General features: G+C 31.9%; 75 protein-coding genes and 1 pseudogene (2 of these 76 running past the window's edge). 13 read left to right on the top strand and 63 right to left on the bottom strand.

Going from position 1 to position 115,343, the window contains the following annotated elements; genetic code table 11:
- From ACWYN7_RS04170 to ACWYN7_RS04120, 11 genes are all read right to left on the bottom strand, one after another.
- Window positions 1–2,861: the 5' portion of a SusC/RagA family TonB-linked outer membrane protein gene (locus ACWYN7_RS04170; RefSeq protein ID WP_462858589.1), read on the bottom strand. 223 nt of this gene lie to the left of the window's left edge; only the first 2,861 of its 3,084 coding nucleotides appear in the window; its start codon is at window positions 2,859–2,861; the stop codon falls past the left edge of the window.
- Window positions 2,862–3,376: 515 nt separating this feature from the next.
- The gene (locus ACWYN7_RS04165; RefSeq protein WP_462858588.1) at window positions 3,377–4,558 is read right to left on the bottom strand and encodes a glycoside hydrolase family 117 protein; all 1,182 of its coding nucleotides are present in this window, start codon (window positions 4,556–4,558) and stop codon (window positions 3,377–3,379) included.
- 6 nt (window positions 4,559–4,564) lie between these two features.
- Window positions 4,565–5,569, bottom strand: a complete 1,005-nt coding sequence (locus tag ACWYN7_RS04160) for an L-rhamnose/proton symporter RhaT (RefSeq protein ID WP_462858587.1) — start codon at window positions 5,567–5,569, stop codon at window positions 4,565–4,567.
- A gap of 35 nt (window positions 5,570–5,604) precedes the next feature.
- Window positions 5,605–6,639: an aldose epimerase family protein gene (locus ACWYN7_RS04155; protein WP_462858586.1), complete on the bottom strand. Its 1,035-nt coding sequence runs from the start codon at window positions 6,637–6,639 to the stop codon at window positions 5,605–5,607.
- Window positions 6,640–6,668: 29 nt separating this feature from the next.
- On the bottom strand, window positions 6,669–7,763 hold the full coding sequence (locus tag ACWYN7_RS04150; protein WP_462858585.1) for a mandelate racemase/muconate lactonizing enzyme family protein: 1,095 nt from the start codon (window positions 7,761–7,763) through the stop codon (window positions 6,669–6,671).
- A 4-nt stretch (window positions 7,764–7,767) separates the two neighbouring features.
- On the bottom strand, window positions 7,768–9,330 hold the full coding sequence (locus tag ACWYN7_RS04145; protein ID WP_462858584.1) for a sulfatase family protein: 1,563 nt from the start codon (window positions 9,328–9,330) through the stop codon (window positions 7,768–7,770).
- A gap of 4 nt (window positions 9,331–9,334) precedes the next feature.
- Window positions 9,335–10,789 carry an aldehyde dehydrogenase gene (aldA, locus tag ACWYN7_RS04140; protein ID WP_462858583.1) on the bottom strand — a complete coding sequence of 485 codons (1,455 nt, stop codon included), beginning with the start codon at window positions 10,787–10,789 and terminating at the stop codon, window positions 9,335–9,337.
- 26 nt (window positions 10,790–10,815) lie between these two features.
- Window positions 10,816–11,580 (bottom strand): SDR family oxidoreductase, encoded by a 765-nt coding sequence (locus ACWYN7_RS04135; protein WP_462858677.1) that lies wholly within the window; start codon window positions 11,578–11,580, stop codon window positions 10,816–10,818.
- Between the two features lie 78 nt (window positions 11,581–11,658).
- Entirely contained in the window at window positions 11,659–12,675 is a 1,017-nt protein-coding gene (locus ACWYN7_RS04130; protein ID WP_462858582.1) for a zinc-dependent alcohol dehydrogenase, read from the bottom strand.
- A 213-nt stretch (window positions 12,676–12,888) separates the two neighbouring features.
- Window positions 12,889–13,752, bottom strand: coding sequence for a helix-turn-helix domain-containing protein (locus ACWYN7_RS04125; protein ID WP_462858581.1), 864 nt, complete (start codon window positions 13,750–13,752; stop codon window positions 12,889–12,891).
- Between the two features lie 3 nt (window positions 13,753–13,755).
- Window positions 13,756–14,619, bottom strand: coding sequence for a helix-turn-helix domain-containing protein (locus tag ACWYN7_RS04120; protein WP_462858580.1), 864 nt, complete (start codon window positions 14,617–14,619; stop codon window positions 13,756–13,758).
- A gap of 158 nt (window positions 14,620–14,777) precedes the next feature.
- Between ACWYN7_RS04120 and ACWYN7_RS04115 the strand changes: the two genes are divergently transcribed.
- Genes ACWYN7_RS04115 through ACWYN7_RS04100 form a run of 4 tightly spaced genes read left to right on the top strand, consistent with a single transcriptional unit; the run spans window position 14,778 to window position 22,100 of the window.
- Complete coding sequence (locus tag ACWYN7_RS04115; RefSeq protein ID WP_462858579.1) at window positions 14,778–18,017, top strand: DUF1553 domain-containing protein; 3,240 nt, start codon at window positions 14,778–14,780, stop codon at window positions 18,015–18,017.
- A gap of 26 nt (window positions 18,018–18,043) precedes the next feature.
- A complete protein-coding gene (locus ACWYN7_RS04110; protein ID WP_462858578.1) occupies window positions 18,044–19,564 on the top strand; it encodes a DUF1501 domain-containing protein in 1,521 nt (506 codons plus the stop codon).
- A 10-nt stretch (window positions 19,565–19,574) separates the two neighbouring features.
- Window positions 19,575–20,705 (top strand): twin-arginine translocation signal domain-containing protein, encoded by a 1,131-nt coding sequence (locus tag ACWYN7_RS04105; RefSeq protein WP_462858577.1) that lies wholly within the window; start codon window positions 19,575–19,577, stop codon window positions 20,703–20,705.
- Window positions 20,706–20,726: 21 nt separating this feature from the next.
- A complete protein-coding gene (locus tag ACWYN7_RS04100; protein ID WP_462858576.1) occupies window positions 20,727–22,100 on the top strand; it encodes a DUF2231 domain-containing protein in 1,374 nt (457 codons plus the stop codon).
- Window positions 22,101–22,452: 352 nt separating this feature from the next.
- Here the strand turns inward: ACWYN7_RS04100 and ACWYN7_RS04095 are convergent, their stop codons facing one another.
- The 36 genes and pseudogenes from ACWYN7_RS04095 to ACWYN7_RS03920 form a co-directional block, all read right to left on the bottom strand.
- Window positions 22,453–23,166 (bottom strand): T9SS type A sorting domain-containing protein, encoded by a 714-nt coding sequence (locus ACWYN7_RS04095; RefSeq protein WP_462858575.1) that lies wholly within the window; start codon window positions 23,164–23,166, stop codon window positions 22,453–22,455.
- A 118-nt stretch (window positions 23,167–23,284) separates the two neighbouring features.
- Window positions 23,285–25,480: a glycoside hydrolase family 3 C-terminal domain-containing protein gene (locus ACWYN7_RS04090; protein ID WP_462858574.1), complete on the bottom strand. Its 2,196-nt coding sequence runs from the start codon at window positions 25,478–25,480 to the stop codon at window positions 23,285–23,287.
- Between the two features lie 14 nt (window positions 25,481–25,494).
- Window positions 25,495–27,282, bottom strand: a complete 1,788-nt coding sequence (locus tag ACWYN7_RS04085) for an arylsulfatase (protein WP_462858573.1) — start codon at window positions 27,280–27,282, stop codon at window positions 25,495–25,497.
- A 14-nt stretch (window positions 27,283–27,296) separates the two neighbouring features.
- Complete coding sequence (locus tag ACWYN7_RS04080) at window positions 27,297–28,571, bottom strand: LamG domain-containing protein (RefSeq protein ID WP_462858572.1); 1,275 nt, start codon at window positions 28,569–28,571, stop codon at window positions 27,297–27,299.
- A gap of 10 nt (window positions 28,572–28,581) precedes the next feature.
- Complete coding sequence (locus ACWYN7_RS04075; RefSeq protein WP_462858571.1) at window positions 28,582–30,351, bottom strand: alkaline phosphatase D family protein; 1,770 nt, start codon at window positions 30,349–30,351, stop codon at window positions 28,582–28,584.
- Between the two features lie 12 nt (window positions 30,352–30,363).
- Complete coding sequence (locus tag ACWYN7_RS04070; RefSeq protein ID WP_462858570.1) at window positions 30,364–30,717, bottom strand: alpha-L-fucosidase; 354 nt, start codon at window positions 30,715–30,717, stop codon at window positions 30,364–30,366.
- A 33-nt stretch (window positions 30,718–30,750) separates the two neighbouring features.
- The gene (locus ACWYN7_RS04065; protein ID WP_462858569.1) at window positions 30,751–32,577 is read right to left on the bottom strand and encodes a sulfatase-like hydrolase/transferase; all 1,827 of its coding nucleotides are present in this window, start codon (window positions 32,575–32,577) and stop codon (window positions 30,751–30,753) included.
- A gap of 222 nt (window positions 32,578–32,799) precedes the next feature.
- A pseudogene (locus ACWYN7_RS04060) lies at window positions 32,800–32,982 on the bottom strand (carbohydrate-binding protein); the annotation flags it as partial.
- A gap of 72 nt (window positions 32,983–33,054) precedes the next feature.
- Entirely contained in the window at window positions 33,055–34,434 is a 1,380-nt protein-coding gene (locus ACWYN7_RS04055) for a family 43 glycosylhydrolase (RefSeq protein WP_462858568.1), read from the bottom strand.
- A 9-nt stretch (window positions 34,435–34,443) separates the two neighbouring features.
- Window positions 34,444–35,850, bottom strand: coding sequence for a sulfatase (locus ACWYN7_RS04050; RefSeq protein ID WP_462858567.1), 1,407 nt, complete (start codon window positions 35,848–35,850; stop codon window positions 34,444–34,446).
- Window positions 35,851–35,862: 12 nt separating this feature from the next.
- A complete protein-coding gene (locus tag ACWYN7_RS04045) occupies window positions 35,863–38,244 on the bottom strand; it encodes a glycoside hydrolase family 3 N-terminal domain-containing protein (RefSeq protein ID WP_462858566.1) in 2,382 nt (793 codons plus the stop codon).
- Window positions 38,245–38,284: 40 nt separating this feature from the next.
- On the bottom strand, window positions 38,285–39,823 hold the full coding sequence (locus ACWYN7_RS04040; protein WP_462858565.1) for a sulfatase family protein: 1,539 nt from the start codon (window positions 39,821–39,823) through the stop codon (window positions 38,285–38,287).
- Window positions 39,824–39,868: 45 nt separating this feature from the next.
- Window positions 39,869–41,515, bottom strand: coding sequence for an apiosidase-like domain-containing protein (locus tag ACWYN7_RS04035; protein ID WP_462858564.1), 1,647 nt, complete (start codon window positions 41,513–41,515; stop codon window positions 39,869–39,871).
- A gap of 61 nt (window positions 41,516–41,576) precedes the next feature.
- Window positions 41,577–44,105 carry a glycoside hydrolase family 2 TIM barrel-domain containing protein gene (locus ACWYN7_RS04030; RefSeq protein WP_462858563.1) on the bottom strand — a complete coding sequence of 843 codons (2,529 nt, stop codon included), beginning with the start codon at window positions 44,103–44,105 and terminating at the stop codon, window positions 41,577–41,579.
- Between the two features lie 160 nt (window positions 44,106–44,265).
- Complete coding sequence (locus ACWYN7_RS04025) at window positions 44,266–44,436, bottom strand: hypothetical protein (protein WP_462858562.1); 171 nt, start codon at window positions 44,434–44,436, stop codon at window positions 44,266–44,268.
- A 33-nt stretch (window positions 44,437–44,469) separates the two neighbouring features.
- Window positions 44,470–47,331, bottom strand: coding sequence for a beta strand repeat-containing protein (locus ACWYN7_RS04020; protein ID WP_462858561.1), 2,862 nt, complete (start codon window positions 47,329–47,331; stop codon window positions 44,470–44,472).
- Between the two features lie 359 nt (window positions 47,332–47,690).
- Window positions 47,691–48,035 (bottom strand): L-rhamnose mutarotase, encoded by a 345-nt coding sequence (locus tag ACWYN7_RS04015; protein ID WP_462858560.1) that lies wholly within the window; start codon window positions 48,033–48,035, stop codon window positions 47,691–47,693.
- 100 nt (window positions 48,036–48,135) lie between these two features.
- Window positions 48,136–49,458, bottom strand: coding sequence for an L-fucose:H+ symporter permease (fucP, locus tag ACWYN7_RS04010; RefSeq protein WP_462858559.1), 1,323 nt, complete (start codon window positions 49,456–49,458; stop codon window positions 48,136–48,138).
- Window positions 49,459–49,465: 7 nt separating this feature from the next.
- The gene (locus ACWYN7_RS04005) at window positions 49,466–50,413 is read right to left on the bottom strand and encodes an aldo/keto reductase (RefSeq protein WP_462858558.1); all 948 of its coding nucleotides are present in this window, start codon (window positions 50,411–50,413) and stop codon (window positions 49,466–49,468) included.
- Window positions 50,414–50,415: 2 nt separating this feature from the next.
- Window positions 50,416–51,243, bottom strand: coding sequence for an amidohydrolase family protein (locus tag ACWYN7_RS04000; protein ID WP_462858557.1), 828 nt, complete (start codon window positions 51,241–51,243; stop codon window positions 50,416–50,418).
- A gap of 6 nt (window positions 51,244–51,249) precedes the next feature.
- Entirely contained in the window at window positions 51,250–52,680 is a 1,431-nt protein-coding gene (locus ACWYN7_RS03995; RefSeq protein ID WP_462858556.1) for a tagaturonate reductase, read from the bottom strand.
- Window positions 52,681–52,787: 107 nt separating this feature from the next.
- A complete protein-coding gene (locus tag ACWYN7_RS03990; RefSeq protein WP_462858555.1) occupies window positions 52,788–54,440 on the bottom strand; it encodes a UxaA family hydrolase in 1,653 nt (550 codons plus the stop codon).
- 14 nt (window positions 54,441–54,454) lie between these two features.
- Window positions 54,455–55,465: a zinc-binding alcohol dehydrogenase family protein gene (locus tag ACWYN7_RS03985; RefSeq protein WP_462858554.1), complete on the bottom strand. Its 1,011-nt coding sequence runs from the start codon at window positions 55,463–55,465 to the stop codon at window positions 54,455–54,457.
- 38 nt (window positions 55,466–55,503) lie between these two features.
- Window positions 55,504–57,018, bottom strand: a complete 1,515-nt coding sequence (locus tag ACWYN7_RS03980) for an alpha-L-fucosidase (protein ID WP_462858553.1) — start codon at window positions 57,016–57,018, stop codon at window positions 55,504–55,506.
- A gap of 211 nt (window positions 57,019–57,229) precedes the next feature.
- Window positions 57,230–58,651 (bottom strand): D-xylose transporter XylE, encoded by a 1,422-nt coding sequence (gene xylE / locus ACWYN7_RS03975; protein WP_462858676.1) that lies wholly within the window; start codon window positions 58,649–58,651, stop codon window positions 57,230–57,232.
- 73 nt (window positions 58,652–58,724) lie between these two features.
- Window positions 58,725–60,041, bottom strand: coding sequence for a xylose isomerase (gene xylA, locus ACWYN7_RS03970; RefSeq protein WP_459486027.1), 1,317 nt, complete (start codon window positions 60,039–60,041; stop codon window positions 58,725–58,727).
- A 152-nt stretch (window positions 60,042–60,193) separates the two neighbouring features.
- Entirely contained in the window at window positions 60,194–61,675 is a 1,482-nt protein-coding gene (locus ACWYN7_RS03965; RefSeq protein WP_462858552.1) for a xylulokinase, read from the bottom strand.
- Window position 61,676: 1 nt separating this feature from the next.
- Window positions 61,677–62,675, bottom strand: coding sequence for a GntR family transcriptional regulator (locus ACWYN7_RS03960; RefSeq protein ID WP_462858551.1), 999 nt, complete (start codon window positions 62,673–62,675; stop codon window positions 61,677–61,679).
- 134 nt (window positions 62,676–62,809) lie between these two features.
- Window positions 62,810–64,486 (bottom strand): sulfatase family protein, encoded by a 1,677-nt coding sequence (locus tag ACWYN7_RS03955; protein ID WP_462858550.1) that lies wholly within the window; start codon window positions 64,484–64,486, stop codon window positions 62,810–62,812.
- Between the two features lie 117 nt (window positions 64,487–64,603).
- Window positions 64,604–66,061 carry a sulfatase family protein gene (locus ACWYN7_RS03950; RefSeq protein ID WP_462858549.1) on the bottom strand — a complete coding sequence of 486 codons (1,458 nt, stop codon included), beginning with the start codon at window positions 66,059–66,061 and terminating at the stop codon, window positions 64,604–64,606.
- Entirely contained in the window at window positions 66,054–67,361 is a 1,308-nt protein-coding gene (locus ACWYN7_RS03945) for a glycoside hydrolase family 117 protein (protein WP_462858547.1), read from the bottom strand. The genes ACWYN7_RS03950 and ACWYN7_RS03945 overlap by 8 nt, the downstream gene beginning before the upstream one ends.
- Window positions 67,352–69,067, bottom strand: a complete 1,716-nt coding sequence (locus ACWYN7_RS03940) for a glycoside hydrolase family 2 protein (RefSeq protein ID WP_462858546.1) — start codon at window positions 69,065–69,067, stop codon at window positions 67,352–67,354. The genes ACWYN7_RS03945 and ACWYN7_RS03940 overlap by 10 nt, the downstream gene beginning before the upstream one ends.
- Complete coding sequence (locus ACWYN7_RS03935) at window positions 69,067–70,182, bottom strand: glycoside hydrolase family protein (protein WP_462858545.1); 1,116 nt, start codon at window positions 70,180–70,182, stop codon at window positions 69,067–69,069. Before ACWYN7_RS03935 ends, ACWYN7_RS03940 begins: the two co-directional genes overlap by 1 nt.
- Before the next feature lie 2 nt (window positions 70,183–70,184).
- Entirely contained in the window at window positions 70,185–73,214 is a 3,030-nt protein-coding gene (locus ACWYN7_RS03930; RefSeq protein ID WP_462858544.1) for a glycoside hydrolase family 2 TIM barrel-domain containing protein, read from the bottom strand.
- 14 nt (window positions 73,215–73,228) lie between these two features.
- The gene (locus ACWYN7_RS03925; RefSeq protein WP_462858543.1) at window positions 73,229–75,508 is read right to left on the bottom strand and encodes an FAD-dependent oxidoreductase; all 2,280 of its coding nucleotides are present in this window, start codon (window positions 75,506–75,508) and stop codon (window positions 73,229–73,231) included.
- A gap of 3 nt (window positions 75,509–75,511) precedes the next feature.
- Window positions 75,512–77,167 carry a sodium:solute symporter family protein gene (locus ACWYN7_RS03920; RefSeq protein WP_462858542.1) on the bottom strand — a complete coding sequence of 552 codons (1,656 nt, stop codon included), beginning with the start codon at window positions 77,165–77,167 and terminating at the stop codon, window positions 75,512–75,514.
- A gap of 147 nt (window positions 77,168–77,314) precedes the next feature.
- On the opposite strand from ACWYN7_RS03920, the gene ACWYN7_RS03915 reads away from it, so the two are divergent.
- On the top strand, window positions 77,315–78,331 hold the full coding sequence (locus ACWYN7_RS03915) for a LacI family DNA-binding transcriptional regulator (protein WP_462858541.1): 1,017 nt from the start codon (window positions 77,315–77,317) through the stop codon (window positions 78,329–78,331).
- A gap of 3 nt (window positions 78,332–78,334) precedes the next feature.
- On the opposite strand, the gene ACWYN7_RS03910 is transcribed toward ACWYN7_RS03915, so the two are convergent.
- The 10 genes from ACWYN7_RS03910 to ACWYN7_RS03865 all read right to left on the bottom strand — a co-directional run bounded on the left by ACWYN7_RS03910 (window position 78,335) and on the right by ACWYN7_RS03865 (window position 95,253).
- Window positions 78,335–79,582 carry a glycoside hydrolase family 117 protein gene (locus tag ACWYN7_RS03910; protein WP_462858675.1) on the bottom strand — a complete coding sequence of 416 codons (1,248 nt, stop codon included), beginning with the start codon at window positions 79,580–79,582 and terminating at the stop codon, window positions 78,335–78,337.
- 76 nt (window positions 79,583–79,658) lie between these two features.
- Complete coding sequence (locus ACWYN7_RS03905) at window positions 79,659–81,320, bottom strand: sulfatase-like hydrolase/transferase (RefSeq protein ID WP_462858540.1); 1,662 nt, start codon at window positions 81,318–81,320, stop codon at window positions 79,659–79,661.
- Between the two features lie 8 nt (window positions 81,321–81,328).
- Window positions 81,329–82,735, bottom strand: a complete 1,407-nt coding sequence (locus tag ACWYN7_RS03900) for a sulfatase-like hydrolase/transferase (RefSeq protein ID WP_462858539.1) — start codon at window positions 82,733–82,735, stop codon at window positions 81,329–81,331.
- An 83-nt stretch (window positions 82,736–82,818) separates the two neighbouring features.
- Entirely contained in the window at window positions 82,819–85,281 is a 2,463-nt protein-coding gene (galB, locus tag ACWYN7_RS03895) for a beta-galactosidase GalB (protein ID WP_462858538.1), read from the bottom strand.
- Between the two features lie 162 nt (window positions 85,282–85,443).
- Entirely contained in the window at window positions 85,444–86,967 is a 1,524-nt protein-coding gene (locus tag ACWYN7_RS03890; protein ID WP_462858537.1) for a sulfatase family protein, read from the bottom strand.
- A 17-nt stretch (window positions 86,968–86,984) separates the two neighbouring features.
- The gene (locus tag ACWYN7_RS03885) at window positions 86,985–87,857 is read right to left on the bottom strand and encodes a family 16 glycosylhydrolase (protein WP_462858536.1); all 873 of its coding nucleotides are present in this window, start codon (window positions 87,855–87,857) and stop codon (window positions 86,985–86,987) included.
- Between the two features lie 309 nt (window positions 87,858–88,166).
- Complete coding sequence (locus tag ACWYN7_RS03880) at window positions 88,167–89,444, bottom strand: glycoside hydrolase family 117 protein (RefSeq protein ID WP_462858535.1); 1,278 nt, start codon at window positions 89,442–89,444, stop codon at window positions 88,167–88,169.
- Window positions 89,445–89,574: 130 nt separating this feature from the next.
- Window positions 89,575–91,098: an alpha-L-fucosidase gene (locus ACWYN7_RS03875; protein ID WP_462858534.1), complete on the bottom strand. Its 1,524-nt coding sequence runs from the start codon at window positions 91,096–91,098 to the stop codon at window positions 89,575–89,577.
- Entirely contained in the window at window positions 91,085–92,389 is a 1,305-nt protein-coding gene (locus tag ACWYN7_RS03870; protein WP_462858533.1) for a glycoside hydrolase family 117 protein, read from the bottom strand. Before ACWYN7_RS03870 ends, ACWYN7_RS03875 begins: the two co-directional genes overlap by 14 nt.
- Before the next feature lie 5 nt (window positions 92,390–92,394).
- Window positions 92,395–95,253: a glycoside hydrolase family 2 TIM barrel-domain containing protein gene (locus ACWYN7_RS03865; RefSeq protein ID WP_462858532.1), complete on the bottom strand. Its 2,859-nt coding sequence runs from the start codon at window positions 95,251–95,253 to the stop codon at window positions 92,395–92,397.
- A 116-nt stretch (window positions 95,254–95,369) separates the two neighbouring features.
- On the opposite strand from ACWYN7_RS03865, the gene ACWYN7_RS03860 reads away from it, so the two are divergent.
- Window positions 95,370–96,521 (top strand): hypothetical protein, encoded by a 1,152-nt coding sequence (locus ACWYN7_RS03860; RefSeq protein ID WP_462858531.1) that lies wholly within the window; start codon window positions 95,370–95,372, stop codon window positions 96,519–96,521.
- Window positions 96,522–96,609: 88 nt separating this feature from the next.
- On the opposite strand, the gene ACWYN7_RS03855 is transcribed toward ACWYN7_RS03860, so the two are convergent.
- Window positions 96,610–98,457: a sulfatase-like hydrolase/transferase gene (locus ACWYN7_RS03855; RefSeq protein ID WP_462858530.1), complete on the bottom strand. Its 1,848-nt coding sequence runs from the start codon at window positions 98,455–98,457 to the stop codon at window positions 96,610–96,612.
- A gap of 63 nt (window positions 98,458–98,520) precedes the next feature.
- Window positions 98,521–100,083 carry an alpha-L-fucosidase gene (locus tag ACWYN7_RS03850; RefSeq protein WP_462858529.1) on the bottom strand — a complete coding sequence of 521 codons (1,563 nt, stop codon included), beginning with the start codon at window positions 100,081–100,083 and terminating at the stop codon, window positions 98,521–98,523.
- A 465-nt stretch (window positions 100,084–100,548) separates the two neighbouring features.
- Here ACWYN7_RS03850 and ACWYN7_RS03845 point away from each other — a divergent pair, with 465 nt between their 5' ends.
- Window positions 100,549–104,790, top strand: a complete 4,242-nt coding sequence (locus ACWYN7_RS03845) for a hybrid sensor histidine kinase/response regulator transcription factor (protein ID WP_462858528.1) — start codon at window positions 100,549–100,551, stop codon at window positions 104,788–104,790.
- 3 nt (window positions 104,791–104,793) lie between these two features.
- Here ACWYN7_RS03845 and ACWYN7_RS03840 read toward each other — a convergent pair whose 3' ends face one another.
- Window positions 104,794–105,633, bottom strand: coding sequence for an AraC family transcriptional regulator (locus ACWYN7_RS03840; protein WP_462858527.1), 840 nt, complete (start codon window positions 105,631–105,633; stop codon window positions 104,794–104,796).
- Between the two features lie 141 nt (window positions 105,634–105,774).
- Here ACWYN7_RS03840 and ACWYN7_RS03835 point away from each other — a divergent pair, with 141 nt between their 5' ends.
- From ACWYN7_RS03835 to ACWYN7_RS03810, 6 genes are all read left to right on the top strand, one after another.
- Complete coding sequence (locus ACWYN7_RS03835) at window positions 105,775–106,929, top strand: cytochrome P450 (protein WP_462858526.1); 1,155 nt, start codon at window positions 105,775–105,777, stop codon at window positions 106,927–106,929.
- Window positions 106,930–106,934: 5 nt separating this feature from the next.
- Window positions 106,935–107,243: a 2Fe-2S iron-sulfur cluster-binding protein gene (locus ACWYN7_RS03830; RefSeq protein WP_459486273.1), complete on the top strand. Its 309-nt coding sequence runs from the start codon at window positions 106,935–106,937 to the stop codon at window positions 107,241–107,243.
- A gap of 9 nt (window positions 107,244–107,252) precedes the next feature.
- Window positions 107,253–108,494 carry an NAD(P)/FAD-dependent oxidoreductase gene (locus ACWYN7_RS03825; RefSeq protein WP_462858525.1) on the top strand — a complete coding sequence of 414 codons (1,242 nt, stop codon included), beginning with the start codon at window positions 107,253–107,255 and terminating at the stop codon, window positions 108,492–108,494.
- Between the two features lie 8 nt (window positions 108,495–108,502).
- A complete protein-coding gene (locus ACWYN7_RS03820; protein WP_462858524.1) occupies window positions 108,503–109,618 on the top strand; it encodes a Zn-dependent alcohol dehydrogenase in 1,116 nt (371 codons plus the stop codon).
- A gap of 122 nt (window positions 109,619–109,740) precedes the next feature.
- Window positions 109,741–112,245, top strand: coding sequence for a glycoside hydrolase family 2 TIM barrel-domain containing protein (locus ACWYN7_RS03815; RefSeq protein WP_462858523.1), 2,505 nt, complete (start codon window positions 109,741–109,743; stop codon window positions 112,243–112,245).
- A gap of 7 nt (window positions 112,246–112,252) precedes the next feature.
- Window positions 112,253–113,053 carry an alpha/beta hydrolase gene (locus tag ACWYN7_RS03810; RefSeq protein ID WP_462858522.1) on the top strand — a complete coding sequence of 267 codons (801 nt, stop codon included), beginning with the start codon at window positions 112,253–112,255 and terminating at the stop codon, window positions 113,051–113,053.
- Window positions 113,054–113,259: 206 nt separating this feature from the next.
- Here ACWYN7_RS03810 and ACWYN7_RS03805 read toward each other — a convergent pair whose 3' ends face one another.
- From ACWYN7_RS03805 to ACWYN7_RS03795, 3 genes are all read right to left on the bottom strand, one after another.
- Window positions 113,260–113,385, bottom strand: a complete 126-nt coding sequence (locus ACWYN7_RS03805) for a hypothetical protein (protein WP_462858521.1) — start codon at window positions 113,383–113,385, stop codon at window positions 113,260–113,262.
- A 107-nt stretch (window positions 113,386–113,492) separates the two neighbouring features.
- Window positions 113,493–114,662, bottom strand: coding sequence for a carboxypeptidase-like regulatory domain-containing protein (locus ACWYN7_RS03800; RefSeq protein WP_462858520.1), 1,170 nt, complete (start codon window positions 114,660–114,662; stop codon window positions 113,493–113,495).
- Window positions 114,663–114,689: 27 nt separating this feature from the next.
- Window positions 114,690–115,343: the final stretch of a T9SS type A sorting domain-containing protein gene (locus ACWYN7_RS03795; protein ID WP_462858519.1), read on the bottom strand. Its footprint extends 1,500 nt past the window's final position; the window shows 654 of its 2,154 coding nt (coding positions 1,501–2,154); its start codon lies beyond the right edge, outside the window — the gene reads right to left on this strand; it ends in the stop codon at window positions 114,690–114,692.

Below are 115,343 nucleotides of genomic sequence, written 5' to 3'. Positions count from 1 at the left end.
AACCTTACGTAAGTACCATCTTCTAACCAAAAATCATTTCTTCCTCTAAAGTTATCATGTGTTTGAGCACCTCTGTAAACTGGAATATTTGAAGTTGGATTTTGAGCAGAATACTGATAAATTAAATCTTGATGATTACCATATTGGTAAGCATAAGCTTTACTACCATTCATTAATTTTCCACCAAATGCTCCATATACTTGTGCAGAAAGATCAAAGTTTTTATAAGAAACAGACCCATTAAAACCAATTTCAAAATCTGGTGTACCACTACCAACATATTGTCTATCATTAATATCGATAACTCCATCACCTGCATCTGGTACTCCATCACCATCAGTATCTACAGTTAATGCATCTACCAATCTTAAATCTCCTACTTTTGCTCCACTACCTGGAAATTCTTCAAGATATGCTTCTAATTCTCCTTCTCTAATAATTCCGTCTGTTTTAATTAAGAAAAATGCTCCTCCTTCATAACCTTCTGCCAATACAGAAACATAATCTCTATCATTAGGTGTACCTGCTACATTACTATCACTAAAGTAAATGATTTTATTAGAACCACTCATTTTAGTGATTTCATTACTATTTTTAGTGAAATTTAAACCAGCATTCCATCTTACATTTCCTCTATGCTTATAATTTAATGAATATTCAACACCATAATTCTGCATATCACCAACATTTAAAACTACAGTAGCATCACTTCCAGATCCTGCACCTACTGTAGGAGGTAAGTATACTGGGAATAACATATCTCTTTTGTTTGTTGTATAAATATCTTGAGAAAAGGTTAATCTATTATTAAAAAATGATAAATCAAAACCAAGATTTTTAGAAACAGATGTTTCCCAAGAAACTAATTCATTTGCATATGCTTGTTGTGTTGCACCTAATACTAAGTTTTGATCATCTCCTGCTCCAAATACATAATCGTTTTCTAAAGTAATTGTTGGTGCATATGAGTAATCTGCAATACCTTGGTTACCTGTAGTACCATAACTAGCTCTAATTTTAAAACTATTCACTACATTTTTAAATGATTCCCAAAAGTATTCGTCTGAAACATTCCAACCAGCAGAAAAAGAAGGAAAAACTCCCCAATGTTGGTTTTTAAATCTTGATGAACCATCTCTACGCACACTAGCACTTAATAAATATTTTCCCTTATAATTATATTGTAAACGAGCTAACATACCAATAAGTGAGTTTTCTCTATCTTGCGCCCATTGACCTGTTCCTGAACCTGCTAAAGAATCTCCTGTTGCACCGTTTAAGACTGTAATATCGTTACTATTTATATCAAATTTTTGTGCAAAAAATGAAGTGTAACTATATTCCTCAGCAGAATAAACTCCAACAAAATTTAAATTATGATCTCCAAAAGATTTTTTCCAATTGATAATATTTTCCCATGAAAACCTAACCGAAGTTGAGCTAGCATTGTAAATTCTAGATTGATCTCCTGGTAATGGATCACCATCCCAATTATATGCAACAAATTCAGGATTAATAGTTCTTCTTGTTGTGTTTTCCCAACCTGAAGATATTCTTGAGGTAAATCTTAAATTTTTATTAAAACTATAAGTTACATCTAACCTACCATCAAAATATTGCTTTTCTTCATTATCAGTCTGAAGTAATCTTCTACCCATATAAGATAAATTGTCTCCTGAACTTCCATCTCCAGCATCTGCAATAGACTCTAAGTTATCCTCAAGATCTATTTGTAAAGCTTGGTATCTATAAGCTTCTCTTAATAATCCCCAAGGTGCTATTTGTTTATCTTCAACTCTAAAAGAAAGACCAGTCTTTATATTCCATTTTCCTTTTTTAATTTGAGCATTTGTTCTAACATTAAATCTATCAAACCCAGAATTATAAACCATACCATCTTGAGAGAATAAATTTCCTACAATGCTATAAGTTAAACCAGCTTTACCTCCAGAAAGATTTAAACTGTAATTTTCAATTGGTGCAGCATCATTCTGTATAAAATCAATTAAATTTGTATTATTTGTTAACTGAGATGTATTGTTTTCTGCACTATGCCATGTGTTTCCATAAATGTTTCCATTTTGAGACCAAGATTGTAAGAAATGAGAATATAACTTATCTTCTCTATCCATAATATGAGTTACAGAAGTAATGTTTTGTACACCATAATAAGCATTAACATTAATTTTCATTACACCTTCTTTACCTTTTTTAGTTGTAATTAAAATTACACCTGCTGCTCCACGAGTTCCATAAATTGCTGCAGAAGCTGCATCTTTAAGAACATCTATACTTTCTACCTCACTAGGACTTAATTGAGGGTCACCTTCAAAAGGAATTCCGTCTACTACATATAATGGTCTATTAGAACCATTAATAGAAGTTAACCCACGAATCATAACGTTTGCTTCAGAACCTGGAGCACCATCACTAGCAACTACAGTTACCCCTGCAATTTGACCTTGAAGTGCAGAACTTAAATCTGACGTAGAAGTTTTCATTAATTCTTCTGCCTTAATTTGTACAACAGCTCCTGTAAGTTCCTTTTTCTTTTGAGTTCCATAACCAACAACTACAATTTCATCTAAGGTAGAAGCATCTTCTGATAAAACAATATTTAAAGTTGTTTTATCTGCAACTACAACTTCTTTTGTAGCATATCCAAGAAAAGAGAACACTAATGTTTTGCCTTTGTCTACTTCAAGTATGTAATTACCATCAAAATCTGTAATTGTACCTATTCTAGTACCTTTAATGTTTATAGTTGCTCCAGGCAATGGCTCACCACCTCCAGTAACAACACCACGTACTGTAACTTTTTGAGCATAGATTGCACTAACACTCATAAAAAATGTAAACATTAAAAGAATCGATTTTAACCGCAATTCCTTGAATTTCTTTTTTTCAAGTAAATTAATCTTCATTTTATTTATTTTTTGGTTTATTCAAACAAATATTGAATTTATCTTGTTTTTTAAGGGCGTTAAATGTTCTATTTAGGAAAACATATTGACATTAAAATAAAAACATTTACTTTAAATTCAATTTAAACGCTTGACTTACAATGAATAACGGAAAATCACTTGTATAACACATAGAAAAAGGAGTTAATTTAACACATAATACGATTAATTTTACAAACTTAATACTTAAGAAATAAACTTCAATGAACATCTTTTTAGATTTATAAAATTTAGTTAAAATTGAAGCTAGATTAACGATAAAAATCCTATTTAAAACTATTCTGCAAATGTCAAAATTAGTTTTAAATAGGATTTCTATTAAAGAAATAATCGATTAATTAATTCACAAAAATGAGAAAAGAAAGTAATATTAATTGCTTTTTAATGCTTTTTGCTTCTAAAAAAATTAAATATTATTTGGTATGCGTGGTAAAACCTCTTATGTATTGATAATTCCAAGTTTTGTATTCGTGAGTTAAACCCCAACGTAAAATTTCTGTTGGTCCTTTTTCTGTATCTGCAGTTCTGTTTAAACCAATAGCATGTGGTGCATCTTTTACAGCGCCTTTAATTTCGAAATTTATTCCATCAGGAGACCATTGTACCGTATTTCTTTCTGGCCCATCTGTAGTAATTAATGATGCTATACCACCATTATATGGCCAAACACAAATTTCGTGTCCACTATTAGAAATAGGATTATACTTTGATTTAATATATGGTCCTTTAGGATTGTCTGCAATTGCAACTCCATGTCTTATTTGACGACCACCAAATGTATATTGCTCTCCCATTTGCTCTCCTTTGTAATACAAGTAGAATTTTCCTTTAAAAGGTAAAATACAAGGATCGTGTACTTTATGACTATCAAAATCTCCTTTTTTTACTACAGATCTTCGATCTTGCAAATCATCTCCTAACCATTCTCCATTGTCTGCAGGACTCAAAATTGGCTCTTTACTTTTGGTCCAAGGTCCGTTTGGTGAATTAGACCAAGATAAACCAACTTGATTTTTTACTCTTTTATTATATGGCGATTTTACAGTTTGATAACACAGGTAGTACATCCCTTCGTGTTCCATAATTTCTACTGTAAATACAGATCTATCATCATAACTTCCTTTTTCTCCACGTTTTACAGCTACACCTTCTTCTTTCCAAGTTATACCATCTTTTGAGGTTGCGTACCAAATATCGCATCTATCCCAAGGAAAAACCTTATCTTTTTCAACATCACCATAAAAACCTTGAGTTTTGCCTGTACTTTTAGAATACCACACATAATACAATCCATTATGTTTAATAATAGCACTTGGATCTCTTCTTACAACTCCTTCTTCGTAGGCTAAATCTCCTTTTAAATCGTAAATTTTGTGTTCAAAATACCAATCTTTTGTAGCATCTTTGGGCCATTTTAAAGCTCTTTTAGAAGCAGCGCTTAAATACTCTTTATTGGTAATCCCTAAATAATCTTGTTCTTCATCAGAAACTATTATTTCTTTTTTTTGAATTTTACTATCAGATTTACTTTGTTTATCGCATGAAAAAAATGAAAAAAACAAACACAGTAGTATTAATTGACTAACTCTTGTCATTATCTATTATTTTAAACTATTACTATAAGCTACAATTACAATACCTACAACCATACAAACTAATCCAAAATACAAGAAGCTTTTCGCTTTTTTAGAAGCTTTTACCCATTCTTTGGTAATTAAACCACTTACAATTGCAGTTACAACACAGGCTGTATTAAAAATTGCATAACCAATACTCCCTCCAAGTTCTCCCAATTTAAATGCAGCATAAGCAAAAACAACAGATGCAGCAAAATTGAATACTCCCATTACAGATGTAAGCATTATGTTTTTACCTAAATGAGATGTTTTGAATTTTCCCCATAATTTTTTTGAAGTTAGCTGCTGAGCAAAATAGATTGCAATAGCAACACCACCAGCCATATATATAACGTACATTACAGCAATTGCACTTTTCCAAGAAGCATTTCCTTGTGCTTGAGACGCTTTGTCTATAATTTCTGCACCATAAGAATTTGCAAAACTAAATCCTGTTGCTAATAAACCACCAATAACAGCAATTAAAATACCAGTAAAAATTGAACCGCTTTTCTTTTCTTCATTTGCCTCATCTTTCTGGCGAATAATTCCGGCTCTACCATTTGCCATAACTCCAACTAACACTACTAACAAACCTGCAATAATAGTTAGAAAAACGTTTGTTGCAGGAACACCTGAAACGAAGAAAGGAATTAAAGATCCTACTAAAATAATAGTTCCAATAAAAATTGAGAATCCTAAAGATAGCCCTATGTAATTAATAGCTTTACCCCACATCATTGCTCCAATACCCCAAGCTATACTAGAAATAATCATTCCTAATAAGACATCATTAGGAATGGCGCCTAATACATCTGAAAAACCATCTATTAGTAAAAATGCTGCAATATTAGGAACTACAAAAGTGTTAATAGCAAAAAACATACTCCATGTGTTTTCGAACTCATAATCTTTTGTAAACTTTTCTGGCAAAGCATATAAGCCTAGTAACAATCCTGCTAGAATTGCAAATAAAACACCTGTAATCATAATTATTTAGTTTTTAGTTAATTTTAGTTAGTTTATTACCATCCTAATTTAAAGATGGTTGTACTTTTAAATTCTTCACCAGCTTTGGTAATCGATTTTGGTGAGTTTTCTATATTTGGTCCATTTTGATATCTGTGCGTTTCGCAACAAAAACCTCTATATTTTCCATATTGTTCGCCATTTTCTCTTTTTATTTCGTCGGATGTATATTTACCTGTATATAAAAGCATACAAGGTTCTGTTGATAAAACTGTTAAAGAACGACCAGATTCTTCAGAAGTAATTTTGGCTACTTCTTGTAGCTTAAACTCAGGATTATCAAACACATAAAAGTGCTCAAAACCATCTCCTAACGCTTTGTGAACATCACCTATAATTTTACCTTCTGACAAATCATCTTCGGCACCAGAAATATTTAAAATTTTGCCAGTTGCTGCACCAGTTTCATCCATTTCGTGTCTTTTTACAGTGTTTACTTTGGCTGTAAAACTTTCTACTGTTGATGAAAAAGCATTTAAATTAAAATACGTATGATTTGTTAAAGACAATGGTGTGTCTTGGTCTGGAATGGCACTGTAATCTATCTTTAATTCGTTATCATTTGTTAAAGTAAAAGTTACAGAAACCTCTACATTACCAGGAAATCCTTCTTCTAAATGTTTACTTTCTAAAGACATTTTGATGCCATTATCCATAATTTCTGCAGACCAAACTTTTTTATCGAAACCTACCTTACCTCCATGCAAATTATTTTCTCCAGCATTTTTTTCTAAATTATACTCTTTACCATTTAAAGTAAACTTTGCATCTTTAATTTGCGAGCAATATCTACCTATTGTACCTCCAAAATAAGGTGAGTTTTCTAAATAAGTTTTATCAAAATAACTTTCGAGTGCATCAAAACCACAGGCAATATTTTGGATATTTCCTTTACTATCAGGAACTTTAATTGTAGTAATTGTTGCACCATAATTGGTGACTTTTACTTCAACTCCGTTTTCGTTTTTTAAGGAATATTCTTTCACTTTTATTCCTTGGCAACTTCCAAAATCTGTAGCTTCTATTTGCATGTTATTTCATTTTATAATTTGATGATTTTTTATTTCTCTTGATATGGTGCTAATTTTTCCCAATCGAAAATTACGCCTACACCTGGATAATCTGGAGCCACAGCTCTATAATTTTCTACCACTAAAGGTCTGGTTGTATATTCGTCTATTGGAAAACTATGTACTTCTAACCAACCTGAATTGGGTTGAGATGATACCAAGCTTACATGTAATTCTTGCATTCCATGAGAACAAGCAGGAATATTATGTTTTGCAGCCAATTTTGCAGCTGCTAACCAACCTGTTACTCCACCACAATTGGAAGCATCTGGCTGTACAAAAGACAATTTAGATTGCTCCATGGCATATTCAAATTCGTGAATGGTGTGTAAATTCTCTCCCATTGCCAAAGGAAAACCAGTAGCATCTACAATTTCTCCAAAACCTTTATAATTATCAGGAATAATTGGTTCTTCGAACCAGGTAATATCATATTGCTTAAAACCTTCAATGGCTTTTATGGCTTTTTCTACTGTCATTGAGTAGTTTGCATCTACCATAAATGTTACATCTGGCCCAATATATTCTCTTACCGCTTTTATACGATCTAAATCTTCTTGTAAATTTTCTCTACCAATTTTAATTTTTACAGCATTAAAACCTTTTGATAAATAACCTTTCATGTTATTTATCAACTTTTCTATTGGAAACATTAAATCGATTCCACCACAATAGGCTTTACAAGTATTATTTGCACCACCAGCCATTTTCCATAAAGGCTGATTTGCTTTTTTACAGCGAATGTCCCAAAGTGCAATATCTACAGCTGAAATAGCAAAAGAAGCAATTCCTCCACGACCCACATAATGTATATGCCATTCTAAAAAGTCGTAAATACCTTCTACATCAGCACCATCTTTATCGATTAAAACATTGGTAAAATCGTGTTCTACCATAGCTTTTATGGCATTACCTCCTTTACCACCTGTGTATGTATAACCAGTTCCTTCAGAACCATCTTCTAAAGTTATGGTAACAGTTACTAATTCAAAATGATAATGATCTCCATGTTTTGCATCAGACATTACTTCTGGCAAAGGAACTGTAAATAACTTGGTGTCTACTTTAACTATTTTTGTGCTCATTCAATTATTTTAATTCTAATTTTTGTGTTTTACTGTATTCTGCTCCTCTTATTTTAAGAAAAGCATCAAATAAATCTTTCACTTTTTCAGGGTGTTTTTCCGCTAAATTGTTCTTTTGAGCTATATCATCTTTTAAATTATACAATTGAAAAACATCTGCATTACCAGTTTCTATTTCTACATTTTTGTTAAAAGAAGGCAAGCCTTTATAAGGTGGAATTAACAACCAATCTCCACTTCTAAAAGCGGTTCTAGAAGTAGCTTCTAAAATTAAGTTTTCACGACCTTTATCACTTTTACCAAACAATACATCTAGCAATTCTTTACTATCTGTTTTTGTAGATGGTGTTGTTGCTACCAATTTTGCTAAAGAAGCTAAAACATCAATCTGACTGATTAATGCATCAGAAGTTTTTGGTGTAATTTCTTTTGGATAAGACACTATAAAAGGCACTCTTGTACCTGCTTCAAACAAACTGTATTTACCTCCTCTTAATCCTCCTTTAGGGTCGTGATTTCCTAGTTTTTCTACAGCATCATCATAATAACCATCATTTAAAACTGGGCCATTATCACTAGAAAGAATTACAATTGTATTTTCTAATAAACCCTGTTCTTTTAAGGTTTTCATAAATTGACCCACAGCCCAATCTGCTTCTACAATTACATCTCCTCTTGGACCTAAACCAGAAGCTCCTACAAATCTTGGATGTGGAGTTCTTGGCACATGTGGTTGTTGCATTGCATAGTACAAAAAGAAAGGTTTTTCTTTGGATTGTTTTTTAATATAAGCCTGAGCTTTTGCTAAAAAATGATCTGCCATATCTTCATCTATCCATTTTGCAGCTTCACCACCTTTCATAAAACCAATTCTTGGAATACCATTAACAATGCTACTGTTATGACCATGATGCCATTTCATTTTTAGCAATTCAGGATTGTCTTTACCTGTTGGTTCTCCTTCAAAATTTTGTTGATAATTGATTTCTATAGGATCATTTGGATCTAAGCCCACTACATTTCCGTTTTTAATATAAACAGTTGGCACACGATCTTGCGTGGCTGCCATAATATAAGATTCATCAAAACCAACTTCATTTGGTCCTGGAGAAATGTGTGAATTCCAATTTACAACTCCTGTACCTAAACCTAAGTGCCATTTGCCAACTATAGCAGTTGAATAACCTGCTTTTTTTAGCATTTTTGGCAACGTTTCTTGTGCTGTAGAAATTACCAAAGGTGCTGTACCTGGTAAAATTTTCGCTTTTTTATTACGCCAAGGATATACTCCTGTTAAAAGCGCATATCTACTTGGCGTACAAGTTGCTGATGATGCATAAGCATTGGTAAATTTAATTCCGTTTTTGGCTAAATTATCAATGTTAGGAGTTTTAAAAGCTTTTGCTCCATAAGAGCTTAAATCTCCATAACCCAAATCGTCCAAGTAAATCACTACAACATTTGGTTTTTCAACATTATTTGTAGCTATATCTTTCTTGTTTTCTTTGGATTGACATCCTAAAAAAATAATTAAAACAAGGGCAAAAAATTTATCATACTTAAACATACACCTATGCTTTATGTTTGATGTAGAAAGTTTTCTTTTCTAAGTATTGCTCAAAACCATATTTACCATCTTCACCTCCAGAACCAGATAATTTATATCCATTATGGAATCCTTGATGTTGCTCTCCATGTCCTCTATTTACATAGATTTCTCCATACTCTAACTCATCATTACATTTCATAATCGTATTCATATCATTGGTAAATACCATTGCTGCTAAACCATATTCACAATCGTTAGCATACCCAATAACTTCTTCGAAAGTTTTGAATTTTAGAACGGGTAAAATTGGCCCAAAAGATTCTTCGTGTACAATAGTCATATCTTGTGTAACATCTGTTAAAACAGTTGGCTCAAACCAAAACCCTTTTTCAAATGCTGCACCTTCTGGTCTTTTACCTCCAGTTGCAAGAGTTGCACCTTCTTCTAGAGATACTTTTACCAAATGCTCCATATGTTTTAGCTCATTTGCATTAACTTTTGGTCCCATATCAGTTTCTTCTAGCATTGGATCACCAACTTTAATGGCTTTTGTAGCTGCAATAAATTTTTCCATAAAGACATCGTAAATACCTTCGTGAACATACATACGCTCATTACAAGTACATACTTGACCACAATTATCGAAACGAGAATGTAAGGCAGATGCTACTGCTGCATCTATATCAGCATCTTCGAACACAATAAATGGTGCTTTACCCCCTAATTCTAATTGAACATGCGTTAAATTATCTGCTGCTTTTCTAGCTATTTGCTGACCAACAGGTGTAGAACCTGTCATAGTTACCATTTTAGTAATTGGGTTTTCTACTAAAGCATTACCCATTGCTCTACCTGGCCCTGTTAAAATATTTATAACCCCTTTTGGAATACCCACTTTGTTGGCTAAATTTCCTAATTCTAATGTAGATATTGGTGTTTCTGATGTTGGTTTAATTACAATTGTATTTCCTGCCACTAAAGCTGGCCCTAATTTACGACCTGCTAATGCCAAAGGAAAATTCCAAGCTGTAATTGCCACTACAACTCCTCTTGGTACTTTTTGAATCCAGATTTGTTCGTTAGGATTATCAGAAGGAATAATATCTCCTTCTATTCTTCTTGCACCTTCTGCAGCATATCTAATAAACGATGCTGTAACAGCAACCTCAAAACGAGCTACTTTTAAAAGTTTACCTTGCTCTTGTGTTAAAATTTTAGCTAAATGTTCTGTATTTGCTTCAATTTCATCTGCTAAAGCATATAGATATTCTGCTCTTTTTCTAGCAGGTAATTTTTTCCATTCTTTTTGAGCTTTTTCTGCAGCCTCTAAAGCTTCTATGGCTTCTTCTGCTGTTCCGTTTTGAACCCTTCCAACAATTTCTTCTGTTGATGGACTAATAATATCTATAGTTTCTCCTGATGTAGAAGTTTTCCATTCTCCATCAATAAATAATTGGTATTCTTTAATTTCTGCCATTTTGATTTTATTTTTTAGTTGATTGTTTATCTACCCATCCATCCACCATCTACAAGGATGATTGAACCATTCATATACGCTGCTGCATCTGATGCTAAAAACACGGTTGGCCCTGCAAAATCTTCTGGATTACCCCATCTACCAGCAGGTATTCTCGATAAAATTGATGTAGCTCTTTCAGGATTATTTCTTAATGCTTCTGTATTGTCTGTAGCTATATAACCAGGTGCAATTGCATTTACATTTACGCCTTTACCTGCCCATTCGTTTGCAAAAGCCATTGTCATTTGACCAATTGCTCCTTTACTAGCTGCATAACCAGGTACTGTAATTCCGCCTTGAAAAGTTAATAATGATGCTGTAAAAATAATTTTACCAGATTCTCTAGCTACCATTTCTTTACCAAGTTCTCTAGTTAAGATAAATTGTGCATTTTGGTTTACTTCTATTACTTTATCCCACATTTCATCTGGATGTTCTGCTGCAGGCGCTCTTAAAATTGTACCCGCATTATTTACCAAAATATCGATTTGAGGATGATCTGCTTTTACATCAGCAATAAATTTGTACAATGCTTTCCTATCAGAAAAATCACATTGATAAGCGCTAAAGTTTTTACCTCTTGAAGTTACTTCTTTTTCTACATCAGAACCTGATAATTCTAAAGAAGCAGACACTCCAATAATATTTGCGCCAGCTTCTGCTAAACCAATTGCCATTGCTTTTCCAATTCCTCTTTTACAACCTGTAACTAAAGCTGTTTTACCTTCTAAACTAAATGTATTTAAAATACTCATTTTAATATGTTTATTTATTAAGCGCCAAAACGTGCAACTGTTTTTAAACAGCTACACGTTTTGGCATTATTTTTATAATTGACAATCCATTAATACTTTTAATCCGTCAGGATTATTATCTATATTTTCGAAAACTTTTTGAATGTTACTTAATGGCTGTACATCTGTAATCATTTCTTCAAAAGGCAATTCGTTTGCAGTAATTAGTTGAATTGATTTTTCATAATCTTCTTTTTCATATACTCTGGCACCTATCAATTTTAATTCTTTCCAGAAAAATTTAAATAAATCTACGGGTTTCTTTTCTCCATGAATTGCAACCATTACAATTCTACCTCTAATACCAGCTAACTCTGTCATTACATCTAAAGCAGGTTGTACACCAGCAACTTCGAAAACTACATCTGCCAAACGACCTTCTGTTTTTTCTTTTACATAAGCCACCAAATCAATATCAACAGGGCTTACAGCATCGAAACCTAATTCTTTTGCTTTTGCAATTCTTTTCGGATTTACTTCGGATATGATTACTTGAGCTCCAACTTCTTTTGCCACCATAGCAACCAATAAACCTATTGGGCCACCACCTAAAACCACTGCAGTTTCTCCTGCTACCAATCCACTTAAACGAACATCATGAGCGGCAACAGATAAAGGCTCTATTAAAGCTGCTAATTTTAAATCGGTAGTTTCTTTTAATTTATGAAGCGTAAATGCTGGTACATTCCAGTATTGTTGCATAGCTCCAGGACTATCGATACCAATAAATTTTAATTCTTCGCAAATGTGATTAAATCCTTTGTCTGATGCTTTTACTTTTCTATCATCTAAAGGTCTAACAACTACTTTTTCGCCCACAGAAAAACCAGATACACCTTTACCAACAGCATCTATAACTCCAGACATTTCGTGTCCTATTGTTTCTGGCATAGAAACTCGCTTATCCATCATTCCATGATAAATATGCACATCTGTACCACAAACACCAACATAAGCTACTTTAATTCTAACTTCGCCTTCTTGTGGTTCTGTAATTTCTTTTTCTAAGACACTAAAGGTTTTGTTACCTTCATATTGTGTTGCTCTCATTTTATTTGAATTTAAATTTTTGATATTTACTTTGATGTCAAACTTGGTGACAAACAAATTTCGTTTATATTCATTTTTCTAGAAATAACATATTATCTTAAATCTACAATAGATGAACATTTCGAGATAAATTTTACTCGATTAACGTTACAAAGCTTAAATGTATATAAAGAGCGTTATTTATGCAGAAAAAGCAACTTGACAAAAACTGTACTAGACTGTAATGTGCTCTTTTATAAATTCTTTGGGCGTTTTTTTTACATGCAGTTTAAAAAACCGAATAAAGTAATTGTAATTTTCGAAGCCTAATTTTAGCGCAATTTCCTCTATAGAATACTTTGTAGTAACTAATAACAGCATTGCTCTTTCTATTAGCATATTTTGAATATACTTGCTTGGCCTAATTTGATATTGTTTTTTAAAAATTCGAGAAAAATGATCTTTACTCAAGTTACAATAGTCTGCCAAGACAGATACTTTTAAATTATGATGAAGGTTTTTAGAAATAAAACTTAATACACCATCTATGTTTGTATTTTTTTTGTTTTCGAGAGTAGCTTTAGCATCTATAAACCTTGAAAGCAATATTTTTAAAATAGAATGGGTTTCTAAATAATTGCTTACAGATAAATCTTTGTTTCTTTCTTCAAAACCCAACAACACTTGGTACTTATCATAGTATTCAGGATTATTATTTACCAACCCTCTATTTGGGTTTATTGCTAACAATTTTTTAAAATAATACTCATCTAATGGAGTCGCTTTAACCTCATAATTAAATTTTACAAGATTATAAATAGATAAACCTGTACCCAACTCTTCAAAAAAACTGATATAATATTGTTCAAAGCTAATATCACACTTATAACTGCTGTAAGTATAACTAGGTATTAAATATAAATTACCGGGTAAAAGTTCAATTTTTGTATGATGATGATATACATAAGCACTGCCTTTTGTAATATAATACAACCTTGTAAACGGACTTATTACATTGTTAAAATCCCAATTATGATCTAATTTATCATAACCAACATTTAATAATTTTAATTTTAAAGATTGATACGGATTTAACATCTGCTATAATTTAAGTTGTTCTTTTCTAAATTTTGCAGGACTTAATCCTACTTTTTCTTTAAACTTTTTCGAAAAATAAGACAAGCTTTTTAAACCCACATTTTCTGCAATTTGCAATAAAGAATCATTGGTAGTTAAAAGTAAAAACTGCGCTCTTTCAATTCTTTTTAACTGAATGTACTTATTGGGTTTCATATTAAATTTTAGAAAAAAAGATTTTGAAAAATGATCTGCACTTAAATTACAGTAATTTGCCAATTCTGCAACTGACAACTCTTCATTTAAATGCTTAGCTATATAAATAAGCACCCTATTTAAATCGCCCTTAAAAGAACTTTTATCTGCAATAACAGCTGTGTTTTCTATAAATCTAGAAAATAATATGGTTAAAATTGCCTCTGTTTCTATAATGTGCTGTACACTTCTTTTTTTGGGATCTTTATACCCTTGTAAGTCTCTGTTTATATGAATTACAGGGTTGTTGTCTTTAATAGATTTGCTTGGATTAATAGAAATCAATCTTTTAAACAAGTCGTAATCTGTATCATTTGCCTTTACTACGTATTTTGTTCTTTTTTGATTAAATACAGACATACCCAATTTAATTTCCTCAAAAAAACCAGTATAATACTGCTCATGGTAATCATCGCACTTGTAGTCATTATACATAAAGCTAGGTATTAAATACATAAAACCCGGCTTTAACTCAAAAGACTGATCAGCATATTCTGCATACGCATTTCCTTTAGTAACAAGGAATAAACGCACAAAAGGACTAATTACATTTTTAAAACCCCAGGTATGATCTAACTTAGCATAACCCACATGTAGCATGCTTAGTTTTAAAAACGAAAACAACTCATTCATTAAAAACAGTTTTAACTAAAACAGGATAAATTTAAGAGTAAAATTAACATAAAAAATACAAATATCGGAAATGAGCATTTTTAAGTCTGATTTGAATAGCTTTTTTATTTTACTTAACAATTACATTTGTACGCTATCACTTTTTAAGTACATAAAAAATGAGACTATTTTTAATACTTGCTGGAATCCTATTTTTTAGTTCATGTGGCCCTAATTTGCCAGAGGCAGTTGCTGAACAATATGAAAAATTACCAAAGCAAATTGATTTTAATCAAGATGTAAAACCTATTTTATCAGACAAATGCTATTTATGTCATGGTCCTGATAAAGGCAATATAAAAGGAGATTTACAATTACACACTGCAGAAGTGGCGTATGCAGAATTATCAGAAACACCTGGTAAATATGCTATTGTCCCTAAAAATCTTAAAAAAAGCGAATTTTATCATCGTATTATAACCGAAGATCCAAAATTAATAATGCCTGAGCCTGGCTCGCATTTAACGTTAAGTAATTATGAAAAAGCGGTTTTAATAAAATGGATAGAAGAAGGAGCAGAATACAAAAAACATTGGGCATTTATTAAACCCGAAAAAAGCGAAATTCCTGAAGTAAAAAAGACAGCATTCGTTGCAAACCCTATAGATAACTTTGTTTTAAAAGAACTAGAAAACAAAGGTTTAGAACCTTCTAAAAAAGCAGATAAAGAAATCTTATTACGAAGAGCTTCATTAGATTTAACTGGATTACAGCCTACAATCGAAGAAATTGAAGCTTTTGTAAATGACAAATCTCCAAATGCTTACGAAAAGCAAATAGACAGATTATTAGCTACAGATGCCTATGCAGAACAACGTACACTTGATTGGATGGATTTATCGAGATATGCAGATACACATGGTTATAGTAATGACAAATATAGAGATGTTTCTCCCTGGAGAGATTGGGTAATAAAAGCTTTCAAAGAAAATATGCCTTATAATCAGTTTGTGGAGTGGCAGCTTGCAGGTGATATGTTGCCAAATGCAACTAGAGAACAACGTATTGCAACAACATTTAATAGATTACATCCACAGAATTTAGAAGGTGGAATTATTGATGAAGAATTTAGGTCTGAATATGTATCAGACAGAACTGCAACTGTAGGACAAGCATTTTTAGGATTAACTGTGGCTTGTGCAAAATGTCACGATCATAAATATGATCCTATTTCACAAAAAGACCATTTTGAAATGTATGCGTTCTTTAATAATGTTGATGAAACAGGTTTAATTCCTTGGGATTTAGCAACTCCTGTACCTGCAATGATGTTACCTACCAAAGAGCAAGAAGAAGTTATTTCTTACATAGAAAATTTGGTTGATGATAAGGAAAAAGAAGTAGAAATTACTGTAGATAAAGAGCAAACTAAAATCCAAAAATGGATTGCCAAAGAAGGTTATAAAACCATACCTACATCAAGAAAACCAAAAGGTCTAATAGCTGAATTTAATTTTAATACTGGCAAATTAGTTAATGCTATTGGTGGCAATAGAGGCAATAAAGTTCAGCAGCGTCAGCAATTTGTAAGAAATGAAAAACCAGTTTTTAAACCAGGTTCTCAAGGCAAAGGGTTGCATATGAATGGCGATTCTTGGTTAGATTTAGACAAAATCGGAATTTATCAACGTAGTGAATCTTTCTCTATTGGTATTGATGTTTTTATTCCTAAAGATCTAGATGAAGGTGTCATTTTTCACAAAATGAATAGCCCTGAATTACACAGTTTTAGAGGATATCACCTTAAAATAAAAGACAATAAAATTGAAGCTTTGCTGGCTCATGTTTATCCTGATAATGCTATCGTTATTGAGTCTGTAAAAGAAATACCTAAAGAAAAATGGGTGCAATTAACAATGACCTATGATGGTACTAGTAAAGCAAGTGGATTACACATTTATATGGATGGTGAAAAACTAGAAACTATCACTCATTTTGACAACTTATACAAGGATATCATTTTCCATGGATTACAATTGTATGGAAAAAAGAGCCCTGTCATTGAACCAGGTTTACGTATTGGAGGTGTTTGGAGAGGTAAAGGAATTAGAGGTGCAACTGTTGATAATATATTAGTTTTCAATAAAGAATTAAGTGATTTAGAGGTTTTACAAATCGCGGATAAAGAGACGCTTCAAAACTTCAAGAAAAAGAAACACCAAGATTTAACTGATTTTGATATTGAAAAACTAAATAAATATTATTTATCTGTAAACTCATCAAGCTATAAAAATGCATTAGTAAAGCTTGAAAAACATAGAACAGTTTTAGCTGACAGCATAAATAATGTGAAACAAATAATGGTAATGAAAGAGCGTAAAACTCCAAGACAAGCGTATGTACTGGACAGAGGAAATTACGACTCTCCTACAGATTCTGTTTTCCCTAATGTACCAGAACGTATTTTTCCATTTCCAGACAGTTTACCAAAAAACAGAATTGGATTGGCAAAATGGATTATGCACGAAGATAATCCATTAACAGCACGAGTTACTGTAAATAGATATTGGCAAAATATTTTTGGTCGTGGTTTGGTAAAAACATCCGAAGATTTTGGAAATCAAGGAGAATTACCTAGTCACCCAAAATTATTAGACTGGTTGGCTGTAAAATTTATGGAATCTGGTTGGGATGTGAAAGCTTTGCATAAATTGATTATGATGTCTAACACCTATCAACAATCGAGTATTGTTAGCAACGATTTGTTGACTTTCGATAAAGAAAATAAATTCTTAGCAAGGGGGCCAGCCAAACGTTTGTCTGGAGAAATGTTAAGAGATAATGCACTATTTGCTGCAGGATTATTGAATGACCAAATTGGTGGGGAAAGTGTTAGCCCTTATCAACCACCTGGATTATGGAAAGTAAATGGAGACACTTATAAACCGAGTAAAGGTGAAGATATGTACAGAAGAAGTATGTACACCATTTGGAAACGTACAGTTCCTCATCCAACCATATCTACTTTTGATGCACCAACAAGAGATTTGTGTACCACTAGAAGACAAGAAACCAATACACCTTTACAAGCTTTAGTTTTATTAAATGACCCAACTTTTGTGGAAGCTGCACGTGTTTTAGGTAAAAATATGATAGCATATAAAAATATTGATGAGGGAATTTCAAATACCTTCAGAAAATTAACAGGAAGAACCATAAAACCAGCTGAATTGCAAATATTAAAAGAATTACAGAATTCTGAATTCGAAAAATTCAAAAAAAATACAGCCAAAGCACAAGGCTGGATTACTTTAGGACAGTATAAAATTACTGCAGAAGAGAATAAAGCACTGATAGCTGCAAATGCCATTGTTGCATCAACAATTATCAATTCAGATGCTTTTATTACAAAACGATAATTTAGAACTATAAAAATATACAGTTTATGTGCGATCATCATGATATTTTAAAGTCTAACAATAAAGATTTACAAAGTGTTGAAAAACAAATTAACAGAAGACATTTTTTAAAGAAAACTTCTTTAGGTTTGGGTGCTTTGGCTTTGGGTAGTTTATTAAACACCGAAAAAGCGTGGAGCGCCATTGGCAATATAAATCCTGCTTCTAAACCAGAAGACATTTTAGATGCTTACAATAAAAATAGATTAGGGTTACCTCATCATTTACCAAAAGCAAAAAGAATCATTTATTTGTTTCAAAGTGGTGGGCCTTCTCAAATGGATTTGTACGATTATAAACCCAAATTAGTAGATATGTTTGGGCAAGATTTACCAAAATCTGTAATAGGCAAAACGCGTTTAACAGGTATGAGTGGTAGCCAATCTACATTGCCTATTGCGCCATCAATCTTTAATTTTAAACAATATGGAGAATCTAGAGCTTGGGTAAGCGATTTAATGCCACATACTGCAGAAATTGTTGATGATTTGTGCTTTATAAAAAGTATGCAGACAGACCAAATCAATCACACCCCAGCCATTACATTTTTACAAACTGGGCATCAACTTCCTGGAAGACCATCTATAGGTTCTTGGTTGAGTTATGGTTTGGGTTCTGATAATGAAAACCTGCCAACATTTATCACACTAGTATCCAAAAATGGAAAAGGACAACCCTTAAAAGCAAGTTTATGGGGAAATGGTTTTCTACCAACAGAACATCAAGGCGTACAATTTAGATCGGGTAAAGACCCTGTTTTATATTTAAATAATCCTGATAATTATGATGGAAATGATCGTAAGAAAATGTTAGAATATTTGGGCGATTTAAATTCTATACAGAATGACGCATATGGTGATCCTGAAATTCAAGCTAGAATGAGACAATATGAAATGGCTTTTAAAATGCAAACTTCTGTTCCTGAAGTTACAGACACATCAGATGAGCCAGATTATATTTTTGATATGTATGGAAAAGACAGTAGAGATTCTGGAACCTATGCAGCCAATTGTTTAATGGCAAGAAAGTTATTAGAAAAAGGGGTAAAATTTGTGCAGTTGTATCACCAAGGATGGGATCAACATAATTATTGTCCAGGAGGATTACGTAGTCAATGTAAAAAAACAGATCAAGGGACTGCTGCCTTAATTAAGGACTTAAAACAACGTGGTATGTTAGATGATACTCTTGTGGTTTGGGGTGGCGAATTTGGTAGAACAGTTTATTCTCAAGGTCAATTAACAGACAAGAATTATGGTAGAGATCATCATCCAAAAGCCTTTACTATGTGGATGGCTGGTGCAGGTGTAAAACCAGGTTTTTCTTACGGAGAAACTGATGATTTTAGCTACAATGTAACCAAAGACCCTGTGCATGTTCACGATTTTCATGCTACTCTTTTACACTTATTTGGTATCGATCACGAACGTTTAACATTTAAACATCAAGGAAGACGTTTTAGGTTAACAGACGTTCATGGTCATGTTGTAAAAGACCTATTAACTTAAAATCACTTTTATGTCATCAAGAAGAAATTTTATAAAAAAAGCAGGAATAGCAAGTGCTGCTTTCGTAGCAACATCGGCTGCAATTGCACCTACAATTATATCTAAAAAAGATAATTCCACACACTTACTAAATGAAACAGATACTATTTTAGGTCATGGAGATTATAGATATAAATTGACTAAAAATTGGGCAAAAATTAGCTCTACAAGAATACCTTTATTGAATTGCCATGAAATGGTAATGGACAGCAAAGGAAGACTGATAATGATTGGCGATCACCCACAAAACAATATTTTAATCTTTGACAAGTCTGGAAAATTATTGGATTTTTGGGGAACAGCATATCAAGGTGGTCATGGATTAACACTGCATAATGAAGGTGGAGAAGACATGTTATACATCACAGATTCTGGTTGGGCTTTAGGACGCAATAACAAAATGGTAAAACATAATGGACGCGTTGCAAAAACCACGGTTGATGGTAGAGTTTTATTTGATATTGGTCATCCTCAAACCATTGGTGTTTATAAACCAGGTGAGTTTTTCTGTCCAACAGAAACTGCTATTGGTCCAAATGGCGATATTTACGTGGCTGATGGTTATGGAGAGAGTAGAATCATTCAGTATGATTTAAATGGAAAATACATTCGTCATTGGGGAGGAAAAGACAATCCAGATCCAAATTATAAATTAGTAAGTGCTCACGGAGTTGCAATTGATTATAGAGATAAAGAAAATCCTATGGTAGTTGCAACATCTCGCTCACAACAATGTTTTAAATATTACACATTAGATGGTAAGTATATTAAAACAGTTAAAATGCCAAATATGTCTATTTGCAGAGCCGTGTTTGATGATGATAATTTATACGCGGGTGTTTGTTGGTCGCAACCAAAAGTTGGAAAAACAAACTGGAAAGATCATACAGGTTTTGTAACCATTATGGAAGGTGATAAAGTTGTTTCTAACCCAGGAGGAACTGAACCAATATATAAAAACGGAGAGCTGCAAAAGTCTTATCAACTAGAAGAAAAACCTATTTTACATGGTCATGATGTATGTGTTGATGAAGATAAAAACTTATACATCTGTCAATGGAATGCAAATCATTCTGCACCTTATAAATTAGAACGTATTTAAAAATTATTTAGATTTTATTTTATGAATGAAGCATCAGACTTTGTCTTATTTTTAGGAAGATTTCATCCACTTGTGGTGCATTTACCTATTGGTTTTTTATTTTTTGCTTTTGTATTAGAAATCTATAGCAAAATTAAAAAGGATATAACTTTTACAAAAGGCATTCCTTTAGCTTTATTTTGTGGAGCCATGAGTGCTGTAATTGCCTGCGTTTTAGGTTATATGTTGTCTTTAAGTGGCGATTATAGTGAAAATGCTTTAGATATTCATTTTTGGTTTGGTATTACCACTACTATTGTTGCTTTTGTGGCTTGGTTAATTAGAATTGATAAAATAAAATTTAATAGTTCTAAAGCTATTAAAACAAACATTTCTAGCTTAGCTTTAATTGTAATTTTACTAAGTGTTACTGGGCATTATGGAGGAAATTTAACGCACGGAAGTGATTATTTAACCAAATATGCTCCTTTTGGACAAAAAGAAAAGCAAGTAGTTGCAAAAATTACAAAAATAGAAGATGCTGTTTTGTACACAAACTTGGTAGATCCTATTTTAGAAAACAAATGTACTAGCTGCCATAACTCAGATAAACGAAAAGGTGGTTTAATGCTGCATGATAGCATTTCGATTGTTAATGGAGGTAAAAATGGCCCAGTTTTAGTTGCTGGTGATGCTTCTAAATCAGAATTAGTTCGTCGTGTTTTGTTAGACCCAAATCATGATGATTTTATGCCTCCAGAAGGTAAAACGCCTTTAACAGCAGAAGAAATCGCAATTCTAACTTTTTGGATTAACCAAACAGATGCTAATTTTAGTGCAAAAATGGGCACTTTAGAATCACCAGAAAATATCTTAAAAACAGCTTCTGGCATTTTAGGATTGGGTGAAAGTTCTAAAAAAACCTTAGCAAAATTGAGTGCTGTAGATGCTGCCATTTTAAATGATTTAAAATCAGAAGGATTCCAAATTAGAGAACTCGTTTTTGAATCTAATTTATTCGATGTTGTTTTACCATCTAAAACCATTAACGAAGCTAACAAAACTGAAATTGATAAAAAATTACAGAAATTAACTCAGATAAAAGAACATATTTTATGGCTTTCTTTAGAAGATAATTTTATAAATGATGCACATTTAAAAACAATTGGTAATTTTAGTAACCTCCAAAAACTTGTACTTAGCAACAACCCAATTACAGATACAGGAATAACTGCTCTTGTAAAACTAACCAAATTGAATAGCATAAACTTATACAACAGCAACATTACAAATGTGAGTTTAAAAACACTTTCTGAAATAAAAAATTTAGAAAAAATTTATGCGTGGAGAACTAAAATAAAGAAAGAAGATTTAGAGCAATATACTTCTGAAACATCAGCAGAAATAGTTCTTTAACAACTAAAAACATTCATCAGAAAAATGATAAAGTTTGAAGAATAAAACCTTAGAACTTTTTTATTGGATAAAATATAGCTAAAGTATTTTCAATATTTTGATTTTAAATTCTCAAATATTTAAGGTTAGTTGTGGAAACTTACGATTGGAACCCTGTACCTGCTGATGGTGGAATGACAGGTTCTTTCGAGGATAGAAGTACTTCTTACGATTGGGTTAGAACTTGGAAATTAGAAGATAAATAAAACTAAAGTGAAAAGAAAATTTAAAAGCCTTTAAAACAATATTTAAATTGTTCTAAAGGCTCTTTTTTGTTCAATTAAATACATTGAACTAGTAAAAATAATTAAAATTAATTCTTAACTATTTTTTTTGATATTCCTGTATTGGTTTTTAAAATATAGATTCCTGTAGCTAAATCAGAAATATCTAATGCATTGTTAGATGCCATAGTTTTTACCTTTTTACCTACAACATTAAAAATTTCTATAGATTTAAATTCATTAAAATTAGAAATGTAAAATTTACCTGATGTAGGGTTAGGATAAACACTAATTAGTTTACTAGTAATCGCATTATCATCTAAAGATAAAGTAGCAGAAGAATCAAAAACTTCTATTCCTGTAAAAGGTGATTGAAGGTTTAATGCACCATAACCCCATTGTAATCTTGTATCATAACCATAACCTGCATTTGCAGCATTTCTAGAGGCAGTTGTTGGTAAAACTGAATCTTCTGGCATAATTACCTGACCTGAATAAGTACCTGTAAATCCGTTGTTCACTACATAATCTTTAAAAGTTACTAAATCAATAACTATATCTGTATTTGCAGGAGCATCTTTTGCTCCAGTATCAGTAATAGGTCTAATTCTAACCGTAAAATACGCCATAGTATTTACGTCTGTTTCATCTGCAAATGTGTAATCAAAAGTAAACGCATAAACATTATCTGTAGATCCAGCTGCGTTTGTTTTTACTTGGGTAGGTACTGTAAAATTTGAAAATTGAGCTGATGCACTCATTGCTACAAAAAGAAAGCAAAAGAATAAAGTAATTTTTTTCATAAATAAATATTTTTAAAGTTAATAATGATTGCAATTTACTTTGAAATCGATTATGCAAAGAGTTAATCCTAACAAGAAATGTTCGTTTCTCTAAAACAAATCATCATTTTACCGAAATTTACTTTAACACAATAGTAGATTCTTGTTGTTTAGCTACGCCTAATTTTTCACTATTTATTCCTGGTGATGAATTACCAACAATAATTTTATAACTTCCTTTAGCCCAAACTTTTTCGCCATTTGCATCAATAACTTTTAAATCTTCTGCATTTAAGTTAAAAGTAACTTTCTGAGAAGTACCTTTATTTAATTGAATTCTCTGAAACGCTTTTAAACTTTGTAAAGGCAAATTGTCTTTATTTTCTAAAGGGCTCACATACAATTGTAACACCTCTTCTATATCGTAATTTCCAGTATTAGAAACATCAACAGAAACCTCTAATGTTTCGTTCTTTTTTAATTTTGTATCACTTAATTTTAAATTTTTAATTTCTGTTTTAGAATAAGTTAATCCAAAACCAAAAGGATACATTGGTTCTTCTGTCATGTATTTATAAGTACGTCCTTTCATAGAATAATCTTCGTAAGGAGGTAATTGAGCCACATTTTTAGGAAACGTAATTGGCAATTTTCCAGAAGGAGAAATATCACCAAATAAAATATCTGCAACAGCATTACCACCTTGTTCTCCTGGATACCAAATTTGCAAAATAGCATCACAGTGTTCTTCTATTCCTTCTAAAGAAACCGGACTTCCGCTTGCAATTACCAAAACCAAAGGCTTGTCTTTTTTAACTTTTGCCATTTGTTTTATATAATCCACTTGGTTTTCTGGTAACTTTAAATCTACTTTATCACCCACATTTTCTGCTGCAATTGCATCTACTTCTTCACCTTCTCTGTCTGCTGTTAAACCCACAACACAAATGGTAACATCTGATTCTGCAGCCACATTTGGAGCCCAATTTTTTGGGTTGATATTTTTATGAAATGGCAAAGCTCCACTTCTATAATTTAAAGAAGAACTTAAAGAAACTTTATCTGTAATACCAGCCAAAATTGTAACTATACCAGGACTTACACCATAATAACTACCCATTAACATGTCTGATGAATTTGCAAAAGGACCAGTAACATAAGGCACTTTTATATCTTTAGCCAAAGGCAGTGTATTATTTTTGTTTTTTAACAATACAATTGATTTTTGAGCAGCTTCTCTTGCTAATGCTATGTGTTCTTTACTGTGGATCTTTTCTGGGCCAATTTTAGCATAATGATGATCATCAACTTTATCGAACATCCCTAATCTAAAACGTGTTTTAAATAATTGTTTGGTACGTTCATGAATTAATTCTTCAGAGATTAAACCTTCTTCTACAGCTTTTTTTAAGAATTTAAAAGTACCTCCGCAATTCAAATTCATACCAGCATCTAAGGCAAAAGCAGCAGCTTCTGCAGGAGTTTTAGCGTATTTCATTTTATACACAATACCACCAACTGCACCACAATCTGAAGTTACATAACCATCAAAATTCCATTTATCTTTTAAAACATCTTGCAATAAAAATTTACTTGCACCAGCAGGAATTCCGTAAACAGCATTGTAAGCCGTCATTACACCTTCTACTTTTGCTTCTGTAACCAAAGCTTCAAAAGCAGGCATATATGTTTCGTATAAATCTTGTTTTGTAGGTACAGCATTAAAAGTGTGCCTTACAGATTCAGGACCAGAATGCACTGCAAAATGCTTTGCACAAGCTGCACTTTTTAAATAATCAGGATCATTACCTTGTAACCCTTTTACAAAAGCAACACCAATTTTACTAGTTAAAAATGGATCTTCTCCATAAGTTTCTTGACCTCTACCCCATCTTGGATCTCTAAAAATATTTACATTCGGTGTCCAAAAAGTTAAACCTGCATATTTACTATGATTCCCATATTTTTGGGAAATGCTATATTTTGCTCTTGCTTCTGTAGATATTGCTGTAGCTACTCTTTCTGCCAATTCTGGATCGAAAGTGGCACCAATACCAATTCCTTGAGGAAAAATAGTGGCTTTTCCATTTCTTGCAACTCCGTGTAAAGCTTCATTCCACCAATTGTAATCTGGCACTTTTAATCTTTCTATGGCTGGTGCTCCGTTTTTAAGTTGTGCTATTTTTTCATCCAAAGTCATTTGAGAAACCAAAATTTCTACTCTTTTGTCTAATGGTAAATTTTTATCTTGAAAAGAAAAATCTACTTCTTGTGCAAATGAGCTAAGGTTTAACCCCAAAATGTATAAAAATGCAATGCTTCTTTTTAATACCATATTAATCTTATTTATTAATTTCCTAAATATTTAATGTAGGTGTAATACACACCATATTTTTTGTTTCCTTCTATAAAATCGTTTACTAAAAACGTTTTTCCTTTTTCAAGATTTACGGTAAAAACAACTTCTTTGTCTGTTTGATGAATATCTTTTTCTAACATTTGATTCGCAATTTGTAGGCTAACTTTTTCTGGTGATATGGTTTTATAATCATATAAATTCTTAGGATTTTCACTAGGAATTCCTAAAATTGGACCCGAACATTCTTTTGGCCATCTTCTACAAGAAATTTGGTAAGTTCCTGCTTTTTCAATTTCTAAAGCATGTGTGTTGTTTTTGTTTTTGATTCCTGCAGCAACTTGCTCAGGTTTCCAAATCCCAGCATCTTCACCAATGGCATGTTGTATGGTTAATTTTATTTCTTTTTGTGCTTTGTTGCCAATAACACTTACGGGTAATTCGTAGTATTCTGAGTTTTCTTTAACCCGTTTTAAAAATTGTTTATTTTGATGCAATAATTCAGCAACTACTTCTGGATACTGACTAGCAAGATCAGTTTTTTGCTTGGGATCTTTTTCAATATCGTATAATTTTTTTCCATTTAATAATCGCCAATTGTCTTTTAAAATACAGGTTTCAGAAACATCTTTGGGTTGCCTCCAATCTTGACGATGGTGAATAAAAGCCGTTCTTTCTTGTATTTTATTTTTGTTATTGGTTACCATTGATGAAAAATCAATACCATCTAAAAGCATGTCTTTTGGAAGTGATAAATTACACAATTTTGCCAAAGTAGGAAGTAAATCTACATGTTGTGCTAAAGTAGAAATGTCTTTTCCGCCTTCGATTTTTCCATTTGGCCAACGAATAAAAAATGGTACTCTATGGCCACCTTCTTGTTTGCTACCTTTAATTCCTTTGTAACCTTTATTGTAACCTAGTTTTCCATCTCTCGAAAAACCAAAACGAGTTCCATTATCACTCATAAAAATAAGAATGGTATTCTCTAAGAGTTTTTTATCACCCAAAAATTGATAGAACTTTCCAAAATTTTCATCAATATTGGCAATCATTCCATATAAATTGGCGTCAATAATTTTATCGCCTTCTAAATGTTTGTAAGGTTTTGCATACTTTTCTGCCACAATTAAAGGATCATGAGGTGCATTTAATGGCAAATAAACAAAAAACGGATTGTCTTTTTGTTTTTCGATGTATTTCATGGTTTCTTGAAACCAAACATCTGTGCAGTATCCTTTAAATTGTTTGGGTTGGTTATTGACATAATAAACATCATCAAAATAAGAATTCCCCCAATAATCAGAGAGTTCTCCAATTCCACCAGCCAAATGATGAATGGCGGTTTCAAAGCCTAAATCTGTAGGTCTTGTTGGGTAATTATCACCCAGATGCCATTTGCCAAACAATGCTGTTTTGTACCCATTTTCTTGAAATACATTTGCCATTGTTTTTGCATTTCTAGACAAAGCATCTCTACCCTTAAATGTTGCCCAAGCACCATTATTTATGGGATATTGTCCAGTCATAATTGCAGCTCTAGTTGGTGTACACAAAGGACTTACGTGAAAATCTGTCATTCTCACAGCTTCGTTATAAAAAGCATCTAAATTTGGTGTTTTTAACCAAGGATTTCCATGAGCTCCTAAATCGCCAATTCCTTGATCGTCTGTAAGAATTAGAATTACATTCGGTTTTTTTTGCTTTATATTTTGGGCATTTAATCCGCCAAAAAATAAAAGCAAAGCAGCCGGAATTAGTATTTTAGTAGTAAAACTCATTAAAAAATTAAATTTTATTGAATAGTAAAAAACATCGAACTTTCGTCTAAATTCTCTTTACTTTTTTTATCCCAATCTGTTGAGAACATTTTAACCTGAACTCGATAAACAATTGATTTTGAGTAATTTTTACTTAAATCTATAGCAACTTGCATATTACCATAACCTGGTAAAACATCAATAATTTTGGTATTTACTTTTCTTCCCCATTTTATTTTAGTTCTGTCAGTTGTTTCAAAAACCATAATTTCAATTTTTCTTTTTTGATTGGCTTTATAGCTTAAAGGAATTTTTACAGTTTTGTTTTCTGACCCCTCCAATTGGGTTTCTAATACAGGAAAATAGACACTTTCGTTATAAATTTTTATATTGGTTTCGTAATCTTGATTTACGTTATCATCGTTAACATCTACCAATTTATAACCTCTTACCCAATCGTAATACACTGTATTTTTTGTTGGATCTGCCAATTCTTCGTCCGTTGGTAATGCTATCCAAGGAAAAGGATACGTTTCAGACACCAAGCGCATTCTCATAGGTTGATCGAAAGGTTTGTCTGTTTTTTTATCATAAAATTTGATGTGTTTTGGAGCTCGATTATCATAATAATAACTTGCAGATTTTTCGTCTCTCCACCAACCACCATAGGTATGAAAATCTTTAGACGCCAATTCTGTATTGGTAATTTTTACGCTAGACGCTTTTAAATCGTGCTTTGTTTTATTACAATCTGTGTACCAATAATGCCCATTAGAATTCATTCCGTTTGCAAAAAAATTCCCAGCAAAATCTCCAGATCTACCTATACATTCTTGAATATCCCACTCTAAACCATATCTATCACAGCCTTCTGGACCCTCATAATTTTTAACAGTAGAAAACCAAAACGTAGAAGACATTGTGGTTGCTGCAGCTTTCATTCTGCACTCATAATATCCTAAAAAAGCAGAAGCTTTAGACACAACTGCACCACCAGCAATATTAAAAACCAGCTCTCTACCATAAGCCTTTACAATGGTATCTTTTTTTAATTTTTCTCCTTTTATTTGTAAATAACCATCTTTTACAGAAACCTGTGATGGTAAGAAAATTCCGGGTTCTCTACCTTTCCATTTTGGGTGATAATCGAACCATTTTGTAGCATCTAATTCAGTACCATTAAACTCATCAGAAAAATCTGGATTCATTACCCATCTTTTACCCATAGGTGGTTCTGGAGGCCCAGTTTGAGCAAACATTTGGGTTGAAATTCCCACACTTACAATAAGTATTACAAAAATATTTTTCATAATCTAGATTTTAAATATTTATGGTTTTTTTATTCTTTTTTACAGCTTCTACATCAAAAAAGAATTGCTTGTTTTTCCCTTCACCTATTTCGATAGTAAAAACTCCTTTTTGCATCACTTTTGGTTGATATTCTGAGCCTTTTATCCTTAGAGAAGAAACCACTTCTTTTGTATAATTATTTCTAACAGTAACCACTTGATTTGCTTTCGAAATTTTTAAAGTTGGCAACTCAAAACCCTCTTGAATGGTAAAATTATCTGTTTGATTAAAGGTTATTGGCCAACCCTCATATTGCTTACTTTTTGGATCTGTAATGTCTACATTTCTTGCCCAACACTCGTACGTAATTTCTCTTGCAGACTTATTAAATTTTATAATTCCATAACCTGCAGCTCTACCTTTTAATAAATCCGTTTTTGGACTATTGTCTTTATGTGTAGGGTTTGCAACAGCGTGCACTGTAATTTTGTTATGAAAAGCGTCTTCATATTCACCTGTGTATTTTGGCGAATTTGGATTTCTATTTTTTCCAGGATTTTCTGGGTTCCACCAACGCATCCAAAAATTGGCAGCAGCTGGTACAGCAAAAGAATAGCCTGCATTATTGTAATCTTCTATTCCATGATGTACTACAGAACCCAAATGTTGATCGCCAGCAATCATACAAGAAAAACTTTTTCTGATGACAGTTAAAGCTTTATTTCTACCAGATTGTGGCCATCCATTAGAATCTACGCTATACTTTTGTTTTTTATTAATGGTTGGTGAATGAGTTGCTAAATTGGTAAAAATGGTTTGAGATAACACTGCTTTCATTTCTGCATCTTTCCAGTTTGTGGTCCAATCTTCTAAAAAATTTAGTTGTCTATCGCCTAAAATTGTAGCCCCAAAAACATCCATTTCTCTGGTATCTTGGTAACGTTTATTTTGCAAAACTCTTTTGGGACCAGATTTAAATTTTCTATCTTCTAATATTGCAAAACTGATGCCTCCCCAAGTTAAATCTGTATAATAAACACCAATTCCTTGTTCTATTGGTGTAGGGTCATAAGGATCTGGTAAATGACTGGTTTGTGCTCTTTCTACTTCTTTGATATAAGAAACTGGCATATAATAACCCCCTTGATTCCCATCTCTAGAATCTATTTTTTTACCTCCATTTCCCCAAAGGTTTCCTTGACCAACATCATGATCATCTGGAATACAAATTGTTGGTGTATTTTTTATAACATCGCCAAAAACCTCTCCAAACAACAACCAATTTCCATAATGATCACTATGATTATATACTTGGTCTCCAGAGAAAAACAACACATCTGGTTTTATTTTTTTAAGATTATCTACAATGTCTTTTGCACCTGCACCACCATGTTGTAAATGTGTAGACCAACAAGAAAATGCAGCCATTACAATATCATCTTTATCCTTTGGATTTTTTCTGATGATACCTTGATAAGATTTATCATCCTTATACACAACTCTGTATTCTTTTTCTTGAGTATCGTTCCAGTTTTCTATTCTAAAATGTGCTGTATAACCAGGATATTCGATATCAGATTCTTGAACAGTATTCCATTTATTACCATCTTTTATTTGAAGTGTAGCTCTAAATGGATTGTAACTTTTAACAGGATAAAGTTGTGCTGTAAGTTTTAAAATATTTTCATGAACAGTATACATCGCAAAACAAACACCATTTTTTTGTTTAAGTTTTTTAAGGTTTTGTCCATAACTTATACTTACTACAAAGGTTAAAATTAACAATATTTTATTTTTCATTGGTTTTGTTTTTTAATCAATTTCTATTTTATAAACAATAGCTGCATCAGCATATTTTGGTGCTTTCCATTCTGGGATAAAATCATGGTAATGTTTGTCTCTACCATAAGTTTTTGTGTGATAATCGTAAATATCTTTTCCCCATTTTGTGTTATCTGGTGTGTACATCCATCTTCCATACCATTCATTTCCATTGGCAGGCACATTATAAACTCCCCAGTGAAAATAAACACCTAATTTAGCATCTAAAAACCATTCTGGAGCCGCATTATGTAGCTTTAGGCTATTCCATTCTGGTGTAAAATTTTCTTGTGAAAAACCTATTTGTGTGATAAAAAAAAGAAATAACAGTGGGTAAAACTTCATTTTTAATTCAGTTTAAATCTTTTGAAAAACTATTTACAATTTAAGCTTATAATCATGAGCACCTGGCGCAAAATTACTTCTGTAAATTTTTGTACCTGTTCCCCATCTTTCCCAATTAATTTCTACTCGATTATCACCCAAAACAATATTTAAAAGTTTCTCTTTCATTTTTTTAGCAACTTTTTTGTATTTCTTATCAAAAGCTACATTATTTACCTCTCTTGGATCTTTTTTAAGATCATAAAGCGCAGGATCTAAATCTTCCCAAGAAGCAGAAAGTGCCCACTCCATATTTTCGCCTTCTTTTTTATTAGGTCTTGTTTGTAAAGACAGCACATAATCTTTAGTTCTAATATATGCTCTTGGCCCAGTAACTGCATGACTTTCGCCAATTATATAATCTCTTTTTGGTGCTATTTCTGATACAGTTTCTGCCAAATCTAAGCCATCTAAATAGTTATATTTTTCTGTCTTTAAATCTGCACCTGCAGCACTTAAAGCTGTTGGAGCAATGTCTACAAACTCGGTAAATCTTTTAACTACTTTACCTGCAGGAAATTTCTTTTTATCTGAAGAAACTACAATCATTGGGTTGTGCGTATCCCATTTCCATGGAGTAAATTTAGAAACTGCTCCATGTTCATTTAATTTCCATCCATGATCTCCACAAACATAAATAATCATCCAAGGTTGGTTGTGTTTTTCGCTATATGCAATAAAATCTTTGGCAGCTTTACCCACTAATTGATCTCCATAAGCGCAAAACGCATAATAATCTTGAATCATTTTTTGCTTTTGCTCGTCTGTAAAATGATGCGAGGGTTTACTACCCACTTGTTTTTTCATTTGTTTTGCCATAGATGCGTATTCTGCATCGCTAAATTCAGGAACTTTGTATTTGTGTTTTTGAAAACGAGCTCTAAAATCGGCTGGAGGCAAAACTGGTGTGTGCGGAAAATCGAAACCAATATGCGCAAATACTGGTTTAGATGGATCTACTCCCTTAAAATTTAATTTACCAGCATTAAATGGTTTATTCTCATTAATTAAATATTCATTTAAAAAATGCGCATAATAACCATCTCTAGTTTTACCCGCTTTTCTAGGGCTTACACCAGAAATAATCATCCCTTTGTACATCGATTCTTTCTTCCCTTTTTTGTAATGTCTAAGTAAATCGTACTTTTTAGTAGTTTCTTCAGCAACGTTTTTATACTTGTCTGTAACTGCATTTAATTGTTCAGAAATATACTCGAACTTACCTTCTTCTGTTACAAAAAAGTTAATATCTGTAATTGGTTTATCGTATTTTATACCCTCAACTTCTTTCCACCAGCCACCACCAGAATAATCTGTAAAACCTTCTTTACCTAGAGGTCTAAAATTTATATCTGTTTCAAAAACTTTATGTTCTTTCGTTTTTCCATTGGGTTGTAATCCTTTTAAACGATAGCCTAATTTACCAACATGAAATGTTTGATAGCCTAAATCTGCCATTTGTTCTGGCAAAGAAGGTTTCATATGTTCTGCTTTATTATTATGGTATTCGAACTCGTAAACTCCTGATCTAAACGTATAACGCCCTTGTAAAATTACAGCACGTGAAGGAGCACAACCAGCTGCTTGCACATAGGTATTGATAAACGTTGTTCCTTGTGCAGCTAATTTATCCACCTCTGGTGATTCTATATAACCTAATTCGCTCATTTCTTGTCCATCAATTTCTTGATTAAAGGTTTTTACAGAATCATATCTTTGATCATCAGTTAAAATATATAAAATATTAGGCTGTTGTTCTTGTGCGTTTATCATTTTTGATAGCGCTAAAAAAAGCATTAGTAAAGCGAAATTTATTTTCATCATTTTGTTTAAGATTATGCTTAAAAGACCTACTGCTTTTTATTTATTTTAAACTTTTTACAGAGCATATAAAATACAGACAGCCGAATTTAATTTGGATTGATAACCAAAGAAAAAGTTTCTATTATAAAATTAGGGAACCAAATGTTCTTAATAGTAATACATAGTATTTTTAGAGATTCTAATTAATTTTGCACTACAAAAAGTGGAATTGTTTAGTTTTTAGTAAAAGGTAAAACAGTCTATATTAAACTTAGTTTTTTCTAAATTTCCTTTAAAAATTAAATAAATGGCGTGAACTCCTGTTGTGGATTTAATCTGAGCTTTATCGATCTGAAAAAATGAATTTTCTCTTTGTTTTTCGATGTTTATTTCAGCAATTTTTTCTCCTTTTAAACTATCTAATCGAACTTCTACAACCCTTTAACTTGAGTTGAAAGATTTTAGAGACATTGACTTATTGCTAATTCTGTACTACTATTTTATAATGATCTCATCCAACTCCCAAGAACCAGAATTTGCATTTGATGCAGGTTGTACTGCTATTTGCATTATTCTATTTTTTACGTTAGAAAACTCAGAAAGTTTAATTTTATACGTTTTAAAATCTGAATCGTTTTTACTTATCGGAATGGAAACCCATTCTTGTGCAGACCAATTTATTGGTTCAGTTTTTATTACCCAGAAGTTTTTTTCTTTTTCATTTCTTGTAAAAATTGCCAGTTTTAATTCTTCTGAATTACTATTATTTTTGATTTTTATTTCTACCTCATCACATAATTTGGTATTGGTATACAACCAAGGTGCGCTTCTAATAGTTGCCTTTTTTTCTGATAAATTTCCAGTTAACTTTCCGTTTTTAAAAGCTAAGGTTGTACCTTGGATAGCTTGCCAACCCATGGTACTATTTTTAAACTCAAAAGGTCTACCAGGTTCTGGATACCATTTGTCTTCTTTTGGAATAATGATTGTTCCATCCTCATTAAAATTTACAGGTTTTAGGCTTGCTCCTCTGTAAAATGCACTAATATCATGATTTTCTTGTAAAACATATTTTTGACCTTTCCAATCAAAAAAACTGGTGTGTCCTCCATTTAAAAAAGGACCTTTAAAATCATAGGGTCCATAGAGTTTTTTTGACATTGCATATTTGGTTCCCCAAACTAAATAATACCAACCATCTTTCTTAAATAAAGTTGATTTATCTCCAACACCCATTTTTTTCCCATCTTTATCTAAAACTAAAACTGGTTTAGGTTCAGTGGTTAAAGACTTCATATCTTTTGCCAAAGTTGCCATATAATAAGTTCCTGAACCAAAGCTGATTGTGTACACATCATCCTCGATAAAAATTTCAGGATCATAAGGATGCACAGGTACAATGCCTTTTGGTAATAAGGGTTTACCTAACAAATCTTTATACTCGCCAGTAATAGAATCTGCAACCATTACTCCAGTATTTATATTTCTGTTCGAAAAAAACCAATAATATTTACCATCTCTTTCTACAACATCACCAGCCCAACAATTGGGTTGGTCTCCTATATAAGTATCTTTTGGATAAATGTTTCTGTGATGTTCCCAATTGACTAAATCTGCTGTAGACCAAACTTCCCATCTATCCATTGGAAAAGAAGAAGTTGGGTTCCAAGATTTATCATGACCACAAATGATATACACTCTATCATTTTCTACCCAAGCATGTGGGTCTGCCATTCCATGTTCTGGTACAATTACATCTACACTAATGGCTTGATGTTCTTTACTTTTAACTTGTTTGTTTTGGGTTTGTTTGTTATCGCAAGAAATAATTACTAAACACAAAAAGGTAAAAAAGAGTTGTTTATAGTGTTTCATTTTAATTTATTATTTGTCAATTATTGGATTTCTTTTATCATCCATTCTTTGCATTGCATTTACTTCGTAAACACGTTTTAATTGCCAAAGAGGACGCTCTAATTCGCTTTCCCAATTCCATAGAATTTTAAACAATTCTCTTACTTTTTCTGGGTATTTATAAGCCAAATTATTGCTTTCTGAAATGTCTTCTTTTATGTTATACAATTCTGCAGGTCTGTCTGGATAACGCAATAATTTCCAATCGCCTTTTCTTACAACACCTCTATTTTCTTTTTTCCAGAATAAAACTTCGTGTGGATTATCTTTCTTTTTACCAGTGATAAAAGGCATTAAATCTACACCATCTAACTCTTTAAATTGAGTAGCATTACCTCCAGAAATATTTAAAAAAGTAGGCAACATATCTAACATACTTATTGGTTTTGTATAAGTAGCACCTGCTTTAATTACATTTGGTAATTTTATAATACAAGGCACTCGAATTCCACCTTCTAGATGGTTGGATTTACATCCACTTAAAGGATAATTGGAGCTGTTTGTTCCATCAGGACCACCATTATCATTAGAAAAAACAATCATTGTATTTTCTTCTAGTCCCAATGCTTTTAATTTGGTTAAAATTTGACCACAAGCACGATCTAAAGCAATGGTCATTGCTGCTAATATTTTACGTTTTCCTTTAAGATGTTTTACTTTTTCTAAATCTTCTTTGGTGGCTTGTAAAGGTGCATGAACCGCATTAAAAGAAACGTACATAAAAAATGGATTGTTTTTATTCCTTTCCATAAAATTGCAAGCCTCATCTGCAATTGCATCTGTTAGGTATTTTTTTGGTTCTTTATAGTTTCCAAAATTATGCTCCCATCTGTCTTCAGGTTTTTTCTGTTGTTGCTTTTCAGTTAATTCAAAGAAATTTCTTGCTCCTCCTCTAAAACCATAAAATTCATCAAAACCTCTTTTTAAAGGATGGTATTTATCTGCATTTCCTAAATGCCATTTCCCAAAAACAACAGACTTATAGCCTTGAGGTTTTAAATAATCTCCAATTGTTTTTAAGTGTAAAGGAAGTCCCATTTCATCACCTAACAACTTAGAAGATTTACTCATATAACCAGGCACATTATTTTCTTCGATACCAAATTTTTGTTGATAGATTCCTGTTAACAAACCCGCTCTTGATGGCCCACAAACTGCTGCAGTAGTATAGGCTTCTTTAAAAACCATACCTTCTTTGGCTAGTTTATCTAAATTAGGAGTATCAAAATATTTACCTCCTTGAAAACCAAAATCGTTATAACCTGCATCATCTGCAAAAAGAAAAATGATGTTCTTTTTTTGAGATGATAAATTTTGAATACTAAAACAAAAAAGAGTGAATATAAAGAGTTTAACAAAACATATTTTGAAGCCCATTTTCATTTTGTTTTATTGAATTTCATTTTCAGAAAAGAAAACTTGTCTTCCTTTTTCTAAGATTAAATGATCTCCTTTAAATTCTATGATTCCTTTTTGACGAATATCTGTAGAGGAAGCTCCTATTTTAAACTCATATTTACCAGCTTCTACAATCCATTGATTGTTTTTATACTGCACCAATTGTTGTGGAGAAACATTAAAAATCACCTTTTTCTTTTCTCCAGATTTTAAATCAACTCTTTGAAAACCTTTTAACTGAATGGCTTTCATTGTTGTAGTTTTATCCACAGGAGAAACGTATAGTTGTACAATTTCTGTTCCGTCTACTTTACCCGTATTTTTTAAATCTAAAGAAACAGAAAATCGATTGCCAGCAATATTTGTTTCTGATGGCATTTCTACATTTGAATACTCATAATTTGTGTAAGATAACCCATAGCCAAAAGGATATAAAGGTGGATTACTTTTGTTATAACCATTTTGATAATTGACTTCTTCTCTAATTTGAGAATTAGGATAGGTTACACATAATTTTGCAGACGGATTTACTTTACCTATTAAAATATCTGCAACAGCATTACCACCTTCTTCACCAGGAAACCAAGCGTTTACAATAGCAGCACATCTGCCTTCTAACTTATCAATTACTTGTTGTCTACCTCCAAATAAAACTAAAATTACTGGCTTTCCTGTAGCTAACATTTTTTCTACAAACGCTTCTTGATCTCCAGGTAAACCAATTCCTTTTCTACTTCTTCCTTCTCCATTTAAGGAAATATTTTCGCCCATTGCTGCAATAATTACATCGCTTTTATTGGCTATTTTAACTGCGTTTTCTAAATTGGGTTGTGCTAATCCTTTTACGGTTAATAATTTTAATCTTCCTAATCTATCATCACCAAAACCACTTTTATCAATTTTAGCCTCTAGAGTTGCACTCCAATCGCAACCACGTTCGTGTTGAATATCAACATTATTACCCAAAGCCTTTTCTAAACCTTCTTTTAAAGTAACCAATTTTGGATTTAAAGGATCATATTCTTCACTTTTCCAAAAAGCTCTCATTGCTTGATAAGTATAATCGCCTAATAATCCTTGAGTTGTTGCTGAATTTGGCCCAACTAAAGCAATTTTTTTTACATCATCTTTTAAAGGTAAAATTCCATTATTTTTTAATAAAACAATAGATTGTGCAGCTGCTTCATAGGCTAATTTTCTATTTTCTGGCGGATCAAAATCTAAGGCTCCATCTTTTCCTATTTGCGGATTTTCATCCAACAAACCTAATTTAGCCTTCATAATTAAAGATCTTTTTACTGAAGTATTGATTACCTCTTCAGTAACCAAACCTTTTTTTATAGCTTCTTTAAATTGTGGATAAGCTATTGGTGAAGACAACTCAATATCTACACCTGCATTGATTGCCATTGCTCCTGCAGTCATAACATCTGGTGCTTGTTTGTACTTTCTATTTACCATATTAATGGCACCATAATCGCTTACAACCAAACCATCAAAACCAATTTCTCTACGCAACATTCTGTCTAACATCGTTGGATTTACAGAAATTGGTAAAGATTTATAGGTTCCGTAAGAAGGCATTACACTTTTTGCTCCAGCTACTTTAATACAAGCTTCGTGAGGCATTAAATATTCTTCGTATAAAATCTTTTCAGAATTATTCTTGGTACCATAACCCGCAAAATGTTTTACGGTGGCTGCCACTCCTGTTTTAAAATCATCGCCTTGTAAACCCTTTACAAAAGCAACCCCCATTCTAGAAGTTAAATACGCATCTTCTCCATAACTTTCTTGATGACGATTCCAATGTGCTGTTCTACTTAAATCTAACATTGGTGATAAAGCAAAAGTAGCACCAGCAGCTCTCATATTTTTTCTGGTTGATGTGGTATTTCTTTCTACCAATTCAGGATTCCAAGTGCAACCAATACCAATTTGTTGTGGAAAAGTTGTGGCTCCTTGAGTTGCAAAACCTGTAATAGCTTCTTCGTGAAAAATTGCGGGAATTTTAAGTCGGGTTTTGGTTGTTAAATAGTCTTGAATTTCTCGAACTAAATCCCTTAACTCTTCTGGATTTAAAGCTTGACCTGTAGAAAACTGACAAAAATGACCAATTCCATTAGCAAGATGTTCATCCATTTTTTCTGATGATAGTTTTCCATCAACCATCAATTCTCGAATTCGAGTTCCTGTGATTTGGGCTATTTTTTCATCTAATGTCATTGTAGCCATTAAACCATCAACTTTTGCATCTATTTCTGGTGATGAAAATGCTGGTGTTTCTGCAAATACTTCTGTGGTATTATTTTGAGATTTACAAGCTGATAAACAAATAAATACAATACAAAAAGCTATTTTTAAAATTTTCATTTATCCTTTTATTTATTTAAAAAAATCAACCTGTAAAAGCTTATTTTTTATTGATGTTCGAATAATTTTTACCTCTAATTTCTTCGAATTCAGCTAATAATTCTTTTACTTTTTCTGGGTGTTTTTCTGCCAAATTATTTGTCTGACCTGCATCATCCTTTAAATTATACAATTGAAATTTATCTAAAATACCAGATTCTACCATAGATTTCCAACTCATAGGACTCCCTTTATAAGGTGGAATCATAGCCCAATCTCCAGCTCTAAATGCCGTTTTAGAATTGGCTTCTAACACAATATTATCTCGTCCTTTTTTACTTTTCCCTAAAAACTCATCCAACATATTTTGGCTATCTGTTTTATCGGCATTTACATCTATTAAATCTGCTAAAGAAGCCAATAAATCTATTTGACAAACCAAAGCATCTGAAACGCCTGGCTGAATTGTTCCTTTCCAATAAGTCATAAAAGGTACTCTTGTACCAGCATCAAACAAACTATATTTACCTCCTCTTAATTTACCTGCTGGTGTATGTTTCCCTAATTTTTCGATGGCATCATCATAATAACCATCTTGTAAAACTGGACCATTATCACTAGAAAAAACAATTAATGTATTTTCTAAAATACCTTCTTCCTTTAAGGTTTTCATAAACTCGCCAATCATAAAATCGGCTTCTAAAATAACATCACCTCTAGGGCCCATTCCAGATTTACCTACAAAACGTGGGTGTGGAGTTCTTGGTACATGAGGTTGTTGTAGCGCGTAGTATAAAAAGAAAGGTTTGTCTTTATGGCTTTTTACATAGTTTTGTGCTTTCTTTAAAAAGTGATCTGCCATATCTACATCAGACCATTTTGCAGCTTCACCACCTTTCATAAAACCTATTCTAGGTATTCCGTTTACAATGCTATTGTTGTGTCCATGATGCCATTTCATAGAAGTTAATTCAGGATTGTCTTTTCCTGTTGGTTCGCCTTCAAAATTCTTTTTGTAACTTACAGAAATTGGGTCTTTTGGATCTAAACCATCTACATAACCATTATCTATATACACAGTTGGTACACGATCTTGAGTGGCTGCTAAAATATAGGCATCATCGAAACCTAATTCGTTTGGCCCTGGAGTAATATGTGCATTCCAATCTACATTTCCAGAACCTAAACCTAAGTGCCATTTACCCACAATACTTGTTTGGTAACCTGCTTTTTTAAATATTTTAGGTAAGGTTTCTTGCGCAGTAGAAATTATTAAAGGCGCAGAACCAGGTAATATTCTAGCTTTTTCATTTCGCCAAGGATATACACCTGTTAACAAGGCATATCTACTTGGAGTACACGTTGCAGAAGTTGCATAACCGTTTGTAAACTTTATACCTTCATTGGCCAAAACATCTATATTTGGTGTATTTATTTCTGTTGCACCATACGCACTTAAATCTCCATAACCCAAATCATCTAAATAAATGACTACAACATTCGGCTTTTTAACCTCTTCTTTTTTATCCGTTTTTTGGGTTTCTTTACATGCTGCAAATGCTATTGTGATTAGCAATAAATAGTTTAAGATGTTTTTCATTTTTTAATAGATTATTAATTATGATTTAGAAATCTGAATTTGGTTTTACTTTAATTTTAAATTCTTAACAATTCTGATGGCATCTGCCTCTAAATGCCAAGGCCTTTTTTTCCAAAAATTATATGCTTTTTTTTCAAAATCTTCTTCTTCAGTATATTCTCCAGTAAGGGTATTGAACCAAACTTCTTTAGCTTCTGAAAAATCGAATTTCTTTTTTAATCCTTGTACAATACCTACCCAATTATTTTCTTTTGGTGCGTAAACCATAACTACTCCATCTTTCTCATTGGTTAAATTATAGCCATTACCATTAAACCACTCAATAGGTTTAAAATTTTCGAAATTATAATCTGTAAACAACTTTTTCATGTTTTTAAAATACTCAAACTTCGGTTTGATAAACTCTTTAGGTTGCTCAAAAGGATTATGAATAATAACATTCCAAGAAGCTGCTTGCCAATAATAAGTGGTGTAACCACCAGCAAACAAACACATGTAATTTCTTCTTAAACAAGCTTCTGCATCTGTATAAGCACCAGGAAACACAACATAAGGTGCTTTTTCATACCCACCATGTTCGATATTAAAAATTGGTTTTTTAGGAAAATCTTTCTGCGCTTTTAACATATTTTGATACAAGGTATGTTGCCAATTTTGCATCGAAATAAAATCTACTTTTTTCGGATTTTTTTTACAAAAACCATAATCATGTACAGAAACTAAACGATTGTAAGCATCTAATTTTCTTGTTCTGTCTATTCTTTCTGCAATATATTCTGATGTTGCTCTACCATAAAACAAGGCTTCTTTAGAAACATCCCAAATGATATTTGGAAAGGCTTGATATCTTTTAACCACATAATCGTAATACAAATTATCTGCATCAGATTGCATTTCTGGCCAAGAAACGAGTTTGTTCCAAACGTAAATCATTAAATGACTTACAATTTCTTGATCGTGCATTTCTGCAATAACTTTATCAAAATGTTGAAAGAACTCAATATTTAAAGTACTAAAATCTGGTTTTGAATTGGAACCTAAAAACGGAAAAATATCTTCTCTACCTCCATATTCATGCTCTGGATGTTCTTTTAATTTCTCATCTTTTTGCCATTTTACATCATAAGAATAAACATTCATTACAATTTGATTAAAACCGTTTTCTGCTATTTTAGATAGCAAATGTTTGGTTTTCGGAATCTCTTTTTGTCCATAATCTAAAGCAAATAACCAATCGCACTCAAAAGCCAAATTAAAGTAATGCGAACCATCTTGATAAAAGAAATGCTGAGGATTATCTTCTTTTAAAACAATACCTCCATGTCTGTTTTCTTTTTGATTTTTGGTAACTACAATTTTACCTTTTTTACCATTTAATTCTTTGATTTCAGTTTTTAATACAAAGCTTTTTTCGCCAGTTTCATTTCCTGAATATCGAAAAACCCATTTTTTATCACCATTATAAAACAATGGTATTTTTTGATCACCATTATTACCAGTAACAATTGCAAAAACTTCTTGGTTTAAAGGATCATCAACAGTTTTTTTAACCCTGTATACAATATCGTTTACTTGCCATTGTTCTGTTGTTATGGTTGTGTTTCTCTTTGGATTATCCCAAATTTTAATTTGAGAAAAACACGTAGTAATACCTAATAATAAGCCTAAGAAAATTGCTGTTTTTTTATTCATTTGTTGATGTAAATTTTTCTAGTTAATTATAATTGCTTTACTACTTAAACCAAAGATTTGCTTACTCTACATTTATTAAAATAGAATCTCCTTTTAATCCTTCTCCTGTAAATTTTACGGTTACTATCCCTTTTTGTTTTAATGATTGCAATAACAATAATGCCTTACCATTATTAGTTACCACACTTTTTGCGCTGTAATCTTGTACACTAGATTTCGATCCATTATCTATGCCTAAAACTCTGATATTACCATCAATAGAAAAAGAAATTTTTGCCTCATCATTACAAGTTATTTCATTGCCATCTTTGTCTATAAGTTGTGCAATTACATGTGCAACATCGTAACCATCTGCGCTTAAAACTGTTTTATCTACCGTTAATTTTATACCTATAGGTTTTGTAGTGGTTTTTAAAATAACCTCTTGTTCTTGCCCATCAAAACCACCTTTTGCAGTTAACACACCTTCTTGATAAGGTACTGCCCATCTTAAAATTCGATCAGGACTTTGACTTAAAGATCTATATCCTAAAGTTTTACCATTTAAGAACAATTCTACTTTGTGCAAGTTTGTAGGTATTTCTACCATAATCATTTCGCCCTTTTTATAATTCCAGCTTTTTTGAGCCTTGCTATTGTTCCAATTCAACTGACCTTTACTAAGGTTTACTTGCCCACTTAAAGAATCGATTATTGCTGTGTCTTCTATTTTATAAGTACCAATGGCAATATGAGGTTTGTTTACCCAAATACTTTTAAAGTGATCGAAACCTGCTTTTTTAAATCCTGCAAAATCAAGAATATCTCCATCCCAACCTTTTTGTGGCCATTTTTTATTGGCTTCTCCTAAATAATCTATCCCTGTCCACATATACATACTGTAAATCATTGGATCTTCGATTATTGAATTCCATTCTTGCCAAGCACCCGCATTTTCATTCCCTGTAAAATGAATTTCTGGATAATACTTTTTACTCCAGTTATATTGGTTAATTTGATAACTAAACCCAACAATATCTAAATTTTGTGCATAGCCAGAAGCTAAACTTGCTACAGGGATAATTAAATTTGCAGTAACTGGTCTTGATGTATCTAAGTCTTTTACCCAATCTACTAATCTCTTTGAAGTTTCTGCTAATTTGTATTTTCTGTCTGGTAAGTTTTTATAACGCTCTTGCATTTCTTTTGCAGAAATATTTGGAATTCTATTCCAGTAATTTGGTGCACCTTCATCCCACAGACCACTTACGTGTTTGTAGTCTTTGTAGGTCCATTCTATTTCGTTACCTATACTCCATTCAAAAATTGAAGGATGATTTCTATCTCTTAAAATAGAGCGTGTTAAATCGCTTTTACCCCATTTTTGAAAATGCTCTGTATATCCTCTAGAAAAATAATCGTCGTGTTTTTCATGAAGATTTTCTCTTTTGTCTTTTGGATTATCGAATTCATCAAAAATTTCTGCTTGTACTAAGAAGCCCATTTCATCACATAAATCGTAAAATTCTTGCGAAAAAGGATTGTGAGATGTACGAATTGCATTTACACCAGCATCTCTTAAATTTTGCAAACGACGTTTCCAAACTCCTTTTGGTACTGCAGCTCCTACCAAACCTGCATCATGATGAATACAAACTCCTTTTACAAAAACAGATTCTCCGTTTAAAAAGAAACCTTGTTCTTTATCGTGTTTAATAGAACGAATTCCGAATGGAGTTGTATACGTATCTACAATCTTTCCTTTTTTGGTGATCGTTGTAATTGCAGTGTACATATTTGGTTTTGCAATATGCCAAAGTTTCGGATTATTAACTTCTAATTTTTGATTAAAAATTAACTCTTTTTTACTTTTTATTTTTTGATCGTTTGCAACCTCAGCAGCTATATTGCCTTTATTGTCTACAATTTTTGTTTTTAAAACAAATGAGGCACTGCTTTTATTTTGATTGGCAACTTTAACTTGAACATTAACTAAAGCTTTGTTTGATGTAATTTCTGGAGTTGTTACAAAAGTTCCCCAAATAGGAATATGCAACTTATCTACAGTAATTAATTTTACATTTCTGTAAATTCCACTTCCTGAATACCAACGACTGTCTACATATCTAGAATGATCTACGTGCACTGTTAAGGTATTTTTAGATCCGTCTGTTTTTAAGTGTTTTGTTAAATCGAAATAGGTTGGAGAATATCCATAAGGATTTTCGCCTAATAATTTACCATTTAACCAAAATGTTGCGTTGTTATACACACCATCAAACAACACATAAACACTTTTACTTTTTGTGTTAGCAGGTGTAGTAAAATGTTTTTGATAAATACCTACTCCACCAGGTAAATATCCTGTTGCTCCTTCTAGTTTTTCATCAAATTTAGCTTCTATACTCCAATCATGAGGTAAGCGAATGTTTCTCCATTTGGCATCATCTAAAGGTAATTTTGATGGTTTTTTTGTATCTTCTACTAAAGAAAATTTCCAATTGAAATTAAAATCGGTTTCTCTCTCTTGAGCTACTGAGTTAAGAACACCTAATAGTAGTATAAAAATGGTTGCTAAAAAACTAAATCGTTTGTTCATTATAAATTGCATTTATTTATGGTTAAAATTACTATAAGCATAATCACTATAAAGTAACATATGTTCTAAATAGTATCATTTAAGATTTATGACTTAAGTTTTGACAGCTACAATTATAAAAAAAAGCGTTACAACTAAGTGTAACGCTTTTTACTAATATGGGTTTGTTTAGTTAAAATCCAGTTCCTGGATCTGCAGGTGCAGACTGTGCTTGCGCTTTTTGAGGATTTAAAATCATGTAAGTTCCTAATGCAGTAAGTGCAGCATACTTACCATAGTTCCCTATTTTTTTAATTGCGTCTTTACGTGATATTTCTTCTTGCTTATTTATATTTTTTTCCATGACTTGTAATATTCTTTTTAATGATTGGTTATTTTATTCTAAAGTTATTTTTTTGTTTAATGTTCCTTTTTCAGTTGATAACTGAACTACATAAATTCCGGTTGCTAAACTTGGCAAATTAATATCGCTTACACCATCTGAAACAAAAGGTGTATTCATTACTTGTTTACCTAAAATATTGAATAATTTTACAGTAGATTTTCCTTGAGATAAACCTGTTATTCTTAATGTAGATTGTTTGGTTGTATAAATACTGATGTCATTTAACTCAATAGCTTCTGTGCTTAATACGTTACTTGCTTTAGTGTGTAAGTAAAAACGACCAATACCGCTTAAATTGGAATCTAAAGTAATTTTAAAAGATTGACCATTTCCTAATTCTGTATAGGTATCGTTATCTCTATCTTCTAAATACACTTTTACTCCAGAAGGTAAGTTCATTACATCAGCTGAAATGGTAATTTCTTTACCTGCAATTGCATTAATACCAACTGGCACAACCATTGTTTCTAAATCTGAATTTGGTAGTGCTTGTTTTGCAAAAGCTACTCCCTTATCTTCTGATATTAACTGAGTATAAATATTTAAATTTGAAGGCACTCCATTGAACATCCCTAAATCAAATCTTGTATCTAAACCTTTTGTTTTACCTTCTAAGTAGTTTATTTCTGTATTATAATTCTCTTCATTATTAGAAATCATTAAATTAATTGTAGGATAATTATTTACAGATTTTAATAAACTAGTACCTGTTTCGTGACTTTGTAGTGATTCTGCGATTGATGCATTTCCGTTTATTTTAGAATTAACAAAAAATGCCTGACCAGGATGTAGTTTTCCTGAAGTTAACATTTGATATGATGAGCCATTCCAAACATAAACAGCATTAAACGAATCATCAATATTAGCAGTATTATTCGTTAAGAATGTAGCTATATCTATATAGCTAGAAAAAGAATTCCCAATTAAATTCCAACTTGTACCAGCACCCATTGTAATTGCTGGAGTCAAATCACCATTTGTATAAGTACCAGTAAAACTATAAGTAGTTGCCCCTGTACTTTTTAAAGAATACCCTACTCCTTGTCCAAAGGTTCCAGATGTACCTGTAAAATACCTCCAATAACCTGTTGTTACATCAGGGGTACCATTATCGTACCAAGAAACACCTCTATTACTACCTGTTCCAGTAGCTATACTGTTTGTATCTGCCCAAGAAGTATCATATTGTTCTCCTGATACTGGAGCTGACACTAAATGCCAATTTTCATCAGCAATATTTAAATTGTAAGTGATATTTCCTGTTGAGCTTCCTGAAAGAATTAAAGAACCTCCACTTGTTATATTTAATGAACTCCCTGCATCTACAGATAAATCATTAGCAACTGCTCCTGTTGTAGCACCAATAACTAAAGCTGGTGAATCAGATAATAGGGTTACATTGTCTGTAGCAGTTGGCACAGTACCAGACCAGTTACTAGCAGTAGCCCAATCTGAATCAGTTGTTCCTTTAAAAATATTAATATTAGAATCCCAAGCTCCAACATCTTCTCCATCTGTACCAAAATCTATTGGAGTAGTATCAGAAATACTTGTTGGCGCTGAATATGTAACATTTGGCGACACAAATGCTACAGAAGAACCTGATAAATCTGCACTAAAAGTTGAACCATTATTGGTATCACCTGCAGTTATACTTAAACCTGGTCCATTGCTAACCACACAGTTATTCATAATAATAGTTTGAGCATCAGCAGCCCACAAATCTGAGGCTTCTGGGCTTACTCCTGAATTCGCAAAATTATCATACATTAAACAATTTGTATAAGTTTGTGTTCTTGCTCCAGAACCTTCTGCTCTTATAGCACCTCCCCAAGCTGCGAATGTATTAGCTGTAGAATTATTGTAAAAAGTTAGGTTTGTAAATGTCATAGCATCTGTTGAAGTACCTGCTGTTACAATTGCACCACCTCTATTAGTACCTGTATTGTTTACCAAAGTTGAATTAGAGAATGCTACCCCAGTATTCGAATAAACAGCACCTCCTTGGTTTGCGTCATTGCCATTAAATAATAAATCACTCAAAGTTATTGTGCCTCCACCAACAAACAAACCACCACCACTAGTAGTTGAAGTATTACTTGTAAAAGTGCTTGAAGTAATTGTAACTGGTTGATTTGTAGCTATTGCCCCTCCATTATCATTGGATGTATTACTTGTAAAAGTAGACCCTGTTATGTTAATAGTACCTGTTCCTTTAAACAAAAGAGCCCCTCCACCATCTGCTGTACCTGTATATTGATTGGAAGTAAATGTTGTGTTTGTAATGGTAAAATCTGCAGCACCTGATACACTTATTGCACCTCCACCATCTCCGCCTGAAGAGGTATTACTAGTAAACGTACATCCTGTAATGGTAAAATCTCCAGAAAACGAATTGATTGCACCTCCTTTGTTAGAATTTGTATTGTTACTAAAAGTACAATTTGTAATTGTTACTTGGGCATTCTGAGCTGTTTGAATAACGGCTCCTGGCCCAGATTTAGTAAAATTTTGAAATGTTAAGTCCGTAAAAGACACGTTTCCTGTAGTATTTAATTGCATAAAACCAGCAGTACCTGATGTTCCATCTAATGTTCCATTTGAAATACCAACATAGTTTAATGCTTTTCCTGTACTAATTAACGTTGTCTGTGTATATGTACCAACAATGTTTACAGTATCTCCATTAGTTGCTCCAGAAACAATTGCTGTTAAATTGGAAGATGCATTTGCTTCTGATGTACCATCTGCAGCACCAGCATCAGTAGCTGCTACCCACCAAGTTGTTTGGGCAGACATATTTACTCCCAGAAAAAGGGAAATTGTTAGTGTAAAAAGTAATTTTTTAAACATTTTAATTTTGATTTTAGTTAATTAATAATTGATTCTAATTTTGTTAACAGTAATATTGTATTTATCGTTATTTGTTAACAAAATATTTGCAGTAAAACTAAATAAATCATTAAGTCTCATGCAAAACAAATGTTCTACATAATAAAACATATGTACCAACTTAAAAAAAATATTAAAATTTTATAATACTCATTTTCAGTGATTTAATTAATTTTTAGTTATGTAAGAGATAATTTACTTGGTAAATTAGAACATTTTGCGGTTAAAATAGAATAGATTTTACAGTGATTTTCAAAAACATAAAAAAAGCGTTGCAAATTAGATTTGCAACGCTTTTTTTATGAGTATGTTTTCTATATTTACAACTGAAATACTTTTTCTAATTCAATCCATTTTTCGCCATCTTTTGCCCAGGGTAATTCTTGCTGATAGTTCCACATTAAGTTTTCCCATTCTTGCACTTTAGGATTATTGGCATCCATTTCTGCTTTTTTATTAGGATCAAAGGTTTCATCAACCTCCATAATCATAAACATTCTGTTACCTGTTAAATAGATTTGCATATCTACTATACCAGCATCTTTAATGCTTTTTGTAATTTCTGGCCAAGCATTACCTGCAGCATGATATTCTTTGTATTCTGCAATTAATTTAGCATCGTCTTTTAAATCGCACGAATAACAGTATCTTTTTGTTGTGTTCATTTTTTTTTACTTTTAGATGTTATCAATCAGCATTTAGAAAAGTTCTCGATACAATTTTATCATCAAATCGAAAATTACTCGAACTAACATTAATGATGTATTAAACTTTTGATTTTTTATATGTTGAATATCCGTAGGAAGCAACAACAGCCAAACAGAATAAAGGTAAAATGAATGAGAAATTGACTTCTGGAATGAATCCTAAAATTTTTACATCAGCAAAACCAGAACCTCCCCAATCTAAAATTCCACCTTGTAAAACTGGCATTAAAGCACCACCTACAATTGCCATTACCAAACCAGCTGAACCTATTTTAGCTTCATCACCCATATCTTTAAGCGCAATTCCATAAATGGTTGGAAACATGATAGACATAAAAATAGAAACTGCAACCAAAGAAATTAAACCAGGCATACCTGATAATAAAATTGCACCTGCACAACAAATTACGCCTCCTAAACCAAATAACATTAACATTTTAGATGGGTTAATGGTTCTCATTAAAGCAGTTCCAATCCATCTACCAATTAAAAACGAAATCATTGCAGCCACATTAAAATAAGTAGCTGTTAATTCCATTCCAAAAGTTTCGTTGATATTATCAACATACTGAAAAATATAAGTCCAACACATAATTTGAGCTCCAACATAAAAAGCTTGTGCAACAACTCCAAATTTATAATTGCGGTTACTAAATAATTTTTTAAAAGATTCTGAAAGCGACATTTTATCTTCTTCTGCTGTTTTTGGCATTTTGGTAAAAATAATGATGGTCATAATTACCAAAACTAAAATACCTAAACCAATATAGGGCACACTAATAATACCTAAATCATTTTCTCTAACTGCTGCTAATTCTGTTGCAGAAAGTGCATTATAAGCTTCTGCTGTATAATCATCTGAACGTAAAGCGCTAATTACAAAAACCTGAGCAATTATCATTCCTGTTAAAGAACCAATGGGATTAAAGGCTTGTGCTAAATTTAAACGTTGTGTTGCTGTTTCTTTATCGCCTAAAGCTAAAATTAACGGATTTGATGTGGTTTCTAAAAAAGCCAATCCGCAAGTAATTACCCATAAAGAGATTAAAAAGAAAGTAAATGTTTCGTTTGCTGCTGCAGGATAAAATAAAAATGCACCAATGGCATACAAACACAATCCTAAAATAATACCCGATTTATAACTGTATTTTCTGATAAACAAAGCTGCTGGCAAAGCCATAAAGAAATATCCAAAATAAAACGCAAACTGCACTAAAGAAGCTTGCATATTAGACAACTCTGGCATTACCTTTTTAAATGCAGAAACCATCGGATTTGTTAAATCGTTGGCAATTCCCCATAAAGCAAATAGCGATGTTATCATGATAAACGGAAATAACAATTCCTTTTTTACTACGGGTATTTTTTTAAGTTGATTCATAATTATTTTATCTTAGAGTTGTTATTGTTTTGGTAATTTCATTAAAAATATCTTCTGATAACTTCCCTTCTTCCCAAGCATTTAAAACATCTTTAAGTTGCTCCATTTTTGTTGGTCCCACAACTACTCTATCTGCTTCTAATATTGAAAACACATATCTTAAAGCTAATCTTGATAAAGGAATATTGTGTTTTTTAGCAATTTTGTTTACTTCTAGAGCTACATCTACATCAGCATTAGAAATCCATTCATTATTTGGTCTTTCAGTATTGTACTGCTCTAATCTACTGCCCAACAATCCCATATGTAATGCAGAAGCTGCATAATATGCCATATTCTCTTTTTCGATTTGAGGAAGATCTTTATTGAAACCTGTTAAATTACAAGCATCTAACTTTAAAAATCCTGAAACAACATCAAAATTTTCTTTGATCATATGAGGATAAAAACGATCAATTGGATTACCTCCAACTCCTAAAGCCTTTACAATTCCTTCTTTTTTAAAGGATTGCAAACAATCCATAATTTCATCCATTTTTTCTACAGGAACCAAATGTGGCTCATGCAAAAACAACAAATCTATACTATCTACCCCAATTACTTCTAAACTTTCATAGACGCTTTTACGCATTGTTTCTGGCGAATAATCTACAATAGTATCTTCTGCTTTGTCTGCTTTTAAACGACCTACTTTTGTGCTTATAAAAGGCTTTTTTCCTGTCCAAAGCTTTAAGGCTTTACCAACAAATTCTTGAGATTTATTATAGGAAGGTGCAGTGTCTAAAACGCTAACACCATTTTCTAAAGCGTGCATTAATATGCCAATTGCTGTTTTTTCTTCAATTGGTCTCCAAACTCCTCCTAAACCAGAACAGCCTAAAACTAATCTGCTATCATTGTTAAAAAACGCACTCTTTTTATAGTTTCCTGAAATGTAAGTTGGTTTTGTTTTCATTTTTATAAATTGTAAAATTTAATTGCATTTAAACCCATAATATTTGCTTTTTCATCCGCAGAAAAATCTGCAATATAATTGGTTACTATATTTTTTACTTGTTGATAATTACCAGCTACCAAACATACAGGCCAATCAGAACCAAATAAAATTCTGTTTGCACCAAAAGTATTAAAAACTAAATCTAAATAAGGATTTAATTGTGCTTGTGTCCAAGTTTTATAATCGGCTTCTGTAATCATTCCTGATACTTTACAGAACACGTTTTCATACTTGGCAATTACTTTCATTTGATTTGCCCAACCATCAAAAAAACCGTCTTTTATATACGGTTTTGCAATATGATCGATTACAAATTTGATGTTTGGAAACTTTTTAACAAACTCTAAAGTTGCCCCCAATTGATGTGGAAAAATCAAAATATCGTAGGTGAAATTGTATTTTTCTAGAGCCGAAATTCCGTTTAAAAAATTAGGTCGTAATAAAAAATTATGATCTGCTTCTCCTTGCACAACGTGTCTAAAACCTTTTACTTTTTGGTGATGACTATACTTTTCTAAATCAGCTTCAACAGCATCACTTCGTAAATCTACCCAACCCACAATTCCTTTGATAAAATCGTTTTTTGAGGCTAAATCAATTAAAAAATCGGTTTCTGCTAAAGTTTGATCTGCTTGCACAGCCACACAGCCGTCAACACCATTTTCTTGATAAACTTTTTGTAAATCTGATGGTAAAAAATCACGGCGAATTACAGCCATTTCATCATCAATCCAACTGTGTTTTACAGGTTCGTATTGCCAAAAATGTTGATGTGAATCTATAATCATAATTTCTTATAATTCTTTTAAAGCTGTTTGCATTCCTTTTTCTGTAATTGCAGTCAAGTGTTTTTCTACAACTGCTTGTAATCCATCAAAAGTTGTTAAATCTACACCCCAAAAATCTGTATTTGATAAGGTGGCTTTTACAATGGCTGATATATCATTTGTTGCCCATTGATTTGCGAAGAAATCTAATGCAGATTGATCGTCTTTTAACGGAATTGCTGTGCCATTTCTATCGCCTTTATAAAAAGTAATTAACGATGCCAAAGAGAATAACAAACGATTTGGTAATGCATCTTTTCTTTTGATATATTCTAATACTGATGGTAATACTCTTGTTTTGAATTTTGATGTTGAGTTTAAAGAAATACTAATTAAAGCGTGCTCTAAATATGGATTTCTAAAACGATCTAAGACATCATTTGCAAACTGATTGAGTTCTGATTCTGGTAAATCTAAAGTTGGACAAATTTCTTCGAAAATGGCATCTTTTAAGAAACCTCCTACAACTTCGTCTTCTAAAGATTCACGAACTTTATCTATACCATATAAATATCCAACAGGCACTAAACTTGTGTGAGCACCGTTTAAAATTCTTACTTTACGAGTTCTGTAAGGTTCTTGATTATCTGTAAAAACAATATTCAATCCACATACCTCTGCAGGAATTTCTTCTTTTACTGTTGATGGTCCTTCAATTACCCATAAATGGAATTGCTCTCCTTCTACAACCAAATTGTCTTTATAGCCTAATTCTTTGGTAATTGCATCCATTTTATCTCTTGGATATCCAGGTACAATTCTATCTACCAAAGTGTTACAGAAAATATTATCTTCGTTTATCCACTCTACAAAATCATCACCTAAATTCCAATCTGAAGCATATTGTAAGATAATTTTCTTTAGATTTTCACCATTTTTATCAATCAATTCACAAGGAATTAAAATTAAGCCTTTGTCTGAAGCACCTCCAAAAATTTGGAATCTTTTGTATAATAAAGCGGTTAATTTTCCAGGAAAACTACTTTGTGGAGCATCAAATAATTTATCATCTGCATTGTATGCAATACCAGCTTCTGTGGTATTAGAAATCATAAAACGCAAATCAGGATTTTCTGCAATTGCCAAATAATCTGCATTGTTTTCGTACGGATTAATTCCTCTTTGAATACAATCTACAATTTGATGTTCGCTAATGGCTTTACCATTTTTAATTCCGTTTAAATACAAAGTGTACAATCCATCTTGATCGTTCAACATTTTTATTAAACCCTGTTTAATAGGTTGAATCGCTACAACTCCAGCATCAAAATTAGCTTGTTTGTTCATTTCGTGAATCATCCAATTGGCAAAGGCTCTTAAAAAATTACCTTCTCCAAATTGTACAATTCTTTCTGTATAGGTGTTTGCGTTTGCTGTTTTTCTGTTTAATTCTTGCATTTTTTTTGCTTTTATCCTGCACGGTTTTTAGAACCTTGTAGGTCTCTTTTTTTGTTTATTTTTTAAGACCTTTCATGTTTTAAAAACCTGAAAGGTCTTATTTTTACTTATAATGAAACTCCTCTTTTCCAAGGAATAAAATCGTTATTTCCGTGTAAAACTGCTTTGGATGGTGTTTCTCCACTTGCCACTCTAATAATGTGATCTAAAATCTTTTCGCCCATAGTTTCTATAGTGTCTTCGCCAGTAATTACAGTTCCTGCATTGATATCTATGATATCATTCATACGTTCGTATAAATTGGTGTTGCTCGACATTTTTAAAACTGGTGCAACCGGATTTCCTGTTGGTGTTCCAAGACCTGTAGTAAACACAACCACATTACAACCAGAACCTACTAAACCTGTTGTAGACTCTACATCATTTCCTGGAGTACACAATAAGTTTAAACCTGGCTTTGTAACTTGTTCTGTATAATCTAAAACCTTTACAACTGGAGATGTTCCTCCTTTTTTAGCAGCTCCAGCAGATTTCATTGCATCTGTAATTAAACCATCTTTAATGTTTCCTGGTGATGGATTATTTTCAAATCCAGAACCTACAGCAACTGCTGCTGCAGAATACGCTCTCATTAAACCGTAGAATTTTTTAGAATCTTCTTCGGTTTCACATCTGTTGATGAGCTCTTGCTCCACTCCATTTAATTCTGGAAACTCAGCCAAAACTGGGCTACCACCTAAACCAACCAATAAATCTGATGCATACCCCAAAGCCGGATTTGCAGAAATACCTGAAAAACCATCAGAACCCCCACATTCTAAACCTAAAGTTAGCTTGCTTAAAGGTGCTGGTTTTCGTTCTAATTTGTTGGCTTCCATCAACCCTAAAAAGGTATGTTTTACAGCTTCTTCAATTAAATGTCTTTCGCTTACACTTCTTTGTTGTTCTAAATAATGAACAGGTTTTTTATTATCAGGTGCAATCGCATCTATAGCAGCTTGCAGCATTTCTATTTGTGCATTTTGGCATCCTAAACTAAAAACTGTAGCTCCTGCAACATTCGGATTTGTAATATACCCTGCCAATAATTGACACAACATTTGGGAGTCTTCACGTGTACCTCCACATCCACCATCGTGTTTTAAGAACTTAATTCCGTCTACATTTGGGAATACTCTGTTTTTAGACATTTCTTCTTTAGTGGTAATAATTGGTGTGTTTCGGATTTCTTCTGATGAAGCTCCTGATTTGTATTGTTGAATCAATGCATCAGTATCAACTGCAAAATCTTTCTTAGTTTCGTAGCCTAATTTTTCTGATAAAGCACCTTCTAAAACATCCACATTTCTATTTTCACAGAATGTTAAAGGAATCACCAACCAATAATTGGCAGTACCTACTTTACCATCTTCTCTATGAAAACCGTTAAAAGTTCTGCCTTTAAAATTAGAAACATCAGGCGCAGACCAAGTAAATTTTTCTTGAGAATCATTAAATTCTGCTGATGCGTGTTTAACATTATCAATTGTAATGGCACATCCTTCAGGAATTTCTTGAACAGCTTTACCAATTAAAACACCGTACATGAAAATTTCATCACCAATAGAAAAATTGTTTAATGAAAATTTGTGTTTTTGTTTGATGTTTTCTTTTAAAACAACTTCTTTACCAGCTATATGTGTTACTCTTCCTTTTTCTAAAGGATTAATAGCTACAATAATATTGTCTCTTACATCTATTTGAACGTAGTCTTTAGACATTTTTGTTCTTCTTTTTAATTAAAACTAACTGTGGCTTTGATGACACCCGTTTTTGGATCTAACCAACTATCAAAATTTTCTATCATTTCTGCAAAATCCACAGAATGTGTAATAAAAGATTCTGTTGGAAATTGATTTAAGACACTAATTACATGTTCAAAATCTTCTGTTGTAGCGTTTCTACTGCACATTAATGTCATTTCTTTTGCATGTACTTTTGGGTGCGTATAAGTCAACTCTCCTTTCGATAATCCTACTAAAACAAAACGACCTCCATGAGACATATAATCAGGACAAGCTTCTAAAGCATATTTATTTCCAGAAGCATCAAAAACAGCCGTACATAAATCGCCATTGGTAATTTTTGAAACTTCTTCTACAGCATCTGCACCAGCTTTAACAATATAATCTACACCAATTTTTTCTTTGGCATATTGCAAACGATCTTCATTCATATCAATTGCAATTACTTTTGCACCTGCAATTTGCGCTAGTTTCATAATTCCAATTCCTATTGGACCTGCACCCACAACTGCTACAATTTCATCTTTTTGAATTGCTGCTCTACGAACTGCATGTGCACCAATTGCCAAAGGTTCTACAATTGCCATTTCATTATCAGACAAATTATTTGCGGGTAATAAAATATCTGCAGGTACTGTAATTTGTTGCTGCATTCCTCCATCTCCATGTACACCTAAAACTGTAATATTTGTACAACAATTTGTTTTTCCATTTCTACAAGCAATACATTTACCACAACTTACATATGGCATTACAACAACTTTATCTCCAGCTTTTATACCTCTTGCATTTTCTCCAATTTCTAAAACTTCGGATGCCAATTCGTGACCTAAAATTCTTGGATAAGTAAAAAATGCTTGGTTACCAGCATAAGCATGTAAGTCTGTTCCGCAAATTCCCACCTTATTAATTTGTAATAAAGCTTCGTTTTCTTTTCTAATTGGAGCCTCTTTTTCTTTTAAGATAAATTCTCCTGGTTTTTCACAAACTATGTATTTCATTTGTTGTGTTTAAATACGATTAAATTATTTAGATTGAATTACTTAGACAACTTAAGTGTAAAGGCAAAATCTCCTTTTTTAACTTTTGGCATTTGTACAGTTAACCCTTTGTCAGTTTGTTTCCAAGTTAGTTTTTCGTCACTACCAAGCATGGTAACATTTTTAATGTTATCGCTTTCTTTTATTGATGAAATAGTAACATTATTTTTTTCTGGCCACTCCATAAGAATTGCATAAATATTACCATCTTTTTGCGTAAAACGCATATCTTGACCCGTAAATGCTTTATTACCACCTTCTGAATGATGACCTGTACCCACTTCTGTAGGACCTTCGCCAAACGTTCTCCAGTATTTTGTATCGTAAATTGCTTCGCCATTAATAGCTAACCAAGCCCCTATTTGTAATAAAATTTCTGCTTGATCTTCAGGAATTGTTCCGTCTGCTTTTGGACCCACATTTAATAATAGATTACCATTTTTAGAAACAATATCAATTAAATCATCAACCAAAGAATTTGCCGTTTTAGATTTCCAATTGGTAACATGAGACCATGAATTTTTACCTATTGAAGTATCTGTTTGCCAAGGAAGTTTACGAATATCTGGTAATTTTCCTCTTTCTAAATCATAAATAACTGTACCTTCTGGAAAAGCTTGTTCGTAAAAGTTTTTGTCTTGTAAAACCACTTCTTTGCCCCACTCAAGACCTTTGTTATAATAATAAGCAGCCAATTTTGGTCTGTATTCTCTAAATTCTGGAGTATCTAACATAAAATCGAACCAAAGAATATCTGGTTGATAGTTGTCTATTAAATCTTTTGTTCTTAACCACCAACGTTTTTTAAATGCTTCTGAAACTGGTTCTCTTAAATCTTTTCCTTTTGATGAATATAAATCTGCATATTCTGGATCTGTAGTATCAAAATGATCTTTTTTATTGTAAAAAGACCAGTTAAACGCAAAGTGAGAAGAAGCCCCCATTATTAAACCTTGCTTTCTACCCTCTTTCATTAACTCACCCAAAACATCTCTTTTTGGTCCCATATCAAAAGAATTCCAACGAGTTGTATTCGATTTATACATTGCAAAACCATCATGATGATCTGCAACTGGCACTACATATTTAGCTCCGGCTTTTTTGAAAAGTGAAATCCATTCTTCTGGTTGAAAATTTTCTGCTTTAAACATTGGTATAAAATCTTTGTAACCAAAATCTTTAGGATTACCATAAGTTTTTACATGGTGTTTATGTGCCATATGTGGCCCATCTTTTTGATGTTTTAATTGGGCTGAAAAAACAGCAGAATCCATATACATATTTCTAGGATACCATTCTGAAGCGTAAGCAGGAACAGCATAAGCACCCCAATGAATAAAGATTCCGAATTTCTTTTGATTAAACCATTCAGGATCTTTGTAGTGCTTTTTTATAGATTCCCAATTTGCTTCATAAACTTCTTTTTTATCTGCAACTGGTTTTTTTTCTTCTGTTTTACAAGAAACAAGAACAACAATTGCAAATAAAATTAGTGCTGATAATTTCCTACTCATTATAACTTTGGTTTATTAATTTTATACTCATACAAATTAGGTTCATTTTTAATAAATAGTAATAATCGTATGTTTTAATTTGTACAACAAATAGTCATTTGTTCTAAATTGCTAGTGTTTAGAGCAAGTTTATACAGATTTAGGATACAAAAAAGGCCTTTAAAATATTTTTAAAGGCCTTAATTAATCAAAAGTTCTAAAGAAATAAATATTATTTATCCCAAATATTTTCCATTTCTTCTAGAGTTTTTCCTTTGGTTTCAGGTACATATTTCCATACAAACCACATGGCTAATAAAGACATAATACCATACACCCAATAGGCAAAACCGTGATTGAATTGCTCTGTAAGTTGTGTATTGTCGTTCATCATCGGAAAAGTTAAGGATACCAAATAATTAGAAATCCATTGTGCAGCTACAGCTATTGCCATTGCTTTTCCTCTAATTTTATTCGGAAAAATTTCTGACAACAACACCCAAGTAACTGGCCCCCAACTTAAGGCAAAACTAGCTACATACAACATCATACATGCTAAAGCCAAATAACCTGTTGCCCCTGAGAAAAACACAAATCCAAGTGCCAACATAGCTACTGCCATTCCAAAAGCACCAATTAACATTAATGGTTTTCTACCTTTTTTATCCACAGTTTTTACAGCGATAATGGTAAATAAGAAATTTACAATACCAACAATAATGGTTAATAACAATGCACCATCTGTGTTAGGATCTATAGATTTAAAAATTTCTGGTGCATAATACAACACCACATTTATACCAACAAATTGCTGAAAAACAGAAAGCAGAATACCAATAATAATTACAGTCCAACCATAAGACAATAGCTTACCAGAAGTTTCTGTTACAGAATTTTTAATTTCTGATAAAATTCGTTTTCCTTCTGATTCTCCATTAACTTTAATTAAAACATCTAAAGCTTCTTCTGGTTTATTTTTTAACATTAGAGAACGAGGAGTATCTGGTACAAAAAACAAGAGTCCCAAAAACAAACCAGCAGGAATAACTTCTGAAGCGAACATCCATCTCCAACCCACTTCATTTAACCAATCATCAGAACCACCACTTTTAGAAATAAAATAGTTTACAAAATAAACCACCATAAAACCACCTACAATAGCTAATTGATTAAAAGAAACCAACCTTCCTCTGCTGTCTGCAGGTGCAATTTCTGCAATATATAAAGGAGATAACATAGAGGCTAAACCAACACCAATACCACCCAAAATTCTGTAAATGATAAATACTGTAGAAAATGTATGATCTAATTCGCCAATTGGCGCAAGAAACATTTCTGGCATTGCAGAACCCAATGCAGAAATTAAAAACAATATTGCAGCTAGAATTAAACCTTTTTTTCTACCTAATTTTTTACTTACTAGTCCACCAAAAACACCACCAATTATACAACCAATTAAAGCACTAGCTACTAAAAACCCTTTAAAAGCATTTGCAGCACCTTCTGATAAACCTTTAGGGCTTACAAAAAAACTTTCTAAAGAACCTACTGTTCCTGAGATTACACCAGTATCATAACCAAAGAGGAGTCCTCCTAAAGTGGCTACCAAAGTTAATTTTAGCAGATAACCTGAGTTTGTTGTTTTTTCCATAATAGTGTTTTTAGTTAATTCGTTTTTAGTTAAAAAAACCCAATTCAATTTTAAAACTGAATTGGGTCGATTGTTTTTAAATGTATTGATTTATTATATTTTCAAATAATTCTTGTTTACCACTTTGTAAGGTTAATTCTCCATTTTCTTGAGCAATTTTGTATAAATCTTGCATGCTTAATTTTCCATCTTCAAAAGATTTTCCATTTCCAGAATCGAAAGAAGCATAACGTTCTTCTCTCATTTTGTCGTAAGGTGATGAAGTAATGATTTTATCTGCAATTAAAAGCGCTCTTGCAAAAGTATCTGCACCACCAATGTGTGCGTAAAAAACATCTTCTAAATCTGTAGAATTTCTTCTGATTTTTGCATCGAAATTAACACCTCCACCTTGTAAACCACCAGCTTTTAAGAACACCAACATAGCTTCTGTAGTTTCTTGAATGTTGTTTGGAAACTGATCTGTATCCCAACCATTTTGGTAATCTCCACGATTTGCATCTAAACTACCTAACATCCCTGCATTTGCAGCAACTTCTAATTCGTGCTGAAAAGTATGTTGTGCTAATGTTGCGTGATTTACTTCGATATTAATTTTAAAATCGTCTTGTAAACCATATTTATTTAAAAACCCTATGGCTGTTGCAGAATCAAAATCGTATTGATGTTTCATTGGCTCCATTGGTTTTGGCTCTATAAAAAAGTTTCCTTTAAAACCTTGTGCTCTTGCATAATCTCTTGCCATGGTTAAAAACTGACCCATATGATCTAGCTCACGCCCCATATCTGTGTTTAACAAAGACATGTAACCTTCTCTACCTCCCCAAAAAACGTAATTTTCTCCACCTAATTTAATGGTAGCATCCATTGCCAATTTTATTTGACCTCCTGCTCTTGCAACTACATTAAAATCTGGATTTGTAGAAGCACCATTCATATAACGTGGATTTGAAAAACAATTGGCTGTACCCCAAAGTAATTTAATACCTGTTTCTGCTTGTTTTTCTTTGATGTAATCAGTTATTGTTGATAATCTTTTTTCTGATTCTGCAAAGGTTGCGCCTTCTTGAATTAAATCGTAATCGTGAAAACAGAAATAATCAAACCCCATTTTAGTGATAAATTCAAAAGCTGCATCTGCTTTGTCTTTTGCTGCTTGTACTGGATCTGATGATTGATCCCAAGCAAAATTTTGTGTTCCAGGACCAAAAGGATCTGATCCTTGACCACAGAAGGTGTGCCAATATGCAATTGCAAATTTAAAGTGCTCTCGCATTGTTTTACCTGCTACAACTTGATCTGGATTGTAGTATTTAAATGCTAAAGGATTGTCTGATTCTTTGCCTTCGAATTTAATTTTTTCTATGCCTTTGAAATACTCTTTAGTTGCCATTTTATTCTTTTTTATTGTTTATTATATTTATTTTTCTACTTGCGTTAGGGATTGAAATGGAAATCCTTTTTTGAGGAACGAAAAAAAGATTGGAGTGTAAAGCCCGACTTTAATTCTGAACGCTTTCAGAATAAAGTAACGCCCAAAACCTTTTAATTTTTGTTCAATCTAATTTCTAATTCTGTTTTCCAGTTTTGATAAGCCTCTTCGTAAACCGCTTTGTTTTTTAAGGGCTCAAATGTCATAACATGATCGTTTTTGGTGATGTTTTCTCCAAAGGTTTTAAAATCGCCATTGCGTAAACCCACTGCTCTTGCTGCACCAATTGCACCTGTTGTATTGTAAATTTCGATTTCTTGACCAATTAAAGTTGCCACTGTTTTCGAAAATATTTCTGAACGATATAAATTGTCGTTTCCTGCTCTAATTACATCTATTTTGGCATTGTCGTTTTTTAGAATTTCCATTCCGTAAACAAACGAAAAAGCAATACCTTCTAGAGCTGCCCTGCATAAATGCGCTTTGTTATGTATATTAAAATTTAGGTTGATGATATGCGCATCTATATTTCTATTGTTTAGCATTCTTTCTGCGCCATTACCAAATGGTAAAATGACAACGCCTTCTGAACCCACAGCAACTTCTGATGCTTTTTGATTCATTTCTTGGTAAGAACTTACGTCTAAATTATTTAGCAACCATCTGTACTGAATTCCTGAACCATTAATACACAATAATTTACCTACATTTTTATCTGTTGCAGCAACATTAATGTGTGCAAAATTGTTGATTCTTATAGATTCTTTAGATTTTAATTGATCTGTAACTGCATAAATAACACCAGATGTGCCTCCTGTAGAAGCAACTTCTCCTGGTTTAAAAACATTTAAAGACAATGCGTTGTTCGTTTGATCTCCTGCTCTGTACACCACAGGAATTCCTTCTGGTAAGCCTGTTTTTTCTGAAGCTTGTTTACTAACCTCTCCTTGATTTGTGAAATTATCGACAACTTCTGGTGTTAAATCTGGTGAAATTCCATAGTATTCTAACAACCAATCTGCTACTTTGTTTTCTTTATAATCCCAAAGAATACCTTCTGATAAACTATTTTTTGTGGAACAGACTTTACCTGATAATTTGGCAGCTATAAAATCTCCAGGCAACATGTATTTGTAAATTTTCTGATAAATTTCTGGCTCATTGTCTTTTACCCACTTTAACTTAGAAGCTGTAAAATTACCTGGAGAATTCAACAAATGTGTGGTACATTTTTCTTCTAAATCTGAAAACGCTTTGTTGCCAATTTCTACAGCTCTACTATCGCACCAAATGATAGAATTTCTTAAAGCTTTTAACTGTTTATCTACCACCACCAAGCCATGCATTTGATAAGAAATACCAATACCTGTAATTTTTGAAGCGTCTATTTTAGACTCTGCAATAACTTTTTGAGTTGCTGTACAAATATAGTTCCACCACATTTCTGGGTCTTGTTCTGCCCAGTCTTTTTGAACCGCTAGAATTTCCATTTCTACTTCTGGTTCGTTTTTAGTGATGATATTTGCGCCTGAATTTGCATCTACCAATGCAACTTTTATGGATGAACTACCAATATCGTAACCTATGTAATACATATTATAAAGATTCTCTTAATGTTAATTTTGTTGGTACATAATGCTGCATCTTTTTTTCTTGCATAACAAATTCTGCAGCTTTAGTACCTAATTCTTTAAAATCTGTTGAAATAACTGAAATACCTTTGTATATAAATTTTTTCATAGGCGTTTCATTATAAGATAGAAAGCCTACATCTAAACCAGGTTCGTAATTTTTTTCTTTTGCTTGTTCTAAAAAAGTTCCCAACATTCTATCGCTTGTACTTATATACGCTGTATGTTTTTTGACTTTAAAAGTATTTGGATCTGTTACAATTTTATATGTAAAGTTGTGTTTAGAACAATATTCTTTAAAATAATGAACAGTTTCTATGGGATGATACGTAAAGGTTGGATACAAAAAAACCAACTCTTTATATTTTTTAAATGCTTCTGTAGCCTCTTGTAGTGCTTCGAAAAATGCTTTGCCAAAATCTTGAAAAACATAATTGTTTTTACTGTTAGAATGTACACTCCAGTCGATTAATAATAACTTATCATTATCAATATCAGAAATAACTTCAGGAACATCATTATGATTAAAAGGCATCACAATATACTTGTAATACTTACCCTTAGAATTGTTAAGAATTGTTTTAAAATTATCGATATTATAATGATGAAATTGCAAATCGACAATAATATTTTTTGATATTTTTTTTACAAAAGAATGATACACCACTTCTTTATACGCCTTAAAAGTATCTAGTACTAACAAAACTTTTTTAGTTTCATTAGCCACATAGTACCCTTTATTAGGTACAGATTCTATAACTCCATTTTCTTTTAACATAGAATACGCTTTAAAAACGGTATCTCTAGAAAGTTGAGCTGTTGTACAAATTTTATTTACTGAAGGTATGGCATCCCCTTTTTCAAATAGATTTTCTGCAATTGCATCGTTAATTGCATTTACTACTTGTTGATATTTTGGTATATCACTTTGATGATTAATTTTTAAATAAAAATCTTTATCCATACTGTTCTGTTGTGGTCTGTAAATTTAATAAAAATTTTTGCATACAATAAAAATTAAACTAAAAAATAGTAAAATCATAAAATAAAGCAGATTTAATTAAAAATCTGCTTTATTCAATTTTATAGTTCTAACTATTAATCATTCCAATGTTCGTCAATTACTTTCTGAATATGTGGATATTTCTCACCATCTTCTTCGTTTAATTCTTTACGTTTTGCAATTAATTGTTCTTTTAAATTGGCAATAATCTCTTTATATTCTGGATTATTGTATGCATTGTTCATTTCTTTGGGATCTTTGGTTAGATCGTAAAACTCCCAAGCTGCTGGTGTGTGTAACGTAAATCGATTACCCCAACTCTTTTTGTTCCATTCTGCATCTGGATTGTCTGTATCTACCCAATATTTACCGTAGAAAAATATCAACTTGTATTTTTTAGTTCTAATACCAAAATGCGCAGGATTTGCATGTGCATGAGCCATATGCATCCAATATCTATAATAGGTAGATTGTTGCCAACCTTCTGGTTCTTCGCCAGTTTCTAAAATATGCTTAAAACTATGTCCTTGCATTTCTTCTGGAGGTGTACCACCTGCCATTTCTATTAAAGTTGGTGCAAAATCTGTATTATTAATAATAGCATCAGTTCTGGTACCTGCTTTAATTTTTTCTGGATATCTTACAAAAAATGGCATGCGTAAAGATTCTTCGTACATCCATCTTTTATCAATATAATCATGCTCGCCTAACATAAATCCTTGGTCTCCTGTGTATACAATAATTGTATTGTCGTACAAACCTTCTTCTTTTAGGTATTTGATTAACCTTGCTACATTATCATCAACTCCTTTTACACATCTTAAATATCTTTTTAAATATTCTTGATAAGTAGCACTCAAATATTCTTTACCTTCTAGTTTTTCAGCTTGTTTATAATCGAAATCTGGGTTGTTACGTTTTATAAACTTATCACTCCACAAACGCATCCCCATATGTCTAATGGTATTTCTTTTTGATAAAGAAGAACCAATTACGTTTATTAAAGAATCGTTTTTACCTCTTGTAGCTTCTGAACCATTGTTTTTGTTATCATAAAAACTTTCTGGTTCTGGAATAAAAGTATCTGCTAAATAATCTTTATATCTTGGTGCGTACTGAAAATCGTCATGAGGTGCTTTGTATTGATGAAATAACACAAATGGTTTGTTTTTATCGCGCTTATTTTTTAACCAATCTAAAGTAATGTCTGCCACAATATCAGAACTGTGCCCTTTGTACATTTTACCTTCATATTCTGGGTCTTTCTCATTTTTGAATTTCATACCAGTTTCTGTCATGTACGGATCAAAATAAGAACCTTGTTGCCCGTGTTTTGTAAACACACTGTAATAATCGAAATTTGGCTCTTCTTTTAAATGCCATTTACCAATCATAGCAGTTTGATAACCCAATTTCTTCATTTCTATTGGTAAATATTGATGATCTTTTGGCAAGCTACCTTCTAAATCTAGCACTCCATTTGCTTGTGAGTGTTGGCCAGTTAAAATAGCGGCTCTACTTGGTGTACAAATAGAATTATTTACAAAACAGTTATCGAAAATAATACCTTCTTTTGCAATTTTATCTAAAGTAGGTGTAGGATTTAATTTTGATAAACGACTATTATAAATACCAAATGCTTGCGAGGTATGATCGTCTGCCATAATATAAATTATATTTGGCTGCTTGGTTGTTTTTTGACTTTCTGCTTGTTTACAAGAGAAAAAACTTAGTACTAAAGTTAGAATTGCAATTCTTTTTAAAAACATCATTTATAGAATATTTACGTAAATTAATTATCAGCTAAAACAAATAACTAATAATTTACAACAAAGCAATTACACAAATAGGTTAATCAATAAAACAAATGTTCTTTTAGCAAAACATTTTTACTGTGTTTTATCTTTACTTTTTAATAATTCTTGCTCCCAATAAGCAACAATTTGCTCATCTGTAGCATTTTCTGGTAAACCTTTCTTTTTTAATCCTTTTAAATAATATGCATAAGAACCATTTTTAGCTTTTTGAATAGCTTCTAAAGATTCTGGTTTTATATCTTTTTCAATTTCTTTTAATTGCGATGATAAAGTTGTAAAAAGCGTATTTTTTATGGTTTGATAAGCTTCATTATCCGCTAAATTATACAATTCATTTTTATCATTTTGCAAATTGTACAACTCTATTTCTGGGCGTTTTTCTGCCATAAATTGATTGTATGGATATTTCAATTCACCTTTTTTATGCAATACTTTATATAACGAAAAAGCTGGGTATTGTAACTTTTTATAAGATGACAATTGCATGTAAGGCAAATGTGGCATTCTATTCCAAATTAATTTAAATTTGCCATCAGAAATGGAACGAATATCATCTACTGCATCTCCACAGCGATCTCTAAAACCGAAAACATAATCTCTTTTTTCATCACCTAAAACATCTTTTCCGTGCATATTTTTAGGGACATCAAGATTTGCAAATTTTAAGGTGCTTGCAGTTACATCAACCAAACTAATTAAATCGTTTTTAACAGTACCTGAATGGTTTTTCTTTGGATAACGAACAATTAACGGAATTGCCAAACCCCCTTGATACAACCATTGTTTATCTCTTAAATGCGGACGACCATGATCGCCAAATAAAATAACAATGGTATTATCTGATAAGCCTTCTTTTTCTAATCGTTCTAAAATCTGCCCGACTTTTTTGTCTGCAATTTGAACACTTTCTAAATATTTTGCCCAATCTGCTTTTAACAATGGATAATCTGGATAAACTTCTGGCAAGGTTACCTTTTTATAATCTATAGGATTTTCTTTATCGTATTTAAAATCTCTGTGAGGCTCGTGAATTTGAATTTGTGCAAAAAATGGCTGCCCTTCCTTACGCTGACTCCAATCTGTACCATCAAAAAATTTATTGCCTAAAAAATTATAATCTTCTTTTCCTTTTTTATTGCTATTGTGTGCCCAACCATTTGTACAGAAATATCCTTTTTGCTGAAAAAGCTCCATTATTGTAGCAATATTTTTAGGTAATTTTTCTTTGTTGATGGTTCTATGATTCAACACATTTATAGCACTAGGATACATGCCCGTAATTTGCGAAGAACGACTTGATGAACAAACAGGCGCATTTGCAAAAGCGTTGGTATACAAAACACCTTCGCTTGCCAATTTATCGATATTGGGTGTTTTTACATCAGGATTTCCATAACAACTTAACTCTTTACCTAAATCATCAAGATTAATCCAAAGAATATTGGGAGGTATATTTTCTTCATTAGATTTTTTACAACCAAAAACAAAAAATATAGATAAAAATAAAAACTTAATGATATTATTATTCATGCTCTTTTTTAATTCGTTTTAACTGTTTTTTTGATAATTTTCTAGAAAAATAAACTTCAGGGTCAAGATATAATCGAGTATCTTTCATCTCTGGATCATCTAAATCTAAACTTAAATCGCAATCAAATCTTGCCAAATAACTGTATTTTCTTCTCTTACCAACACTTGCACCTTGAGCACCTGTAAAATGCGATAATCCCCAAGTAATTCCACGTCCATTACCATTACTTGTAAATGCATCAGGCACATAAGAACCAGCAGCAAAAGGTATAAAAGATGACGTTGCTGCAATATCAAAACTAACTCCATCTGGCGCATATTGAATAGTATTGTGCTCATTACCATCTCTTGGAACTAGTGCTGCTACACCTTCTTTAAAAGGAAAAAGTGCAGTTTCGTGACCTGAATTAAACAAAGGATTTAAAGGATGTTTTTCAAAAGGTCCTAAAGGATCATCTGCCATAGCTAACCCAGCAGCCACCAAATATTTTGGACGTACTCCATAAGCTGCTTTGTAATAAATATAAATTTTGCCTTTATAAACAATAGGATAAGGATCATGAATGGAGTATTGATCCCAAGTTCCTGGCTCTCCATTTGGTATGATTTCTTTATCCACAATTGTCCAAGGTCCATCAGGTGAATCTGCATACGCAGCAGCTACAGGACAATGATCTCCTTTTGTTCCACTTGCCTCATTAAATGCTTGAAAATACAAGTAATATTTACCTTTCCATTTTAAGATATCTGTGGTAGTTACAGAACGCCATCCTAAAGCAGGTTTTTTTGGTCGTTTAATAGCAGGCCCCTGCTCTTCCCAAGTAATGCCGTCTTTTGATGTTGCATACCAAATATCAGCTAAATCCCAATCTGTTGATGGAATTATGTCTGTGGATAAATGTGCTCTAGAAAAACCTACAGGAGGTTTTACTGTTTTTCTGTAGGTATACCAAACGTAATATTTTCCATTCTCTTTAATGATTTTTGATGGATCTCTTCTAGAAATTGTTCCATCACCATTATTATAATCGAAACCATTTATTTTAGTGTATTTAAATTGCGAATACAATTCGTTGTCTTGAGGTCTTGGAGCCATATACCTATCATACAATCTTTCATTAGCAGCACTTAAAGGTCTGTCTGGTTTTGTTTGTGGTATATGCCAAGGATAACCTTTTAAGGTATCTAATGACTGCTGTTCTTTTTGCTCTTTTGCTGTATCAGTTTGCTGTGTACAAGAAACGAATCCTATACTTGCAACTAATAAAATTCCATATTTTAATTTAAAAATTATTTCCATTTTTTATACACTTTTTTTAATTGATAATATGCTTTCTTTTTATTTCTCCTTTCATCAACAATACCCCATTCTCTAAAACCTGATTTTGGGGTTCCTTTATAATTGCTCCTATAATCATTGTAACACCAAAGAGAAAATCCTGTTATATATGGGTATTTTTCGAGTTCTGCTAACCAACTCAATAAATCATCTTGCAAAACAGCATCTGGAGCTGGCCCAATTTGACCTTTACCAATTTCAGAAACAAACATAGGTTTGTTTGGAAATTTCTCGTGCACTTTTTCTACAATTTTTATTGCATGACCATAACTGTTGATCGATAAAAAATCTACTTTTTCATAAGGTTCAGTTCCAATTTCACCTGCTTGATATGCTGTATTGCTTACATAAGTTTTTAATCTTGTGGAATCTATTGTTCCCACAAAATCTAACGTCTCATTTACATAGTTATATTGATTTTCTGTAAGATGTTGTTTTCCCCATTTTGGTTCTACTGTTCTTAATTCATTTCCTACACTCCAAGCAACCACAGAAGGGTGATTAAAATCACGTTCTACCATTTCTTGCATCCACTTTTTGGTTATGGGATTGTTTGGTTTTGAATTTGGATCATTTTCTCCCCAAACAGGAATTTCTTCCACTAATAAAAAACCAATACTATCGCAAATTTTTAAAATGTTTTTAGAAAGCGGAGCGTGCATTAATCTTGAAAAATTACATTTTAAATTATTTTTGATGTCTAATAGATCTTTCAACACCAAATGGTCTGGTTCTGTATTCCCATAAAGAGGATGATCATGCACACGATTGATGCCATTCATTCTAACTGCTTTGTTGTTTAAAAAAAACTGTTCTCCTTTCACTTCAAATTTTCTGATTCCGAATTTATCTGAAGCATTATCCACAATAACATTGTTGTTTGTCATAGAACTCTCTAAATCATATAAATTAGGTGAATTAAAATGCCATAATTTTACATCTTCTAAGGGTTTTTGAAACTTTAGATATTTTATTGCTGTTGATTTTTCATCAACATTAATGTTAAATGCAGCTTTATGAATATCTTTAATATCAGTTTGAATTTTTAAAGAAACTGGTGAATCTCCATTATTTTCAACTTTATATTTAATCGTAAAATTTACTTTTTGGGTTTCAAAATCAGGCACTGATGAAATATGTTGATACACAATTCTAACATCATTATTGGCAATAAGATTTACATTTCTACTAATACCACCCCAAGCCCACCAAGCGCCACGTTTGTAGGTATTATCTGCCATAACCAAAACTGAATTTGGTTCGTTTGCATTAATTTTATCGGTAATATTAAATTCAAAAGGCGTATAACCACCAACGTGTTTTCCTAAAAGTTGACCATTTAACCAAACTTTTGCAGTTTCGTAAACTGCATCAAATTGTAATCTGATTTGTTTGTTTTTCCAACTTGTTGGGATGCTAAATTCTTTATGATAATATCCTTTACCAACGTATTCTGAATATTGTTTTCTGGTATCCCAATTTCCAGGAACTTTAATGGTATCCCATTCTGAAAAAGATGCTTTTATAATGTCTTTTTCATTAAGATCATTTGATGCCAAAAATTGCCAAGTACCGTTTAAAGACATTACTTTTTTTGAATATGATTCTGTACTTTTTGAACAAGCACCAATCAATATCACAAAAAATAGTAGAACCGCTTTTTTCATTATTTTCTAGTTTCTTTGGTAATTTTCAACGGAATTTGAAGATTAAAAGAATGACGTACATTATATACATCAATAGAATCTGTTGCACATAATAGTGCAATCGGTTCTCCATTTTCAATAAAAACTTGAGGGCGTTCTAAATGATCAAATTTTATTTTTCTACCATCCGTAAATGTTACAGTTCTATCTGAAATTTTAAAATTTTTGGCTTGATTCCAGTTGATTCCATCATCAGAATCATAATGCACTAAAGAAAAATCTCTTTTTTTCCCTGTATGTTTTATGCGTTTTACAATTGCTCTGTATTTTCCATCTTGATACCAGATGTAAGGATCTTCTGCAGGAAAACGTTCACCTTTAAACGTAAATACAGGATCTGGATATTTTTTAAACGGTCCAGTTGGATTATCTGCAATAGCCACCATATGCACTACTGGGCCACCTGCAGGTAATTTGTATTTTTTACCAACAGCTTTGTACACCATTAATATTTTACCATCAGCCATTTGACAAACAGAAGGATTTGAAGTCATTAACGCATCTGGAGCTAAAGAATCTTTTGAAATATCCAAAACAGGTTTATCAAAACGTTTCCAAGGTCCATTGGGGTTATCAGCAACTGCAACTCCAATTCTTTGGTTATTTCTATGTACCCAATTTATTTTTGCTTTTCCAGGAACACTTACTATTTTTTTATCGCCTGTATTACCCATATAATACAAGTAATATTTGCCATTAAATTTATGAATTGTAGGATTGTGAGTGGTAGAACCATCCCAAAATTGAGGTCCACGATCTGGAAGTGCATCGTTTTTGTGTGTAAATGGTCCAAAAGGTGAATCTGAAACTGCGTGAGAAATGACGGAGTAATTCACCCATTCCCAACCCATTTTTTTTGGCCATTGTGCGTAAAACATATGATATAAACTGTCTTCTCCTTTTACCAAAGAACCACCCCAAATACTTAAACTATCGTTTACAAAAACCGATTTTGGTGATACTTCACCCAATTCAATTTTATAATCAATGATAGTTTCCTTTTTACTCTCTTTTTTATTTGAACAAGCTGTATATAAACCTAAAATTAAGACTGTTAAACCTATTATTTTCTTCATAATTATTTTGTTTTAGTGGCTTTTACAACTGGAGACCAATTACTTTCTTTTCCTAAAAAAGTTCTTTTTATTTTAAAATACACCTCGTTTTCATCATCCAAATCAATAGACATCATACCTCTTACGTTTGATGTAAATTCTTGGTCTAAATTCTCTTTTGATGAACCATATTTTACTGTATAATTTCCATCTTCAAAATCGCTAGAATACCCAATTACCAATTTATTATTGATGATGAAAGATTTCCAAATAACTGGAGGTAATGATTTTCCATTTGGTTTTATCAATTCTTTTTTTGAGGTTTCACTATCGCCTTTTGCATTGAGAGCTATCAGGGCTACTTCATATAAATTATTTGATAAACTATCTAAAGTGATAAAATTTGATATGGTTGGTTTAGAATATTGATATGCTCCATTCTGTGTTTTATAAGCTACTTTGTATTCTTTTACGCCAAAAGTTTTATCAAAATAAATTCTTGCTTTTCCATTACCTGAAATCACTTGATTGATAACTGGTGCCTCAGGAACTTTAAAGAAAATTTCTTTTTCTGCTCTTTCATATCCTAAAGGATTTATCACTTTAATACTTAATCTATATGGGTTTTCTATAGAATTCCATTCAATTTTACCATCCCAAGAAGTTCCTGGAGTTAATGTTGGCAAATCCAATTCATCTTTAAAAAGCGTTTCTCCAGATTCGCCTGAAAACGTATATACTAGTTTATAATTCTTTAATGTATAACTAGGATAATCAGAGATTTCTTTGGTGTTAATTTTTATTTCGGTTGATTTTTTTGACAAATCAACTGGAGCAACGTCAAACGTTTTTACAGGACTATTTTCATTTTGAAAACGATCGAACAATCTTCTTTCTTGCCCCCAAACATTTACCACTCCCCAAACACGATTTTCTTCAGCAGAAGTTCCTGCATAACCACTCCTGTAATCGTTAAACGTCCACATTGAAGTACCCACTACAAACTCATTTTTTCCTCTAAAATTCTGATTCCATTCAGAAACAATGGGTTTATCACCATCTAAAGAAGCTGTTGGATAAGGATCAAAACCATATTCAGAAATAAAAACGGGTTTATTAGGCCACTTTTCTCTTAAAGTATTTAAGATAGTTTGTGGTTTACCTTGCCAACGATACATATTGTGCATAATGATATCTACGTGCGTATTTGGGTCCGTTTCTCTTGTATAGGTAGCTTTTTGCCCTGAGTTACTAACACAAGTTAATAATCTGTGTTCATCCAATTCTGTGCGTACATATTCCATCATCATTTTTGCATAGTCATAATGATAAGACAATTCATTACCCACACTCCAACCAATGATTGATGGATGATTGATATCGCGCTCAATCATTTCTTTTGTCCATTGTTTTATTAAAGGATAATCTGGTGCTGTAAACTCTTCATTTTCTAAATGACGAACATTTACTTCTTCAAACAATAAAATGCCTTTTTTATCACACAACTCGATTAACTTTTCGTTTTGAGTTCCGTGCATAATTCTCATAAAATTTGCACCTGATGCTTTCATTAAATCAACATCTTTTTCTAACACTTCTAAAGGTTCTGAAGAACCATAATAACGTTGTTCACTTACTCTGTTAAAACCTCCAGTTCTTATGGGTTCACCATTTAAAACCAATTGAGAATCTGACAATTCTATTTTTCGAATTCCAAAGTTATCTTCCTCTGAATCTAGGTTAATGTTGCTGTCTGAAATTGTAGTTTGTAATGTGTATAAATTAGGGTCATCAAAATGCCATAACTTTACATTTTTAGCACTTAATGTTGTTTTTAAAAAGATAGTTTTTGTACTGTTGGCAGCAATCTCAATCCCTTTTTGGGATAACTTTACATCATCAATCTCTTTAATTTTAGACACTACATCAATCGATCTTGACTCATCAGAATTATTTTCTAAACGAACTTTTAAACTGATTGCTGCTGAACCCTTTTCTAAATCAGGTTCTGCATGAATGTATTGATGCTGAATGCGAACATCTTTATCTTTTTTGATGGTTACATCTCTTATAATTCCTCCCCAATTCCAAGTGGCACCAACAATAAAGGCATTATCCGCTTCAACTGCGATTATATTTTTTGCTCCAAATTTTACAAAATCGGTGACATCAAACTCAAAAGGTGTAAAACCTCCTTGATGTTTTCCAACAAATTTTCCATTAATGTAAATTTTAGCCAAATGATAAACCGCTCCAAATTGAATTCGAATTCGTTCATCATCTTGAGCCGACCAATTTTGTGGCAATTCAAAAGATTTACGATACCAACCTTTACCTGTGTAATTAGAAAAATTGTTGATCATTCCCCAATGACCAGGGACTTTTAAATTATCCCAATCAGCATCATTGTGTGATGGTAAATAAATTTGACTTGGTAATTTTTGAGCGTCTGTATATTGTTCTTCAGAAATTTGTTGAAACATCACAGCATCAACTGGAACTTGTCCTTCTGTGGGAGCAGTAACTTGAATAAAATTATCATCATTTTTATCAAACTGATAAATACCCAAACTAATCCATTCTCCACAATACGTACGAGAACTTATTTGCTTTGAAGCTTCTCCATTTTTGTGTTTTACAGTATATCTTACTTTGCTATGAGCTGCATACGGATGCGTTAAAAAAGCTTCATAGTAGCCTGATTTTTTGAACTTAGGACGAAAACGGACATAACTATCTTTATCTTCTCCTTTTCTGAAGTTTCTAATTAAAAAGTCTTTTCCTTGAAATGGATAATCTTTAGAAGGTTTCGTTTTTTTAACCCATCTTTTCCCTTTTATTTCTACTTTATCTACATCTGAATTATCGATAATTATGTCTGATGGAGATAATTTTACATTCATATAATTGTACCCTTGTCCGTAAATTGTGTTGAATTTCCAATCGCCATTTAAAGACACTATTTCTTCTGGAACAATGGTGATTTGTTCATTTGTTAAACTACAAGCGGTTAGAAATACTGAGAGGACTATTAAAAAGAAACTATTTTTCATTTGGAGTGATTTAATTATCGACATAAAATTTCAAAAATTGATGCAGGTACATTTTCTGATGGATGCTCTAGCTCAATTATAAAACCTTTTAATTTCGTTTTTTTATCAAACTTAAATTCATTTATGGTTTGATAATTATTTTGTTTCGTAAATAGCGTTTTTCCTTCTAAACTTTTAATCACATAGTTCTGAACCATAAAAGGTACAACCTCTTCAGGATGCCCCATTAATGTAGATTCTAGTGGATGATCGTAATCAGAATCTAAAAATAATTTGATTTCTGACAACTCTTTTACTTCGTCCCAAACTATTTTTATTGTTGGCTTTTTATCACTTAAATCTGCAACCCAAGCATTCGATTTTTTGTAAGGTCTTACAAATCCGTTTCCTAAATTTTGGCAGCCAAAATCTTGAATTGCTGGTGCAATTTCCATGGCAATGTTTTGTCCTTTTGGTCTTCTGTGAGGAGTCCAAAATTCGAATTCATCAACACCAATATCTGCAGGCGGAACTTGTTTTCCGTTATTTGATACTGCTTTATTTACGCCATTAAAAACGGATAAAATTCCAGTAAATCTTTTGCTACTAGTTTTAATACTTACATTTTTGTTGGCTAAAAAAGTAACAAAACCATATTGATCTTTTTCCAATCCTTTAGAAAAGGAAAATTCTATGAATTGTTCCCCTTTTTTCAAATCAAACTCTTGAATTTCTAAGACAAGTTCTGGTGTATAGTTTTCTGCTTTTTCTGATGTTCTTAGTTCAACTTTTAGTGTTGTTGCTTCAGTAACTTTTACTTTCACTTTAAAACTATAGTTCTGATTGGCTTTTAAAGGCAACATTTGTGCGGATGAAATTGTTAACGAAAACCAAGTTCCATCAAAAGGAATTTCTTTTAATTCTAAATTTGAAGAAGTTTCAATTTTAGCCAAACTCAATACATTGGATGTTTTATTGATAGGTACATCAAGAATACTTTGCCCAATAATATTTAGCTCATTTTGTAATTCTTTTATTTTATTATTTTCTAATATTTCTGATGGAATTATCTCATTTTCTAAGCAAATGGCAGCAGCCATACCTACTGCTTGGGCACAAAAACCTGTTGTTGCCATAACTCTTGTAGATCCAAAAGCTACGTGAGTTGCACTAATAATTCTACCCGCTAAAAATAAATTATCAATGTCTTTACTTACAAAAGATCTGTAAGGAATATCATAAACACCTTTAGAATGCCATTGCGTACAACCAGAAAGTTCGCTGTAAATTCCGTCTGCAGGATGCAAATCGATTGCCCAACCACCAAAAGCAATAGCATCATCAAACTTTGTTTGTTGAATAATATCTTGTTGTTTTATCATATATAAACCTTCAAAACGTCTGCTTTCTCTTTTACCTGGCACAGTTGCTACCCATTCTAAAGTCATGTTTTCTACACCTTCAAACTCACCAGAATTTTTAATGTAATCCCAAACCCCGTAAATTACTTTCCAAAGCTCGTATTTTATCTCTTCTGTTTCGTGAATGGTATCATGTCTTCCTCCATATTCGAACCACCAAAAACGACAACCTTTATCGTCTTTACCAATGGCTTTGTATCTTGGAATTGTAGTAATATCTTTTAAAGCATAAGCAGGCGGAATATATTTTACAGGTTTATCTGTTTCTTTGCTGTAGAAATACATGGAGTGCCCTAACAATTCTCCATACGATTTATCTGGCGCAAAAAGTTCGCCAAATTCTTCTTTGGCTTCTGCCCCCATTCTAAAACTTGCACCAGCTTTAAATGCCACAATCCCATCACCAGAAGCATCGCAAAATAAACGCGCTTTTACATTATATTCAGTAGAATTTTGAGGATTAAATGCTTTTACAGCTTCAATTTTTGTGTCATTAGATTTAAAAACATCGTACACAGAAGTATTTAAAAGCAAGGTAATATTTTCTTCATTTAAAACTTTTTCTAACAAAATCGTATCAAAAATAACTGCATTTCCTTCTTTGTTTCTGTACAAATTTTCGACTAAAATTTCATCGATAACACCTCCTTCTCTAGACCAACGATTGTTGTTGCCCATGTGAGAAGTTGCACCTAAAATCCAAAGACGAACTTCTGATGAAGCATTACCTCCTAAAACTGGTCTATCTTGAATTAAGGTTACTTTTACACCCTTTCTTGCAGCTGTAATTGCTGCGCAAACTCCTGCAGTTCCACCCCCAATAACTACAAAATCTGAAGAAATATTTACTTCTTTTGTTTTTCTAACCTGTTTGTAAAATGTTTCTTGAATCATTAATTATATAGCTATTTTTTTAGTTTTATAAATGATGTAACCCCCTAATACAGAAACTAAAACGCCCATGCTTGCAACAAGCAGTTGTGCTTTATTGCCTATCAAAGCCAGAAAAAGGATTAAAACACCTGTGGCTAAAACACCAATTCCGATAACTCTAGTTCCTTTTGTATTGCTATTATCTGAAGATTCTTCTGGCTGTATTTCTTTTTGTTTTCTGTTGGTTTCGTACTCATCAAAAGCAGTTGTATTGCCATTTACATATTTTAACTTTAGCTCATAAGCAATTAACATTACCACAGGAATACCCATACCTACCACCATTTCCATGGCTCTATCTAGTGTAAGGTTGATTACATTTGGCGCAAAAAATTTAAAGAAAGCGTTAATTGCTAACGAAACAAAAGTGACTGTTAACACTGTTTTGCCTGTTTGTCTTTTAGAAAACAAAGCCCATAAAGGAGGCAAAAACATGGCACCACCTGTTAAAGCTGCCAAACTCATAACAACCTCTACAATTCCCCCAAAAAGCGGAACTAACAATGCAATAATTATTGTTAAAACACCTAATAATATAGTGGCTATTCTTGCAATTCTAACTAAATTTTTATCGGTAGTTTTTGGAAAAAAACTTTTATATAAATCGTTCGTTAATACTCCAGCAGAAATATTTAAAGTAGTATTTACTGAGCTTGAAGTGGCAAAAACCATTCCTCCTAACATTAAACCAAGCATACCAATTGGCAATACTTCTTTACACATTAAAAGATAAGCGCCTTCGTCTGCTAAGGCTCCTAATTCTGGATTTAAAACGCGATAAATCATTGGAGGCAACATCCAAATTAAAGGACTAATTGTATATAACGCTCCAAACAACCAACCTACTTTTTTGGCATCTTTAGGAGTTGCAACACTTGTATAACGTTGTACATAAGCCCAATTACCTGCAATAAAAAACAAGTTATACAAACCGAAAGCAACCATAAAAACCCAAGAATATTCAGAATTTGTAAACTCGAAAAATTGTTCTGGTGCTTTAGAAATAAAATTATTGATGCCGCCAATTTTATCAAAAGAAAGAGGTACTACAATTAAAACTGCAGCAGTTAATACTATAAATTGCAATACATCTGTTACTATTACTGCCCACAAACCACCAACAGCTGTGTATATTAAAATTAATACTCCTAAAACAATAATGCTTGTGGTAATAGGAATTCCTGTAGAAACTTCAACTATTTTGGCTACTGGATATAAAAATGCGCCTGTTGTAAAAATAGAGATGAATAAAAATAAATAGGTATAAATTTTTTGGGTAGATTTTCCTAATCTTTCAGAAATAAACTCAGCTGCAGTTAAGGCTTTTGTTTTTTGCCATTTAGGAGCTATAAAAAACCCTATAATAACACCTGCAATACACATGGTCCATTGAATGGTTACAGCAACCCAACCAGATGAGTAAGCAATAGAGCCCCAAACTACAAAAGTACCCGCAGAAAAAAAGCTCATAAAAAGTGATAAACCACTCATCCACCAAGGTAAAGCACCACCAGCAGCAAAATACGATTTCATGTTTTTTCCTGCTTTTGAGAAACTCATTCCGCAGATAAAAACCAACAGTGTAAAAATTAAAATAACTGAAAGATCTATTGTTCCCATTACTATGTTTTGTGGTTGTTTATACCAAATTACACAATTAAATAATATAAAGTTGTATTTTCATTTTCGGTAACGTTTCCGAAACTAAATATTTTAACGGAAACGTTTCCGAAAAATGTATCTTTGAAAAATCTATTTTAAAATTCTATGGAATATATTACCATTAAAGACATTGCAAAAAAGCTAAATGTTTCTATATCTACTGTTTCTAGAGCTTTTAATGACAAGTACGATATTAAAAAAGAAACTAGAGAGTTGGTGCTAAAAACTGCCAATGAAATGGGGTATAGACCTAACCCTATTGCAAAAAAACTAATTCAGAAAAGATCTTATAATATTGGTATTGTGGTGCCTGAGTTTGTGAATAGTTTTTTTCCTGAAGTGATTATTGGAGCACAAGAAATTTTACACAAAAAAGGTTATCAAGTGCTTGTAATGCAATCTAACGATTCTTGGGAAATTGAGCTGAAAAATGTAGAAACTTTGGTTGATAATATGGTTGATGGTTTAATTGTGTCTTTATCATCTGAAGATCATAACAACAACTATTACAACGATTTAATTAAAACAGGAATTCCTATCGTATTTTTTAATAGAGTGGTTGATGAATTTAAAGCTTCTAAAGTTTTGTTCGATGATTTTAAATGGGCTTTATTTGCTACTGAGCACCTAATTATACAAGGTTATAAAAATATTGCACATATTGCCGGAAGTAAAAATTTAACCCTAACCAAAAATAGAATTAAAGGTTTTAAGGCTGCACATAGAAAATACAAACAAGAACCAGGAGCCATAATTTATACTGGTTTTACAATGGAAGATGGCGAAAAAGTTGCTTTAGATTTAATTGAAAAAGAAGAAATACCAAGAGCAATTTTTGCTGCTAATGATGCTACTGCAATTGGAGCAATGAAGGTTTTTAAAGAACATGGTTTTTTAATACCAGATGATGTTGCTTTTGTAGGTTTTTCAGAATCTAGATTGGCAAAAAATGTATCGCCACCAATTTCTTCTGTAAAACAACCTACGCATGATATTGGACAATCTGCAGCAAAATTATTACTAGAACAAATAGAAAATAAGGGCTTGCACATACCACAAACCCTTATTTTAAACGGACGATTAAATATCAGAGAATCGTCTATAAATTTGAAAAAAAAATAATTTTTATTTACTTCCTTTTATCAAAGCTTCATTTGCATTTTGAATTCGTTCTCTTTGTTTTTTAGACAACCCGTGTTTGTAATAAAATGCAGGTTTTCTGTAATATTGAGATTTTTTCATCTGTTGATCATCTACATCCAGACTTAAATCGCAATCGAAACGCAATAATATAGCATGATTTTCACTCCAATTTGTCGCATTCGTTAAATGAGAAATTCCCCAAGTAATTCCTCTACCATCTTTGGTATCTGTAAACGCATCAGGAATAAAAGGTCCACCAGCAATTGGCATTAATTCTGTAATGGCTGCAATATCAAAATTAACTCCATCTTCTGCATATTGTATGGTAAAATGTTCATTACCATCTTTGATTACCATAGCTGCAATTCCGCTTTTAAAAGGAAACAAAGTCGTTTCGTGACCAGAATTGATAATTGGGTTTTGAGGATGTTTTGTAAATGGCCCTAAAGGATTGTCTGCAGTTGCTAAACCTTGCAAACGAATTAAATCATCACCTTTACCTGAGTCTGATTTGTAATACAAATAAATTTTTCCATTATGCACTAAAGGATATGGATCGTGAATTGAGAATTGATCCCACTGACCTTCTCCACCATTAGGAATTACAACTTCGTTGTGAGGTGTCCAAGGTCCATCAGGTGAATCTGCGTACGAAACAGCCACTGGGCAATCATCGCCTCTTAAACCACTAACTTCCATAAATCCTTGGTAATACAAGTAATATTTTCCTTTCCATTTTAAAATATCTGTAGTAGTTACTGAACGCCAACCTACAGCTGGTTTAGGTGGTCTTGGTACAGCAACTCCTTGTTCTTCCCAATTGATACCATCTGTACTAGTTGCATACCAAATTTCAGACAAATCCCAATCTGAAGAAGGGATTTCATCTGTTGCTTTTGCTGCATTTTTGGTACCTATTGGTGCAGATTTTGTGTTTCTGTAGGTGTACCAGACGTAATATTTACCGTTTTCAAAAATTACTTTGGATGGATCTCTTCGTGAAATTGTTCCATCATGATTGTTATAATCAAAACCTTTTAACTCTGTGTATTTAAACTGAGAATACAACTCGTTATATTTTGGTTGAATGCCCATATACGCATCGTAATTACGCTCCATTGCTTTGCTTAATTTAATGGCAGGTTTTTCTTTAGGCATATAAAAAGGGAATCCTTTTTCTGGTAATTCTTCTTGCTTATCCACCGATTTTTCGGTATTGCAAGACATCATCGTTATAAATAATAACGGTAAAATTAAATATCTCATTTGTTTTGACTATTAATGGTTTTTTAATTAAATCTTTACTTTAATGCCCTCCTTTTGGATGACTATCGTTTGTATATCTTAATACTTTTGGTTTTCCTACACCTCTTGCAGCTTTTATTTCTACTTGCCAAGCAGCTCTCATTTCTGCTAATTTTTCTTGATATTGTTTATGATAAGCCAAATTATTTAACTCTTCAGCATCATTTTTTAAATGATATAATTCTTCATAAACAGGTGCTTCTCCTTCTAAAGAAGAATCAGACAAGGTTCTGTAATACGCAATATCTGGATCATGAACTGCATATAACATTTTGTTTACAGGCATACCAATAATTTTAGCAACTTCAATTTCTTTGCTTGCAGAACGTGTTGTGTTTTTGTAATAACGAATGTATTTCCAATCTTTGGTTTGCACAGCTTCGCATTTCGGATTTCCAAAATGCGTAGACCATAAATTTTCTGTAAATACATAGTCTCTTACTTCTTTTGATGAATCTTCTATTAAATGAGAAATATCTTTACCCTGAAAATCTTTAGGAACTTCAACACCTGCAAATTTTAAGATTGTTGGTGCAACATCTATAGACTGCACTAAAGCATCCGTTTTTTTGCCTTTGTGTTTTCTTTTTACATTCGGATTCATAATAATCATAGGCACGTGTGTGGTTTTTTCGTAGCATAATGCTTTACCTCCTAAACCTTGTTCGCCCATAAATAATCCATGGTCTGATGTAAAAATGATGATGGTATTTTTATCGATATTTAATTCTTTTAATTTGGCTCTTAGATTCCCAACCATTCTGTCTATACCAGTCATAGCCTGCATTTGCCTAATGTATCTTTCTTTAAAACCTTCTGGAGTATCTGAGTGATTATAACCTGTTTGTCTATCTTCTGTTCTTAGTAAATCTGCAGGTAATTTTGGAGTTTTAATATCTTTTTTGGCGATGTAATTTTTTGGTAAAGGGATGTCTAAATCGCGATACAATGTTTTGTAAATATCATCATCGTTCTTTTTTAATTTCATTGAACTTGTACCTGCGCCATGAGGTAAATTAAAATTGATGGATAATAAAAACGGTTTGTCTTTTGGCCTAACTTCTAAAAATTTAACAGCTCCTTTTAACTTTCTTGCATTCGGATCTAAAAAATCGTCTACACTTTCGTTAATGACTTCTGGTTGTGTGTTAGCAATTGCATCATTAAAAATTTCGTGTATTTCCTTTGGATAAAATCGGATGTGCCCATGACCTGCATACCAATAATCGAAACTTTTTTCCATTAAACCACTTGTATAACCACCTTCGCCAATTGGTGCGTGGTTTTTGCCAATCCAACCTGTATAATACCCCGCTTTTCTCATAACAACTGGGTAAGAATTATTCCAAGCTTCATCAGCAACAGAAGTTCCAGAATTAAAATTTACGCCATGTTTTCTCTCATACTGACTTAATAAAATTGAGATTCTACTAGGTGTACAAATGGCACTTGTAATATGAGCATTTGTAAACAAAGTCCCTTCTTTTGCCAATTGATCTAAATTTGGGGTTTGTACAATGTTGTTTCCTGTGGCACCCATCATTCCATAAGACTGATCATCAGTAAGAATAAAAACAATATTTGGACGTTTTTGTGCTAAAAAACTTATTGAAAAACCAATAAATACTAATTGCAACACTATTTTTTTAGATAAGAATTTCATATCAATCTCTATTTTATTTCATTTTTTTTAGTAGCTCTTTTTCGAATAGCTTTAAATTGTTTTTCTTCTTTAATAACATTTTCTGGATGTGGATCTACCCATTGAGGAGCAATATTTTTAGCATCCCAAGCTTTGTAAAGTTTTTCGATTTCTTTAATTTTTTCAGGATTTTTTTCTGCAATATCTTCTCTTTCTAAAGGATCTATTTTTAAATTAAATAACATTGTTTTTTGCTTGTATGCACTTTTATACAATTTAAAATCGCCAATTCTTGCAGCATATTCAAACCCACCAACAGACCTCCAAAATAAATTTTGATGAGGTTTTGATTTATTTTTGTTTTGTATAAAAGGCATTAAATTTACACCATCTAATTGGGTTTCTTTGCTAGCATTTGCACCTGCAGCTTCTAAAAGTGTTGGAAATAAATCTAACGAAACAATAGGGTTTTTATACACCTGATTTGGGCTAATTTTATTCTGCCAGGTCATAAAAAAAGGTACTTTAATTCCGCCTTCAAAAAGCATTCCTTTGTGCCCTCTGTTGGGTCTATTATCTGCATGGAATTTTCGGCCTCCATTATCACTTAAAAAAACAATAATTGTATTTTCTTTAATGCCTTTTGCAGTTAAAAGCGAATCGATTTTACCTACTCCAACATCAACCCCATTAACCATTGCAGCATAAACACTTCTGCCTCCATATTCTATATGTTTGGTGTTTTCTAAATATTTTGAAGTTGCATGATCTGGAGCATGAGGTGCGTTGTATGCCAAATAAATAAAGAATGGTTTATCGTCTTTTTGGTTGATAAAATTGATGGCTTCTTCAGTAAAATCATCCGTTAAATAACTGAGTTCTTCTTGCTCCACTTCTTTTCCATTTCTTAAAATGGTTTTTAAAGGTCCGTCTGCATTTCCCCAAAAATTCATAGATCCACCAGCAAAACCAAACCAATGATCAAAACCTTGCGCATTTGGATGCAAATCTGGATGATCGCCCACATGCCATTTACCAATTGCAGCAGTTCTATAACCTTGTTCTTTTAAAGCTTCAGAAATCATTTTTTCTGATAAAGGTGTACCTACTGAATTATCATTTTCACCTTCGTAAGGCATATTACAATCGTGCCCAAAACGTGCTTGATATCTACCTGTTAATAAACCTGCTCTTGATGGACTGCAATAAGGATGAGAAACATATCCGTTAGAAAAAACTACACCTTCTTTTGCAATTCTATCTAAGTTTTGCGTAGGTATATCTGTTGCTCCGTTAAAACCAACATCTGCCCAACCTTGATCGTCTGTTAAAACAATAATAATATTGGGTTTTTTGGTTTCTTTTTTCTGAGCCTGAATACATAAGCTAAAAAAAGCGATAAAAAGCAAGCAGTAATTTTGATATAATTTTTTCATTTATTTTTAAAACTTTAATCAAAAATAGAAGTCAACCCAAAATTGACTTCTATTTAATCAATTCAAATACATACAAATTTCAACTACTTTGTTTCTATAATAATTTTATCGGATTTTAATGATTTAGATTTTGCTGTTAATTCTATTTTACCAGAAATTGTAGATGATTTTAAAATGGCCAAACACATACCACTAAACGCTTTTCTTTGATGTGCTTGAAAAGACTCTACACTAGTTTGGTCTCCATTATCAACAGCCAACAACTCACCTTGTCCTTTTACCGAAAATTTTACCAAATTTGCTGCATTTGGCACTAGGTTTCCATTTCTATCTTCTACTCTAATAGTTACATAAGCCAAATCTGAACCATCTGCATTTATAACATTTCTGTCTACAGATAATTTAACTTGATAAGGTTTACCAGCAGTATTAATTGTTTTTTCATTAACCTTTTTACCATCTTTATAACCAACCACTTTTATAGTTCCTGGTTCATAAGGCACGTTCCAAGACAATCTGTATTTAGATTTAAAGGTTTTTGGTTCATAGCGAATAAAGTCTACTTTTATTTCTGTAAAATCTACACCTTTTACTTTTTTACCCATAGATTTTCCGTTTACAAAAAGTTCGGCTTCATCAACATTTGTATAACAATACACAGGTATTTCTTTACCTTCCATACCTTTCCAATTCCAGTGAGGTAAAAGGTGAATCATTGGTTTTGTGGTCCAATGACTTTGGTATAGGAAAAATCTATCTTTTGGAAAACCTGCTAAATCTACAGCTCCAAAATAAGAACTTCGAGAAGGCCAATCTGCATTCCAATATCCGTTTGTAGAATTGTCTTTACCACCATAAGGAGTTGGTTCTCCTAAATAATCGAAACCTGTCCAAATAAATTCGCCCATAATATTTGGGTTTTGTTCTTGAAAATGGAACTCTACATCTGGTGGATAAGCCCAAGGTGGCCCAATAATATCGTAACTTGTTACATGCTTAGAGTCATGTGTATTATATTTTTCTATAGGTAAATGATACACACCTCTACTACTTGTACAGCTCGAAGTTTCTGAACCATAAAGCGCTAATTGAGGATAAGTTTCATGGATGTAAGCATATTTTGTTGGCTTATAATTGATTCCTGCAATATCTGATTGTGCTGCAAAATTCATTTTATAAGGAGCTTCAAAATTGTTCATTCCTAAGGTTGTAGGGCGAGTTGGATCTACTGCTTTACAGTATTCGTGTAGCATTTTAGCAACCTTCCATCCATTCTTTTTGTCATGTTGCTCATGAATTTCGTTACCTGTACTCCACATAATTACAGATGGGTGATTTCTGTCTCTTTTTACCATATCTTTTATATCTCTTTCTGCCCATTCTTCAAAAAACACGTTGTAGCCATTTTCTACTTTTTGTTCTTTCCAAACATCAAAAGCTTCATCTAAAACCAATAAACCCAATTCATCACACAATTCTAAAAACTCTCTTGAAGGTGGATTATGACTTGTACGAATAGCATTAACACCCATACTTTTCATAATTTGCAACTTGCGTTCATCTGCTCTTCTATACACAGCAGCACCTATAGCACCATTATCATGATGCAAACAAACTCCGTTAAATCTTATCTTTTTTCCATTTAAGAAAAAGCCTTCGGTTGTAAATGAAATTGATCTAAAACCAAAAGTTGAATTGTAAGTATCTATTACTTTTCCGTCTTTAAAAACGGTTGTTACCGCTTTATAAATATTCGGATTTTCGGTATCCCAAATTTTAGGATTTTGCACATTTACCCAGGTACCAGAAACAGCTTTAGAATTTGCTTTTACAGTTATTTCATCATCAATTTTTGCAGCCAATTTACCATCAGGAGAAAAATACTCTTGTTTTACGGTTACTTTAGCAGCTACATTTGAACTGTTTACAATGGTAGTTTCATTTTGAACAACACCTACTTTTTTAGAAACTGTTGGTGTGGTTATGTATGCGCCCCATTGTTCTACATGAACAGGATTGTTAATTTTTAACCATACAGAACGATATAAACCAGCTCCTGGATACCATCTAGATGATAAATCTTTTGGGGTTAGCCTTACAGCAACAACATTATCTGAACCATCGTATTTTAAATGTTTACTTATTTCGAACTCAAAACCAATATATCCATAAGGTCTGTTGCCTACAAAATTTCCATTTATCCAAACATGAGCATCGTACATAGCACCTTCAAACTCCATATGTACCAATTTACCTTCAGCACTTTTATCCATTGTAAAATGCTTACGATACCAACCAGTTCCGTGAAAAGGTAAACCTCCAGAACGTGCATTGTATTTTACATCAAAAGGACCTTCTATAGCCCAATCATGAGGCAAACTTAATTTTCGCCAATCTTCATCATTAAAATCTACTTTTTCTGCGCCTTTTGCTACATCATTATAAAAAAGCCACGAATCGTTAAAATTTAAATCTTGTGCAATTGTGTTTTGAGATGTAACAAGAAATGCCAACATCACAAAAAATAAAATACTTTTATTCTTCATTTTTAATTAATTATCTGGTGATAAATTATTGAGTAAGCAATTAACAAAAAAAGAAAAAACCTAAAGATTCCAAATGAGCAAATAGTTATAACAGATGTTCTTTTAAGAATTTTTAGGTTTCGTAAAGTACTTAACTTTTACTTAATTTTGTACACTAAATGGTTAATGTACAGAAGTGGTTTCGTTAGAATCTCTTGTTTTATTATAGGTATCAAATAGTGTTTTTACTTTTTCTTGATGTTTTTTTGATGCTACAAAATTGTACTTTTCGTTTTCGCTGATATTGGTGTTTAGATCGAACAAAGCAACAGGAATTCTGGTTTTATTGGTTTTGTCTTTTTTATCAACCTTAATCACAAGTTTCCAACCATCTTCGATAATGATTACGTGATGTGCAGAGCCACCTTGAATCATTAAATGACTTCTTTTTTCCTTTTTTTCTTCTTGTAATAACGCTGGTAAAAGGTTGTAAGAATCTTGGGCAACTTGATTACTTAATTTTTGATTAGATATTGCTGCAATTGTAGCCATAATATCTTGTCCTAAAATTGGCTTTATCGATTTTTGATTCTTTTTAATTTGGTTTGGCCACGTAACTATAAAAGGAACTCTGTGTCCCCCTTCGTGAAATTTGTTTTTAGAACCTCTATAAATATCACTTACTTTATGACCAGATTTTATGGTGTTTTTTTTCATTAAACCACCATTATCAGAAGTAAAAATAAAGACAGTATTTTCATAAACACCTTGTTTTTTTAGCTCAGCTACTAACATCCCCATTTGTGTATCTAATTCTTTAACCATATCTAAATGCAAAGAAGGAGTTGTGCCTTTTATTTTTTTACCATCTAATTTATCTATTGGCGCATGTGGTACATGTACTGCTTGCGAGCAATAATACATAAAAAATGGTTTGTCTTTTTTTGCGTTTTCTGCAATATAAGCTGTTGCTTTAGTAGCTAAAATTCCGCCAACATTATGAGGATCCCAATTAGAATCTCCAAAACCAGGGTTTTTATCTAATTTTAGATTGATGTTTTTCATATAGTTTTCATCAATCATTTCTATTTTAGAATCTGGCTTTAATTTCATCCATTCGTGGTTTTCATAAAAAGCATAAGGAGGCCCTTGAATACCTGCAGGTAAAGACAAACTATAATCGAAACCTAATTGTTTAGGACCAATGATAATTTTTGAGATATCTACATCGTAATCAACCTTACCATTTTTATCGAAATATAATTTTTCTGGATTGTTTTTAGATTTAAAAGTTGTACCCAAATGCCATTTTCCGAAAAAGGCTGTGTTGTAATTTGCTTGTTTCATTAATTTTCCGAGCGTCATTTGGTCTTTTTTAATGGCCGATTTTGCATAGCCAGACCAAACACCCCAAGGAGCTGTACTTCTAAAATTACTATTCCCAGTCATAATTGCGTAACGAGATGTAGCACACAAAGCTGCAGGTGAATGCGCATCTGTAAACATGATTCCTTCTGTGGCAAGATTATCTATACTCGGAGTTTCTAAAATAATATTATTACTGTGTATTCTTCTGTATTTAGAAATATCGCCTACACCAATATCATCTGCTAAAACAACAATTATATTAGGTCTTGTATCTTTTTTTTGTGCAAATGCGTTGGTAAAAAAACATACCAAAACTAACAGTGTTATAATTTTTTTCATCATTAAATATTGTATTATTATTTTAATTTCCAGGTACGTACCCAATCGTAAGAAGTTGTTCTATCTTCTTTAGAACCTGTCATTCCACCATCTGCTGGCACAGGATTCCAGTTGTAAGTTTCTACCACCATTCTTAAATGCATGTCTAAATCGAAATCTGATGGTGGTTTTACTTGTTGCACAAACTTACCATCTAAAAAGAATAAAATTTCGTCTTTGCTTTTCCACCAAACTGCGTAAACGTGGTAATCATCATAGACTTTACCACTTTCTAAATTTGCCTTTGCTGGTGCTCTACCTTCTAAAATATCGCAACCTTCTTTTACACCTCTACTGTGTGTATTAGAGTTCATTCTTTGATCGAACCCAATCGTAAATTTTTTGTCTGATGTAATTTGTCCAAAACATTCTTGAATGTCTAATTCTGTAACTCTATTATCGCAACCTTTGGCTCCTTTTCTATCATTTATCAACCAAAAAGTAGAAGACATAAATGTTTTATTGGCTTTCATTCTGGCTTCGTAATATCCATATTTCATAGATTGATAAGAACCTACATAACCACCTCCGTGTGTAAAAGTATTTCCGTTTTTTACAACGGGTTTTGCTAATTTTTTTGTGGTTATTTTTAACTTACCATCTTCTACTTTTATATTTTCTGCTTGGAACAAACCTGGTGCACGACCAATCCAACCTTGACCAGAAATTTGCCATTTGCCTTCGTCTACTTTTTTACCTTTAAACTCATCAGACATTCCTTTTACCAATTTCCATTTTTTACCTTCTGGTTTTGGATCTTCACCTTTTTGAAAATAAGGCGATTTTTGTGCATACAAAGAATTAAATGTTATAATAATTATTAGTGCAACTAACTTTTTTAAACTTGCCATAATTAATCTTTTATCAATATTATTTTATGATGATAAAAGTAAATATTGATCCCAAATTGAGTACTGACATATGGCCAAGTTTGTAGGATATATGTTCTAATTAAGAAATATATAAGTCTATTGTCTAAAAAATATCGGTGAGAGAAGCTCATAGCAATTAATTTGCAGCGAATAAATAAGTTTTACTGATTACCCTCCTTTGTTCTTTTAGCAACAACCTTTTAAATGATAAAATTTTGCTTTTTGAGAACTACAAATTCTTCAACTAAATAGAAATTTAGATTTGGCAGTCTAAACTTCATCAAAAAGTTATTTTAAAACCTTGTTATTATATTCTTGAATGCGCTTCTTTTGTTTTTTTGATAAACTACGTTTATAATAGTCTTGAGGTGTAAATGGTATTCTTGGCTCTTTCATTTCAGGGTCATGAATATCCTGACTTAAATCACAATCAAACCTAGTTAATACTGAATGAAAAGTTCCCCAATTAGAATTATAATTGATAAAATGAGCCATTCCCCAAGTAATTCCACGACCATCTTTGGTATCTGTAAAAGCATCAGGAACATAAGCTGCTGCTGCGTATGGCATCATTTCTGTAATAGAGGCAATTTCGAAATTTACACCATCTTCTGAATATTGTACAGTATTGTGTTCATTTCCATCTTTATAAACCATTGCTGCAATTCCTGTTTTAAACGGGAAAAGTGAGGTTTCGTGTCCAGAAGAAATCACCGGATTTAATGGATGTTTTGTAAATGGTCCTAAAGGATTATCGGCAGTTGCTAAACCTTGCATTCTTACCCAATCTCCAGGTTCTCCAAAGTCTGATTTATAATACAAATAGATTTTACCTTTATACACAAGTGGATATGGATCGTGAATTGAATATTGATCCCATTCTCCTTCTCCACCATTAGGAATTACAATTTTGTTATAAGGAGTCCAAGGTCCATCAGGAGAATCTGCATACGAAACTGCTACAGGACAATCATCACCACGTTTTCCACTAGCTTCCATAAAACCTTGATAATATAAATAATATTTACCTTTCCATTGTAAAATGTCTGTAGTGGTTACAGAACGCCAACCAACAATTGGTTTTTCTGGTCTTTTAATAGCCACTCCTTGTTCTTCCCAAGTAAATCCATCATCGGAAGTTGCATACCAAATTTCTGCTAAATCCCAATCTGAAGAAGGAATAACATCTGTACTTTTTTTAGCTCCTTTTGGTGGTGTTGGTGTATTTCTGTAAGTATACCAAACATAATATTTACCATTATGTTTTAAGACTTTTGATGGATCTCTTCTGCTTATTGTTCCATCATGATTATTATAATCAAAACCTTTTAACTCTGTATATTTAAACTGAGAAAACAACTCATTATCTTGAGGTTTTGGTGCTAAATAATTATCATACAAACGATTTAATGCGCTACTTAAAGGCATATCCGGTTTTTTATTTGGCAAATGATGTGGAAATGCTTTTAATTCTTTTTCAGAAGTTTCTGTTGTAACTTCTTCTGTTGCTTTATTACAAGCATTTAAAAAACTTAGTAAGACTAAAAGTATAAATATTTTTTTCATTTTAATTGATGTTGGAAGCAGTTGATTAATTCCGTAAATGTAGTTGCTACTTTATTTAAAGCAGTAAACAAATATTCATCTTTAGAGATTAAATGTTCTTTATTTACCCACAAACTAACTTAGCAATAACTTACTCTAATTCTAATTTAAAGACATTTGCTATGCTATTTAACTCTGCATCAGGTATGGTTAAATAAAATGTAGATGTGCTGTGTTCAAATTTAGTTTCGGTATTAGAACCCAAATGAATGATCTTTTTAATTTTACCTGGAGGTATATTTCTATGATAGCCACCAATAGATTTCATTTGTATGCGTTTGCCAATTTCTGGTTTTCCTAAAAAGAAAATATACATGGCTTTTTTATCTTTTGCCACAGTAAAACGCACATCATCTGCAGTATATTTTACGGTTGATGATTGCCCTGCATTATGTCCTTTACCTGTTTGTGCATTTCCAAATCCGAAGATATTATGAGGTCTTGTACCATACACAGCTTCTCCGTGAATTTGCATCCAATCTCCAATTTCTTTTAAAATATTTCTTTGTTCTTGGTTGATGACACCATCTGCTTTTGGCGAAACATTTAGCAAAACAACTCCATTTTTACTCCAAACGTCAATCATATTTCTAACTACTAAATCAGCAGTTTTGTAGGGATGCCCTTTTACATACATCCATCTATTTTTACCTAAAGTAACATCTGTCATCCATGGAGTTGGCCAAGCATCTTTTCGTCCTCCTTGTTCGTAATCTAAAACACTAAATTCTTGTGGCAAATCTTCTTGTTTATGCGCTAACATTACTTCTTTATCATTCTTTAATCCGTTGTTAAAATGATGTGCAGCCATTTGCAAAATTTTATCTTCAGGAATTAAATTTAACCAAGAGTCGTACCATAAAATATCTGGACTGTATTTGTCTACAACCTCATTTACTTGATCTAACCAATATTGATTGAATTCTTCTATAGTTTCAAAATTCCCAAATAATTTTCTTAGTTTTTCATCTGTTGTGGCAGTGGGTAAATCTGGATGATATACATAATGACTGTTGTAAGCGTTTTTCCATAATTCTGGTTTATTTGCATTTCGTTGCCCATTTCTTGCATGATGAAAAGTAGCAATGGTTTTTAACCCTTCTTTTTTTAGTGATGTAAAAATATCACCCAAAATATCTCTTTTTGGCCCCATATCTGCAGCATTCCATGGATTTATTTCACTATCCCACATTGCAAAACCATCATGATGTTGAGCTACTGGCCCAGCAAATTTGGCACCTGCCATTTTAAATAATTTAGCCCAATCATTTGGATCAAATTTTTCTGCTTTAAACATCGGAATAAAATCTTCGTACCCAAACTCATAAATACTTCCGTAATTTTTTTCATGATATTTTCGTACAGCACTATTGTCTTTGTACATATTATGAGGATACCAAGCGCTGCCATAAGCAGGCACACTATAAGGCCCCCAATGAAAATAGATACCCAATTTTGCATCTGCAAACCACTCAGGTGCTGCACCATGTTTTGATAGCGATTCGAAGGTGGGTTTATACAACTCTATACCTTTATTTGTATTCCGCTTAGTTTGCGAACAAGCCACTATTAATAATACAAATACAGCAATAGCAAATATTTTATTTTGATGCATTTTGTTTCAATTTTTTATACTGCTCTTCAATTCTTTTTCGTTGCTTTTTATTTAAACCATGTTTTTTGTAATAAAAATCTTGAGGATAACTGTAATAATGTTTTTTCATATCATCATCGTGAATTTCAGTGCTTAAATCACAATCAAAACGAGTTAACACTGTATGTCTCCAGTTACCATTTGCATTGATAAAGTGCGAAATTCCCCAAGTAATTCCCTTTCCATTTTTAGTATCTGTAAACGCATCTGGCACAAAAGGTCCTCCTGCAACAGGCAGTAATTCTGTAATAGAAGCAATTTCGAAATTTACCCAATCTTTGGCATATTGTATGGTGTTATGTTCTTGTCCATCTCTTTGAACAATAGCAGCAACACCTTCTCTAAAAGGAAATAATGTTGTTTCATGACCCGAATTAATTACCGGATTTAAAGGGTGTTTTTTAAAAGGCCCTAAAGGATTATCAGCAATTGCTAAACCTTGCATTCTAATTTTTGATGGTTTTAGTTCTGGTTTTTTATCAAAATCGCCTTTATAGTATAAATATATTTTTCCATCATGTACTAAAGGATAAGGATCATGAATTGAGTATTGATCCCAAGAACCTTCTGGCCCATTAGGAATTACAATTTTACCTGTGTGAGTCCAAGGTCCATCTGGAGAATCTGCCCAAGCAACTGAAACAGGACAAAAATCGCCACGTAAACCACTAGCTTCCATAAATGCTTGGAAGTATAAATAGTATTTTCCTTTCCATTTTAAAATATCTGTGGTGGTTACAGAGCGCCAACCCGCTTGAGGTTTTGGAGGTCTAGCTACTGCAATTCCTTCTTCTTTCCAAGTAAAACCATCTTCTGAAGTTGCATACCAAATATCTGCCAAATCCCAATCACTAGAAGGTATTTGATCTGTAGCTTCTTTGGCTCTTGCCATTCCAACTGGTTTTACTGGAGATTTACGGCCTGTATACCAAACATAATATTTGCCATTCTCATAAATTACTTTTGATGGATCTCTACGTGTAATAGTACCATCTCCATTATTGTAATCAAAACCTTTTAATTTGGTGTATTTAAATTGAGAATATAGTTCATTTTGTTCTGGTCTAATCGATTCGTAATTGTCATAATTACGCTGTACAGCTGCACTTAAAGGTCTATTAGGTTTTTCTGAAGGCATAAAAAAAGGAAAGTCTTTTTTGCTGTTATATTCATCTCTTTTTGTGGTTTTATCGCAAGAAAAAAGTAAACCTATTGAAATAAAAAGCACTAAAATGTTTTTAACTTTTATCATAGTTTTTAAAATTCGAAGGTTAATTCTATGATGATTGGATCATCATCATTACCAAAATAATTTTCTGTATTTCCTTCTGGGCCCATAGTTGATGGATCTTGAAATTTTGTACCTATAGCAGGAATATTCACTAGAAAAGAAATATCTCCCTTTGGAAATTTTATAGACGTTCTGTCTTTGTTGTCATTCTTCGGGTTTTGAGGCGTTAACATTCTTAAAAATGTAAATGGAGTTTTGCAATACACTGTAAATCCGTTATTTTTATTCCCTTTAATTTTTGCCCAATACAAACTAGAAAAGAATCCTTTAAACTCTGGATACACAAAACCTGATTCTCCTGTTACAGTATTATTATAATCGTTTTCCCAAACCTGAAAACGAGTACCTTTCATTCTATTTCTCCATACTCTGTATGGTCCATCACCCAACCATTTCATCCCTTCTACTTCTTCTTCTGGAAATGAAAACGTAATGCCCTTATAATTCTTAACAATACGTTTTCCTTTCATTTCTACATGAAGGTCTAAAATTCCGTTTTTATGAATTGTCCATTGAATTTTATCAGAACTCAATTCTACGTGACTTGCCCAAGCTGGAGTTTTGTCTTTTAACTCAAAAATGACTTGTATTTTAGTGTTCTCTTCAGATTCACTGATTTTTAGATCAATAATTTTATCATTTTGCCCCAAAATAAGTGGTCCATTTGATAATGGAATAACTTTACCGTTTTTAACAACTTTATTTAAAATCCCTGTTTTATTAGAGAAATTGTACTGCATATTGTTTACAGATACTGTTATTTCTCCATCTTTATTTTCGGTTTTTATTGTTCCTTTTTCAGAATCTATTTTGATAGATGTTGCCAATTCTTTTGGTGTTTTTACAGGATAAGACCAAGTAAAAATTTCCATTCCTTTTACATCAAAAGCTGTTAAATGTAGTGCATCAGCTTCTTTCCAATTTGATGGTTTATCAACAAAAAAACTTCCTTTTTCTAAAGGTAATAATGCTGGTAATTTTACATTACTCTCTGATAAAACAACCGAATTTTCTTTATCATCTGGATTATTAAATTTTATCCATTTTGAAATCATCTTACATTCATTTAAGTTGGTAAAATGATATCGATTTTCGATGTTAAACTTTCCATTAAAGTTATCTCTAATGTATCTATCTTCAATATAAATTGGAGACCAAACCTCTTTTATGGTAAAATAACTGGCTTCTTTTTCTCCATAAGGCCCAACAATACCATCTGCTGCATGATTGCCATCTGTATCTAGATGATTATTTTGATCTGTTCTTTCTATGGCTTCATCTGCAAAATCCCATAAAAAACCACCTGCACTTAAAGGCATATTCCACATTTTCTGCCAATAATCATTTAAACCTGCTCCATGACCACCATCAAATAAACCGTGTAAAAATTCAGTTGGAAAAAATATTTTATCCTTTTTATAAGCATCAGAAGCCAATGCATGATATCTGAAATAATGTAAGGTATTTGTTTTTCTAAAAATATTCCAAGGATGAATTACCTCTCTTTTTTGGATATCCCAAATAGCATAATCATCATCCAGCTCTGTATTCCAACCAGTTTCATTTCCATTTGCCCACAATAAAATTGATGGATGGTTCACATCTCTAACCACTGTTTCTTTTACTATTTTACGACCAACTTTAGTATCTAAATGCGGACTATGCCAAGTACAAACTTCATCAATCACAAATAATCCTAGAGAATCGCAAGCTTGTAAAAAATGTTTATCTGGTGGATAATGAGACATTCTTACAGCATTCATATTCATATCTTTCATCATTTTAACATGTTTAATGCTCAACTTTTTTGAAGTTGTTCTTCCAGAAGAAGGATGAAAAGAATGACGATTTACGCCTTTAAATTTTATTTTTTGACCATTTACATAAATTCCATCTGCCTCTCTAACTTCAACAGTTCTAAAACCAATTCTTTCTTTTACGCTGTGAAGTATACTTCCGTTTTTATCTAATAAATCGATTTTTAATTGATATAAATTTGGTTTTTCGGCATTCCAAGTTTTGATGTTTGATGCTTTGCTTTCTATCCTAAATTTTCCTTTTACTTTTTCAAATTTGTTTATTGATAAATTTTGAATTTTACCACCTTTTACGTTTAATAAAGTTAATTGAATATGATCTGCTTTATTTCCATCAACAAAAGCATCCATTTTTATATTTCCATTTGCTTTAGCATCAATGGCAACTCTATCAATTTTATTTTTTGGTAACACTTCTAAATAAACAGGTCTGTAAATTCCACCAAAAATCCAATAATCGGCATCTCTTTCTGCAAAATTTATTGATGCGTTTGATGATCTTTTATTTACTTTAACCTCTAAAATATTTTCTTTACCAAACTTTAGCAACTTGGTAATATCATACTTAAATTCGTAAAATGCCCCTTGATGAATTGCCCCAGCAAGTTTGCCATTCACTTTAACTTCAGCATCTGTCATTACACCTTCAAAAACAATTTTAACAGCTTTATTTTTCCATTCTTTATCTACAAAAAAACGATGTTTATACAATCCAAATTCATCAAAAACCTTCTTTTTATTCTTAGCATCAAAACCATAATTATAGTTTCCAAAACCTTTTTGTTCCCAACAAGAAGGCACAGCAATTTTTGTCCATTTTCCACTTTTTCTTCCTTCAGAAATCCAAAAATCCCATTCCACTAAATTGTCTTTATCTGTACCTGACAGATATTTTATTTGCGTTGTATTTTCTGCATTTTTAGAATTGCTTTCCTGCTCATTTTGAGCAGAACCTTTTAGCACAAACAGCAGAATAAATGCTATTAATAAATTTTTAAATTTTTGCATATTAAATAAAGAATAATTGAATTTTTAGAGTTTAAATTTATCAATAATCATTAAATTTGAGTACATTAACGTCGCTTTAACTGTAGCTATAACCGTTAAAATTTGAAAAAAGAAGCATGAAGCTAAGCAATCAAAAAAAAGAAGAAATTGTTGCTAGAATTACTGAAAGTAACACCTTTAAAAATGCACCTACAAGCATTGCTTTATTGCGCTATTTGTTTAAAGCTACTCAAAATAAAACACCTTTAAAAGAGAGCATTATTGATATTGATTTTTTTGGTGGTTTTGAAATATCAAACAAAAATAACCCGAGAGTTAGAGTAAATGTTTATAATTTAAGAAAGAAATTAGATGCCTTTTATTTAAATGAAGGAAAAAATGAAGAATGGATTTTACAAATTTTAAAAGGGCAATACAACATTAGCTTTATTAGAAACGATGTTAAACAGCAAAAACTAAAAAAAATAAATTGGAAAGTGGCTTTACCGTATTTTAGTTTGTTTGCTGTTTTGCTTTTATGGTTCTTTACTTCTTTACCTAATAAACCTCCAGAATTATGGAAACCTTTTTTAAAAAATGATGCAAAAACAAAACTTTTTATTGGCGATCATTTTGGAATATCAGGAAAAACAATTACCAATAAAAATGGTTGGACAAGAGATTTTAAGATTAACTCATCTGAAGACTTTTATAAATTTATTGATAAAAACCCGGATTTAAAAAATAAAATTAAACCTTCGAAATACAGTTATAGCACAAGAATGAGTGCTTTGGCTACCCAAAAATTTCAGTCTTTTTTTCAGAATTATAAAAAAAGTTTCGACATTCGATTTTCTACACAAACTGCTATTCCAGAAATAAAGGAAGGCCATGTAATTTATGTTGGCCCTACCAAAAACAAAAATTTATTTCTAAAGTTTTTTAACGAAGGAAATCCGTTTTGTAAAATTGAAAATGACGATTTAATTATAGCCAAATCTATCTATAAAAAAGACAGTATAATTTCTATAAAATCGCCCATAATTGCAGAAGAATATGCCATTGTTTCAAAATACAAAAGCATTGGAAATACGGAACATTTTGTGTTTTTTTCGCAGCATGATATTGGCGTAAGTGCAACTGTAGATTATTTTTTAAGTAAAGATAGTTTACAAGTTTTTTCTGATAAATATCTGAAAGGGAAAAAGTATTTTACAGCTATTTTTAAAGTAAAAGGAATAAATAGAACAGAAACTGATCTTAAAATTATAGATGTTATTCCTTTTTAACTGCGGTTTTTACATCAACCTAAATAATTTATTACCTAATCATATCTTTTAATGTAAAATAAACTTTATCAAAAAAAATCATCCTAAATTATTTTAAATATTCTAACCTTCTTAATACTTGAGGTTCTTCTAAAACCTTGGCTTTTATTTTAGATTTATCGAGTGTAAATTTATACTGATGTTTGCCATCTTTCATCAACACAATTGAGTTTAAAATTAACAAAGCCTCTACACCATCATTAGACGCATAAAGTGAATTAAGCATAACTTCTTGTGGATTTTCGGCTTTTATCAATCCTAAAAATTCTGCTGCTCTTACCCTATTTACCAATTCTGAATCGTTTTTAGAAATTGTCTTAATAATTGCCGTCAATTCTTTAGCCTCATTACCAAAAGCGCTAGACGAAATTAACGCCCAATAACGAACCCATGGATCATTAGAATTTAAACTTTTAATGATTTTTGATTTTGCCTCTTTAAAAGGAAGCAACATTAAATTTGCAGTTTTAATGTATTTTTTAATGTCTTTTTTATGCGTTTGCCCAAATGCAACCGGATTTTGGAACGCATTATTAATTAAATAAAACTCGGGATAAAAAGATAAATCTGGTAAACCACACATACGTTTGTTTAAGTTATTTCTTAAACTTTTTACTATGTTTTTATACTCAGGTAGATTTGCTAAATTGTTTAATTCATAAGGATCTTCTTCTACATTATACAATTCTTCTGGCTGTTTAGGTTCAAAGAATTTCGATTGTGCTTTATTCAATTTTCCTTCTTTGTAGAATTTAATCCATTGTTGATAGCCCAATTGTTTGTAACGATAATTGTTCATTAGAGCATCAAAATTAAACGGCTCATAATTTCTGGTATATTTAAATTTACCTTTTCTAAGTGCTCTAACCATATCGTATTTTTCGTCCATACGATTTGTGTAGCTAAAGGTTTCATCTCTCTTTTTTAAGTCTTTTTGGGTAACATTATTTCCTAAAAAAGGTTTACCATCCATTCCTTTTGGTATTTTTATGCCTGCAAGGTTTAATACTGTTGCTCCAAAATCAACAAAACTTACAAAAGCATCGTTTCTTGTGCCCCTTTTTAATGACGTTAGATGTTTGAATTTTTCTGGAATATGTACTACTAATGGTACGTGCACACCCATTTCATTAATATATCCTTTGCTGCCAGGTAAAACACCTCCATGATCTCCATAATAAAAAATAAAGGTGTCTTCTAACAAACCAGCTTCTTCTAGTTCATTGATAACTTTACCCAAGATGGCGTCCATAGTTTTTATTCTGTCATGGTATCTTGCAACTGTATACCTAAACAAATCTGTTTGTGGATGATTAGGCTGTACAAACATTTTAGATTGGTTTGTTTTGGTTCCTTTTTTTACATCTTCTTTAGAAAAATGTAAATTATATTCGTGCGTAACTGAAGTATTAAAAACGTGGAAAAATGGTTGTCCTTTTTTACGGTTTTTCCAGGTTGCATTTTTTGACGAATCGTCCCAAACATCATCTGCTTTAATAATATTGTAATCTTCTTTTGAGTTGTTTGTAGTATAATAACCCGCTTCTCTTAAATAAGCAGGAAACATTTGTTGGCCTTCTGGAATTGGAACTTGTTTTATTTTTCTGTGATAATGAGTACCTAATCTTGGGCCATAAGAAGACGCAATTAGAGTAGATCTTGCTGCGCTACAAACTGGTGTATTAGAAAAAGCATGATTAAAAACCACTCCTGTTTCTGCTAATTTTTCGATATTAGGAGTTGCTGCTCCTGTTTTATCATAGAGTTTTAAATAGTGTTTAGAATTGTCTTCAGAAACGATCCATACAATATTTGGTTTTCTATTATTTTGAGCTTCAATTTTAGTAACAAAACTTAATTGTACCAAAAAGGCAAACACGATCCATTTTAATTTCATTAGTTCTTTTTTTTCTTTTGTAAAGAAAAAATCTTACTTTAAAAAGTAAGATTTTGTTAAGTTTTAATCTACATGTGCATCTACTGCACCACCAATGTTATTCTCTTTATAACCTTCTAAAGTAATTTTATAACTATGAGCATATTGCGTTGGAAGTGATTTTGGTGTTTTAATCACTAAACCTCTTGTATCTCTAACCCATTCTATTTTTTCTTTACTTCCTAATAATTCTATTTTTTCGATTTTAGAATTTAATGCTCCAATGTCTGTACTTAAGGTTTTTAAAATAGTTTCTTCACCTGGTTTATCCATAACTGTAGCAAAAAGAATTTTGTCTCCTTTTTTTACATAACGAATATCTGTGTTTTTATATTCAATTTTTAATTTCTCTACTTTATGGCCTCCTTCTGGCAAACGCGTTGAACCTTCACCAAAAATAGCCCAAGGACGTGTACCATAAATACTCTCTCCATTTACAGCCAACCAAGCTCCCATTTCTTCTAACAAATACGCCATATCTTCTGGAATTGAACCATCAGGATTTGGAGGAACATTTAACAACATACAACCGTTTTTTGAAACAATATCGATTAAAATATCTATTAATTCGTTTGGTGTTTTAAATTTTGCACCTGGTCTGTAAAACCATTGTCCAGGAGAAGTATCTGTTAACCAAACTTCTTCTTTTGGTTGATTAGGACGACCTCTTTCATAATCCTTAATAGCAGTAGAACTCGGAAAAGTAGCTTCTTTATACGCTACTGCAACTTCTTTACCCCATTCTTTTCCTTTGTTATAATAATATGCCAAAAATTTAGTGCGTGATTCTTCTGTCATATTTTCTAACCACCAATCAAACCAAATTAAATCTGGTTGATACACATCTATAAATTCTTTTAATTTTGCCCACCATTCTTTGTAAAAACGAGCATCTGGAGTTTCTGAATCTAACTCATGAGGACTTGTATATAAATCGTAATCTTTTGGGTTGATGTTACCATGAGCATGTGCTGGTGCAAAATATTGCCAAGTAAATGCATGATGGAAAGAACCCATAAATTTCATTCCATTAGCTTCAATTTCTTTTTTTAATGCTGCTGATGGGTCTATACCTCCATAATTCATAGAATTCCAACGCGTTGATTTTGCGTCCCACATTGCAAAATTATCATGATGCATAGCTACTGGTCCTGCAAATTTTGCTCCAGAAAGTTTAAACAATCTAGCCCATTCTTTGGCATTAAACCCAGTTGGTTTAAATTCTTCGATAATTTCTATATAGCCTTTCTCTTTTGGATCTCCATATTTTTTTAAGTGATGCTTGTAATTATTAGACGGCTTTCCATTTTTTGTAGGCACAACTTTACCATCTGTGTACATTTTCATTCCATGCCAACCTGCATACCATACATCTGGGTCTCCACCTACAAATGCGTTAGAAACTGGACCCCAATGCGCATATATACCAAATTTAGCATCTTGAAACCAATCTGGCTCTTCATTTACTTTTGCTAAAGATTCCCAATTCGCTTTAAATTTCTTTTTTTGAGCCTTAGTTTCTGATTGTAAAACACATTGAAAAACTGCAAGAGCAATTATAATTTTACCTAAGCTATTCAACTTCATATTTATAGTGTTAGTTATTTTTTTAAAATTTTATCTTTTTTCATCGATTTTTAAAGCTATAAAGAAATGTTTTATCATCATAAAAACATGTATCAAAACGTTATCTTCCTTAAAAAAACAAACTTTAACAATCGAGGTTATTTTCTATTTATCTTACTTTTTAAATATAAACTATCTAAATTAAGCCTAGCTTTATTATAATTTTAGTTTATAGAGTGTAAACTTCTTAAAAATACAGATTGTTTGAGGCGATATATAATCTAAATGATATAATAAATGGACAAAATGTAGAATAAATGGCTATTAACTCATTTAAAAGTGATATCTTAAATTTAGAATAAAAAAGCGATTTATATTTTATAAAATCCAACTAAAATATAAGTTGTTTTTCATTAGTTTTGTATTCTCTTATCTTTATAAGATTCCTATTTTTTTAATAAACCATTAGAATAACTTATTAATTATATGTCTGTTTTTTTTAAGAAAAATTATTTTGTTACCTCTTTATTTATATTCTTAACTGCGTCTTTTTTAGGTGCTAAATTACATGCACAAGAAGATATTTATTTTGAGCAAATTACTACAAAAAATGGTTTGTCTCAAAATGATGTAAATGCCATTTACCAAGACAACCAAGGTTTTATGTGGTTTGGTACGCATGATGGTTTAAATAAATTTGATGGTTATAATTTTACCGTTTACAATTACAATCAACAAGACAAAAAAAGCATCAACAGTAATTTAATTTTTACTATTGATGGTGATAATAAAGGCAATTTATGGATAGGTACTTCTGGAAGTGGACTTAATTACTTTAACAGAGCTACTGAAGATTTTACTCATTTTACACACAACCTAAATGATTCTACCAGCATTATAAGTAATACCATAACAAATACGTTTAAAGATTCTAAAAACAGATTATGGATTGGTACTTCTAATGGATTAGATATGATAAATATTGATAAGCCTATAGCATCAATTAAATTTAATCATATAAAAATTAAAGGCTTTCCGTTTAAAAATAAAAGCGTTTATGTTATCAATTCTATTTTCGAAGACAGTAATAATACCATTTGGATAGGTACTGCTTTGGGTTTATTTAAATTAATAGAAGACGAAACCAACAACGATTTATATCTAGAAAAACAAAATGTAGATGTACAATTTGTGCATAGTATTAAAGAATACAATAACAATTTAATTATTGGTTCTAGTAATGGTTTATACTCTTTAAGCTTAAACAATAACAAGAGTCTAGAGGTTATTTGGAAAACAGATTACCTGTATTCTTTAAATGAAATTATTGTTTTCGAAAACAAGATTTGGGGTGGTACAGCCAATGGTTTAGTAGAATTTGATATTTTAAAAAACGGCTCAAAACCTGTTTTTAAAAGAATAATTAGTTATGATGCTGATAAGAAAAACGGAATTAGCAAAAATATAATTACCTCTTTATTTAAAGACAAAACCAATATTTTATGGGTTGGTACAAATGGAGGTGGTATTAATAAATACGATGCTCAAAGAAAACCTTTTAAACATATAAAAAACACCACAAACCCAAAAAGTTTAAGTTACGACAAAGTACGTTCTGTGTTCGAAGATAGTAATGGTTATTTATGGATAGGTACAGAAGGTGGTAGTTTAAATATGCTTACAAAAGAAGATAGAGAAAACAACAACTTTAATTTTGTTAAGTACCCAAACATTAAAAACACCTTTGCTATTGAAGAAATAAAAAAAGGAAATAAAAAAATACTTTTAGTTGGTAGTTCTTCGAATTCTAAATTATCAGAATTAGATATTACCAATCCTAAAAACATCAAAGAAATCAATTTTCCTGCATTCAAAAAAAACAATGCAAGAACTTTTTCTATTTTATCAGACAGCAATAAAAACATCTGGATAGGATCTTACAATAATGGTATTACAAGAATACTTTTTAATAAAGAAAATGAAACCTACACCAGCGATTTTATTAAATACAACATTAAAGATTCTCTTAGTATTTCTAGTGATATTATTAGAAATATTCTAGAAGATAAAAACGGAAATCTTTGGTTTGCAACTGGTAATGGTTTGTGCTTATTATCTAAAGAAGAAGCGCAAAAAGAAAAACCTAAATTTAAAATATTTAAAAACAATCCAAACGATTCTACAAGCATCAGTTATAACTATATTCTAGAACTTTTCGAATCTAAAAAAGGTGATTTATGGATTGGTACTTTTGGTGGTGGATTAAGCAAATACATACCAGCTACCAATGGTAATAGCGCCAAATTTAAAACCTATAGAAAAGAAGATGGTTTACCCAATAATGTAGTAAAAGGTATTTTAGAAGACGAACAAAATAACCTTTGGATTTCTACCAATAAAGGACTTTCTAGATTTAATCCAGAAAAAGAAACCTTTATGAATTACGATGTTAATGATGGTTTACAAGATGATGAATTCCAAGAACTTGCAAGAACAAAACTTAAAAATGGCAAATTGGTTTTTGGGGGTGTAAACGGTTTTAATATTTTTAAACCTTCTGAAGTTAACAACAACTCTTACGAACCAGAAACTATTGTAACCAATCTATCAATAGCAAACAAACCTATAAATATTGGCGAAAATGTAAATGGTAGAGTGCTGTTAAAAAATTCAATTTCTAATCAATCAGAACTTAATTTATTTCATTACGAAAACAACCTTTATTTCGAATTTGCTGCACTGCATTTTGCTGCTCCAGAAAAAAACGAATTCGCGTATATGTTAGAAGGGTTTGATAAAGATTGGATTTATACAGACTCTAAAAAAAGAAACGCAACTTACACCAACTTGGCTTCTGGCGATTATAAATTATTGGTAAAAGCTTCTAATAACGATAAACTTTGGGACTCTACTCCTTTTGAATTAGATATAAAAATAGATCCGCCTTTTTGGTTAACAAAACTAGCTTTCTTTATCTATTTCTTATTATTTATTGGGTTTTTAGTTCTGTTCAGAAGATTTACAATTATAAGAACATCAAAAAAACACAGTTTAGAATTAGAACATGTTGCCAAAGAAAAAAACGAAGAATTACAGCGTATAAAACTAGAGTTTTTTACAAATATTACACATGAGTTTACAACTCCTTTAACCTTAATTAAAGGACCATTAAATTACCTTCAAAAACAAGGAGACACCTTAGAAAAACCAGTAATTGTAGAACAATACAAATTAATGCAGAAAAACGCAGATTACTTGCTAAGATTAATCTCTCAATTATTAGATTTTAGAAAACTAAATCAAGGTAAAATGAGATTGGTAATGAGAAAAAGTAACATTTTTCAATTTATAAAAGAAGTAAGCGAACCTTTTCAGTTTTTAGCGCAAAAAAACATTATTGATTTTACCATTGATGCCACAGAAACAACCTTAGAAACTTGGTTCGATCATGAAGTTTTAGAAAAAGTTATCAATAACCTGTTATCAAACGCATTTAAATTTACTCCAGATCATGGTGCAATAAAAATTCATATTTCTAGAAATAACGAAACAAATACAAATTTTACAAATCCTACCAAAGTTTCAAAATTTGTATACATACAAGTAAAAGATACTGGTAAAGGTATGGACGAATCTAAAGTAGAAAATATTTTCGAACGCTTTTTCTCTGAAAAAAATAAAGAAAAGAAAGATGCCAGAGGTATGGGAATTGGATTAGCTTTTGTTAAAGACATTGTAGAATTACACCAAGGAGAAATTAAAGTAATTAGTAGTGTTGGTACAGGTACTAACTTTATTGTAAGATTACCTATCGAAAAGAAAGCCTATCTAAACATACCAGAAATTACCATTAAAGATATTACAGAAAGTGATTTTTATGTACGTTCTTCAGAATCAGACTCATTAGCCATTAGTATAAATGATGAAATTGTTGATGAAAAATTAAATAAAGCATCTGAATCTGATTTACCAACTTTATTGGTTGTAGATGATAACGAAGACATTAGATCTTTTATTAAAATAGCGCTTAAAAACACCTATAAAATTTATACTGCTGCAAACGGAAAAGAAGGTTTAGAATTAGCACAAGAAATAGTACCAAAAATTATTATTTCTGATATTATGATGCCAATAATGGATGGTATTGAATTATGTAATCAAATAAAATCTAAAAAAGAAACCAGTCATATTCCAATAATATTACTTACTGCAAAGCTTTCTAAAGAAAATGAAATTGAAGGCTTAAAAACTGGTGCAGATGCGTACATCAGAAAACCTTTTGATGTAGAAATTTTAGAATTAAAACTAAACAACATTCTTAAATTTAGAGAAGATTTAAGAAATAAATTTAACTTAGAAATAACCCTACAACCTAAAGAAGTTACTGTAACTTCTATGGATGAAAGGTTTTTACAACAAGCTATGGAAGTTGTAGAAAAACACATGACTAATACCGACTTTAATGTAGAAATGCTTATTAAAGAAATGGGATATAGTAGAACAAATCTTTACACTAAATTTAAAGAAATTACAGGGCTTTCTTCTAGTGAGTTTATTAGAAGTATCCGATTAAAAAGAGCCGTTCAACTTTTTGAACAGAGCGATTTATCTGTAAAAGAAATTATGTACATGACAGGTTTTAACACAGCTTCTTATTTTGCAAAATGTTTTAAAAAGCAATTTGGAGTTATACCAAGTCAATATGTAAAACAGAAGAACAAAAAATAATTTTTATTTAATACGATGACTCTTTCTATACTTAGAAGGAGTTGTCTTATTAAATTTATGGAATTGCTTATAAAAAAAAGCATAAGATTCATAACCACAAGCAAAACAAATTTCTCTAACAGACCAATCTGTGTCTATCAGCATTTTGTTGGCTGTATGAATTCGATATTCGTTTAAAAAAGCGAAAAAAGGTTTCCCCATAATTTTACTAAAAAATCGAGAAAAAGATTGCTCAGACATACTTACCAAATCTGCCAAATCTTTTAAATAAATTTTCTTTTGATAATTTTGATCAATAAAATCGTGAATTTTTCGCATTCGCGATGTATATTCATTGGGTAAATCGTCTATAAAACTTCTGCTCGAAAGCTGCTCATAAGGCAATTCTGATAATTTTACCAAAATACTTTGCAGCTGCAAATACAACTCAGTATCTTCTAATAGCAATGTTTTTTTTACTTCTGATGCAATTTTAGCTACATCTTGTTTTTCAAAAATAATTCCTTTAGACGCATCTTTAAGCATTTTAAAAACCCTCTCTAGCTCATAAACTCTTGCAAAGATTCCTTTATTCCATTGAATAACTACAGAAGCAGATGTATCACTAGAATTGGTATCATTTTTCCAACAATGAGGCAAATTAGAACGCAGCAAAACCAATTCTCCTTTTTGAAAAGGCCCTACATAATCGCCAATAAATTTAGTACCATTACTTTTTTCGATTAACGTTAATTCGTGCTGTGGATGAAAATGCCAAGGTGCTTCAAAATTTTTCGAAGAAAACCGAAAAGCCAAAATCGACTTCTTTTCTCCCAAAGGAACTTTTTCAAACTTAGGATCCATATACTTTATTTTAACAACTAAAATAACAAAAACCACATTAACAAAACAGAATAGTACACATAATTGCAAAAAAAGAACATATTATAACAAACAAAACAATGAATATTTGCAAGGTTCTTATTAACACATTTCAAGAAGATTATGAAAATAAGTGAATTTCCAGATCCTTTTAAAAAAGAAAGAGAAGAAAAAGGGTACGATTCTATAAACGATCAAAACGACCCTGCAATGGTAATTTTAGGACATAAAAATGTTCGTAAATGTGCACATCAGTGGCAAACTTTTCAATCGGGTGCAAAACCTGGTAGAATTGTAATTCCATCCGAAGTAAATATTAGAGATACCAGACAAATTCCTTTTGAGGTAGATCCGCCAGAACATAAATCTTACAGAAACCTTTTAGAAGATTGGTTTAAAAGACCTTTGCAAGAAGATTATAAAAATAAATTAACGGCACAAATAGAAAGTATTGTAGATGAAGTTTTAAATAAAGACACAATAGAAGTTGTGGGCGATTTTTCTTTACCTCTACAATCAAGAGCTTTAACTTTATTATTAAACATACCATATGCTGAAGCTGATTTATGGATTTCTTGGGGCACACATGTTTTTAGAAGCGACGATTCTGCTTTAGATGCAAACAAAGCCAATATTTTATACAATTATATAGATGCTAAAATAGACGATGCTATAGCAAACCCAAGTGATAGTTTATATTCTGTGCTTTTAAATTCTGAAATTGATGGTAGAAAACTTACAAAAGAAGAAGTAAAAGGAGTTATCATTTTAACCTTTGCAGGAGGTAGAGATACTGTAATTAATGCTGTTACCAACTCTATTGCGTACTTTTCAGAACATCCTAATTCGTTAAAAGCATTAAAAGAAAATCCAGCAATGATTAATAATGCTGTTGAAGAATTGGTGCGTTATTTTACGCCTCTTACACAGATGGGTAGAGTTGCCACCAAAGACACTCAAGTTTGCGAACACGCAGTAAAAGCAGATAGCAGAATTGCCTTAAACTGGGCATCTGCAAACAGAGACGAAAGTGTTTTCGAAAATCCGAACGAGGTTGTTTTAGACAGAAAAGTAAATCCGCATATAAGCTTTGGTTTTGGTACACATAACTGTTTAGGAGCTACACATGCGCGTCAAATTTTAAGAATATTACTTGCTACTTTATCAGAAAAAGTAACCGAAATAAAAATAGTAGCAGCAAAAGAAAACATAGAAGATTTAGGCAAGTTTAAAAGAAAAGTGGGTTTCGATTCACTAAAAGTACAATTTAAAAAATAACAAAAATGGCAAAAATTACATTTATAACTTCCGACAGTGAAACAGTAACTCTAGAAGCAACTTCTGGTTCTGTAATGGAATTAGCAGTAAACAATAACATTAAAGGAATTGATGGCGATTGTGGAGGCGTTTGCTCTTGCGCAACTTGCCACGTTCACGTAGCTCCAGAAGATTTTAATAAAACTGGTGCTCCTAACGAAATGGAAAACGACATGTTAGAATTCGATGATTTAACAAACGAATACAGTCGTCTTTCTTGTCAATTACAAGTTAGCGAAGAATTAGATGGTATTGTTTTAAAAGTGGCTAAATAATTTTTGTTGATGTTAGAAACTGCAAATAAAATTTGTGTAGTAATTGGTGCTAGCCACGCAGGTGTAAACTTTGCTTTTAATTTAAGAAAAGAAGGTTGGCAAGGAGAAATTATTTTGTTTGATATCGATAAAAACACACCTTATCACAGACCTCCTTTATCTAAGTCTTATATTATTAATGGCGATTTAAATAGCAATCTTTTAAAGCCAATTGAAGCTTACCAAAAAGAAAACATCACTTTACAATTGGGTAAAAAAGTTACCAATATCAATAGAGATTTAAAAAGCATTTCTATCGAAAATGAAGCTAATCAAAAATATGATAAATTAGTTATTGCAACTGGTGCAAGTCCTTTAATTCCAAATATTAGAGGAATTAATGAAGCGCACAATTTATTTGCAATGCGAACTGCTGCAGATGCTATAAATATTAAAAATGCTTTAGAAACATCCACAGAAAAAAGAGTAGTAATTATTGGTGGTGGTTATATTGGTTTAGAAACAGCAGCTTCATTAAAAAAAATAGGAGCTTCTGTAACCGTTTTAGAAAGAGAATCTAGAGTTTTAGAAAGAGTAACAGCACCTTTATTGTCTGAATATTTTATGGATTTACATCAAGAAAACGAGGTAAATCTTCGTACACATAAAAATGTAATTTCTATAAAAAATGAAGGCAATTATAACACAGTTTTTTGTGATGATAACACTGATTTTAAAGCAGATCTTGTAATTGTTGGTGTTGGTATTCGTATAAATACGGAGTTAGCGCAAAAAGCTGATTTAACCATAGAAAACGGAATTAAAGTAAACGAATTTACACAAACAAACGATGCAAACATCTATGCAATTGGCGATTGTACTTTACATTACAACCCTAATTATAATAAATATATTCGTTTAGAATCTGTACAAAATGCCGTAGATCAAAGTAAAATTGCTGCTGCATCAATTTGTGGTAAAAGCATTATTTATGATTCAATTCCTTGGTTTTGGTCAGATCAATATGATGTTAAATTGCAAATGGTAGGTTTATCAAATGGTTATAATGAAGTACTATTAAGAAAAGAGGAAACAGAAAACACCTGTTTTTCTATTTGGTATTTTAAAAATGATGAATTATTAGCAGTAGACGCCATTAATAATGCTAAAGCTTACGTGTTAGGAACACGTTTTATAAAAGGAAAACAAAAAATTAATAAATCGAAACTAGTTGATGTTTCCATACCAATGAAACCCAACAGTTTTTTATAAAAAATAGAATGAGTTTACAATCAAAATCTGCCATTGCAACAGGAGATGGAAAGTTTATCATAGACACCATAACAATTGCAAACCCAAAAGAAGACGAAATTATTGTAAAAATAAAAGCTGCAGGTTTATGCCATACAGACCACGACTCTTTAACTTGGGGTAAAGCCATTATTTTAGGGCATGAAGGTGCAGGAATTATAGCACAAATTGGTACCAATGTTACCGATTTTAATGTGGGTGATAAAGTTATTTTAAACTGGGCAACTCCATGTATGAAATGCTTTCAATGCCAAGAAGGAAACCAACATATTTGCGAAAACAATTCTCCTGTAACTGCTGGCGGAAATGGTTACACACCTGGCCACGCACATTTAGAAGGATCGAAATGGAAAAACGAACCTATAGAACGTTCTTTTAATATTGGTACCATTGCAGAATATGCACTAGTTAAAGCATCTGCTTGTGTAAAATTAGAATCAGAAATGCCAATGCCATCTGCAAGTATAATTAGTTGTGGTGTAATAACAGGTTATGGTTCTGCTGTAAATACCGCAAAAGTAACAGCAGGTAGTTCTGCTGTAATTCTTGGAACTGGTGGTGTAGGATTAAATGTAATTCAGGGTGCAAAAATATCTGGAGCATCAAAAATAATTGCTATTGATATTAATCCTGAACGTTTAGAAATGGCCAAACAATTTGGAGCAACACATACCATTTTAGCAAATAAAGATGATGTTGGTTTAATGATCGCATCAGAAGAAGTAAAAAAAATGACAAATGGCAGAGGAGCAGATTTTGCTTTTGAGTGTACAGCAATTCCTGCTTTAGGTGCTGCACCATTAGCCATGATTAGAAATGCAGGTACAGCTGTTCAAGTAAGTGGAATTGAAGAAACCATTTCTATAGACATGAATTTGTTTGAATGGGATAAAATTTATATCAATCCATTGTATGGTAAATGCAGACCGCAAATCGATTTTCCAAAATTGGTAGATTTATACGATAAAGGTGATTTGCTATTAGATGAAATGATTACCAAAACCTATCCTATAGAAGATTTACAACAAGCTTTTGATGATATGTTGGCTGGTAGAAATGCAAAAGGTGTAATTGTTTTTGATTAAAAATAATCTAAATATGAAAAGTCAAAGTAGCAAGTGCATCAAAAGAAGACAGAACTGCATACATAGATTACATAAGAACTTATAAATTAGAAGATAAAAACTAAAAAAATTACCATTCTATTATGAAAATAAAAACATCCATTTTACTTTTTACTTTTTGCTGCTGCTATCACTTTTTTACTGCTCAAGAAGTAGAACTTTTAAAAAACTGGAAGTTCAGTAATTACGATTATGGTGCTGCTTTTCAAGAAAATTTCGATGATTCTAATTGGGATAAAGTAACTGTACCTCATGATTGGGCCGTAAAGCAAGATTTTGATTTTGCGCACGATGTTCAGTTAACCATGGTAATACAAGATGGAGAAACACAACCTAGATACAGAACTGGTAGATCTGGAGCTTTACCTTATGTGGGTATTGGTTGGTACAGAACAAACTACTCAGTTTCTAAAGCTGATTTAGCAGAAAAAGTTCAGTTGCTTTTTGATGGTGCCATGTGCAATGCAAAAGTATATGTAAATGGAAATTATGTAGGCGAAAGACCTTTTGGATATATTTCTTTTTATTTTGATATCACCAAATATTTAAAAGCAGGAGACAATTCAATCGCAGTTCGATTAGAAAATTTTAATAGTCAATCTCGCTGGTATCCAGGAGCTGGTTTGTACAGAAAAGTTTCTGTTATTAAAACCAATAAAACCCACGTTAAAACTTGGGGAACTTTTGTAACAACACCTATCATTGAAAAGAAATTTGCAAAAGTACATGTAGATCTAGAAGTTTTAGGTTCTGGAAATTACACCATGGTAAATGAAATAATTTCTTCGGATGGAAAAATTGTTGCAAAAAAATCAAAAGAAATTACACTGCACCAAAACACTAAAATCACAGCAGATTTAGAGGTAAAAAAACCAAAACTTTGGGATATTCAATCGCCAAATTTATACAAGCTAAAAACTAGTATTTTAAAAGATGACAAAATTATAAACACCTATAACACCACTTTCGGGATTCGAAAAGTTCGTTTTGAGGTTGATGGTTTTTATTTAAATGATAACAAAGTAAAGTTTCAAGGTGTAAATATGCATCATGATTTAGGTCCTGTTGGTGCTGCTTTTCACAAAGAATTATTTATTCGTCAGATGAAAAAAATGAAAGAAATGGGTGTAAATGCCATTCGTTTTTCTCATAATCCACCTGCTCCAGAAGCCTTAGATATTTGTGATGAAATGGGAATTTTAGCCATAGATGAAGCTTTTGATGAATGGCAAATTGGTAAGGTTATGAATGGTTATGCTTTGCATTTTGACAAATGGTCTAAAAAAGATTTATCAGATATGATTGTAAGAGATCGTAATCATCCATCCATTATTATGTGGAGTATTGGTAACGAAATTTTAGAACAATACAGAAAAGATCCAAAAGATATTACTGGCTATTTAAACAAAATTGTAAAATCTTTAGATACCACTCGTGCAACAACTGCTGGTTTTAATTCTTCTGTAGGTGCATTAAGAAGTAAAATGGCACACACAGTAGACGTTGCTGGGTTTAATTATAAACCAGGAATTTATCATCAAATAAGAAAAGAATACCCAAATTTAAAGTTTTATGCCAGCGAAACTGGTGGTGCTGTAAGTGTTAGAAATAGCTATAAATTCCCTGTTGTTTTTGATACCTTACACAACAAAAGAGGGAATTCTTTAAACACAAAAGTGTACAAAGATGGTTATCCAGGTAATTACGAAACTACCAATGTTCCTTGGGGATATCCTGCATACAAAGAGTTTGCGGCTTTAGAAAAAAACACTTCTGTTTATGGAGAATTCGTTTGGACTGGTTATGATTATTTAGGTGAACCTTCTCCATATCATGATGCAAAATCGAGAAGTTCTTATTTTGCACCTGTAGATTTTATTGGTTTAGAAAAAGATAAATTCTACTTATACCAAACCCAATGGAAAAAGGATAAAGATGTATTGCATTTCTTTCCTCATTGGAGTTTACCAGACACAATGAAAGGCAAAGAAATTCCTGTGGTTTGTTATACTTCTTTTGATAAAGCTGAACTTTTTATCAACGGAAAAAGTTATGGCATACAAACTAAAAAACCCATAAAAAAACACAGTTACGAAAATAACTCAATAGCCAAACCTGCTTCTGGTGGTGGAAATTGGGATTTATTTAAAGCCTATGCCATTGTTTGGGATGATGTTATTTATGAACCAGGAGAAGCAAAAATTGTAGCTTATAATAAAAAAGGAAAGCCTGTTGCTGAGGTAAAAAGAGTTACTGCTTCTGCACCTCATCAAATAGAAATAAAACCAGAATTATCGAGTATTAAAAATGGTGAAGTTGGGGTGTATATCGTTTCTGTTTTAGATAAAAATGGCAACTTATGTGTAAACTATAATAAAAACATGAACATTTTGGTAAATGGTGCAGCTACATTTTTAGCTGCAGGTAATGGAGACCCAACCAATATGCAAAACCTTTCTAAACCCATTCGAAAATTCTTTAATGGCCAAGCTGCTATTTTTGTAAAATCGAACAAAAAAGGGATTATTTCTATGGATGTAAAATCGGATCAATTGCAGCAAGTAAATTCATCATTAATTGTAGAATAAGAAAATTATGGCATCAAGTTTTAGAACTATCGAACTTTCAGATTCTATTTTCGAATCGCAAAACTTACGCTTTTTAACCGTTAAAACTGCAAATTTAAAAGGTAGAGGAGATATTTGTTTATTCGTACCACAAGTGGATGAGAACGTCGATAATCTACCAATTTACATCCTTTTGCATGGCGTTTATGGCAGTGCTTGGATTTGGGCAATGAAAGGTGGTGCTCATAAAACTGCAGCAAAATTAATAGAAAATAAAACCATAAAACCAGCCATTATTGCAATGCCTTCTGATGGTCTTTGGGGTGATGGTTCTGCATACTTTGCTCATCATCAAAAAAAATTTGACAAATGGATTGTAAATGATGTAATTACTGCTGTAAAAGAAAACATTCCTGAAGCAAAAAATTCAACATCAACTTGCATTGGTGGTTTATCTATGGGAGGTTATGGAGCTTTAGCTTTAGGTGGTAGATTTCCAGAGAAATTTAAAGCCATTTCTGGGCATAGTTCTATAACAAAATTAGAACAAATGGCACTGTTTGTAGAAGAACCTTTGCAAGCCTATCAAAAAGAAGCAAAGTTTCCTGATGTGATTGATATTTTAAAAGAAAACAAATCAAAAATTCCACCTTTTCGTTTTGATTGTGGTAAAACTGATGAACTTATTGGACCCAACAGGTTATTACATCAACAGTTAAAAGAGACTGCAATCAATCATATTTACGAAGAATTTGATGGTGGACACGAATGGCCTTATTGGATTAAACATCTAGAAAAAACATTGATTTTTTTTAATCAAAATAGTTAAAACAACAACTTACTAAAAAACAAAAAGGGTTCGATTTTAAAATGAAAACCGAACCCAAACTATCAACAAATTTTTGGTTTTTATTGATTTGCTAAATTATATTGTACTTCTAAAGGCACACCAAAGTTACCTTCCAACTCACTCTTAATTTGTTTAAAAAATTTGGTATCTGGTGGCATACTTAGGTTTTTCCAAAAATCTGCATTTTAAGGTAAATCTAAAGAGCCCATATCTGTGCCACCACCAAAAGCATTTACTTTTATTTTTTTCTTATCCGTTTCTACTTTATAAACAAAAGCCTTAGGTTTTTGGCACAACAATGGTAATCTCATCCATTTCGAAAACAGTTTCTTTTAAAACAATTTTCTTTTCTGCTAGCGCCAAATAATCTTTAATTTTAAAAGAATTAAAACCTACTTCTTCATACTAAAATTAATCATTACTTATTTACCAATTTATATTGTGTTTCTAAAGGCACTCCGAAATTACTTTCTAAACCTGATTTTATTTTTTTATAAAATTTGGTGTCTGGTGGCATACTTAAATTTTTCCAGAAAACAGGATCGTAAGGTATTTCTAAATTCCCCATATCTTTATCTATTCCATAAGCACTAACTTTTATCTTTTTCTTATCAGTTTGTACATCATACACAAAAGCTTCTAATTGATACCTTAAAGTTTCTGCAGGCGTACCTAACATTTCTTTAGGAATATTCCACTTAGGAAAGCTCCAATCATTTTTATAATAACTGATTACCAATTTTCCATTTTGATGTTTTTTATAGATGTATAAAGATTTACCTCTTTCTATTCGATAAACTTTATAGCTTTCCATACCAATGTATAAGATTATTTTTTCCCAATCATTTTTAGGATTACTTCCTTTTAAAATTAATACTTCTTCACCATCATAAGAAGTATCTCCATCTACAACCCATTTAAACTTTTTTAAATTTCTGCTGTGTTGAGAAGCAATTGGCCTTAAAGGATTTACCTCGTGCATACCAACAATTGGATGCCTCCATTGTTCTCGTTTCCAGTATCTATAATCTGCAGATTTTCTGGTATGTAACACCTGAATTTGCCCTGTAGAATACGCAGGACCTCGATCTCTAACTGCTACATAATTTTCTACAAAAAATTTAGATTTACCTTCTTCTGTGGCTGCTCTTCTAAATAATATTTCTAATTTATGAGGCGTACTTAAAGTGTTTTCTTTTAACTTTTTTATGGCTGATAAAACATAGTGTTTTGGTGGTAAGATTGTAATCTCATCCATTTCCATAACACTTTCTTTTAATACAATTTTCTGCTCTTTTTGTGCCAAATAATCTTTTACTTTTATCATTGTAGGTGTAAAACCTAAAGACGAAAATGATAAGGTGTCTTCTAATTCTGCAGTTGTAAGAAAAATAGAAAAACCACCATCTTCTGTACTTGATGTACCTTTTGTTTTGCCAACTAAAGTTATGGCAGCAAATGGTATAGGGTTATCAAATTCATCGATTACAATACCTTTTACAACTATTTTTTCTTGTGCTTGGATTTGGTTATTACTAAATCCTAAAAAAATAAAAAGTAAAAAGGTAAACGTTTTTAGTTGTTTCATGTTTTAAATAAATTTAGGTTTTAAATACTAATTTTTTACAAATACAGTATTAAACACTTTGTTTGAATTTTTAATATTAATAAAATAGGTTCCAGATTGTAAGCTAGAAACATCTATAGATTTTAGGTTTTTTTTAGATAAAACTTGTTTGCCTAAAACCGAATAAATCTTAACATCTACTAAACCATTTAAATCAGTAGTAAATTTTAGATTTAAGGTTGTTGATGTTGGATTTGGGTATATCATCAACTTATTATCAAGAAAAAAATCATCAACAGACAATGGTTCTCCAGAATCTTCTATAGCATTAATACCAGCTGTCCAAGCAGTACCACCAAACTCATAAGCACCAATATCTGGTGCAGTATTTTTATATGGTTTTGTAAAACCAGAAATAATTCTTCCTTTATCTACAACAGCAGCATTAGCTATTGGCATAAAATTCTGATTGTTTGGATCTTGCAATGTTGCAGCAGTTGTAATTACATTGTCTTTTATATCAAACTCATTAGAACCATTTCCTGAAAACCATTCTGAAACGTTTGAGTAATTATTGTAAATCTTATTGTTAGACTGGCTGTACCCATTTACCCAAGAATCCATGGCTCTCTCTGCATTCCAAATGGTGTTGTGATAAAAATTTAAGTTTATGTTGTTCCAGTTTACTTGGTAGGCACTCCA

The organism is Polaribacter sp. M10 (assembly GCF_054968445.1).
Note: the sequence above shows the minus strand (reverse complement) of the source record. Positions and strands in the feature narration are given on the sequence as shown.

What these genes read in the sequence shown, in the direction of transcription:
- ACWYN7_RS03890 (WP_462858537.1), bottom strand. Translation starts at nt 86,967, where the DNA reads ATGAAAAAAATTATAACACTGTTAGTTTTGGTATGTTTTTTTACCAAC.
- ACWYN7_RS03810 (WP_462858522.1), top strand. Translation starts at nt 112,253, where the DNA reads ATGGCATCAAGTTTTAGAACTATCGAACTTTCAGATTCTATTTTCGAA.
- aldA (WP_462858583.1), bottom strand. Translation starts at nt 10,789, where the DNA reads ATGGCAGAAATTAAAGAATACCAATTATTTATTGATGGAGAATGGAAA.
- ACWYN7_RS04025 (WP_462858562.1), bottom strand. Translation starts at nt 44,436, where the DNA reads ATGGAAAAAAATATAAATAAGCAAGAAGAAATATCACGTAAAGACGCA.
- ACWYN7_RS03835 (WP_462858526.1), top strand. Translation starts at nt 105,775, where the DNA reads ATGAAAATAAGTGAATTTCCAGATCCTTTTAAAAAAGAAAGAGAAGAA.
- ACWYN7_RS03915 (WP_462858541.1), top strand. Translation starts at nt 77,315, where the DNA reads ATGGAATATATTACCATTAAAGACATTGCAAAAAAGCTAAATGTTTCT.
- ACWYN7_RS04125 (WP_462858581.1), bottom strand. Translation starts at nt 13,752, where the DNA reads ATGTTAAATCCGTATCAATCTTTAAAATTAAAATTATTAAATGTTGGT.
- ACWYN7_RS03985 (WP_462858554.1), bottom strand. Translation starts at nt 55,465, where the DNA reads ATGAAATACATAGTTTGTGAAAAACCAGGAGAATTTATCTTAAAAGAA.
- ACWYN7_RS04055 (WP_462858568.1), bottom strand. Translation starts at nt 34,434, where the DNA reads ATGAAACACTATAAACAACTCTTTTTTACCTTTTTGTGTTTAGTAATT.
- ACWYN7_RS03845 (WP_462858528.1), top strand. Translation starts at nt 100,549, where the DNA reads ATGTCTGTTTTTTTTAAGAAAAATTATTTTGTTACCTCTTTATTTATA.
- ACWYN7_RS04160 (WP_462858587.1), bottom strand. Translation starts at nt 5,569, where the DNA reads ATGATTACAGGTGTTTTATTTGCAATTCTAGCAGGATTGTTACTAGGC.
- ACWYN7_RS03955 (WP_462858550.1), bottom strand. Translation starts at nt 64,486, where the DNA reads ATGATGTTTTTAAAAAGAATTGCAATTCTAACTTTAGTACTAAGTTTT.
- ACWYN7_RS03830 (WP_459486273.1), top strand. Translation starts at nt 106,935, where the DNA reads ATGGCAAAAATTACATTTATAACTTCCGACAGTGAAACAGTAACTCTA.
- ACWYN7_RS04165 (WP_462858588.1), bottom strand. Translation starts at nt 4,558, where the DNA reads ATGACAAGAGTTAGTCAATTAATACTACTGTGTTTGTTTTTTTCATTT.
- ACWYN7_RS04100 (WP_462858576.1), top strand. Translation starts at nt 20,727, where the DNA reads ATGAATGAAGCATCAGACTTTGTCTTATTTTTAGGAAGATTTCATCCA.
- ACWYN7_RS04040 (WP_462858565.1), bottom strand. Translation starts at nt 39,823, where the DNA reads ATGAAAAACATCTTAAACTATTTATTGCTAATCACAATAGCATTTGCA.
- ACWYN7_RS03910 (WP_462858675.1), bottom strand. Translation starts at nt 79,582, where the DNA reads ATGATGTCTTGCAATACCGAAAAATCGGTGGATAAGCAAGAAGAATTA.
- ACWYN7_RS03925 (WP_462858543.1), bottom strand. Translation starts at nt 75,508, where the DNA reads ATGATTCAAGAAACATTTTACAAACAGGTTAGAAAAACAAAAGAAGTA.
- ACWYN7_RS04085 (WP_462858573.1), bottom strand. Translation starts at nt 27,282, where the DNA reads ATGAGTTTTACTACTAAAATACTAATTCCGGCTGCTTTGCTTTTATTT.
- ACWYN7_RS04130 (WP_462858582.1), bottom strand. Translation starts at nt 12,675, where the DNA reads ATGAGAGCAACACAATATGAAGGTAACAAAACCTTTAGTGTCTTAGAA.
- ACWYN7_RS04065 (WP_462858569.1), bottom strand. Translation starts at nt 32,577, where the DNA reads ATGAAAATAAATTTCGCTTTACTAATGCTTTTTTTAGCGCTATCAAAA.
- ACWYN7_RS04155 (WP_462858586.1), bottom strand. Translation starts at nt 6,639, where the DNA reads ATGCAAATAGAAGCTACAGATTTTGGAAGTTGCCAAGGAATAAAAGTG.
- xylA (WP_459486027.1), bottom strand. Translation starts at nt 60,041, where the DNA reads ATGGCAACTAAAGAGTATTTCAAAGGCATAGAAAAAATTAAATTCGAA.
- ACWYN7_RS03960 (WP_462858551.1), bottom strand. Translation starts at nt 62,675, where the DNA reads ATGGATAAAGATTTTTATTTAAAAATTAATCATCAAAGTGATATACCA.
- ACWYN7_RS03800 (WP_462858520.1), bottom strand. Translation starts at nt 114,662, where the DNA reads ATGAAACAACTAAAAACGTTTACCTTTTTACTTTTTATTTTTTTAGGA.
- ACWYN7_RS04150 (WP_462858585.1), bottom strand. Translation starts at nt 7,763, where the DNA reads ATGAGCACAAAAATAGTTAAAGTAGACACCAAGTTATTTACAGTTCCT.
- ACWYN7_RS03920 (WP_462858542.1), bottom strand. Translation starts at nt 77,167, where the DNA reads ATGGGAACAATAGATCTTTCAGTTATTTTAATTTTTACACTGTTGGTT.
- ACWYN7_RS03885 (WP_462858536.1), bottom strand. Translation starts at nt 87,857, where the DNA reads ATGGCAAGTTTAAAAAAGTTAGTTGCACTAATAATTATTATAACATTT.
- ACWYN7_RS03905 (WP_462858540.1), bottom strand. Translation starts at nt 81,320, where the DNA reads ATGAAATTCTTATCTAAAAAAATAGTGTTGCAATTAGTATTTATTGGT.
- ACWYN7_RS04120 (WP_462858580.1), bottom strand. Translation starts at nt 14,619, where the DNA reads ATGAATGAGTTGTTTTCGTTTTTAAAACTAAGCATGCTACATGTGGGT.
- ACWYN7_RS03840 (WP_462858527.1), bottom strand. Translation starts at nt 105,633, where the DNA reads ATGGATCCTAAGTTTGAAAAAGTTCCTTTGGGAGAAAAGAAGTCGATT.
- ACWYN7_RS04045 (WP_462858566.1), bottom strand. Translation starts at nt 38,244, where the DNA reads ATGAAAATTTTAAAAATAGCTTTTTGTATTGTATTTATTTGTTTATCA.
- ACWYN7_RS03805 (WP_462858521.1), bottom strand. Translation starts at nt 113,385, where the DNA reads ATGAGATTACCATTGTTGTGCCAAAAACCTAAGGCTTTTGTTTATAAA.
- ACWYN7_RS03875 (WP_462858534.1), bottom strand. Translation starts at nt 91,098, where the DNA reads ATGCATCAAAATAAAATATTTGCTATTGCTGTATTTGTATTATTAATA.
- ACWYN7_RS03855 (WP_462858530.1), bottom strand. Translation starts at nt 98,457, where the DNA reads ATGAAATTAAAATGGATCGTGTTTGCCTTTTTGGTACAATTAAGTTTT.
- ACWYN7_RS04005 (WP_462858558.1), bottom strand. Translation starts at nt 50,413, where the DNA reads ATGAAAACAAAACCAACTTACATTTCAGGAAACTATAAAAAGAGTGCG.
- ACWYN7_RS04035 (WP_462858564.1), bottom strand. Translation starts at nt 41,515, where the DNA reads ATGAATAAAAAAACAGCAATTTTCTTAGGCTTATTATTAGGTATTACT.
- ACWYN7_RS03850 (WP_462858529.1), bottom strand. Translation starts at nt 100,083, where the DNA reads ATGAAGTTGAATAGCTTAGGTAAAATTATAATTGCTCTTGCAGTTTTT.
- ACWYN7_RS04080 (WP_462858572.1), bottom strand. Translation starts at nt 28,571, where the DNA reads ATGAAAAATATTTTTGTAATACTTATTGTAAGTGTGGGAATTTCAACC.
- ACWYN7_RS04110 (WP_462858578.1), top strand. Translation starts at nt 18,044, where the DNA reads ATGTGCGATCATCATGATATTTTAAAGTCTAACAATAAAGATTTACAA.
- ACWYN7_RS04090 (WP_462858574.1), bottom strand. Translation starts at nt 25,480, where the DNA reads ATGGTATTAAAAAGAAGCATTGCATTTTTATACATTTTGGGGTTAAAC.
- ACWYN7_RS03930 (WP_462858544.1), bottom strand. Translation starts at nt 73,214, where the DNA reads ATGAAAAATAGTTTCTTTTTAATAGTCCTCTCAGTATTTCTAACCGCT.
- ACWYN7_RS04050 (WP_462858567.1), bottom strand. Translation starts at nt 35,850, where the DNA reads ATGGGCTTCAAAATATGTTTTGTTAAACTCTTTATATTCACTCTTTTT.
- ACWYN7_RS04000 (WP_462858557.1), bottom strand. Translation starts at nt 51,243, where the DNA reads ATGATTATAGATTCACATCAACATTTTTGGCAATACGAACCTGTAAAA.
- ACWYN7_RS03950 (WP_462858549.1), bottom strand. Translation starts at nt 66,061, where the DNA reads ATGAATAATAATATCATTAAGTTTTTATTTTTATCTATATTTTTTGTT.
- ACWYN7_RS03815 (WP_462858523.1), top strand. Translation starts at nt 109,741, where the DNA reads ATGAAAATAAAAACATCCATTTTACTTTTTACTTTTTGCTGCTGCTAT.
- galB (WP_462858538.1), bottom strand. Translation starts at nt 85,281, where the DNA reads ATGAAGAATAAAAGTATTTTATTTTTTGTGATGTTGGCATTTCTTGTT.
- ACWYN7_RS03940 (WP_462858546.1), bottom strand. Translation starts at nt 69,067, where the DNA reads ATGAAAAAAGCGGTTCTACTATTTTTTGTGATATTGATTGGTGCTTGT.
- ACWYN7_RS03820 (WP_462858524.1), top strand. Translation starts at nt 108,503, where the DNA reads ATGAGTTTACAATCAAAATCTGCCATTGCAACAGGAGATGGAAAGTTT.
- ACWYN7_RS03990 (WP_462858555.1), bottom strand. Translation starts at nt 54,440, where the DNA reads ATGTCTAAAGACTACGTTCAAATAGATGTAAGAGACAATATTATTGTA.
- ACWYN7_RS04020 (WP_462858561.1), bottom strand. Translation starts at nt 47,331, where the DNA reads ATGTTTAAAAAATTACTTTTTACACTAACAATTTCCCTTTTTCTGGGA.
- ACWYN7_RS04070 (WP_462858570.1), bottom strand. Translation starts at nt 30,717, where the DNA reads ATGAAGTTTTACCCACTGTTATTTCTTTTTTTTATCACACAAATAGGT.
- ACWYN7_RS04145 (WP_462858584.1), bottom strand. Translation starts at nt 9,330, where the DNA reads ATGTTTAAGTATGATAAATTTTTTGCCCTTGTTTTAATTATTTTTTTA.
- ACWYN7_RS04075 (WP_462858571.1), bottom strand. Translation starts at nt 30,351, where the DNA reads ATGAAAAATAAAATATTGTTAATTTTAACCTTTGTAGTAAGTATAAGT.
- ACWYN7_RS03870 (WP_462858533.1), bottom strand. Translation starts at nt 92,389, where the DNA reads ATGATAAAAGTTAAAAACATTTTAGTGCTTTTTATTTCAATAGGTTTA.
- ACWYN7_RS03980 (WP_462858553.1), bottom strand. Translation starts at nt 57,018, where the DNA reads ATGAGTAGGAAATTATCAGCACTAATTTTATTTGCAATTGTTGTTCTT.
- ACWYN7_RS04030 (WP_462858563.1), bottom strand. Translation starts at nt 44,105, where the DNA reads ATGCAATTTATAATGAACAAACGATTTAGTTTTTTAGCAACCATTTTT.
- ACWYN7_RS03995 (WP_462858556.1), bottom strand. Translation starts at nt 52,680, where the DNA reads ATGCAAGAATTAAACAGAAAAACAGCAAACGCAAACACCTATACAGAA.
- fucP (WP_462858559.1), bottom strand. Translation starts at nt 49,458, where the DNA reads ATGAATCAACTTAAAAAAATACCCGTAGTAAAAAAGGAATTGTTATTT.
- ACWYN7_RS04115 (WP_462858579.1), top strand. Translation starts at nt 14,778, where the DNA reads ATGAGACTATTTTTAATACTTGCTGGAATCCTATTTTTTAGTTCATGT.
- ACWYN7_RS03945 (WP_462858547.1), bottom strand. Translation starts at nt 67,361, where the DNA reads ATGGAAATAATTTTTAAATTAAAATATGGAATTTTATTAGTTGCAAGT.
- ACWYN7_RS03900 (WP_462858539.1), bottom strand. Translation starts at nt 82,735, where the DNA reads ATGAAAAAATTATATCAAAATTACTGCTTGCTTTTTATCGCTTTTTTT.
- ACWYN7_RS04105 (WP_462858577.1), top strand. Translation starts at nt 19,575, where the DNA reads ATGTCATCAAGAAGAAATTTTATAAAAAAAGCAGGAATAGCAAGTGCT.
- ACWYN7_RS03880 (WP_462858535.1), bottom strand. Translation starts at nt 89,444, where the DNA reads ATGAAAAAAATATTTATACTTTTAGTCTTACTAAGTTTTTTAAATGCT.
- ACWYN7_RS03965 (WP_462858552.1), bottom strand. Translation starts at nt 61,675, where the DNA reads ATGTATTACATAGGTTACGATATTGGTAGTTCATCCATAAAAGTTGCA.
- ACWYN7_RS03825 (WP_462858525.1), top strand. Translation starts at nt 107,253, where the DNA reads ATGTTAGAAACTGCAAATAAAATTTGTGTAGTAATTGGTGCTAGCCAC.
- ACWYN7_RS04095 (WP_462858575.1), bottom strand. Translation starts at nt 23,166, where the DNA reads ATGAAAAAAATTACTTTATTCTTTTGCTTTCTTTTTGTAGCAATGAGT.
- ACWYN7_RS03935 (WP_462858545.1), bottom strand. Translation starts at nt 70,182, where the DNA reads ATGAAGAAAATAATAGGTTTAACAGTCTTAATTTTAGGTTTATATACA.
- ACWYN7_RS03865 (WP_462858532.1), bottom strand. Translation starts at nt 95,253, where the DNA reads ATGCAAAAATTTAAAAATTTATTAATAGCATTTATTCTGCTGTTTGTG.
- ACWYN7_RS03860 (WP_462858531.1), top strand. Translation starts at nt 95,370, where the DNA reads ATGAAGCTAAGCAATCAAAAAAAAGAAGAAATTGTTGCTAGAATTACT.
- ACWYN7_RS04015 (WP_462858560.1), bottom strand. Translation starts at nt 48,035, where the DNA reads ATGAACACAACAAAAAGATACTGTTATTCGTGCGATTTAAAAGACGAT.